The sequence below is a fragment of the Halopenitus persicus genome, from assembly GCF_900107205.1.
GTDB classification, from domain to species: Archaea; Halobacteriota; Halobacteria; order Halobacteriales; family Haloferacaceae; genus Halopenitus; species Halopenitus persicus.
Window position 1 is genome coordinate 337,373 of record NZ_FNPC01000003.1, and the last position, 93,654, is coordinate 431,026.

Annotated in this window: 83 protein-coding genes, 1 tRNA gene and 4 pseudogenes (1 of these 88 running past the window's edge); 35 read left to right on the forward strand and 53 right to left on the reverse strand. The window is 66.5% G+C overall.

From position 1 onward, the window contains the following. Both BLV25_RS06820 and BLV25_RS06825 read right to left on the reverse strand, forming a co-directional pair. Positions 1 to 998, reverse strand: the 5' portion of a protein-coding gene (locus tag BLV25_RS06820) for a phenylacetate--CoA ligase family protein (protein ID WP_092731675.1). The gene continues 358 nt to the left of window position 1, outside the view; 998 of the gene's 1,356 nt are visible here — the first part of the coding sequence; the start codon lies at positions 996 to 998; its stop codon lies off the left edge, out of view. 66 nt (positions 999 to 1,064) lie between these two features. Further along, positions 1,065 to 1,820 carry an enoyl-CoA hydratase/isomerase family protein gene (locus BLV25_RS06825; protein WP_092731677.1) on the reverse strand — a complete coding sequence of 252 codons (756 nt, stop codon included), beginning with the start codon at positions 1,818 to 1,820 and terminating at the stop codon, positions 1,065 to 1,067. Positions 1,821 to 1,959: 139 nt separating this feature from the next. On the opposite strand from BLV25_RS06825, the gene BLV25_RS06830 reads away from it, so the two are divergent. From BLV25_RS06830 to BLV25_RS06850, 5 genes are all read left to right on the forward strand, one after another. Further along, positions 1,960 to 3,204, forward strand: a complete 1,245-nt coding sequence (locus tag BLV25_RS06830) for a substrate-binding domain-containing protein (RefSeq protein WP_092731680.1) — start codon at positions 1,960 to 1,962, stop codon at positions 3,202 to 3,204. 11 nt (positions 3,205 to 3,215) lie between these two features. After that, complete coding sequence (locus BLV25_RS06835) at positions 3,216 to 5,171, forward strand: ABC transporter permease (protein WP_092731683.1); 1,956 nt, start codon at positions 3,216 to 3,218, stop codon at positions 5,169 to 5,171. After that, positions 5,161 to 5,934: an ABC transporter ATP-binding protein gene (locus BLV25_RS06840; RefSeq protein ID WP_092731686.1), complete on the forward strand. Its 774-nt coding sequence runs from the start codon at positions 5,161 to 5,163 to the stop codon at positions 5,932 to 5,934. The genes BLV25_RS06835 and BLV25_RS06840 overlap by 11 nt, the downstream gene beginning before the upstream one ends. A gap of 2 nt (positions 5,935 to 5,936) precedes the next feature. Continuing rightward, positions 5,937 to 6,668 carry an ABC transporter ATP-binding protein gene (locus BLV25_RS06845; protein WP_092731689.1) on the forward strand — a complete coding sequence of 244 codons (732 nt, stop codon included), beginning with the start codon at positions 5,937 to 5,939 and terminating at the stop codon, positions 6,666 to 6,668. Between the two features lie 350 nt (positions 6,669 to 7,018). Continuing rightward, entirely contained in the window at positions 7,019 to 7,876 is an 858-nt protein-coding gene (locus BLV25_RS06850; protein WP_021073937.1) for a phosphotransferase, read from the forward strand. A 92-nt stretch (positions 7,877 to 7,968) separates the two neighbouring features. Here BLV25_RS06850 and BLV25_RS06855 read toward each other — a convergent pair whose 3' ends face one another. Next, on the reverse strand, positions 7,969 to 10,341 hold the full coding sequence (locus BLV25_RS06855; RefSeq protein WP_256335667.1) for a helicase HerA domain-containing protein: 2,373 nt from the start codon (positions 10,339 to 10,341) through the stop codon (positions 7,969 to 7,971). Positions 10,342 to 10,444: 103 nt separating this feature from the next. Then, the gene (locus BLV25_RS06860; RefSeq protein ID WP_092731692.1) at positions 10,445 to 11,977 is read right to left on the reverse strand and encodes a DNA polymerase Y family protein; all 1,533 of its coding nucleotides are present in this window, start codon (positions 11,975 to 11,977) and stop codon (positions 10,445 to 10,447) included. A 774-nt stretch (positions 11,978 to 12,751) separates the two neighbouring features. On the opposite strand from BLV25_RS06860, the gene BLV25_RS06865 reads away from it, so the two are divergent. Both BLV25_RS06865 and BLV25_RS06870 read left to right on the forward strand, forming a co-directional pair. Then, positions 12,752 to 13,888 (forward strand): amidohydrolase family protein, encoded by a 1,137-nt coding sequence (locus BLV25_RS06865; protein WP_021073941.1) that lies wholly within the window; start codon positions 12,752 to 12,754, stop codon positions 13,886 to 13,888. After that, positions 13,888 to 14,400 (forward strand): Rieske (2Fe-2S) protein, encoded by a 513-nt coding sequence (locus BLV25_RS06870; RefSeq protein ID WP_021073942.1) that lies wholly within the window; start codon positions 13,888 to 13,890, stop codon positions 14,398 to 14,400. The genes BLV25_RS06865 and BLV25_RS06870 overlap by 1 nt, the downstream gene beginning before the upstream one ends. 596 nt (positions 14,401 to 14,996) lie before the next feature. Here BLV25_RS06870 and lrpA1 read toward each other — a convergent pair. The 3 genes from lrpA1 to BLV25_RS06885 all read right to left on the reverse strand — a co-directional run bounded on the left by lrpA1 (position 14,997) and on the right by BLV25_RS06885 (position 18,425). Next, on the reverse strand, positions 14,997 to 15,425 hold the full coding sequence (lrpA1, locus tag BLV25_RS06875; protein ID WP_021073943.1) for an HTH-type transcriptional regulator LrpA1: 429 nt from the start codon (positions 15,423 to 15,425) through the stop codon (positions 14,997 to 14,999). 166 nt (positions 15,426 to 15,591) lie between these two features. Continuing rightward, the gene (locus BLV25_RS06880; protein WP_092731695.1) at positions 15,592 to 16,530 is read right to left on the reverse strand and encodes a thiamine pyrophosphate-dependent enzyme; all 939 of its coding nucleotides are present in this window, start codon (positions 16,528 to 16,530) and stop codon (positions 15,592 to 15,594) included. 2 nt (positions 16,531 to 16,532) lie between these two features. After that, complete coding sequence (locus tag BLV25_RS06885) at positions 16,533 to 18,425, reverse strand: 2-oxoacid:acceptor oxidoreductase subunit alpha (protein ID WP_021073945.1); 1,893 nt, start codon at positions 18,423 to 18,425, stop codon at positions 16,533 to 16,535. Positions 18,426 to 18,696: 271 nt separating this feature from the next. Between BLV25_RS06885 and BLV25_RS06890 the strand changes: the two genes are divergently transcribed. After that, positions 18,697 to 18,981, forward strand: a complete 285-nt coding sequence (locus BLV25_RS06890; RefSeq protein WP_021073946.1) for a UPF0058 family protein — start codon at positions 18,697 to 18,699, stop codon at positions 18,979 to 18,981. A 127-nt stretch (positions 18,982 to 19,108) separates the two neighbouring features. Here the strand turns inward: BLV25_RS06890 and BLV25_RS06895 are convergent, their stop codons facing one another. Continuing rightward, complete coding sequence (locus BLV25_RS06895; protein ID WP_092731697.1) at positions 19,109 to 21,442, reverse strand: LUD domain-containing protein; 2,334 nt, start codon at positions 21,440 to 21,442, stop codon at positions 19,109 to 19,111. Next, entirely contained in the window at positions 21,439 to 21,936 is a 498-nt protein-coding gene (locus BLV25_RS06900; protein WP_092731700.1) for a LutC/YkgG family protein, read from the reverse strand. Before BLV25_RS06900 ends, BLV25_RS06895 begins: the two co-directional genes overlap by 4 nt. Before the next feature lie 156 nt (positions 21,937 to 22,092). Here BLV25_RS06900 and BLV25_RS06905 point away from each other — a divergent pair, with 156 nt between their 5' ends. Further along, entirely contained in the window at positions 22,093 to 25,281 is a 3,189-nt protein-coding gene (locus tag BLV25_RS06905; protein ID WP_092731703.1) for an FAD-binding and (Fe-S)-binding domain-containing protein, read from the forward strand. A 78-nt stretch (positions 25,282 to 25,359) separates the two neighbouring features. Here the strand turns inward: BLV25_RS06905 and BLV25_RS06910 are convergent, their stop codons facing one another. After that, positions 25,360 to 26,355: a DUF5787 family protein gene (locus tag BLV25_RS06910; RefSeq protein WP_092731706.1), complete on the reverse strand. Its 996-nt coding sequence runs from the start codon at positions 26,353 to 26,355 to the stop codon at positions 25,360 to 25,362. Between the two features lie 160 nt (positions 26,356 to 26,515). Between BLV25_RS06910 and BLV25_RS06915 the strand changes: the two genes are divergently transcribed. The 3 genes from BLV25_RS06915 (at position 26,516) to BLV25_RS06925 (ending at position 28,397) form a co-directional block, all read left to right on the forward strand. Then, positions 26,516 to 26,803 (forward strand): AbrB/MazE/SpoVT family DNA-binding domain-containing protein, encoded by a 288-nt coding sequence (locus BLV25_RS06915; RefSeq protein ID WP_021074073.1) that lies wholly within the window; start codon positions 26,516 to 26,518, stop codon positions 26,801 to 26,803. Further along, positions 26,800 to 27,279, forward strand: coding sequence for a type II toxin-antitoxin system VapC family toxin (locus tag BLV25_RS06920; protein WP_092731709.1), 480 nt, complete (start codon positions 26,800 to 26,802; stop codon positions 27,277 to 27,279). The genes BLV25_RS06915 and BLV25_RS06920 overlap by 4 nt, the downstream gene beginning before the upstream one ends. Before the next feature lie 191 nt (positions 27,280 to 27,470). Then, on the forward strand, positions 27,471 to 28,397 hold the full coding sequence (locus tag BLV25_RS06925) for a DNA adenine methylase (RefSeq protein ID WP_092731712.1): 927 nt from the start codon (positions 27,471 to 27,473) through the stop codon (positions 28,395 to 28,397). A gap of 25 nt (positions 28,398 to 28,422) precedes the next feature. Here the strand turns inward: BLV25_RS06925 and BLV25_RS06930 are convergent, their stop codons facing one another. After that, entirely contained in the window at positions 28,423 to 30,990 is a 2,568-nt protein-coding gene (locus BLV25_RS06930) for a sensor histidine kinase (RefSeq protein WP_176819445.1), read from the reverse strand. A 222-nt stretch (positions 30,991 to 31,212) separates the two neighbouring features. On the opposite strand from BLV25_RS06930, the gene BLV25_RS06935 reads away from it, so the two are divergent. Further along, complete coding sequence (locus tag BLV25_RS06935; protein WP_021074077.1) at positions 31,213 to 32,214, forward strand: DUF7544 domain-containing protein; 1,002 nt, start codon at positions 31,213 to 31,215, stop codon at positions 32,212 to 32,214. Between the two features lie 260 nt (positions 32,215 to 32,474). Continuing rightward, on the forward strand, positions 32,475 to 33,794 hold the full coding sequence (locus BLV25_RS06940; RefSeq protein WP_092731718.1) for a PQQ-dependent sugar dehydrogenase: 1,320 nt from the start codon (positions 32,475 to 32,477) through the stop codon (positions 33,792 to 33,794). A gap of 83 nt (positions 33,795 to 33,877) precedes the next feature. Here the strand turns inward: BLV25_RS06940 and BLV25_RS06945 are convergent, their stop codons facing one another. The 6 genes and pseudogenes from BLV25_RS06945 to BLV25_RS06970 all read right to left on the reverse strand — a co-directional run. After that, positions 33,878 to 34,480 carry an LURP-one-related/scramblase family protein gene (locus BLV25_RS06945; RefSeq protein WP_021074079.1) on the reverse strand — a complete coding sequence of 201 codons (603 nt, stop codon included), beginning with the start codon at positions 34,478 to 34,480 and terminating at the stop codon, positions 33,878 to 33,880. A gap of 265 nt (positions 34,481 to 34,745) precedes the next feature. Beyond that, positions 34,746 to 34,817: transfer RNA gene (locus tag BLV25_RS06950), tRNA-Gly, on the reverse strand. A gap of 34 nt (positions 34,818 to 34,851) precedes the next feature. After that, positions 34,852 to 35,655, reverse strand: a complete 804-nt coding sequence (locus BLV25_RS06955; protein ID WP_394327116.1) for a class I SAM-dependent methyltransferase — start codon at positions 35,653 to 35,655, stop codon at positions 34,852 to 34,854. 114 nt (positions 35,656 to 35,769) lie between these two features. Continuing rightward, the gene (locus BLV25_RS06960; protein WP_092731721.1) at positions 35,770 to 36,519 is read right to left on the reverse strand and encodes a hypothetical protein; all 750 of its coding nucleotides are present in this window, start codon (positions 36,517 to 36,519) and stop codon (positions 35,770 to 35,772) included. Positions 36,520 to 36,592: 73 nt separating this feature from the next. Continuing rightward, positions 36,593 to 38,002, reverse strand: a complete 1,410-nt coding sequence (arcD, locus tag BLV25_RS06965) for an arginine/ornithine antiporter ArcD (protein WP_092731724.1) — start codon at positions 38,000 to 38,002, stop codon at positions 36,593 to 36,595. A gap of 103 nt (positions 38,003 to 38,105) precedes the next feature. Further along, a pseudogene (locus BLV25_RS06970) lies at positions 38,106 to 38,396 on the reverse strand (DUF5779 family protein); the annotation flags it as partial. 305 nt (positions 38,397 to 38,701) lie between these two features. Between BLV25_RS06970 and BLV25_RS06975 the strand changes: the two are divergent. The 8 genes from BLV25_RS06975 to BLV25_RS07010 all read left to right on the forward strand — a co-directional run bounded on the left by BLV25_RS06975 (position 38,702) and on the right by BLV25_RS07010 (position 47,399). Then, positions 38,702 to 39,913, forward strand: coding sequence for a LeuA family protein (locus tag BLV25_RS06975; RefSeq protein WP_081758135.1), 1,212 nt, complete (start codon positions 38,702 to 38,704; stop codon positions 39,911 to 39,913). A gap of 96 nt (positions 39,914 to 40,009) precedes the next feature. Further along, on the forward strand, positions 40,010 to 40,177 hold the full coding sequence (locus tag BLV25_RS17310) for a hypothetical protein (protein ID WP_176819446.1): 168 nt from the start codon (positions 40,010 to 40,012) through the stop codon (positions 40,175 to 40,177). 211 nt (positions 40,178 to 40,388) lie between these two features. Then, positions 40,389 to 42,224, forward strand: coding sequence for a biosynthetic-type acetolactate synthase large subunit (gene ilvB, locus BLV25_RS06980; protein ID WP_039401623.1), 1,836 nt, complete (start codon positions 40,389 to 40,391; stop codon positions 42,222 to 42,224). An 86-nt stretch (positions 42,225 to 42,310) separates the two neighbouring features. Next, positions 42,311 to 42,976 (forward strand): acetolactate synthase small subunit, encoded by a 666-nt coding sequence (gene ilvN / locus BLV25_RS06985; protein ID WP_049817789.1) that lies wholly within the window; start codon positions 42,311 to 42,313, stop codon positions 42,974 to 42,976. A gap of 200 nt (positions 42,977 to 43,176) precedes the next feature. Then, complete coding sequence (gene ilvC, locus BLV25_RS06995; protein ID WP_092731730.1) at positions 43,177 to 44,229, forward strand: ketol-acid reductoisomerase; 1,053 nt, start codon at positions 43,177 to 43,179, stop codon at positions 44,227 to 44,229. A gap of 39 nt (positions 44,230 to 44,268) precedes the next feature. Next, complete coding sequence (gene leuC, locus BLV25_RS07000) at positions 44,269 to 45,690, forward strand: 3-isopropylmalate dehydratase large subunit (protein ID WP_092731733.1); 1,422 nt, start codon at positions 44,269 to 44,271, stop codon at positions 45,688 to 45,690. Continuing rightward, positions 45,687 to 46,388 (forward strand): 3-isopropylmalate dehydratase small subunit, encoded by a 702-nt coding sequence (gene leuD / locus BLV25_RS07005; protein WP_092731736.1) that lies wholly within the window; start codon positions 45,687 to 45,689, stop codon positions 46,386 to 46,388. Before leuC ends, leuD begins: the two co-directional genes overlap by 4 nt. Continuing rightward, positions 46,389 to 47,399 (forward strand): isocitrate/isopropylmalate dehydrogenase family protein, encoded by a 1,011-nt coding sequence (locus tag BLV25_RS07010; protein WP_092731739.1) that lies wholly within the window; start codon positions 46,389 to 46,391, stop codon positions 47,397 to 47,399. A gap of 131 nt (positions 47,400 to 47,530) precedes the next feature. Here BLV25_RS07010 and BLV25_RS07015 read toward each other — a convergent pair whose 3' ends face one another. From BLV25_RS07015 to BLV25_RS07070, 12 genes are all read right to left on the reverse strand, one after another. After that, on the reverse strand, positions 47,531 to 50,116 hold the full coding sequence (locus tag BLV25_RS07015; protein WP_092731741.1) for a DUF2309 domain-containing protein: 2,586 nt from the start codon (positions 50,114 to 50,116) through the stop codon (positions 47,531 to 47,533). After that, complete coding sequence (locus BLV25_RS07020) at positions 50,106 to 51,593, reverse strand: proton-conducting transporter transmembrane domain-containing protein (protein ID WP_092731744.1); 1,488 nt, start codon at positions 51,591 to 51,593, stop codon at positions 50,106 to 50,108. The genes BLV25_RS07015 and BLV25_RS07020 overlap by 11 nt, the downstream gene beginning before the upstream one ends. A 187-nt stretch (positions 51,594 to 51,780) precedes the next feature. Then, positions 51,781 to 52,266: an Lrp/AsnC family transcriptional regulator gene (locus tag BLV25_RS07025; protein ID WP_021074095.1), complete on the reverse strand. Its 486-nt coding sequence runs from the start codon at positions 52,264 to 52,266 to the stop codon at positions 51,781 to 51,783. A gap of 92 nt (positions 52,267 to 52,358) precedes the next feature. Continuing rightward, positions 52,359 to 53,561 (reverse strand): MFS transporter, encoded by a 1,203-nt coding sequence (locus BLV25_RS07030; RefSeq protein WP_092731747.1) that lies wholly within the window; start codon positions 53,559 to 53,561, stop codon positions 52,359 to 52,361. A gap of 161 nt (positions 53,562 to 53,722) precedes the next feature. Continuing rightward, positions 53,723 to 54,943, reverse strand: a complete 1,221-nt coding sequence (locus BLV25_RS07035; protein WP_092731750.1) for an ABC transporter substrate-binding protein — start codon at positions 54,941 to 54,943, stop codon at positions 53,723 to 53,725. 154 nt (positions 54,944 to 55,097) lie between these two features. Further along, entirely contained in the window at positions 55,098 to 56,078 is a 981-nt protein-coding gene (locus tag BLV25_RS07040; protein ID WP_092731753.1) for an ABC transporter ATP-binding protein, read from the reverse strand. Beyond that, on the reverse strand, positions 56,078 to 57,262 hold the full coding sequence (locus BLV25_RS07045; protein WP_092731756.1) for a FecCD family ABC transporter permease: 1,185 nt from the start codon (positions 57,260 to 57,262) through the stop codon (positions 56,078 to 56,080). The genes BLV25_RS07040 and BLV25_RS07045 overlap by 1 nt, the downstream gene beginning before the upstream one ends. A 316-nt stretch (positions 57,263 to 57,578) precedes the next feature. Beyond that, positions 57,579 to 58,715 carry a DUF2249 domain-containing protein gene (locus BLV25_RS07050; RefSeq protein WP_092731759.1) on the reverse strand — a complete coding sequence of 379 codons (1,137 nt, stop codon included), beginning with the start codon at positions 58,713 to 58,715 and terminating at the stop codon, positions 57,579 to 57,581. A gap of 177 nt (positions 58,716 to 58,892) precedes the next feature. Next, positions 58,893 to 59,147: a hypothetical protein gene (locus BLV25_RS07055; protein WP_092731762.1), complete on the reverse strand. Its 255-nt coding sequence runs from the start codon at positions 59,145 to 59,147 to the stop codon at positions 58,893 to 58,895. Positions 59,148 to 59,384: 237 nt separating this feature from the next. Then, the gene (locus BLV25_RS07060; protein ID WP_092731765.1) at positions 59,385 to 59,849 is read right to left on the reverse strand and encodes a metal-dependent transcriptional regulator; all 465 of its coding nucleotides are present in this window, start codon (positions 59,847 to 59,849) and stop codon (positions 59,385 to 59,387) included. A 202-nt stretch (positions 59,850 to 60,051) separates the two neighbouring features. Continuing rightward, a complete protein-coding gene (locus tag BLV25_RS07065; protein ID WP_021074103.1) occupies positions 60,052 to 61,125 on the reverse strand; it encodes a tyrosine-type recombinase/integrase in 1,074 nt (357 codons plus the stop codon). Beyond that, a complete protein-coding gene (locus BLV25_RS07070) occupies positions 61,118 to 61,522 on the reverse strand; it encodes a DUF5805 domain-containing protein (protein WP_092731768.1) in 405 nt (134 codons plus the stop codon). Before BLV25_RS07070 ends, BLV25_RS07065 begins: the two co-directional genes overlap by 8 nt. Before the next feature lie 292 nt (positions 61,523 to 61,814). On the opposite strand from BLV25_RS07070, the gene BLV25_RS17315 reads away from it, so the two are divergent. Further along, on the forward strand, positions 61,815 to 61,985 hold the full coding sequence (locus BLV25_RS17315; protein ID WP_176819447.1) for a hypothetical protein: 171 nt from the start codon (positions 61,815 to 61,817) through the stop codon (positions 61,983 to 61,985). Between the two features lie 383 nt (positions 61,986 to 62,368). Here the strand turns inward: BLV25_RS17315 and BLV25_RS18135 are convergent. The 3 genes and pseudogenes from BLV25_RS18135 to BLV25_RS07085 form a co-directional block, all read right to left on the reverse strand. Further along, positions 62,369 to 62,718, reverse strand: a pseudogene (locus tag BLV25_RS18135) (helix-turn-helix domain-containing protein); the annotation flags it as partial. Positions 62,719 to 62,749: 31 nt separating this feature from the next. After that, positions 62,750 to 63,745 carry a cytochrome d ubiquinol oxidase subunit II gene (locus BLV25_RS07080; RefSeq protein ID WP_021074107.1) on the reverse strand — a complete coding sequence of 332 codons (996 nt, stop codon included), beginning with the start codon at positions 63,743 to 63,745 and terminating at the stop codon, positions 62,750 to 62,752. Next, positions 63,738 to 65,186: a cytochrome ubiquinol oxidase subunit I gene (locus BLV25_RS07085; protein ID WP_092731771.1), complete on the reverse strand. Its 1,449-nt coding sequence runs from the start codon at positions 65,184 to 65,186 to the stop codon at positions 63,738 to 63,740. The genes BLV25_RS07080 and BLV25_RS07085 overlap by 8 nt, the downstream gene beginning before the upstream one ends. Positions 65,187 to 65,675: 489 nt before the next feature. On the opposite strand from BLV25_RS07085, the gene BLV25_RS16690 reads away from it, so the two are divergent. Then, positions 65,676 to 65,888, forward strand: a complete 213-nt coding sequence (locus BLV25_RS16690; protein ID WP_143114396.1) for an amidohydrolase family protein — start codon at positions 65,676 to 65,678, stop codon at positions 65,886 to 65,888. Positions 65,889 to 66,304: 416 nt separating this feature from the next. Here the strand turns inward: BLV25_RS16690 and BLV25_RS07090 are convergent, their stop codons facing one another. Beyond that, on the reverse strand, positions 66,305 to 67,762 hold the full coding sequence (locus BLV25_RS07090; protein ID WP_092731774.1) for an amidohydrolase family protein: 1,458 nt from the start codon (positions 67,760 to 67,762) through the stop codon (positions 66,305 to 66,307). 76 nt (positions 67,763 to 67,838) lie between these two features. After that, on the reverse strand, positions 67,839 to 68,798 hold the full coding sequence (locus BLV25_RS07095) for a quinone oxidoreductase family protein (RefSeq protein ID WP_021074111.1): 960 nt from the start codon (positions 68,796 to 68,798) through the stop codon (positions 67,839 to 67,841). Between the two features lie 278 nt (positions 68,799 to 69,076). Between BLV25_RS07095 and BLV25_RS07100 the strand changes: the two genes are divergently transcribed. Next, positions 69,077 to 69,751, forward strand: coding sequence for a helix-turn-helix domain-containing protein (locus BLV25_RS07100; RefSeq protein WP_021074113.1), 675 nt, complete (start codon positions 69,077 to 69,079; stop codon positions 69,749 to 69,751). Positions 69,752 to 69,861: 110 nt separating this feature from the next. Then, positions 69,862 to 71,241, forward strand: a complete 1,380-nt coding sequence (locus tag BLV25_RS07105) for a hypothetical protein (protein ID WP_021074114.1) — start codon at positions 69,862 to 69,864, stop codon at positions 71,239 to 71,241. A 68-nt stretch (positions 71,242 to 71,309) separates the two neighbouring features. Here the strand turns inward: BLV25_RS07105 and BLV25_RS07110 are convergent, their stop codons facing one another. Beyond that, positions 71,310 to 72,788 (reverse strand): PAS domain S-box protein, encoded by a 1,479-nt coding sequence (locus BLV25_RS07110; RefSeq protein WP_021074115.1) that lies wholly within the window; start codon positions 72,786 to 72,788, stop codon positions 71,310 to 71,312. Positions 72,789 to 72,911: 123 nt separating this feature from the next. Beyond that, on the reverse strand, positions 72,912 to 73,121 hold the full coding sequence (locus BLV25_RS07115) for a cold-shock protein (RefSeq protein WP_021074116.1): 210 nt from the start codon (positions 73,119 to 73,121) through the stop codon (positions 72,912 to 72,914). Between the two features lie 269 nt (positions 73,122 to 73,390). Here BLV25_RS07115 and BLV25_RS07120 point away from each other — a divergent pair, with 269 nt between their 5' ends. Both BLV25_RS07120 and BLV25_RS07125 read left to right on the forward strand, forming a co-directional pair. Then, positions 73,391 to 73,660: a DUF7571 family protein gene (locus BLV25_RS07120; RefSeq protein ID WP_021074117.1), complete on the forward strand. Its 270-nt coding sequence runs from the start codon at positions 73,391 to 73,393 to the stop codon at positions 73,658 to 73,660. 66 nt (positions 73,661 to 73,726) lie between these two features. Continuing rightward, positions 73,727 to 74,827 carry an NAD(P)/FAD-dependent oxidoreductase gene (locus BLV25_RS07125; protein ID WP_176819448.1) on the forward strand — a complete coding sequence of 367 codons (1,101 nt, stop codon included), beginning with the start codon at positions 73,727 to 73,729 and terminating at the stop codon, positions 74,825 to 74,827. Positions 74,828 to 74,832: 5 nt separating this feature from the next. On the opposite strand, the gene BLV25_RS07130 is transcribed toward BLV25_RS07125, so the two are convergent. The 7 genes from BLV25_RS07130 to hisC all read right to left on the reverse strand — a co-directional run bounded on the left by BLV25_RS07130 (position 74,833) and on the right by hisC (position 80,542). Further along, positions 74,833 to 76,107, reverse strand: coding sequence for a hypothetical protein (locus BLV25_RS07130; RefSeq protein WP_092731780.1), 1,275 nt, complete (start codon positions 76,105 to 76,107; stop codon positions 74,833 to 74,835). A gap of 139 nt (positions 76,108 to 76,246) precedes the next feature. Then, positions 76,247 to 77,398, reverse strand: a complete 1,152-nt coding sequence (trpB, locus tag BLV25_RS07135; protein WP_092731783.1) for a tryptophan synthase subunit beta — start codon at positions 77,396 to 77,398, stop codon at positions 76,247 to 76,249. Positions 77,399 to 77,498: 100 nt separating this feature from the next. Then, positions 77,499 to 77,714, reverse strand: a complete 216-nt coding sequence (locus BLV25_RS07140; protein ID WP_143114397.1) for a hypothetical protein — start codon at positions 77,712 to 77,714, stop codon at positions 77,499 to 77,501. A 152-nt stretch (positions 77,715 to 77,866) separates the two neighbouring features. Then, the gene (locus BLV25_RS07145) at positions 77,867 to 78,103 is read right to left on the reverse strand and encodes a hypothetical protein (RefSeq protein ID WP_021074122.1); all 237 of its coding nucleotides are present in this window, start codon (positions 78,101 to 78,103) and stop codon (positions 77,867 to 77,869) included. A gap of 73 nt (positions 78,104 to 78,176) precedes the next feature. Continuing rightward, positions 78,177 to 78,836, reverse strand: coding sequence for a CDP-alcohol phosphatidyltransferase family protein (locus BLV25_RS07150; RefSeq protein WP_092731791.1), 660 nt, complete (start codon positions 78,834 to 78,836; stop codon positions 78,177 to 78,179). Between the two features lie 93 nt (positions 78,837 to 78,929). After that, a complete protein-coding gene (locus BLV25_RS07155; protein ID WP_021074125.1) occupies positions 78,930 to 79,448 on the reverse strand; it encodes an adenylate kinase family protein in 519 nt (172 codons plus the stop codon). Further along, a complete protein-coding gene (gene hisC, locus BLV25_RS07160; RefSeq protein WP_092731794.1) occupies positions 79,448 to 80,542 on the reverse strand; it encodes a histidinol-phosphate transaminase in 1,095 nt (364 codons plus the stop codon). The genes BLV25_RS07155 and hisC overlap by 1 nt, the downstream gene beginning before the upstream one ends. Positions 80,543 to 80,744: 202 nt before the next feature. Between hisC and BLV25_RS07165 the strand changes: the two genes are divergently transcribed. Next, a complete protein-coding gene (locus BLV25_RS07165) occupies positions 80,745 to 81,464 on the forward strand; it encodes a metal-dependent hydrolase (RefSeq protein ID WP_021074127.1) in 720 nt (239 codons plus the stop codon). A gap of 116 nt (positions 81,465 to 81,580) precedes the next feature. Continuing rightward, positions 81,581 to 81,979 (forward strand): OsmC family protein, encoded by a 399-nt coding sequence (locus tag BLV25_RS07170; protein ID WP_021074128.1) that lies wholly within the window; start codon positions 81,581 to 81,583, stop codon positions 81,977 to 81,979. A gap of 76 nt (positions 81,980 to 82,055) precedes the next feature. Here the strand turns inward: BLV25_RS07170 and BLV25_RS07175 are convergent, their stop codons facing one another. Further along, positions 82,056 to 82,853, reverse strand: a complete 798-nt coding sequence (locus BLV25_RS07175; RefSeq protein WP_092731797.1) for an HAD-IIA family hydrolase — start codon at positions 82,851 to 82,853, stop codon at positions 82,056 to 82,058. A 163-nt stretch (positions 82,854 to 83,016) separates the two neighbouring features. Between BLV25_RS07175 and BLV25_RS07180 the strand changes: the two genes are divergently transcribed. Continuing rightward, positions 83,017 to 83,790, forward strand: a complete 774-nt coding sequence (locus BLV25_RS07180) for a GTP cyclohydrolase III (RefSeq protein WP_039401600.1) — start codon at positions 83,017 to 83,019, stop codon at positions 83,788 to 83,790. A 45-nt stretch (positions 83,791 to 83,835) separates the two neighbouring features. Here BLV25_RS07180 and BLV25_RS17320 read toward each other — a convergent pair whose 3' ends face one another. The 3 genes and pseudogenes from BLV25_RS17320 to BLV25_RS07190 all read right to left on the reverse strand — a co-directional run bounded on the left by BLV25_RS17320 (position 83,836) and on the right by BLV25_RS07190 (position 86,215). Next, positions 83,836 to 84,633 (reverse strand): sensor histidine kinase, encoded by a 798-nt coding sequence (locus BLV25_RS17320; RefSeq protein ID WP_143114398.1) that lies wholly within the window; start codon positions 84,631 to 84,633, stop codon positions 83,836 to 83,838. A 180-nt stretch (positions 84,634 to 84,813) separates the two neighbouring features. Next, positions 84,814 to 85,327 (reverse strand): annotated as a pseudogene (locus BLV25_RS17820) (MEDS domain-containing protein); the annotation flags it as partial. Between the two features lie 117 nt (positions 85,328 to 85,444). Beyond that, entirely contained in the window at positions 85,445 to 86,215 is a 771-nt protein-coding gene (locus BLV25_RS07190) for a creatininase family protein (protein WP_021074132.1), read from the reverse strand. A 128-nt stretch (positions 86,216 to 86,343) separates the two neighbouring features. Here BLV25_RS07190 and tenA point away from each other — a divergent pair, with 128 nt between their 5' ends. The 3 genes from tenA (at position 86,344) to BLV25_RS07205 (ending at position 89,246) form a co-directional block, all read left to right on the forward strand. Then, positions 86,344 to 87,009: a thiaminase II gene (gene tenA / locus BLV25_RS07195; RefSeq protein ID WP_021074133.1), complete on the forward strand. Its 666-nt coding sequence runs from the start codon at positions 86,344 to 86,346 to the stop codon at positions 87,007 to 87,009. A gap of 70 nt (positions 87,010 to 87,079) precedes the next feature. Next, positions 87,080 to 88,681 (forward strand): sodium:solute symporter family transporter, encoded by a 1,602-nt coding sequence (locus BLV25_RS07200; RefSeq protein ID WP_092731803.1) that lies wholly within the window; start codon positions 87,080 to 87,082, stop codon positions 88,679 to 88,681. 55 nt (positions 88,682 to 88,736) lie between these two features. Further along, on the forward strand, positions 88,737 to 89,246 hold the full coding sequence (locus BLV25_RS07205) for a hypothetical protein (protein ID WP_218128611.1): 510 nt from the start codon (positions 88,737 to 88,739) through the stop codon (positions 89,244 to 89,246). 53 nt (positions 89,247 to 89,299) lie between these two features. Here the strand turns inward: BLV25_RS07205 and BLV25_RS07210 are convergent, their stop codons facing one another. The 6 genes from BLV25_RS07210 to BLV25_RS07235 form a co-directional block, all read right to left on the reverse strand. Continuing rightward, on the reverse strand, positions 89,300 to 89,737 hold the full coding sequence (locus BLV25_RS07210) for a hypothetical protein (RefSeq protein ID WP_021074136.1): 438 nt from the start codon (positions 89,735 to 89,737) through the stop codon (positions 89,300 to 89,302). Between the two features lie 74 nt (positions 89,738 to 89,811). Beyond that, complete coding sequence (locus tag BLV25_RS07215) at positions 89,812 to 90,183, reverse strand: DUF3784 domain-containing protein (RefSeq protein WP_218128612.1); 372 nt, start codon at positions 90,181 to 90,183, stop codon at positions 89,812 to 89,814. A 24-nt stretch (positions 90,184 to 90,207) separates the two neighbouring features. Further along, complete coding sequence (locus BLV25_RS07220; protein ID WP_256335669.1) at positions 90,208 to 91,047, reverse strand: hypothetical protein; 840 nt, start codon at positions 91,045 to 91,047, stop codon at positions 90,208 to 90,210. A gap of 79 nt (positions 91,048 to 91,126) precedes the next feature. Further along, positions 91,127 to 91,579 (reverse strand): ArsR/SmtB family transcription factor, encoded by a 453-nt coding sequence (locus tag BLV25_RS07225; RefSeq protein ID WP_092731806.1) that lies wholly within the window; start codon positions 91,577 to 91,579, stop codon positions 91,127 to 91,129. 85 nt (positions 91,580 to 91,664) lie between these two features. Next, the gene (locus BLV25_RS07230) at positions 91,665 to 92,474 is read right to left on the reverse strand and encodes a DUF7847 domain-containing protein (protein WP_092731809.1); all 810 of its coding nucleotides are present in this window, start codon (positions 92,472 to 92,474) and stop codon (positions 91,665 to 91,667) included. 148 nt (positions 92,475 to 92,622) lie between these two features. Then, positions 92,623 to 93,336 carry a hypothetical protein gene (locus BLV25_RS07235; protein ID WP_092731812.1) on the reverse strand — a complete coding sequence of 238 codons (714 nt, stop codon included), beginning with the start codon at positions 93,334 to 93,336 and terminating at the stop codon, positions 92,623 to 92,625. A gap of 77 nt (positions 93,337 to 93,413) precedes the next feature. Here BLV25_RS07235 and BLV25_RS07240 point away from each other — a divergent pair. Beyond that, a pseudogene (locus tag BLV25_RS07240) lies at positions 93,414 to 93,654 on the forward strand (IS6 family transposase); the annotation flags it as partial.

Genomic DNA, 93,654 nt, shown 5'->3' on the forward strand with positions numbered 1-93,654 from the left:
CACGAACACTCGTTTGCGCCAGTGATTCGTGCGTAATCACCTGACCGGAAGCGTAACAGCGGCGTCGCCTCTCGGTTCAGTGGCGTGTAGACGAGCTCACCCTCCGCACCGGGTTCCATCTCGATGTGCTCCTCAGTCTCAGGATCGATGAGTTCCACATAGACGTATTCCTGACACACGAGATGCATTCCGTCCTCCTCCTCACACTCGCCGGACAAGGCTGCGGCGACGTCGCCGATCCCCATCACCTCTGCGGCGCGTTCGGCACCATATTCCTCGTGCAATTGCTGTCTGATCTCCGGATTCGCCATTCCGGGTTCCCCGCCCCCGATGAGTTTGTCCAGAGCCATCTCTTCGACCTCCTTCCCGACCGTTTCGGGAGCTCGATCGATGAGATACTGGTGGTAGGATGCAGTCCCGAATAACCCATCCGCGTCCAACTTTTCGGTCGTTTTCAGAATCCGTTCGGTGCTTCCGTCGCCGGCTGGAACGGCCGTTGCGCCGGTTCGTTCTATTCCTTGGATGTACGGAAGCCCTCCGGGAACCATCGTTCGACCGATCGCGTGGACGAATACATCGTCCGGTCTCACACCGGCTGCATAGACTGAGCGGGCACACATTTCGATCCACGCGTCAAGGTCGCTGTCAGTTAGTCCGAAAAAGGTCGGCTCGCCGGTTGTCCCGGATGAGGACATCACTCGATTGATCTCATCTCGATCGGCAGCTTGGTGAGCTCCGAGCGGCTGATCACGTGTCGACGTCGTCTGGTTTTCCCGTTCGTCGTCCTTAACGGTGAACGGGATCTGCCTGAAGTCTTCAACGGTCTCAATGGAATCGGGATCAATGCCCCATTCATTGAACCGTTCTTGATAGAAATCCGAGTTTTCAGCGAGGTAGTTCACCTGTTCGATCAGTAAATCCTCCTGTAGTTCCTGAACGTCACTCCACGGACGAGTCTCGATCTCAGAAAAAACGTTATCGTTGTATGGTGTTGACATTGCTCGCAGTGTATGCCGTGAACTGATTATACTTAAATATATCTATTGCTGTGACTCAGTCTGGTTTTAGAATTCCGGCTCTCGGTCTTCAAAGAACGCCTCCCGGCCTTCCTTGAAATCCTCGTCCGAAGCGAGACACCTCGCGAGTTCGAGGTCCCACTTCGCGGACGAGATCGGATCGGGATATGCTTCGTTCAATGATTTCGTAATTGCTGAGACTGCAGCCGGTGATTGGGATGCAACCGATTCCGCGAGTTTCATCGTTTCCGCGGAGAAATCCTCCTCGACTGATTCTACAATGAGGCCCCACTCTTCGGCTTCAGCCGCACTAAACGAGCGGCCTGTTAACAATAGTTCCCTCGCACGGGAGATCCCGACCGATTGGGCAAGGAAGCGAACCGCGCCGGCCGGTGGGATGATTCCGCGTGACGCCTCCGGTAGCGCGAAGGTCGTTCCCGCCGCAGCGATGCGGAGATCACAACCGAGCGCGATCTCCAGACCGCCACCGACCGCGATCTCTTCCATAGCTGCTATGTATGGCGTCCCGGATTGATGGATCTCGATGATGGCGTCGATGGACACGTTTACTGCTTGGATAAACGTTTCCGGGTCTTGGGAGAGATCACCGCCGGCACAATACATTCCGTCTGATCCTTTGATGATTGCCGCCCGATATCCTCCCGTTTCCACGTGCTCGACTGCCTCTGCAAAGTCTTTTGACGTTTCCAAATCGATCGCATTCACCTCGGATGAACTGTCCAGGGTTATCTGTGCGATCTCCCCGGACTCCTCAACAGTAACGGACCCGTTGGCACACTCCATACAGTGCGAGGTGATCTAGCATCATATAATTCTTGTCCTTAATATTAGAGCCTCCGGTCCACTTGAGACGGATGTCTGATACATAATATACCTATCAGTAAACTATTTATTGTAGTAGTTTAACCAGGATGCTAGACGTATGTCACACGATAAGAGTTACCCATCGGACCGAAGTAATCGACGAACGTTTTTGAAGACGCTCGGAGCTGGAGGAATCGCGCTTACTGCTGGGTTGGCAGGTTGTACTGGGGGTAGTGGGGAAGGAACTACGCTCCAATTCGGAATTATGAATCCGATGGAGGGACCATACTCCGGGCTCGGGTCGAATCAACGCGAAGGGTACGAGTTGGGTATCCAGAAAATCAACGAGAGCGACGAATTTGATTTCACCATCGATGCCACCTTCGAGAACACGAAATCGGAAGTCTCGACGGCTAGGCAAAAGGCACAAAAGCTCGTTCAGCAGGACGACAAGGATTACCTCTCCGGATGTGTCTCAAGCGCAGCGAGCTTAGCGATCAACTCCTTCGCGCAGGAACAGGAGATTCTCTGGGTTCCCGGTGGAGGGGCGATTCAGATCACCGGCAGCGGTTGTAACGAATGGAGTTTTCGAGCAGAAACCCACTCTGGTCAGATCGCACGGGCGTTCGGCCCCTGGATCCCGAAGAATATCGGCACCCAGGGCTGGATTCATTATGCGGACTACTCCTACGGTAAGGACATTAATACCTCGTTCACTGAGCAGATGCAAGCCTCCGACGCCAGTGTAAACATCGTGGGGCGGTCAACCTCGCAGCTCGGTGCGACGAACTTCTCGTCCTACATCAGCCAGATCGAAAATTCGGAAGCGGAGTTCGTCGTCCTTGGTCTCGCCGGAGGTGATCTGATCACCTTCGTCAAGCAAGCGGTCGATGCTGGTCTCAAGGAGACCGTGACGATCACCAGTCCGACGATGTGTATGCAGGCTATCCGGAATGCGCTCGGTGAGGCAGCGAACGGAACTTATGGCGGCGTCCGCTACGACCCAAAGATCGACACACCTGCCAACCAGGACTTCGTCGAGAGATACCAGGAGGAATACGACGGCAATCCCGATGCCTTCGCTCGTGCCGGATTCGACGCGATATGGATGACGGCACAGGGTATCCAGGAAGCTGACGATACAGGTCCAGCAACGGTTAAGGATTCGCTCCCCGGTCAAGAAGTATCCTCGGTGTTCGGTTCCAATACCTACCGCGAATGTAATAATCAAGCTACTAATCCCGTCTGGGTCGGGAGGAACGTACCAAGTGACCAGGGAGGATCGAGTAGCGTCGAACTTCTCTCTCAAAAGAGCGGACAGGAAGCAGTCGCACCGTGCAGTGAGGTCAATTGTAGCCTCTAATAACACAGAAAATGTCGCTTCTATTTGAGCAGTTATTGAATGGACTGACGATCGGGGTCGTCTACGTTCTCATAGCTGCCGGACTGTCGGTCATCTTCGGCGTAATGGACGTCATCAACTTCTCCCATGGTGAACTCTTCGCGCTGGGGGCATACTTCGCCATCTCGCTGGCAGCCCCGTTCGGCGGTCCGGGATTCTGGCTAGCACTCGTGGTTGCCCCGCTACTCGTCGGGATTATCGGAGCTGCCATCGAACGGTTCACTATTCGGCCCCTTTATGGACGGAATCCGCTCTATCAGATCCTCCTCACCTTCGGACTCGTCCTCGTCATTGCTGATATAATCGTGTTACTCTGGGGCCGTCAACAACAGCAGTTTTCGGGACCTCCATCATTGGCGGGCTCCATCCAAATATTCGGATTCAGTTATTCCCTTTATAACCTCTTCATCATCACTTTCGGCCTCGCACTTGCGGGGGCAATTTGGTACGGTCTGAATAACACGCGTGTTGGTTTGGTCATTCGAGCGGGAGCTCAGGACCGAGAGATGGTCCAAAACCTGGGGATCGAAATAGATCGGTACTATACGCTCGTTTTCGGTGTTGGTTCAGCGATCGCCGCGGCCGGTGGTGTCGTATTAGGAGGGTACCAATCCGTATCCCCCGCAATGGGCCACTCCGTTATTATTCCAGCCTTCGTGATCGTCGTTCTTGGAGGACTTGGTAGTTTCCGAGGCGCAGTTGCAGGTGGGCTGCTGGTTGGGGTTATTCAAACCCTCACGCGCTCATACGTTCCTCTATTGGAAGGATTGGTCGTTTTCTTGCTGATGATCGCTGTTCTCCTGGTCAAGCCCTCCGGTTTGTTTGGGGATCCAGAATGGCAAGAAGCCGGAGGGGAGCATACGACGTTATCCACCGGTAGCGGTGGTATCTTGTCGAAGTCACAACGACTGCGTGTCGGCGCCACCGTAGTCGGCGCATTGCTCGTGATTCCACTTGGAACGAACGTGTTGTACTCACCGTACATCGTTTCGATAACGAGTGATATCCTGATTTGGGCTCTGTTTGCTCTCAGTCTCGATTTGGTATTGGGGTACGCTGGCCTGGTTTCACTCGGGCATGCAATGTTCTATGGGCTCGGGGCATACACGACGATGCTTACGATGATACATCTCACGCCATCCGTGCTAGTCGCTCTTGTACTCGCGATCATCGTAGCCGCGATAATTGCTTGGGTCGTCGGTTACCTCTCGATTCGCGTGTCAGGAATTTACTTCGCGATGATCACGCTCGCGTTCGCCCAGGTGTTCTACAACTTAGTCTACAAGTTCGAGTGGACCGGCAGTAGCCAGGGGCTCTATGGAGCGACCCCGATGTATGGTATTGCGGGCATCGGCGTCGCGGTTGGAGATCTCTCACTGTCGGCGGGGCCGATCAGCATTAGCAGCGCGGAAGTGTTCTATTATCTTCTCGTCGTGATCGCAGTCTGCTCCTTCCTCCTCGTCCGTCGTATTATGGTAGCACCGTTCGGAAGCGTATTGAAATCCATTCGGGAAAGCCAGAAACGATCGCGGTTCGTCGGGTACAACGTTACTGCTCACAAACGCAATGCGTTCGTTCTTAGCGGAGGACTTGCTGGACTCGCTGGAGGACTATATGCGATCTCCAACGGCTTCGTCTCACCGGACGTCCTCCATTGGCTTCGATCAGGTGAACTCGTCGTGATGGCCGTTTTGGGCGGCATCGGCACGCTATATGGACCGATGCTTGGAGCTGGCGTATTCATCTTCTTTGAAGACCTGTTATCCACGTATATCGAGCAATGGCGGATGGTCCTTGGAACAATATTCATTCTATTTGTCATCTATATCCCTCGAGGGATAGTATCGATTGGCCCGTATCTGAGGGATAGAGGAATCATCGACATTACTGAGCAAAAATTCGAAAGGAGTGAGATCGATGACGACTGAAAGGGAGACAAACATAGCCCTCGAAACTCAAGGACTCACACGTCAGTTCGGCCAATTAGTCGCCGTTGATGAGGTTGATCTCACCGTTGAAAAGGACAGCTTCCACTGTATTATCGGACCGAACGGTGCAGGCAAGACGACGCTATTCAATCTGCTCTCGGGAGCACTCAGTCCGACAAGCGGATCGATCATTTTGAACGGACGAGATATAACCAATACGACCCCGGAACAGCGAGTCCATTACGGACTTGGCAGATCGTTCCAGATATCTGATGTATTCACAAATCTCACGGTTAAAGAGAACATTCGGCTAGGAATTCAATCACGACAGTATCGAGATCTCGGAGTCGTCGATAAACTGTTCAGTCCAACAGCTACGTTTGAAGACATAGAACGTCGGACCGCCGAAGTGCTCGAACAAACGGATCTAATGGAATACGCCGATACGGAAGCATCCGCCCTATCGTACGGAAATAAACGTCGACTGGAGATCAGCATCGTGCTCGCAACCGACCCGGAGGTCGTGCTCTTGGACGAACCAACAGCAGGGATGAGTAGAGAAAATACGATGGCGACGATCGAGATGCTACAAGGTATACTAGCCGATAAGACGCTTGTACTCGTTGAACACGACATCGACCTCGTTATGGAATTGGCCGATAGGATCACCGTCCTGCACAACGGGGCCACACTTGCCGTCGGAAGCCCCGACGAAATCGCCGATAGCGAGGAAGTGAATCGAGTGTATCTCGGGGAACCCTGACAATGGGATCAAGCAACTCCCATACCCACCTCCTGGAGTTGGATGACGTCCGCTCGGGATATGGCGAAACGGAGGTTCTGAACGGAATCTCTATGACGGTAGACGAGGGTGAAGTCGTTGCGCTCATTGGGCGAAATGGAGCCGGGAAAACGACCACCCTTCGTACAATTATGGGCCACTTAGTACCGACTACAGGTACTATCAATTATCGTGGTAGTGATATATCACAGAGGGACGTCGCCAAAACGGCACAGCAAGGAATCACCCTTGTCCCGGAGGATCGCCAGATATTCCCCGGTCTTTCGATCCGGGAGAACGCTAAGATCTCGGAAGTAGGAACAACACACAACGAAGGCTGGGACGTTGATGACGCCCTTTCGCTGTTTGCGAATTTGGAAGGGAAGGAGAACCGACCGGGAAGTGCATTGAGCGGTGGTGAGCAGCAAATGTTAGCGATCGCGAGAGCACTCGTCTCCGGTCCGGAATTATTGGTGTTGGACGAACCAACTGAGGGGTTAGCACCCAAGATCGTCGACGAGGTCGCTGGAATCATCGCCGATCTCAAATCACGGGGGCTGACGATCCTGCTCGTCGAACAGAACGTTGAAACTGCCATTGAGCTGGCGGATAGAGTGTACGTCCTTGATCGGGGTGAGATCGTGTTTGAAGGAACCACGGAGGAGTTCACCGCGGATGAGAACATCAAGGAGAGTTACTTAGGAATATCCGAGTAATACTGCAGAGAGATTTAAAAACCTCGAGGCTCGTTGGCCTTTTTTATCGATCAGCTGCGAACCGGCATTCTACGCCGTTATGCAGTACCGATGAATCATATCTGGAGTATTTATCAATTATACTAATGGTATTTTAAATTTATAATTGTGGTGTGTATTAACCTCAACCAGCATCATTCAGATAAAAGTCACCTCTTCACCACACCGTCCCACTCGACGTAGTCGGTACACTGCTGAGGTGAATGATTGTATGATGAGCGACTCGAATCACTTCCACTCATTCTTCAATCTGGCCCGGATAGTGGCTGAGAGGGCGTGCCGTTTATCCGCGTCCCCGCCGTGGGTCGCGTATGGAGTTGCAGCGACTCGTTCGGGGGCGGATCGGCTGGCCCGAGATCGAACGAGTCGCCGCTGAGCTCGCCGACCGATACGACCGCGAGACGGTGCACGTCCGCTTTCTCGACGCGGACAACTGGCTGTCGACCCCGATGGTGCTCGACGACGACCGCTTCGTGAAGGTGATCACGAGACAGAACACGCTGGTCCACGCCCTGTTCACGACCGGGCGCAACCTCGGGGCGTTCTCCTCGGGAACCGAGGGCTTCTTCGAGCGGTTCGAGACGCCCTACGAGATGGCTCGCCACGAGCTCGAGGCGACCCGGAGGCTCCGTGACCTCGGCGTCAACGCGCCCGAGCCGATCGAGGCGCTCGAGATCGACGGGCTCGGCGTGCTCGTCCTGGAGTACCTCCCGGAGTTCCGGTCGCTCGACGAGCTGGATACGGACCGCGAGCGCGAGCTCGCCCCCGCGCTCTTCGAGACGCTGCGGACGATCCACGACGCGGGGCTCGCCCACGGCGACCTCCGGGCCGAGAACGTGTTGATACTCGACGGCGAGATCTACGTCATCGACGCGACGAACGTCGCCGACGACGCCAGGGACGACGCCCGCGCGTACGACCTCGCGAGCGCGCTCGCCTCGCTGGAGCCGCTCATCGGTCCGCGGGAGACGATCGCGGCCGCGTTGACCGCTTACACCACTGCGGAGCTGCTCGACGCCCGCCGGTTCCTGGATTTCGTCGCGATGCGTCCGGATCACGACTTCGACGCGACCGGGCTCAAGGGAGAACTCGAGAAGCGCGCGACTCGGTCACGAAGGACCGGAAGCGGGGGATCCACCCCGCCCGATGAGGAACCGGCCGATGGGTGATCCGGAGTCGGGTGACGCCGGACTCGGTGCCTCGGCATCGTGGCGTCGGTCGTCGTCCGGGGAACTTCGACCCTCGAAACCGGAGGCGCCGACTACTCCTCCGGGTCCACGATCTCGGCGTCGTCCGCGGCCGGGTCGAAGTCATCGGACTCGTCCGCCGCGTCATCGCCCGCCGCGCCGTCGCCCTCGGACGGTTCGGCGTCGTCCGGGTCGGAGAGGACCTCGGCGTCCTCCTCGAGTCCCGCGCCGGCGGCCTCGCTCTCGTCGACGTCCGCGTCGCCGTCTGTAGTCGCGTGTGCGTCGACCGGCTCGTCCGCGCCGGCTGCCACCTCGGCGGTTTCGTCCGCGTCGCCGTTCGCTCCCGAATCGGCCGCGATCGACCTGGCGGTCTCGCTCAACCCCGGCGTGGCGATCGAGGTGGCGACCTCCTCGGAGTCCGGCTCGTCGGCATCCGGAGCGTCGACGGCGTTCGTCGTGGGCGATTCCGACTCGAGTTCCGCGTCGATCCGGGACGCCTCGATCCGGGACGCGGCGGCCGCGTCGGCCTCCTCCGGGACGGGGGTCGATATCGGGCCGTCCGTGGCCTCGGAACCGCGTTCTGCGGGCGGGACGAAGGCGTCCTCGACGGCGGCGACCATCCCGGCGACCGCGTCCTCCTCGAGGCGGTCGGCGTACGCCTCCCGGACGAGCCAGGGGATCCCGTACTCGTAGCGGCTGCCGTCCACGTGACGAACGAGTCCCGACCGGCGAAGGGGGCGATGCCGTGCGTAGGCGTGTTCGGTGTCCCCGTCGCCGCCGGCCGCGATGTGGGCGGTGACCGGGTCGCTCGTCCCTTCACGGCGGTAGTGACACAGCATCGCCGTCGAGATCTCCGACAGCGCGTCGACGCGGTCGCGGAGGTTCTCGACCACCGCCTCCCGTGTTCCCAGATCGATCGCCTCGTCGAACCGGAGCGCGCTCTCCGCGACGTCGGCGGCGGCGATCGGGTCGAGGTCGTCGATTCCGGGGACGTCGCCATCGGCGGCGTCGGCGGTGGCGTCGTCGAGCACGTCCGCGAGGTCGCCGTCGCCCGCCACCGCTTCCGGCTCCTCGATCCACTCGATCGAGTCGACGACGTCGTCGTCCGCCGTCGTCGCGGCCGCGGGCTCGGTCGCGGTGTTACCCGGGTCGTCATCGGCCTCCATCCCGTCTTCGCCGTCCACGTTCCGTCCGTCGCCTTCGCCGTCCACGTTCCGTCCGCCGTCTCCGCCGTCCCCGTCACTCCGTTCCTCGGCACCCGGCCGGCGCTCGTGATCCTCGAGGGTCGACTGGTCCTCGCGGTCGGCGTTCGCGTCCGTGGTTCCGCCGTTTTCGTCCGCGCCTCCGTCGGCAGCACGATCCCGGCCGGCCCCGCCCCGATATGAGGCCTCGGAGCGTCGAAGGAGCGCCTGCGAGAACCGGTCGGCCATCCGGGAGAGGTCCCGCGCCTCCTCGAGCTCCTGCTCGAGCTGGTTGATGCGCGCGCGCTTCTTCTCGAGCTCCTGTCTGAGGTCGGCCAGCTCGGACTCCCGCTGCGCCTGCTCGTCCGAGATGGTCTCGAGCTCCGAGACGAGGTCCCCGGAGACCGACTTCAGCTCCGGCCGCTCGAAGTCCTCGAGACCGGGGGTCGCGCCGGCGTCGAAGGTTTGCTTGCGGTGGAACTGGATGCGCCGGATCGACTCGTCCCAGTCGCTCATCAGGAACGCCTCGCCGTCGCCCATGTCCTCGATCGCGTCGGCGTACTCGGATCCGAGGATCCGGCTCACGACGTTGGTGTCGTTGTCCCAGGTGAGCCGGTGCCAGACGAGCCAGTCGCACTGGGTGATGAAGTCCTTCTTGACGTCCGCGGGACGCTGGCTGATGCCGACGATCCCCAGCCCGTGTTTGCGCCCGCGCTTGCCGACCTTGATCAGCATCTTGCCGGTCTCGTCCATCCCGCCGCCCTCGGGGATGTACTCGTGACACTCCTCGATCACCAGCAGGAAGGGCCGCTTGAGCTTCTTCTCCTTCGCGAAGAGGTGCTTGACGACGTTGAGGATGAGCTCGGAGGCGACCGACTCCTCGAGGTAGCCCGAGACGTCGAGGATGATCGGGACGTTCTGGTCGAGCGCGAGCGTGGCGATCTTCTCGGCGTGCTCCGGCGAGACGACGATGTCGCACTCGTCGTCGGCCCCGACGTGGAGGATCTCGTACTCCTCCTTGAGCCCGTAATACTCCCCGTCGCTGTCGACGATCAGCACGGGGTAGTTGTCCTCGAGCAGGTTCTCGATCAGCACCGAGGCGGTGTTCGACTTCCCGGACCCGCTTTTGCCCGTGATGAACGACCGCCCGGTCAGCACGTCGACCACGGGCAGCTCGACCGGATCGCCCGGCTCCGATTCCGCATCCCCCCCGACCCCGTCGCTCACGTCGGCGACGTGGATCGTCTCGGCGTTGTCCTCGCTCATTACCGTAACGACGCCCGCCGGTCCTCAAAGACCTTCGCCCGCGTCCGACGTCCGTCTGACACGATCCGTCGCCGGGTCGAGTCCGACGAACACGGACCCGTCGTCATTCGGCGTCGAACTCGCCGAGCGAGGCTTGTCCCTCGAGATCCCGTGGGGGGCCGACCTCGTTCCGCTCCTCTTTTCCCGCGGTCTCCTCGCCTCTCCCGGTCTCCTCTTTTCCCTCGGTCTCCTCGCCTCTTCCGGTCTCCTCGCCCCCGGAGTCGGTCGACGATCCGCGGTCGATCCAGTCGGTGATCGACTCGCCGTGAGGGCCGGCGGAGGCGTCGGCGACCGTGGCGTCGGCGCCGGCCGTTCCGGCACGCCGGCCCACGTTCGCCGATCGGTTCCTCGATCGCTCGTCGCCTTCGGACCCGCCATCGAACCCGGTCAGCGTCGACTGGTCGCTGTCGGCGAAATCGAGGTTGGAGACGCGGACGCCCAGCTTGCGGGCCCGGTCGTCGGCGAACTCCCCGAGGAGGTCCAGCGCCACGTCCTCGACCAGTTCCGGGTCGTCGACCGGGCCGGGAAGGCTCCGCGCGCGGGTGTTCACCTCATACGGCGGCGTGACCACCTTCACGCCGATGGTTCGATAGAGACACTCCCGCTCGCGGGCGCGGCGGGCGACGTCAGCCGCGAGCGCCGTCACGCGCTCGCGTTTCGTCGCCTCGTCGTCGGTCGGCGGGAGCGACGACTCCCGCGAGAGGCTCTTGGGGAGTCCGGTGGGCGTCACCTCGCGGTCGTCCTCCCCGCGGGCGCGGTCGTGGAGCTCGCGGCCGCGCTCGCCCAGCTCGGCCTCGAGATCGGCCGGGTCAGCATCGGCCAGGCCGCCCGCCGTTTCGATCCCCATCTCGGCCAGCGTTCGCGCCGTGACCGGCCCGACGCCGTGCACTGCCTCGGTCGGCAGCGGCGCGAGGAACGCCCGGACTCGGCCGGGCGGAACGACCACCAACCCCTGGGGCTTGTCGTGGTCGCTCGCGATCTTCGCGGCGGACATGTTGGGCGCGACGCCGACGCTGGCGGGCACGCCCGCCTCGCGCTCGATCCGGTCGCGGACGTATCTCGCGTAGCCCTCCGCGAGCGTCCGGCGTTCCGCCGGGCCGGCGGCTGCGCTGTCCGGGCTCCCGGTGGACTGGTCGGCCACGTCCCACGACGTCCGGTCCGTCACGTCCAGGTAGGCCTCGTCGATGCTCACCTCGCGGACGACGTCCGCGCAGTCGTGCAACACCGCCTTCACGTCCGCCGCGACCGACTTATAAAAGTCCAGGTCGACGGGGCGGTAGTGGGCGGTGTCCTCGGGATTCGGCGCGTCCGGGTCCGCGGCGTCGGCGTCGACGCGGCGCGGGAGGCGTTCGAGGGCCCGGGAGATGGGATCCGCGCTGTGCACCCCGAACTCGCGGGCCTCGTAGCTCGCGGTGGCGACCGCGCCGATCGTCTCGCCGGGCTCGTACCCCATTCCGACGACGACCGGTTCGCCGCGGAGGGCCGGGGCACGCAGGCGTTCACAGGACGCGTAAAAGCAGTCCATGTCGACGTGGAGGACCACCCGGTCGGCTCCCGTCATGGCGGGCTCGGTTCCCGGGAGCGTGTCCCCGTCCATCGACCGGCCGTTGGCGCGCGGGCGTCTTAAACGTCGGCCGGACGGAGGGCGGAAGTGAACGGCCTCGCCGCCAACGGGTGAGCGGACTGGTTCGGGATCCGGTTCGATACGAGCGCACGACTATAAATTGATATAAAAGAGACGGAAATAATATAGAAATAGGAATAAGTCCCGGACATATGAACTCCTGATTCGAGAATTCAGTTATATTGGGTCAAAATGCCGGTTTTGAGGGTTTCAGAAATCAGCCCGGTTTATAAATAAATTATTCAACATATATGATTAAGTATTTAAAATACTATTGATATAAATTCGTGGCGCCCGCGACGGAGATCGGCGCCGATCGATCTCACTATTAGAGAACGGAACTCACGATCCGTAAATTACAACCATATATGTGTCATTACGTCTCCGAAAACGGCCGTTGCTCCCCACACTCCGGCGAGCCATCGGCGGACTTCACGCCAGGAGAGCCGACACGGCCGATCGACGATCGCGTGTGATGCCCCCGTGTCGAACTACTTGTTCTCCATTAGATAACGACGGGTCGACGTACGGGGCCGAGCGAGACCCCGATCGGGACGACGGCGCACTCCGCTGGCGGCCGTTCGTCCTCGACCGTCGACCGCCATCGACCGCCGTCGACCAACATTGACCGACATCGACTGTCGACCGACCGACATCGACCGACATCGACCGACATCGACCGACATCGGAACGCGTGAGCGACGCTGGAACACAAATTTCATATATGATGATCGACGATGATGTCGTATGGCATCATCAGTCAAGCGACTGGACGCCGACGCGGAAGTCCCCGAGCAGGCGTTCGATGACCACATCATCGACATGGACTTCCACGTCAACCCGGTCGAGGACGAGCTGTTGGCCTACGTGGAGGACGACCGCGCCCTCGACAAGCTGACGACCGAGTTCGGCGCGACGCCGGTCGTCGGCAAGTGGGACGCCGCCTACGGCATCAAGGAGGGCCAGGAGGGGCTGTTCACCCAGGGGCGCGCGAAGTACGCCGCCGACGTCCGGGAGGCCTGCAAGAACATCGCGGTCGACGACCCGATCGTCAACCCGGGGATCAACAACCTCAACCTCCAGCACCATCCGGTGTTGAAGAACGCCGTCGCGCAGGCGGCCAACGACTACATGCTCGACAACTTCGTCGACGAGGGCATCTCCACGTCGATGATGGTCCCCAAGTGGGACCCCGAGTACGCCGTCGCGGAGATCGAGCGCGTCGCCGACGAGGACGGCATCGTCGCGGCCTACTCCTGGTTCGACCCGAAGGTTCCGTGGGGCAACGAGCAGTTCGATCCGGTCTTCGAGGCGCTGGTCGAACACGACCTGCCGCTGCTGTTGCACGGGTCGCTGGCCTACTGGCCCCAGCACTCCTACATCGGCGACGACATGTTGACCTGGACGGAGGTCCTCGGGTTCGACTGGCCGCTCCACACGATGGTCAACATCGTGAACATGATCATGCGGGGCGTCTTCGACAAGTATCCCGAGCTGGACGTCGTCTTCCAGGAGGGCGGCCACTGGTGGGTCCCGTTCCTCCGCTACCGGATGGACGAGTTCTACGAGATGCATCCCGACGACGTCAAGATCACGCCGCGGAAGATGGACTCCGGCGAGGAGTATCTCCAGCGCGCCCCCAGCGAGTACCTGCGTGACAACGTCTACGTCTGCACGCAGCCGTTCGCGCTCCCGCGGAACGCGGGCCACGCAAGCGACCTGCTGACGCTGTCGATGGCGGAGGACATGTTCATCTACTCCAGCGACTGGCCCCACCAGACGCTGGACCCGCCGACGTGGTTCTACACGTCGAACGCCTTCGACGACGATATCCGGGAGGCCGTGCTGCACGAAAACGCCGAGGAGATCCTGCGGGGGTACTGATGACGGCCGATTCACCGTCCGACGTCACGTGCGATCACGGTGGCTGCGGCGAGGCTGCAAGCGATATCAAGGCTGCAAGCGACGTCGAGGCCGAGACCGAAACAGCCGCCGACGGCGGGACCACCGTCACCGATCCCGACGACGAGGCGTTCGACCGCGAGGCGTTCACCAAGGTCGCGACCGTCGACGAGATCGCCGCCGGCGAGGGCGAGGGCTACACCGTGAAGGGCATCGAGATCGCGGTGTTCAACCTCGACGGCGAGTTCTACGCGATCAGCAACCGGTGTGCCCACCAGCGCGCGCCGCTGCACAAGGCCGGCGACCGGAAGATCAACGCCGAGGACACCTGGACCGAGAAGCGCGGCGGCGTCAACGTCGAGGACTGCACGGTCTCGTGTCCCTGGCACCTCTGGGAGTGGGACCTCGAGACCGGCGTCCACGAGGCCTCCGGCAAGCGCATCGGGACCTTCGACTGCGTCGTCGACGGCGAGGACGTCCTCGTCCGGATCTGAGAACGTCCCCGCCGCGTTCATTCATTGCGTTCATTCGCCGCGTTCATTCGTCGTGTTCATTCGCTGCGTTCATTCGTCGTGTTCATTCGCTGCGTTCATTCGTCGTGTTCATTCGCTGCGTTCATTCGTCGTGTTCATTCGCTGCGTTCATTCATTGCGTTCCGTTGCCGATTCGGTTCGGTCACGGCACGCTACCGGTCTCGTCGTCATTCCTCCTCGACTTTCGACCGCTCCCGGAGATCGTCCCGCCGTGCGGATCACGCGGAGTTCGGCCGCCGATCGCCGTCTCATACCGAAACGGTTGATTAAGGTATATATCTATGTAGTAGATAGTTCACGAACATAACTAACGGTTTGATGGACAGTGTCTGGATGATCGGCGGCGCGCATCGGTCCGGATCGTCCCGTTCCGATCCTGATCACCTGCTGCCAAACGCTTAGAACGCCATAAAAAGGTCATATAACGGGATATCGCGCGATCGATTACACCGTTCGGACGATCCATAAGCGTCGACCGTTCGACCGGCAGTCCGGAGACCTGTACGATTATTTATAAGTAAATATACCGAGTATATCCCGAATATATAAATAATTATTTACTTCAGTCGTTCCTGGAGGAACGAGGGGTGGGCCGCGGTGACGCCGTCGATCCCCAGCAGCTTCTCGGAGATGACGTCGCCGAGCTCGTCGCCGTCGCCGGCGCGAACCTCGGCCATCAACATGTGGTCGCCCGAGGAGGTGTACAGCGCCTCGACCTCGGGGAGGTCCTTGATCGCGCGTGTCGCCTCCACGTATCGGCCGCTGTCGACGTCCATCCCGACCAGCGCGATGGACTGGCCGGAGAGCTTCTTCGGGTCGACGTCGGCGGAGTAGCCGACGATGACGCCCTCCTCCTCCAGCTGCCGGATGTACTTGCGAACCGTCGGCTTCGAGACGTCCGCGCGGTCGGCGATCTCGGCGTAGGAGGCCTGCGCGTCCTCCTCCAACACGGAGAGGATGCGTTCCTCCGTCGACACGGTGCTCATACGCGTTTCTTTCGCGTCACGGGAAAAATACCTTGCGAACCGACAAAGAGTCTTTTCGCCCCCGGTGTGGATTCCGTCGTGGGCGGGCGTTCGGTCAGGCGTGGTCGAGCCTTCCGGATCGCGTCTCGAAACGCGACCGGCGGGGATCTGCTTTCGTGCCGTTCGACTACGCGTGCTTGTCGAGGAAGCGGTCGTAGGAACGCTCCCACTCGTAGTCGTCGTCCCAGTAGCGCTCCGCGAGCGGCTCCTCGGGCATCTCGCCGATCGCCTGCTTCTCCTGCTGGTAGGAGGGTCGCTCCTCGTCGACGTAGAAGCGGCCGGTGAGAACCTCGCCGTCGTAGAGCGCCTGCTCGGTCGTCCGCATCATCTCGGCGGCCTCGACGCGGTCGGTGACGTCGAACTCGTAGTCGTCGGACCCGTTGACGTCGATGTAGGGGACGTACTGGCGCGCGTCCTTGTTCCAGGTGGGACACTGGGTGAGGAAGTCGACGTGCGCGAAGCCGTCGTGCTCCATCGCCTCGACCAGGATGTCCTTGGCCTGGTTGGGGTTCACGGCGGCCGTCCGCGCCACGTAGGAGGCGCCCGCGTTGAGCGACAGCGAGAGCGGCTTTACCGGCTCCTTGGCGCTGCCGTGGGGCTGGGTCTTCGATTTGTGGCCCTTCGGACTCGTCGGGGAGGTCTGGCCCTTCGTGAGCCCGAAGATCTCGTTGTTGAACACGATGTAGGTCATGTCGTGGTTCTCACGGGCCGTGTGGGTGAAGTGGTTCCCGCCGATGCCGTAGCCGTCGCCGTCGCCGCCGGCCGCGATGACCTCGAGGCCGGGGTTGGCGAGCTTCGCCGCCCGCGCGACCGGCAGCGACCGGCCGTGGATGGTGTGGAACCCGTAGGAGTCGAGGTAGCTGTTCAGCTTGCCCGAACAGCCGATCCCGGTGCACAGCAGCGTCTCCTCCGGGGTGCGGCCGACCTCGGGCAGCGCCTGTTTGAGCGCCTTCAGGACGCCGAAGTCGCCACAGCCCGGACACCACGTCGGCTGGGGCTCGACGCCCGGCGTGTACTCGTCGCGGTCGATCTCCCGTTCCTCGCCGATGGCTGAGAATGCGCTCATGTCTAATCACCCGCCGCGGGTACGAAGGTGGTCGTGGAACTGTCCAGGCCGCTCCCCTCGACGACGATCGACTCGAACCCGTCGACGATCTCGGCGGGCTCGAAGGGGTTGCCGTTGTACTTCAACAGGCTCGAGAGCTTCTCGCCGTACCGGCCGAGGTTCTTCTGGACGAGCCCGCGGAACTGGCCGGAGGCGGTCATCTCGACGACGAGCACCGCGTCGACGCTCTCGATGAAGGCCTCGACCTCCGCGTTCGGGAACGGCAGCATGTCCGAGACGCCGAGCGCCTTCACGGAGTGGCCGTCCGCGTTCAGCACCTCGACCGCCTCGCGGACGGTCCCCTGCTGGCTGCCGAACGTGAGGATGCCGTACTCCGCCTCCTCGGGGCCCATATACGTCTGCGTTCCGGCGCCGTCGAGGCGCTCGCGGATCGCCGCGAGCTTCTCGAGCCGCCGGTCGATCTGCGCGGTCCGGTTGTCGGGGTCCTCGTTGATGTGGCCGCTCGGGCCGTGCTCGTTGCCGGTCGCGAGGTAGCGGCCGCCCTTCTGGCCGGGAACCGACCGCGGCGAGACGCCGTCGTCGGCCTCGTGCTGGAAGCGGTGGAACTTCCCGTCGGGCGTGTGCGGCTGCTCGGCCAGCTGGGCCTCCGAGAGCGTCTTTCCGAGGTCCGCGTTCGGCTCGCGGTCGAAGTGGCTCTTCGGAACGTTCAGCATCTCGCCGCCCAGCTTCTGGTCGTACAGCAGGATCGCCGGGATCTGGTACTCGTAGGCGATCTCGAAGGCGAGCCGGCTCTGCTCGTAGGCCTCCTCGATGGTTCCGGGCGCCAGCACGACGCGCTGGGAGTCGCCCTGTGAGGTGTAGAGGACGTGCTCGAGGTCGGACTGTTCGGGCTTCGTCGGCATCCCGGTCGAGGGACCGGCGCGCATCGCCTCCACGAGCACGACCGGCGTCTCGGTCATCTCCGCGAGCCCGAGCGGCTCGGACATCAGCGCGAAGCCGCCGCCGGAGGAGCCCGACATCGCCTTCACGCCGGCGTGGGAGGCCCCGACCGCCATCGCGGCCGCGGCGATCTCGTCCTCCACCTGCTCGGAGATCCCGCCCAGCTCGGGCAGGTTGTTCGTCATGATCGTGAACACCTCGGTCCACGGGGTCATCGGGTAGCCCGCGATGAACCGGCAGCCCTCGTCGATCGCGCCGTAGGAGATGGCGTCCGACCCCGACAGCAGCACCTGTTGTTCCTCGTGCTCGCCGGTCGGCACCGTGACGTCGTGGGCGTCCGCGTCGTACTCCTCGAGGACCGACTCGTAGGCGGTCTCGAGGATCTCCAGGTTCGGCTCGAGGATCTTCTCCGGCATCGCGTCGCTCATCAGGTCCTCGACGTGCCCGAGGTCCATCCCGATCAGCGCACACGTCGCGCCGACGCCGGCGGTGTTGCGCATCACCTCCCGTCCCTGCTCGCGGGCGAGCCCGCGGAGGTCGAGCGGGTAGACGTGCCAGTCGTTCGCCTCGACGCGCTCATCGAAGTCCGGAATGTCGCTCGGGTCGAGCAGCCCCTCGTCGTAGACGATGACGCCGCCCTCGCGGAGCTCGTCCAGGTTCTCCGAGAGCGGCTTGATCTCCTCGTTGCCGTAGACGGCCTCCTCCTGGGGGTTCCGGGCGAAGGAGTCGCCAAGCGCCAGCAGGAAGTTGTAGCCGTCGCCGCGGGAGGTCACCGGGTCCGCGGCCGCCCGGATCTCCGTGTACGTGTGACCGCCGCGGATCCGCGACGGATAATGCCGATGCGTGAACACGTGCAGCCCCGATCGCATCAGGGCCTTCGCGAAGTTCTGGCTCGTCGAGGCGATCCCGTCGCCGGATCCCCCGGAGATTCGCCAGATGAGTTCGTTGTCAGTCATAATTGGTCGAGCCCGCCGTGGGCACGTGTTCGAACCTTACGAGGGGCACCTATTATGGCTTGCTATGGATTCACAATGAACGATCCTTGCAGATCCTTAGTTTATAAGTAATATTGATTATATTCGGCGACGAACCCGGACTACCGCCCGTCGCGGATCCCTCCGATCGTCCCGCTGACGGGTCGCCGAGGCTCACACGCCGACCCTGGCCACAACGATGTGTCCTCAGATCGGCGACGGATTTACCCGTGTGGATCCCCTTTTAATGGGTATGCAAAAGAAGGAACTCATCCACCTCCACGACCTGCTCGGAACGGTCTCGACGGACCTCTACGAGGAGGGAACGCTGGCGACCGAGGACCTGTCGACGTATCGGGACCTCGACACCTCCCCGATGTCGATCCGCGGCTCGCGGGCCGACCACGAGGCGGCCGTCATCGAACTGGCCGACGCGCTGGCGGGCGCGATCGAGTCGGAGCGAGGCGAAGCGGAACACGGCGAGGAGCCGGCGTCGGAGGACGCCCGTGAGGATGCCGAGTCCACGATCGCTGCGTAGCGGTCGCCGAAATAGCTTATAAATCGTTCGCGTTCTTCGCCGCTTCACCGTCCGTCACGCTACCGGTCCGCAAGCCCGTTCCATCGAGATACAGCGAAAGTGCCTCGGGGCTTGTCCCCGAGGTACTTCACCGCCCGCGATCCCTGCGCTCCCGGCTCGCCGACTCCGGCGGCGCGATCAGCTCGACCGGATGTCGTGCAGGGCGGTCGAGCAGGGCGTCGAGCTGTTCGCCACAGGAGGTCCCCGAGGCGACCAGCGTCCGGTCGGTCCCGCCGAAGTCCTCGACGAGGGGCTCGCCGACGTCGATGCTCAGTTCGTAATACTCCGCCTTGTACCCGAACGAGCCGGCCATTCCGCAACACTCGGTGTCGGAGGTGCGGACGTCGTACCCGGCGCGCTCGAGCACCGCGAGCGTGTACTCCTCGAGATCGAGCGTGCGCGCCTGGCAGTGCGGATGGTACGCCAGCTCGCCGTTCCGCGTCGCGTCGTCACCGTGGGCCAGCGCGTCGATCGATGCCCCGTTCTCGAGCAGGCCGTAGACGTACTCGAGGACCTCGTAGCTCGTTCCGGCGAGCCGTTCGAAGGAGTCGGGTTCGAGGAACCGCTCGTACTCCGAGCGGATCATCGCGAGGTCGCTCGGCTCCACGACCACGACGTCGCGCCCGGCGTCGACGTGCTCCGCGAGGGCGGCGTACAGGTCGTGGGCGCGCTCCTCGGCGGTCGCGACCATCCCCTGTGAGAGCGGCGGCCGGCCGCTCGGCGGGAGGGACGGAACCCGCACGTGGACGCCGAGCGCCTCCAGCGTCCGGACCGCCGCCTTGCCGCGCTCGACGTCCACGTAGTTGGTGTAGGTGTCCGGGTAGACGATCGCGTCGCGGTCGGCCTCGGCGAGCGACACCCGGGAACCGCCGCGGCGGTCGAACCACTCCACGAGGCTCTCGCTCGCGAACTCGGGGAGGTCGCGCCGCCGGTCGATCCCGACGACGCGCTCGAGCGCGGCTCGAACCGGTCCGGCGTTCGAGAGCCGGTTGGCAAGCGGTGCGGTCCGGTGGCCCCACTTCGCGAGCGTGGCGAAGTCGCCAACGAACCGCCTGCCGAGGTCCAGCCCCGCCGGCTCCGCGTCCGGCGCCAGCCCGTCGGGCAGGAACGCGAAGTCGCTCCCCTCGGCCGCCCGACGGTTGATGCGGTCCCGAACGACCGTGTTGATCCACGGGATGTCGATCTTCACCGGGCAGGCGGGGACGCACCGGGAACAGCCGGTACAGAGGTCGTTGAACTCGGCCGCGACGTCGAGTCCTTCGATCCCGGCCTCCCAGCCGCCGGCGATCCCGCCGGTGTAGGTCTCGCCGCCGAAGACGTGTCCGCCGACGCTCCGGAAGTTGCCGCAGGAGTTGGCGCAGGCGCCACACCGGATGCAGTAGAGCGTCTCGCGGAGGTCCTCGTCCTCGCGCATCGCCAGCCGGCCGTTGTCGATCAGCACCAGATGGAACTCGCGGTCGGGGGACGCGGCCGTCCCGGAACCATCGATGTCCGAAAGGGGCTCGTCCGGAGCATCGAAGTCGGGCACGGGCGATTCGACCGGCGGGGTCAGAAGCGAGGTGTACGCCGTGAGGTCCTGGCCGGTGCCCGACCGCGAGAGCAGGTTCACGAACGGCTCGAGGTCCGCGACGGTCGGGACGATCTTCTCGACGCCGGAGACCGCGACGTGGGTGTCCGGGGTCGCCGCGACCTTCCGCGCGTTCCCCTCGTTGGTGACGAGGGCGATGGTGCCCGACTCGGCGACGACGAAGTTCGCGCCGGTCATTCCGACGTCCGCCTCGCGGATCCGCTCGCCGAGCCTTTCGCGGGCGAACGCCGTCAGCTCCGCGGCCGTCTCCGGCGGGTCCGCGAGATCGAACTCCTCGGCGAACAGCTCGACGATCTCCTCGCGACGCTTATGGATCGCCGGCCCGATGAGGTGGGAGGGCGACTCGTCGGCGAGCTGGATCACCCACTCGCCGAGGTCGGTCTCGACCGGCTCGACCCCGGCGGCCGCGAGCGCGTCGTTGACCTCGATCTCCTCGGTCGTCATCGACTTCGACTTGACGACGGTCTCGGCGTCGCCGACCGCCTCGACGATGTAGCGGTTGGCGTCGGCCGCGTCGTCGGCGACGTAGAGGTGGCCGCCGTTCGCCTCGACGCTCTCGCGGAGCCGTTCGACGAGCTCGGGGAGGTTCTCGATCGCGTCCTCCTTCGTCTCGCGGGCGCGCTCCCTGAGGGCCTCGTACTCGGGAAGGTCCTCGGTGGCGGCCTTGCGGCCCGCGTCGTGCTCGCGGGCGTTGCGGGCGATCGCGTCGCCCTCCTCGCGCATCACCTGCCGGATCCGTTCGGCCCGTTCGGAGCGCTCGGCGCCCTTGGAGCGCTTGGGGCGATCCGAACGGGAGGTTCCCGCGTTCCGCTCGGCATCGTCGGCCCGGCTCATTGCCCCGCCTCCACGAGGACCACGTGAACCTCGCTGGGACCGTGCGCGCCGACCACCAGGCTTCCCATATCGGCGGTCGCGCTCGGACCGGTCGCGATCACTCCGGACCCGCCCGCTCGGAGGTCGGGACCGAGGCGGTCGATCGCCGTCGCGACGTCCGGCACCAGGTCCGCGACGCGGAGGACGGCGACGTGCCGCCGCGGGTAGAGGCTCACGAGCTCGGTGCCGGCCCGGTCGCTCTCGAGATGGACGCTACCGGTCTCGGCGATCCCGAGGACCGCCGGCGTGACTCCGGTGTCGGCGGTCTCGAGATCGCCGTTGGTGGGTCGGTCGGTCACCGCCGGCGGGAGCGCGAGTCCGTCCGGAAGCGGCACCCCGATCGCCTCCCCCACGGTCGCGTCGTCGATGGCGTCCGCACACGACTCGGGGGTCGTCCGGGTGACCTCGACGTCGAGTTCGGACAGCGACTCGAGGAACGTCGTTTCGGTCGACATACGCCACCCTTGACGGGAGGTGTGTTAAATGGTCACGATCGGGATGGCACCGGGACGCCGTCGCCGTTTCGCCGCCTCGCGGCGGCGGTCGGCGGAAAGCGGCGAAACCGGCGCGAGTCAACTATCCTTTATACGCGGGGCGTCCCACCGGGAGGTATGAGCAAACGCGCGAGTGCGATCACACCGAATGACACGGATCCCCTCGTCGACGCGGACTTCGACTATCAGGGCGGGGACGTCGAGCGGCCGGAGCTTTTGGCGGCGCTCTCCGAGCGCGTCGACGGCGAGGTGCGCTTCGACACCTACACCCGCCAGCTGTACGCCACCGACGCGTCGGCCTACGAGGTCACCCCGATCGGCGTCGTCTTCCCGCGATCGACCGACGACGTCTCCCGCGTGGCCGCCCACTGTTTCGAGGAGGGCATCCCGGTGCTCCCCCGGGGCGGCGGCACCTCCCTGGCGGGGCAGACGGTCAACGAGGCGGTCGTGCTCGACTTCTCGCGGTTCATGGACGACGTCCACGAGATCGACCCGGACGCGCGGACCGCGACCGTCGACGCGGGCGCGTACGTCGGCGACCTCAACCGGGCGCTCGAGGACGACGGCCTGAAGTTCGCCCCCGACCCCGCCTGGCGCGACAAGTCGGCCGTCGGCGGCGCGATCGGCAACAACTCGACCGGGTCGCACTCGCTCGTCTACGGCAAGACCGACCACTACGTCGAGGAGCTCGAGGTGGTGCTGGCCGACGGCACCGTGACGACGTTCGGCGAGGTGGACGTCGAGACCCTCCGCGAGCGCGCCGCGGGAGTGGATCTGGAGGCCGAGCTCGACCTCGAGGCGGCGATCGAGGGCAAGCCCCCGGAAACGGCGACGGGGACGGTCGCCGGGGCGGCGGGAGCGGCCGATGAGCCCGCAGGAGCAGCCGACGGGGCCGAGCGCGACGACGTCGATCTCGAGGCCCGGATCGCCGCGGCGGTCGTCCGGATACTCGACTCGGAGGCCGACGCGATCGACGACCGGTATCCCGAGCTGAAGCGGAACGTCTCCGGCTACAACCTGGACCGCCTGCTCGCGGAGTATCGCGGCGAGTACGGCGAGGCTGGAACCGTCAACCTCGGGCGGCTGCTGGCGGGCAGCGAGGGAACGCTCGCGGTCGTGACGCGGGCCACCGTCTCCCTCGAGGAGAGCCCGGAGACGAAGGCGGTCGCGCTGTTGACCTACGGCGACCTGGTCGACGCGATGGAGGACGTCGACCCGATCCTCGCACACGATCCGGCCGCCGTCGAGGTGATGGACGACGTCTTCTTGGAGCTGGCCGGCGACACCGAGGAGTTCGGCGAGGTCGTCGGGATGTTGCCCGAGGGGACCAACGCCGCGCTGCTCGTGGAGTTCTACGCCGAGGACGACGACCAGGGCCGACGAAAGGTCGCCGACCTGATCGCCGACCGCGTTCCGGACGGCGACTCGGAGGCCGACCCGAGCGAGGGGGCGGCGTCAGTCACCGGGGCGACACGCCACGCGTTGACGGCGATGGAGGCCCACGACCGGGAGACGCGCGATCGGTTCTGGAAGATGCGCAAGGCCGGCCTGCCGATCCTGCTGGGTCGGACCTCCGACGCGAAGCACATCTCGTTCATCGAGGACTGCGCGATCCCGCCGGAGCACCTCCCCGAATACACCCGCGGGTTCCAGGAGATCCTCGAGGACCACGACACCTTCGCGGCCTTCTACGCCCACGCCGGGCCGGGCGTGCTCCACGTCCGCCCGCTCGTGAACACCAAGACCGTCGAGGGCATCGAGACGATGGAGTCGCTGGCCGACGACGTCTCGGACCTCGTCGTGAGCCTGGGCGGGTCCATCTCCGGCGAGCACGGCGACGGACGCGCCCGGACCCAGTGGAACCGCAAGCTGTACGGCGAGGACCTCTGGCGGTCGTTCCGCGAGCTGAAGACCGCCTTCGACCCGGACTGGCTGTTGAACCCCGGCCAGGTCTGCGGCGACGTCGACATGACCGAGCATCTCCGGTTCGACGCCGACTACGACTTCGAGGCCGGCTTCGACTCCGCCCTCGAGTGGACCAACGAGAACGGGATGCAGGGAATGGTCGAGCTCTGTCACGGCTGCGGCGGCTGTCGCGGCCCCCAGGAGACGACCGGCGGCGTGATGTGTCCGACCTATCGGGCGGCCGAGGAGGAGATCCAGGCGACCCGCGGCCGGGCGAACATGCTGCGGCAGGCGATGTCCGGCGACCTCCCCGATGACCCGACCGACGACGAGTTCGCGACCGAGGTTCTCGACCTGTGTATCGGCTGTAAGGGCTGCTCGAAGGACTGCCCGAGCGAGGTCGATATGGCCAAGCTGAAAGCCGAGGTGACCCACGCGCGCCATCAGGAGCACGGCTCGAGCCTTCGGGACCGACTGTTCGCGAGCATCGAGTCGCTCGCGCCGCTCGGGTCGACGCTCGCGCCGATCGCGAACGCGCTCCCGAAGCTACCGGGCGCCGGCTGGGCGATGGAGAAGACGGTGGGGATCGCCGCCGAGCGCGACCTCCCGCAGTTCCGGTCGGAGAGCCTGATCGACTGGTTCGAGGCCCGCGGCGGCGCCGCGGTTCCCCCCGAGGAGGCCGCCCACCGCGTCCTCCTGCTGCCCGACGTCTACACCACCTACATGCACCCCGCGGCCGGCAAGGCGGCGATCCGGGTGCTCGAGGCCGCCGACTGCCACGTCGCGATCCCGGACGTCGACGGGAGCGGGCGGCCGGCCTACTCGAAGGGATTCATCGACCGCGCGCGCGAGACCGCCCGCGGAACGGTCGCGGAGGTCGCCCCGAAAGTGGCCGAGGGCTGGCACGTCGTGAGCGTCGAGCCCTCCGACGCCGTGATGCTCCAGTCGGACTATCTCGACATCCTCGGCAGCGACGACGAGGACGTCGTCCGCGTCGCCGAGAACGCCTACGGCGTCTGCGAGTTCATCGACGCCCACCGGCTCGACGCGGACCTCGCGTTCGACGCGCCCGCCGAGTCGCTGGCGTATCACGGCCACTGTCACCAGAAATCGACGACGAAGGACCACCACGCCGTCGGCGTGCTCCGGCGGGCCGGCTACGCGGTCGACCCCCTCGATTCGACCTGCTGCGGGATGGCCGGCTCGTTCGGCTACGAGGCCGAGCACCTCTCGATGAGCGAGTCGATCGGCGCCATCCTGGCAGATCAGGTCGACGGCAGCAGCGGCGAGACCGTGGTCGCGCCCGGCGCCTCCTGTCGGTCGCAGCTCGACCACCTCGACGTCGAGACCGACGGCGAGCCGCCGCACCCGATCGAGAAGGTCGCCGCGGCGCTTGCGTAGGGCGACACGCGAGGGTGGCGTCGCCGCGTCGTCGATCGGGACCGTATTTATAAGGGAGGCGACTCCCGACGCCGAAGTTCACCGCCGAAGCGTCCGATACCGCGCCCGATCACGCCGGCGTTCGAGCAAACGCGTGATCCCCTTTCCGGGACCGCCCTCGATCGGCCACCCCCGTGTTCGCCAGGCGGGCGGCTCCGGCGACACGGAGGGACACGAGCTCGAACACTCGCGGGCGGTCGGACACCGACCCTTCGCGGCGCAGTGGGGAAGCATCGCCTCGCCCGTGTGGGCCAGGCGGAAGTGGCGACAGTCGGGTCGCATCGTGTCGTGGAACGAGCGCCAGCCCCTGCCGTAGACGCGCTCGGCCAGAACGAGCCGGCGGGTTTCGCGGTCCGGACCGGTCGCGGCGGCGGTCCGGAGATCGCTCGGGAGCCACGCGACCGTCCCCGACTCGGGGTCCACGCCCGTCTCGAAGTCGGTCAGGACGATGCCGGCCTCGATCGGGATCTCGCGTCTGAGGGCCGGTTCGAGCCGCGAGTCGGTCGCCTCGGTCGCGAGCCAGGTCTCGTCGAGGAGCCCGGCGTCGACGTCGTACTCGAGCTGGTCGGCAAGCGCCGCGGCGGCGCTCGCGTCGAGGTCCGGCTTGTTCTCGATCGCGACGATCCGGCGGACCCAGTCGGGATACGACCGCGTGCGTCGGATCTCGATCCGGCCGCCCGCGTCCGCGCTCGTACGCTCGTCGATCAGCCCGCGGTCGGCAGCCCGGTGGACCGCCTCGCGAACGTATCGCCAGGGATAGTCCGGTTCGGGAAGCGCGTCGCGGTACCACTCCCAGTCGGCCGGCGCTTCGCGGACGATCCCGAGCAGCTCGCGGTCGATCTCCCGATCGCCGAAGGCCCGGCGCCGGCGGAGGCCGTCGGGGTCCACCTCGACGACGACGGTGTCCCACCGGCGCCGACGTGTGCCCACCTGGCGGCCGACGATCGCGGGCGTCGGGTCGCCGTCGGGACGCCAGGCCAGCTCGGCCCACCGGCAGACGAGCAGCTCGTAGCCGAACTCGGCGTCTGGAACCACGCTTCGGCGTGGGGCGCGCTCGTACAAAACGGTACGGCCGTGGGGCAGTCTCCCGGACCGGTGTTCATCGTCAATAGCGAGGACGACGTGCTCTCGACCATTAGTAATGATATCTCCGTAATACATTTGAGGTATTACTCCGTAGTCGTGTGTGAGAACGATGCCACGCGTCACGACCAAGGGCCAAGTCACGATTCCGAAGGAGATCCGGGAGGCGCTCGGGATCGAACCCGGGGATGCGGTCGAATTCGAGCGGACCGAATCCGGCTACGAGCTGCGAAAGGAGGAACCCACGACGGCGGACGGTGACGATCCCTTCGAGAAATACCGCGGGAGCGCGGCCGTCGAGGAAACGATGCCCGAGCGAATGCGACGGCTCAGAGGCGAGTATCCACGTGACGTGGGGGAGGAGACGGAGGATGACGGCGATTCGGGGGCCGAGGCGTGACGACGGCGGTCGATACGAACGCGCTTCTCGCACTTCTATATGAAGATACGCACGCGGATGCGAGTGAAGCTGCCCTCCGGCGCGCCTATCAGCAGGGACGAGTCGTCACCACGCCGATCGTCTACGCCGAGCTCTCGGCGGACGGTCACTTCGACACGGCTGGCGAACGGGATTCGTTTCTGGAGGATCTCAGCATCCAGCTCGTTGAGCCGTCACGGACCGCTCTCTTCGAGGCCGGGGAGAGTTTCCGGCGATACACGGATCGACGGCCGGATACGCTTCAGTGTCCCTCCTGTGGGACGAAACAGGCGGTACGATGCGAAGCCTGTGATGGGGAGCTCTCTCATCGACGGCATATCGCGGCCGATTTCCTCATCGGCGGACACGCGACCGCCGACGCCGATGCACTCGTCAGTTTTGACGGTGGATTCTACAGGACGTACTTCCCATCGCTGTCCATCCGTCCAGATCTTTGAGACACGGTAGGGGACGGAGTAGGGGGAGCGACACGACTCGCCCCGTGGTGGCGTGACACGACTCGCCCCGTGGCGGCGTGACACGACTCGCCCCGTGGCGGCGTGACTCGGGTGATTCACCCAACGGCTCAAGCGCGGGGAGTCTCCTTGCTCTTTATAACCTTGGCACGAGGAGTACCGCGCGAACACGAATGGCGAAGCCCGTGTTGAAGTGGGCCGGCGGGAAACGGCAGCTCCTCGAGGCGATCTACCGACGGTTCCCGACCGACTACGACCGGTATCACGAGCCCTTCCTCGGCGGCGGCGCGGTCTTCTTCGACCTCGAGCCCGCGGACGCGACGATCAACGACACGAACCCGCGGCTCGTCAACTTCTACGAGCAGGTCCGGGACGCGCCGGCGGCGCTGATCGACCGCCTCGAGTCGTTCGACGACCCGGAGGCCGACCCCGACCCCGACCTGGCGTTCGCCGAGGAGACGCCGCGAGGGTCGACCGTCGACGCCTACTACTACCAGCAGCGCGCCCGGTTCAACAGGCGCCCCTATGGAGAGTCGTTCGACGAGCTCGAGGAGGCCGCGCTGTTGGCCTACCTCAACCGAACCTGCTACAACGGGCTCTACCGCGAGAACGCGGACGGCGGGTTCAACGTCCCCATCGGCCGGTACGCCGACCCCGACTGGGTGCAGGCCGACCGGATCCGCGAGGCCAGCCGCGTGCTACAGGGGGCGACGATCCACAACCGCGACTTCGAGTACGTCCGGGAGGCCGCGGCACCGGGCGATCTGGTCTACGTCGATCCGCCCTACGAGCCGATGAGCCCGACCGCGAACTTCACCGACTACAGCGCGGACGGGTTCGACCGCGAGGACCAGGAGCGGTTGATCGACCTCGTCACGGAGCTGGCCGACGCCGGGGTCTCGGTCGTCGTCTCCAACAGCGGCGTGACCGCCGACCGCTACCTCGAGGCGGGGCTCGACGTCGACCTCGAGGGCGCGACGCGGGCGATAAACAGCGACGCGAGCAACCGGGACGAGGTCGACGAGATCATCGCGACGACCGTGCCCGACGAGCGGCGGCGCGGTGCGACCCAGACCGGGCTGGGCGAGTTCTCGGAGTGACCGGAGCGACGGTCCCGTCGCCGCGTCACTCCTCGGACGTCGACTCACCGTCGCGAGCTGCCGGCCCGGACCCACCGTCGGCCGGCAGCTCCTCCCTCGGCGTTTCGACGTCGACCCCGGTGAACTCGAACCGCGCGCCGCCGGAGTCGGCGTCGACGACCCGGACGTTCCAGCCGTGTGCCGTCGCGATCTCCCGGACGATCGAGAGGCCGAATCCGGTTCCGTCGTCCGCCGTCGAATGCCCGGCTTCGAAGACGTGGTCACGTTCGGTTTCGGGGATCCCGGGGCCGTCGTCGGCGACGTAGAAGCCGTCGCCGTCCGGCAGCACTCCGACCGTGATGGTCACGTCCCGGCCGCCGTGTTCGACCGCGTTGCGAAAGAGGTTCTCCAGCAGCTGCGTGACCCGACTCCGGTCCGCACGGACGACCGCATCGGTCCGGACCGACAGGTCGGCGGCGGCCGTCTCGACGGTGGCCCAGCAGTCCCGACAGCAGTCGGCGAGCGCGACGGACTCGGTCCCGGTGATCGCCTCGCCCTGCCGCGCGAGCGTCAGGAGGTCCGTGATGAGCGCGTCCATCCGGTCGAGCGAGCGCTCGATCGCCGCCAGGTGGTTCCGCCGATCGTCGTCCTCCCGCCGATCGTCGCCCGTGTCGCCGTCCGCCTCGTCCGCGGTCGCGTCGGATTCGTCAGCCTCCATCGCGAGGTCGAGCCGGCCGATCGCGACGTTGAGGGGGTTCCGGAGGTCGTGGCTCACGATGCTCGCGAAGCGTTCGAGCCGCTCGTTGCGGTCGCGAAGCTCCGCGGTCGACCGACGGCGCTCCAGCTCGTAGCTCGTCCACTTCGTCAGCAGCCGCACCATCGACCGCTCGGTCTCCGAGAAGGGGCGGTCCCGCGCGTTCGTCGCGGCGAAACAGAGCGTCCCGTACAGCTCGCCGTCGACGATGACCTTCCCGCCGACGTACGACCCAAGGTCGAAGCGCTCGTAGGCCGGGTCCCCCTCCCACCCGGACGCGACCGCGTCGCGGATGGCGAGGAGGTCCGGCGTCTCGATCGTCTTCCGGCAGTACGCCTCCGAGAGCGGACACGACTCGCCCGGCTGCAGCTCCGGATGGGTCCCGTGAGCACGGACGACCGTCTGTCGCCGATCGTCGGGCGGGGGGCCCGCAACCACGTCATCGACGTCCACGGTTGCATCGTCGGCGGCCACGATCGTTTCGTCGGTCGTCGCGACCGGTCCGTCGGCGTCAGCCACCGTCTCGTCGGCCTCCGCAGCCGCGTCCGCGTCGCCCAGGGCCGAGGCGCTTTCGGCGGCGTCGATCCGCGTCAGGAATCCGTACGGAAGGTCGAGTTCCGCACAGCCGATCGCGAGCAGGCGGTCGATCTTCTCCTCGAAGCTGGAGTCGGGATCGGTGGTCACGTCGTAGAGGCCCTGCAGGAACTCCGAGAGCGTCTCCAGCTCCCGCTCGCGCCGCTTCCGGTCGGTGATGTCGGTGATCGCGCCCGGGAACCGCGTCGGGGTGCCGTCCGCGTCGCACTCGACGTGCCCGCGGGCCACGACCCACCGGATCTCGCCGTCGGCGTTCCGAACGCGGTACTCCGCCTCGAACGGGCCGCAGTCGTTCAGCGCCTCCTCGACCGCGTGCTCGAGGGCCGGCCGGTCGTTCTCGTGGACCGCCTCGAGGAACCGCTCGATCGGCACGCCCGCGGCGGCTGCCTCGGGATCGATCCCGAAGAGGTCAGCGAACGCCGCTCCAGCGACGATCTCGTTCGATTCGACGTCCCACTCCCAGGTTCCCACGGCGCCCGCCTCGATGGCGGCCTCCAACTGCGCCGTCGCCCGCCGGAGTTCCGTCTCGCGTTCGTGTTGGTCGGTGACGTCCTGGATGTAGCCGCGTATCGTGCCCTCGTCGTCGACGACCTCGCCGCGCGTTCTGACCCACCGGATCTCGCCGTCGGCGTCGATCAGACGGGCGCGGAGGTCGTAGCCGTCACCGGCCTCGAGCGCCGTCTCGACGGCCGACCGAACCGTCTCACGGTCCGCCGGGTGGAAGAACTCGATCGCCTCCTCGAGCGTCGGTTCGAAGTCGTCCTCGACGCCGTGGATCCGGCGCGTCCCCGCCGTCCAGACGACCGTTCCGTCGGCGCCGACCTCCCAGGCCCCGAGGTCGCCGAGGCGCTCGGCCTCGGTGAAGAAGTCACGGACCCGTTCGAGGGACTGCTCGCGCTCCTTTCGGTCGGTGACGTCGCGGGCGATCCCGACGGCTCGCCGCCGGCCGCTCTCCGGGTCCGGCTCGGCGTAGACGTCGCTCCCGATCCAGCGAACCTCCCCGTCGACGCGGATCCGGTACTCGATCGAGTCCTCGTCGATCTCCCCGGAGAGGATCCGCCGGACCGACCGCTCGAAGGCGTCGACGTCCGTCGGGTGGACGACGTGCTCCCGGAACGACTCCCAGGTCGGGATCGTCGCGTCGGCGACTCCGAAGAGGTGCTCGAGGTCGCCGACGTGGGTGACCGCGCCCGAGTCGGCGTCGATCTCGAAGAGCACCGAATCGGTCCGCTCCAATGCGAGCTCGAGTCGGTCGTCCGACGGCATCATAGATGGCCGGTCATACGGATCGTTTCGGCGGTAGTCCTAATAAGTATATGAGTGTTGATCACATCATCGGTGCGCGACTTCACGGTTCCTTTCCGATCGCCTCTCACGGTCCCGACCTGGCCGTCCCTCACGGTTCCTTTCCCACCGTTTCTCACGACCGCTTTCCGGCCCGGATCACGCTGCCGGAACGCCTAAGTCGATGTCACCGTACCGTCACGTATGGCCCTCCACGCCCTGCAGAACGTCGACGACGCCCTCGAGGCGACTCGATCGTTTCTGTTCCCCCCACGTCTCGGTCGCTGGCTGAAGCTCGCCCTCATCGCGTTCTTCGTCGGCGGCGGATCCGGACTCCCGACCGCACAGTTCAACGCCGGAAGCAGCATCCCCGGACCGTCGGATCCGCCGTCATCGGCGCCGCCCGGGGACCTCCCGACGTCGATCCCCGATGACGTGCTCCCGTTGCTCGTCGCTGGGGCCATCCTCGTGGTCCTGGTCTGGATCGTGCTCGGCGTCATCGGGGCGACGATGGAGTTCGTCCTGATCGAGTCGCTCCGGCAGCGACGCGTCGCGCTTCGGGAGTATATCGGCGACCGCTGGCGACAGGGACTCCGTCTGTTCGGGTTCCGGGTCCTGATCGGGCTTCCGATCGCGGCGCTGTTCATCGGCTGGGTCGGGCTGTTCATCGCCTCCCTGGCCGGCGTCATCGACCCGGTGATCGCCTTCCCGACGTTCCTGGTCGGACTGGCCGCTCTGATCCTCCTCGGGATCCTGTTCGCGATCGTTGACACGCTCACCACCGTCTTCGTCGTCCCGATCATGATCGCCGACGACGGCGGCGTGCTCGCCGCCTGGCGCCGGCTGTGGGCGTCGATCCGGGTCGCCTGGAAGCAGTACCTCGCGTACCTCCTGGTGGCCGGCCTCCTGGGGATCGCGGCCGGCCTGCTCGGCTCGATCGTCACCGGCGTGGTGGCGATCGGACTGCTCCTCCCGGTGGCCGTGCTCGCGGCGGTCGTCTACGCCACCGTCACGTTCGCCTCCACGATCGGCACGGTCATCCTGGCCCTCCTCGTCGTCGTGTTCCTCGCGGCGGTGTTCGTGGTCTGGCTGCTCGTGCAGGCCGCCGTCGTGACGTATCTCCGGTATTACGCGCTGTTGGTGCTCGGCGACGTCGAGCCGTCGCTGGACCTCATCCCCGACCAGCGCGCCGCGATCCGCACGTAGTCGGCTAGGGGCGGTCGTTCGGATCCCCTCGAGCGGATCGCCGCCCATCTCGCCCGAAACGACTGCGGGGACGACCGCCGAGTACTGTCCGGTGAACCGAAACCGGGTTCCCGGCCGAAGGACGTCTCCCGGAACGATCGTCACGTTCGCTGGCCCGAATCGGCATCGATCGGGCCGGCGGTGCGGTGCAGCGAATTCGCCGAATCCGAATCTTCCTCCACCCGGGGAGCTTTTTTGTAGCCGAGAGAGCATACTGACGTATGGATCGGCGGCGATTTCTCGCTGCGGTAACGGGCACGTTCGGCGGTCTCGCAGGGTGTACTGCCCCCTCGTCGAGGACGACCACGACCGCCGACCGGACGTCCACGGATACCGGAACGACGGCCGCACCCGCCCTCCCCTCGACCGTGGGGCTCGACACGGTTGCGAGCGGTTTGCGCGTGCCGCTGGATATGGCCATCGTCCCGAACGCCGCCCTCCAGTACGTTGCCGAGCAGCGCGGGCTGATCCGCGTTCTGGAAAACGGCGACCTTCGGTCCGAGCCGTTGCTGGACTTGCGCGAGACGGTCGTGACCGGCTACGAGATGGGCCTTCTCGGCATCGCACTCCACCCGGAGTTCGAGACCGATCGCCGGCTGTTCGTACGCTACTCGGCCCCGCCACGGGAGGGGACGCCGTCGGAATACAGCCACACCTTCGTCCTCGCCGAGGTCCGGGTTACGGAGGACGGGCGCGGCGTCCGACCCGGTTCCGAACGAACCGTCCTCACCATCCCCGAACCGCAAGCGAACCACAACGCTGGCTCCATCGTCTTCGGTCCGGACGGATACCTCTACGTCGGGGTCGGCGACGGTGGCGCAGGTGGGGACCGGGGACGCGGCCACGTCGCCGACTGGTACGACGCGGTTCCGGGCGGCAACGGTCAGGACGTGGCCGCCAATCTTCTCGGAAGCATTCTCCGGATCGACGTTGACGGCAGCCGAGGCGAGCAGGCCTACGCGATCCCGAACGATAACCCGTTGGTCGGGGAGCCGGGGCTTGACGAGCACTTCGCGTGGGGATTCCGGAACCCGTGGCGGCTCGCCGTCGACGGTGCTGACCTCTACGCGGGGGACGTAGGTCAGAGCCGGTTTGAGGAGATCGATCGGGTCCGGAAGGGCGGTAATTACGGGTGGAACGTGAGGGAGGGGACCCACTGCTACGAGGCGGACGGCTGTCCCGACGCCACGCCGCCGAGCGTCAGGGGTGGCGAACCGCTCCTGTCGCCGGTCGTCGAGTATCCCCACGAAGGGGGCGCCGTGAGCGGCGTCTCGGTCATCACGGGCAACGTCTACCGCGGCCAAGCGCTGCCCGGACTTCGTGGGCGGTTCGTGTTCGGCGACCTCCGCGCGACGGGGCGACTGTTCGTCGCAACGCCCCGAAGCGAGGGGTTGTGGCCGGTCCAGCCGCTTCCCGTCGCGGACGACGATGCCGGGAAGCTGAGCCGAATCTTCTCGTTCCAGCGTCACGGCGGCGAGATGTACGTCCTGGGCAGCGGTGACGGCGGCGGCGGCGTGCATCGCCTCCGGCCAGCCACCTAGCCTTTGCCCTCCGCTCCGTGCTTCAGGGCGGGGCGGATGTCAGTACCGTTCCTGTACCCGTGGGGCCCGCACGTATCGGGACGTCATTGGTTTTCGAGAGCATCGAGGATGCATGCGGCGGCGATCACCGCTTCTTTCGGGACGTTGCTGGCATCGTCGATGCTGACCGTGTACGTGTCCCGCAGCGAGAACTGTCCCTCGATGTCGCCGACATGGTTGCCATCGGCGTCGCGGATCTCGTACTTGTTCGGGGCGAGATTCGCGATGGAGACGAGGTGTCGAAGTGCGGAGAGGAGCTTGTTTTTCGACCGAATGGTCGCCAGCGGTTCCCCGGTCTCGGGGTCTCGAATCGTCCAGTTTTCAACGAACAGCGAGAACTCCTCGTCGAGGACGACGATCTCCTCACCGGTGCCCGCGTCCGTGATGGCGTAGTTACCCGCGACGTCCATGATGCCGCCGGCTTTCACGGTGAACGCATCCTCGTCGGTGCCGGTAACGAACGGGAACTCCTCCTTCATTTTGAACATTTTCTGCTTTCCACGCAGGACGACGTCGCCGGCACTGTCCCGGACGACGTACTTGTTCCGGATCGCGGATTGTTTGACCTCGTACCGATCGTCATCCAGATCGACCGTGGAAATGTCGTAGGAGGAGGTGGTCGAGTCGAACGCGGAGGGCTCGGACATAGGTGACTGTGCCCCACGTTCCAACAAAAACCTTCGGCTCAGGACGATTTCACTCACTTCGTTCGAGAACTGCGCCGGCCGGGAGTCCCGTGAGCGAAGCGAACGGGACGTCGACCGGCGTACGACTGACCGACGGGAAGGAGTGCGCCGGCCGGGATTTGAACCGAAGGAAGACGGTCCTGCTCGCTCGCTTCGCTCGCTGTGCGGGCTGCGACTTCCAGGATTCAAATCCCTCTCGGCGATTTCTCTCACTTCGTTCGAGAAATGCGCCGGCCGGGATTTGAACCCGGGTCGTTGGCTTGGAAGGCCAAAGTCATACCAGCTAGACCACCGGCGCTCGTCTAGGCGCAATCGCCGGTGGAATAAGGACCTTACTCTTTCGGGGCGTCCCCGTCCGACGGCCGCACCGTCACGTAACAGTTCCCGCTGGAGACCTCGAACGACTCGACCGAGAGGTCGCTCGCCGCGAGGTCGGCCCGGAAGCCGTCCGGCGTATAAATGTGGTAAAAGCGCGGCACCGTCTCGCCGCCGGGGAGCGTCCAGTCGACGGTCGTGTCGAACCCGATCGGGGTTCCGTCCGCGCCCGTGACGGCCCGGACGTCCGCGTCGGCGACCGGATCGACGTCGGCGAAGCGGTCGTGGGCCGTGCTCCAGGTGCTCACGAGCGCGATACCCTCGGGGGCGAGAACGCGCGCGAGCTCGTTCAGGCTCCGGACGCGCCGGCGGCGGGGTCGCAGGTGGTGGACCGTCGCCACGTAGACCCCGAGATCCGCGGCGTCGGTCGCGACCGGGAGCGTCGCGGCGTCGCCCTGCAGGAACGACGCGTCGACCCCGCGATCCGCGGCGCGCGTGCGAGCCTCGGCGAGCAGACCCCGGCTCGCGTCCACGCCGACGGCCGCGTCGGCGCGGTCGGCGAGGAGTTCGGTATGGCGACCGTTTCCACACCCCACGTCGATCGCCCGGACCGCGGTTCGGTTCGCGAGGAACGACTCGACCTCCGGCCAGGCGTACTCGCGCGTCTTCGAGAAGTGGGCCGCGATCCGGTCGTAGGTCGCGATCGGGTCGTGATCGCGGCCCACGGACGCCTCGGATCGATCGGACCCCTCGGTGGTCGTCTCCCCATCGGTCGTCTCACCACCGGTTGCCTCGTCGTCCGTCGGCCCGTCAGACATCATCTCGCCGTCCATCGCGATCACGTCCGAACCGATCGGTCATACCGACGCTCCGGTCGGTGATCCCAAATTCCCTCCGGAACGCGTGTGCGGCGTGCGGGCGGTCACCGCTTGCCGTCACGATCCGATGACGGCCCGCAGCGCGTTCAGGTACGCCGAGGGCGCACGCCGCCGTGCGCCGGCGAGCGCGTCCGCGAGCACGTCCGCGGCCCGCTCGTGCACGCCAGCGCCGTGCCCGACGAGGACTCGGTCCGGATCCAGTCCCGCGAGGGGTCGCCGCGGCGGGAACGGGCGCAACGCCGGATGAACGCCGAGGCGCTCGCCGTCGGCGAGGAAGAGGTCGTTCGTGCCGACCGCCTCGGGAACGATCAGGGTCGATCCGTCGAAGAGGGCGACCTCCTGCCAGGGCGGGAGCGAGGAGTCCCTCACGCGGATCGCCTCGAAGCCGGTGTCGGCCAGGCGGGACCCGAACCGCTCGACAGGCGCGTCGAGTTCGTCCTCGACGCCGGTCATCCACTCGGGGATCCAGACGGCGACGTCGTGGCGCGTCGCGACCGCGGCGGCGTCGCGTTTGTGCCGGTCGAGACAGCACGCCACGCCCGCGACCGTGCCGAGGTCCGCAAGGAGGGCATCCAGTCGATCCGCGCCGTCCTCGCCCGGCGGATCGACCGGATCGACTACCCAGACGTCCGGGCGGTCCTCGTTCCCGCCGTCTTCCATCTCGTTCGGAACCGTGACCGCGTGGCTCGCGCGTTGCATCGGCTCGTCCGGGTACGCGATCCACCCGAGCCCGTCGGCGAAGCGGTCGATCACGTGGAGCTCGTCGGTCCCGTCGGTCCCGTCGGAGCCGGACTCGGCGTCGCTCATTGGGCCCGCTACGGCTCCGAGGCGCTTAAAAGTCGGTTCGAGCGTCGCGTTCGAACGGAACCGAACCGCGCGGCTACTCCAGATACACGATCTGCCAGCCGGTGACGCCCATCACGATCAGGACGAGCGGCGAGAGGAAGCCGAAGAAGTAGAACGGGGCGTATTCCAGCGTGGAGACGCCGAGCGTGCCCGCCATAAACAGGCCGCCGCTGCTCCAGGGGATCAGCGCGCTCGTCGTGGTCCCCGATGCCTCGATCGCGCGCGAGAGGTTCGTCGTCTGCAGGCCCTGCTCGGCGTAGAGGTTCTCGAGGGTCATCCCGGGCACGACGATGCTCACGTACTGTTCGGCCGCCAACGCGTTCATCGAGATCGCCGAGAGGGCCGTGACGCCGGTCAGGCTCCCGACGCCGCGAACGAGCCGGCCCAAATGGTGCGCCAGGACCGCGAGGACGCCGGCCCGTTCGAGCATCCCGCCGAGCGAGAGCGCCGCGATCGCGATCGTGACGATCCAGGCGCCGCCGATCAGTCCGCCGCTCGCGAGGAGCTCGTTCACGAGCTCCATCCCCGTCTCGGGGGCCGTCCCGGACTGCGCGGTGGCCCACGCCGCCCCGAAGCCGATCCCCTGCACGGCCATCGCGGTGAACACGCCCGCGAACACGCCCGTCCCGAGGGTCGGCAGCGCGGGAATCCCGTAGATCGCGAGCCCGAAGGTGACGAGGAGGGGAAGGAACACGAGCGGGGAGACGACGTACGTGCCCTCGATCGCCGTCTGGATCTCGGCGATGCGGCCGGCGGGGATGTCGCCGGACGCGCGCAGCCCCAGCGCGACGTACAGCAGGAACGACAGGCCGAACGCGGCGAGCGTGCCGGCCCGCATCGCGTTGATGTGGTCGTAGAGATCCGTGTTGGTGACGGCGGCGGCGAGGTTCGTCGTGTCCGACAGCGGCGACTGCTTGTCGCCGGTGTAGGCCCCCGTGAGGATCGCGCCCGCGGTCATCGGTGCGGGGATGCCGAGCCCGGACCCGATCCCGATGAGCGCGACGCCGAGCGTGCCGGCGGTCGTCCACGAGGAGCCGACGGCGAAGGAGACGACCGCGGCGAGGGCGGCCGAGACCGGGAGGAAGATCGTCGGCGTGAACAGGTCCAGTCCGTAGTACATCAGGCTCGGGATCGTCCCGGCCTGGATCCAGGAGGCGATGAGCGCGTAGACGGTGAACATGATGAGGATCACCTTCATCCCCATCAGCAGGCTGCTCGAGACGCCCTCGTACAGGTCGGCCCACGACAGCCCGAGGTGGTAGCGGGCGAACAGGCCGGTGAAGGCGATCCCCCAGAACAGCGGGAACTGCGGGTCGAGTTCGAACGCGACGATGCCGACGCTGAGAAAGAGGATCATCCCGGCGATCGGGACCAGCGCCGCCGCGAGCGACGGACGCTCGTCCGGGGCGAGATCCTCGTAGAGGCGGGGCTCGAAGTCTACCATCGGTTCACGTCGTCGTCAGCGCGCTCCGGTACAACTACCTTTTCAGTCGCGCCCGGTTCGCGAGGGAGTCACATCCGCGATGTTCGGTCGGTCGACCGCGCTACTCGTTCAGGCGGTCGGAATCGATCGCGACGTCGGGCGGGGTCACGACGAGGAAGCCGCGGAAGTGCATCAGCTCCCCGCCCATATCCCGGATCTCGCGGGCGAAGCCGGCTGCGAGCTCGTTCAGATCGCCCTCGATCGACAGCACCAGCGTGTTGCCGTATTCGACGTGGCGAACCCACTCGTCGGGGTCCGTGGAGCCGTCGAGCACCCCGAGGACCACGTCGCCGCGCGCGTCGATCTCCTCGAGCTGGTCCTCCGCGTGCCTGAGGTCGAGATCCCAATCGCTCATACTCGGAGGTCCACGCGTGACTTAAAAAGGATTCCCCCATCGCGGCGGCCGGCGCGGGGCGTGCGCTCGTTCCGGGCGAACGTGTTCGTCGAACGATCACCTAATATTTAAATATCGTTCCGTATCAGCGATCTTCTACGCGGATCACGAGCCGGAGACGAACGTTATTCGAGCCATCTGTGCTCAGTCGGTCGATTTCTCGAAACCCGACGTGTTCCCGTGTGGTGGTCGTCCGACGGGATTCGCCGCCGTCGCGAAAACCTTTAATAGGGTGACGGCCTCAAGTCGAAACGCGATGACACAACATACGGAGGCTTCGTCGGACACCCCGGCGGATCGAGTTCTTCCAGGGCACGATAGCTTCTAACATCGACATCGGTCCTGTCCGAATTTTCGATACGACGTTACGAGACGGCGAACAGTCACCACGCACGTCCTTCAGTTACGACGAGAAACGACGCATAGCGTCCACGCTGGACGCGATGGGAACCCACGTCATCGAGGCGGGATTCCCGGTCAACTCCGAGGCGGAGTTCGAGGCCGTCAGCGACATCGCGGCCGCGACCGACGCCACGGTCTGCGGGCTGGCCCGCGTCGTCGACAAGGACGTGGAGGCAGCGATCGACTCGGGCGCGGAGATGGTTCACGTCTTCGTCTCCACAAGCGACGTCCAGCTCGAGGATTCGATGCACGCGACCCGCGAGGACGCGGTCGAGCGCGCCGTCGACAGCGTTCGTCGCGTGAAGGAGGCGGGCGTGGAGTGCATGTTCTCGCCGATGGACGCCACGCGGACCGATCCCGAGTTCCTGATGGAGATCGTCGAGGCGGTCTCGGCGGCCGACGTCGACTGGATCAACATCCCGGACACCTGCGGGGTCGGCACGCCGACCGCGTTCGGGAAGACGGTCGAGGCGGTCGTCGAGGCCACCGACGCGCGCGTCGACGTCCACACCCACGACGACTTCGGGCTGGCGACGGCCAACGCGCTGGCCGGCTTCGAGAACGGCGCCCACCAGGCGCAGGTCTCGGTCAACGGCATCGGTGAGCGCGCCGGCAACGCCGCCTACGAGGAGGTCGTGATGGCCGCCGAGTCGGTCTACGGCGTCGACACCGGGATCGACACGACGAAGATCATCGACCTCTCCCGGATCGTCGAGGACGCCTCGGACATCCCGGTCCCGGCGAACAAACCCGTGGTCGGACGGAACGCGTTCTCCCACGAGTCCGGAATCCACGCGGCCGGCGTGATGGAGAACGCCGACACCTTCGAACCCGGCGTGATGACCCCGGAGATGGTCGGAGCCGAACGCGAGTTCGTGCTCGGGAAGCACACCGGAACCCACGCGGTGCGGAAACACCTGACCGAGGCCGGCTTCGCCCCGACGGACGCGGAGGTCCGCGCGGTCACGAAGCGGGTCAAAAAGCAGGGCGCGAACAAGCGGCGCGTCACGGCCGGCGACGTCGAGCGGTTCGCGGAGGAGGAAGGGATCGAACGGCGCGAGGAGGTCACGGTCTGATGGCCCCCGCCGTGTCGGCGTTCGCCCGCGAGCGACAGCCTCGCTCGAACCGCCATCGAGACAGATTTATGGTGGTTCGGCGACATCGCTCAGGTGATGCGCCGACACGGCACCCGGTCACCGCGGCGTCGCGACGCGGCTATGCTCGCGAGCCGCCGGCACGGGGCGCGCGCGGCCGCGGCCGCACCGACCGCGGCCGCGACTGCGACCGCGACGACGACCGGGACTGCGACGATCGGCGTCACGACGATCGTAGGGGCATAAGCCCCGCATATCCCTCCCTTCTCCCGACCCGACGCACCGTTTCACCGACCGACGACGCCGCGTCGTCGATCGATCCCGACCACGACGCACACCAGTCCGCACGATACGACCAATGACTACCCGAGACGAACCGACCGACCACGACGAGACGGCCGACGCAACCGGATCGGCCGATGACGAGGAATCGACGCGCACAGCACCGACGGACGCGATGACGGAAACCGCCACTGGCGCGGACGCCACGACCGACGACGGCGCCGCGGAGGCTCCCGCGACCGACGGCGGCACCGCCGCCGCCGAAACCGACGCGGGGGCCGAGGAGGCGACGGAAGCGGCCGGCACGCGAACGCCGACGACCGGCGCCGAGTCGGTCATCGCCGCCCTCGAGGCGGCCGGCGCCGAGACGGCATTCGGCGTCCAGGGCGGGGCGATCATGCCCGTCTACGACGCGCTATACGCCTCCTCGGTCCATCACGTGACGATGGCCCACGAGCAGGGCGCCGCCCACGCCGCCGACGCCTACGGCGTCGTCTCCGGCGAGACCGGCGTCTGTCTGGCCACGTCCGGGCCGGGCGCGACGAACCTGGTCACCGGGATCGCCGACGCCTCGATGGACTCGGACGCGCTGCTGGCGCTGACCGGCCAGGTCCCCACGGAGCTCGTCGGCAACGACGCGTTCCAGGAGACCGACACCATCGGCGTCACGGCGCCGATCACGAAACACAACTACTTCGCGAGCGGGACCGACACGGTCGGCGACACCGTCGGCGAGGCGTTCGCCTACGCCGAGACCGGCCGGCCGGGGCCGACGCTCGTCGACCTGCCGAAGGACGTCACCCTCGGCGAGACCGACCAAACCCCGAAGCCGCCGGAGCCGCCGGCCGGGGCCGAGGTCGACCCCGAAGCGGAGCCGGACGCGGTCGAGCGCGCCGCACGCGTGATCGAGGAGTCCGAACGACCGCTGTGTCTGTTCGGCGGCGGCGTCATCAAGAGCGGCGCGAGCGACCAGGCCCGCCGGTTCGCCCGCGACCACGGCATCCCCGTGACGACCACGATGCCCGGGATCGGGTCGTTCCCCGAGGACGACCCGCTCGCGCTGTCGTGGGCGGGGATGCACGGCACCGGCTATGCGAACATGGCGATCACCCACACCGACTGCCTGATCGCGGTCGGGACGCGCTTCGACGACCGGCTGACCGGCGGGATCGAGACGTTCGCGCCGGAGGCCGAGGTCATCCACATCGACATCGACCCGGCCGAGATCTCGAAGAACGTCCACGCCGACCACCCGCTGATCGGCGACGCGGGGACGGTCCTCGAGCAGCTGCTCGCAGCGGTCGACGACGGCCCCGACGCCGAGGCGTGGCGCGAGCAGTGTGCCGACTGGAAGGAGGAGTACCCGATGACCTACGCGATGCCCGAGGACGAGCCGCTCAAGCCGCAGTTCGTCGTCGAGGCGTTCGACGAGGCGACCGGCGACGACGCGATCGTCACCACCGGCGTCGGACAACACCAGATGTGGGCCGCCCAGTTCTGGACGTACACGGAGCCCCGAACCTGGGTCTCCTCACACGGACTGGGGACGATGGGCTACGGCGTTCCCGCGGCGGTCGGCGCGCGACTGGCGGCCGACAACGCCGGCGAGACGGACCGGGACGTGGTCTGTTTCGACGGCGACGGCTCCTTTTTGATGACGATCCAGGAGCTGTCGGTCGCGGTGCGTGAGGACCTGGACATCACGTTCGCGGTCCTCAACAACGAGTACATCGGGATGGTCCGCCAGTGGCAGGACGCCTTCTTCGAGGGCCGGCACATGGCCTCGGAGTACGAGTGGATGCCCGAGTTCGACAAGCTCGCCGAGGCGTTCGGCGCGAAGGGCTGGGCCGTCTCCGAGTACGACGCCGTCGCCGACACGATCGAGGCGGCGCTCGCCTACGACGGCCCGTCGGTGATCGACTTCCGCATCGACCCCGCCGAGAACGTCTACCCGATGGTGCCCAGCGGCGGCGCGAACGGGAAGTTCGCCCTCTCGGAGGAGCAGCTATGAGCGGCGCCGACGACCCCACCCCGAACAAGCCGGATCCCGGATCGACCCACCGGGACACCCGCGGGAAGAACGCGGACCGGTCCGGAATGCCCGGCCCGGCCCCGGAGGACCGCCCCCATCCGGAGGGGCGACGCAACAGCCAGGGGATCCGCATCGACCCCGCGGTCGAGGCGGAACACCAGCCGCGGCGGGCGACGATCTCCGCGCTCGTCGAGGACGAGCCCGGCGTGCTCTCTCGCGTCTCCGGGCTCGTCTCGCGGCGGCAGTTCAACATCGAGAGCCTGACCGTCGGCCCGACCACGGTCGAGGGCCACTCCCGGATCACGATGGTGGTGGAGGAGTCCGACCCCGGCATCGACCAGATCGAGAAACAGCTGGCGAAGCTCAAACCCGTCATCTCCGTGGGCGAGCTCCACGACGACGCGGTCTCGGCCGAGCTCGTCCTGTTGAAGGTCCGGGGCGACGAGCCGGACAAGGTCCACGCGATCACGGAGATGTACGACGGGCAGACGCTCGACGCCGGGCCGCGGACGATCACGGTCCAGCTGACGGGCGACGAGCGGAAGATCGACGACGCGATCGACGCCTTCGAGCAGTTCGGCATCATCGAGATCGCCCGGACGGGCCAGACCGCCCTCTCGCGGGGCGACACGCAGACGGTGCCGGGAGAGGAGCCCGGTACCTCCGGCGAACCGACCAGCCACGCCACGGGATCCGGCGAAACGACGCAACAGCCCTATCGTGATCCGTAACGATACGGAGCGTCTCGACGGGGATCGGGCGGCGAACGAACCGACGGGGATCGGGCGACGAACGAACCGACGACGATCGTCTCGACGGCGATCGGAAGCGATGCCGATCGGTGACGATGACGGTCGATGACGACGGCGATCCGTGACGATACCGATCCGTAACGATAACGACCCACGACGACAACCATTCACATCACACAATGACGAACGACACACCATTCGACTCGAACGTATACTACGAGGACGACGCCGACGCGAGCCACATCCTCGACAAGACCGTCGCCGTGCTCGGCTACGGCTCCCAGGGCCACGCACACGCGCAGAACCTCGCCGAGAGCGGGGTCGACGTGGTCGTCGGCCTGCGTGAGGACTCCTCCTCCCGGTCCGCCGCCGAGGCGGACGGGCTCGAGGTCGAGACGCCGGCGGACGCGGTCGCGCAGGCGGACGTCGTCTCCGTGCTGGTTCCCGACACGGTCCAGCCCGACGTCTACGAGAACGCGATCGAGCCCAACCTCGACCCCGGCGACACGCTCCAGTTCGCCCACGGGTTCAACATCCACTACAACCAGATCCGCCCGCCCGAGGACGTCGACGTGACGATGGTCGCGCCGAAATCCCCGGGACACCTGGTCCGCCGGAACTACGAGAACGACGAGGGAACGCCCGGCCTGCTGGCGGTCTATCAGGACACGACGGGAACCGCCACCGACGAGGCGCTCGCGTACGCGGCCGCGATCGGCTGTGCGCGCGCCGGCGTCGTCGAGACGACGTTCCGCGAGGAGACCGAGACCGACCTCTTCGGCGAGCAGGCGGTCCTCTGTGGCGGCGTCACCTCGCTGGTGAAACAGGCCTACGAGACGCTCGTGGAGGCGGGTTACTCCCCGGAGATGGCCTACTTCGAGTGTCTCAACGAGCTGAAGCTCATCGTCGACCTGATGTACGAGGGCGGGCTCGGCGAGATGTGGGACTCCGTCTCCGACACCGCCGAGTACGGCGGACTCACCCAGGGCGACGTCGTCGTCGACGAGCACGCCCGCGAGAACATGGAGCAGGTCCTCGAGCAGGTTCAAGACGGGACCTTCGCCCGCGAGTGGATCGCGGAGAACCAGGCCGGCCGGCCGTCCTATACCCAGCTGCGCGAGGCCGAGCGCACCCACGAGATCGAGCAGGTCGGCGAGGAGCTGCGCGCGCTGTTCGCGTGGGCGGACGAGGAGACCGCGGAGGAGACGGAGGCAGTGACCACTGATGCCTGACCGGACGACCGACCGCCGACGCACGGAGGTGACCGCCGTATGAGCGAGGGCACGCTCTACGACAAGGTGTGGGACCGCCACAAGGTCACGGAGCTGCCGACCGGACAGGACCAGCTGTTCGTCGGCCTCCACCTCATCCACGAGGTGACGAGCCCGCAGGCGTTCGGTATGCTGCAGGAACGCGACCAGGAGGTCGCCTTCCCCGAGCGCACGCACGCGACGGTCGACCACATCGTCCCCACCGGCGACCGCGACCGTCCCTTCGCCGACGACGCGGCGGAGACCATGATGGCGGAGCTCGAGGAGAACGTTCGGGACGCGGGCATCGACTTCTCGGATCCCGACTCGGGGAACCAGGGGATCGTCCACGTCATCGGCCCCGAGCAGGGGCTCACCCAGCCCGGGATGACGATCGTCTGCGGCGACTCCCACACCTCGACGCACGGCGCGTTCGGCGCGCTGGCGTTCGGGATCGGGACCTCCCAGATCCGGGACGTCCTCGCGACCGGCTGCGTCGCGATGGAGAAACAGCAAGTCCGGAAGATCGAGGTCACCGGCGAGCTCGGCGATCACGTCACCGCCAAGGACGTCATCCTGACCATCATCCGCAAGCTCGGCACCGACGGCGGCGTCGGCTACGTCTACGAGTACGCCGGCGAGGCCATCGAGGACCTCGGGATGGAGGGCCGGATGTCGATCTGCAACATGTCGATCGAGGGCGGCGCGCGCGCCGGCTACGTCAACCCGGACGAGACCACCTACGAGTGGCTGCGCGAGACGGACGCCTTCGCGGACGATCCCGAGCGGTTCGCGGAGCTCAAGACCTACTGGGAGTCGATCGCCAGCGACGACGACGCCGAGTACGACGACGTCGTCACGATCGACGGCTCCGAGATCGAACCCACCGTCACGTGGGGAACGACTCCGGGACAGGGCGTCGGCGTCACCGAGCCGATCCCGGCCCCGGAGGACCTGCCGGCGGACAAGCAGGACACCGCCCGACGCGCCCAGGAACACATGGGCGTCGAGCCGGGCGAGACGATGGAGGGCTACGGGATCGACGTCGCCTTCCTCGGCTCGTGTACGAACGCCCGCCTGAAGGACCTGCGGGAGGCGGCCGCGTTCGTCGCGGGCCGCGAGGTCGACGAGGACGTCCGCGCGATGGTCGTTCCCGGCAGCCAGCGCGTCCAGCGGGCCGCCGAGGCCGAGGGCCTCGACGAGGTCTTCACCGAGGCCGGCTTCGAGTGGCGCGAGCCGGGCTGTTCGATGTGTCTCGGGATGAACGACGACCAGCTGCAGGGCGACGAGGCCAGCGCCTCCTCCTCGAACAGAAACTTCGTCGGCCGGCAGGGGTCGAAGGACGGCCGGACGGTCCTGATGAGCCCGACGATGGTCGCGGCGGCGGCGGTGACCGGTGAGGTCACCGACGTCCGCGAGATGGAGGAGGTGGTGTCGGTATGAGCGACGCCGACGGCGAGATCGACCACGAGAGCTTCGCCGACGGCGAGGCGCCCGCCGAGAAGGTGACCGAGGTGTCCGGGACCGGCATTCCGGTCCGGGGCAACGACGTCGACACCGACCAGATCATCCCGGCGCGGTTCATGAAGGTCGTCACCTTCGACGGGTTGGGCCAGTTCGCCTTCTTCGACCAGCGGTTCGACGACGAGGACAACGAGAAGGACCACCCCTTCAACGAACAGCGGTATCAGGGCGCGAACGTGCTGGTCGTCAACGCCAACTTCGGCTGCGGCTCCTCGCGCGAGCACGCCCCGCAGGCGCTGATGCGCTGGGGGATCGACGCGATCGTCGGCGAGTCGTTCGCGGAGATCTTCGCGGGCAACTGCCTCGCGCTCGGCATCCCGACGGTCACCGCCGACCGGGAGTCGATCGAGGCGCTTCAGGACTACGTGGAGGCGAATCCCGACGCGGAGCTCCACGTCGACGTCGAGGACGAACGCGTCGCGTACGACGACGAGACGATCGACGCGACCGTCAACGACGCCCAGCGGAAGGCGCTCGTCGAGGGCGTCTGGGACACGACGGCGCTGATGGGCGCGAACGCGAACGCGGTCCGCGAGACCGCGCGGTCGCTGCCGTACGTACCCGAGGAAGATATTCCCGCGACCGACGGGGGCCGCGACGTCGCGGGGGACGACTGAATGAGCGAGGAGATCGCCGTCATCGAGGGCGACGGGATCGGGCAGGAGGTGATCCCCGCGGCCGTCGAGGTGCTCGACGCGATCGCCGAGACCGACGCGTCGGTCGGCCCCTTCGAGTACGTCGCGGCCGACGCCGGCGACGCCGTCGCGGCGGAGACCGGCGAGGCGCTCCCCGACGAGACCTACGAGCTGGCCGCGAACGCGGACGCGACGCTGTTCGGCGCGGCCGGCGAGACCGCGGCGGACGTCATCCTCCCGCTCCGGGAGGCCGTCGGGTCGTTCGTGAACGTGCGCCCGGCGCGCGCGTACCCCGGCGTGGACGCCGTGCGGCCGGAGACCGACGTGGTCTTCCTCCGCGAGAACACCGAGGGCGTCTACGCGGGCCACGAGGACCGGCTCTCGGATGACCTCTCGACGCTCACCCGCGTGGTGACGAGCACGGGCTCGCGGCGGCTGGCCGAGTACGCCTGCGAGTTCGTCGCCGACGGCCGCGGCCCGGACCACCGCGACGGGTTCACCGTCGCGCACAAGGCCAACGTGATGCGCGAGACCGACGGCCGCTTCCGCGAGGAGGTCCTCGCGGTCGCGGACGAGCACGGGATCGAGGCCGACGAGGAGCTGATGGACGCGTTCGCGACCAAGCTCCCGCTCGATCCGAGCCAGTACGGGGTCGTCGTCTGTCCGAACCTGGCCGGCGACGTGCTCTCCGACCTGGCCGCCGGACTGGTCGGCGGCCTCGGCCTCCTCCCCTCGGCGAACGTCGGGGCCGACAACGGCCTGTTCGAGCCGGTCCACGGCAGCGCGCCCGACATCGCCGGCGAGGGGGTCGCGAACCCGACGGCCGCGATCCTCTCGGCCGCGATGCTGCTCGAACACCTCGGCTACGCCGAGGCCGCGGACCGGGTCCGCGACAGCGTCGAGTCCGTCCTCGCGGACGGTCCCCGGACGGGCGATCTCGGCGGGTCGGCCACCACTGCCGAGATGACCGACGCGATCGTCGACGGCCTGTAGTACGGCCGGCATCCCGACGTTCTCACGGTTCGAGCCCCACTGCGGAAGAGTCACCAGCGTGCCGGAAGCCCGATCGGCGACGTTCCGATCCGTGCGATCCGGTTCGTGGTCCCGGTCGGACTCCCGCTCGGTCAGTCGTCCGCGACGGCGGGGGCGACCGGTTTCTCCCGGGACGCGTCGGACTCCAGGGACGCGTCGGACTCCCCGGACTCTGCGGATCCCACGGACTCCGTGGTTCCCGCGGATTCTATGGACCGCGGCATCCACTCCAAGTCCTCATCGTAGCGGAATGCACGGTGGTTCCGCGTCGGGTCGACGACCGTCAGCGAGAGCCAGTCGTTGTCCAGCAGCTCGGCCAGATCCTCGTTCGCGGCCAGGGCGTCGGTGACGCGGTCGACCGGCGCGTGGACGACCGTCGAGAGGCGGAGCGGCTGGTGGTGCGGTTCGTCGTCGGCAGCCAGCAACGACTGCAGCGGGAGCCCGGTCATCAGGTCGCCCCCGTTGCCCTGGTGGACGCCGACGTTTCCGACCGGGTTCTGGGTTATCTTCGACCCGCTTCCGTAGACGGCGTTGTCGACCGTCGAAAAGTAGTACTGGGCGTTGATCCACTGGGTGACGACCAGCGGTCCGGTGAGGATCGCCTCGAGCGCGTCGCCGTCGGGATCGGTCGACCAGTCGTACGAGTGGAGGAACGCGCGCCCGTCGAGGTCGACGTCGCTCGTCAGCTCGCGGGGACCGATGACGAAGCCGGCGTTGCCGGCTAATCCCCATTCCGGACGCGTCTCGGCCCAGTCGGCGGCGCGGCGTTCCGTCTCGTCAACGGCCGCGGCGTCGGCGGCGGCTTCGGTCCCCATCTTCCCGACCCGCTCGGCGGCCGCGCGCTCGCGTGCGACCGCGAGGTCCGCACGCAGCTCCTCGAGATCGGCGGCGTGGCTTTCGGGGACGTCGCCGTCGTACAGCTCGATCTCGTCGGTCGTCGTGTTGTGTTCTCCGGCGAGGAAGACGGCGTCGTCCGGAATGTCGAAGCCGCGGTCGCGGAGCTCGGCCCGGACGGCATCGTCGTTACAGATCGTCGCGAGGACGCGGGCGTTCGGGCCGCCGGGGTTGCCGGCGCAGGCACCGCAGTCCAGGCTCGCGTCGTAGGGGTTGTTGGCCGTCTCGCTGGCGTGGCCCGTGAAGACGACGAGGCGCCCGAACTGGTCCCAACCCATCAGATCGAAGGCGGTGGCGGCGTATTCGACCTGCTCCTCGGCGGTCAGCCCCACCGGCAGATCGCTGGCGGCGTCGGCGGCGTCGGCGTCCCGGTTGTGAACCAGCGGCTCACAGAACTCGTGGTCGTCGGGCACCGCCCCGTCGGCCGCGTCGAACAGGTCGCGGACGCGCCCCGGAACGAGCGTCCGGGCCGCGAGCGAGAGGCCGTAGCCGCTCCCGGCGGTCTCGACGTAGCCGTATGCGGTGGCCGCGTTGGCCTCCAGGATCTCGATGACCTCGTCGGCGGCTTCGCGGATTCCCGCCCAGCGGTCGTGCCGTGCTCGCGTCTCGTCGTCGGTCGGCAGGTCGGCGACGTGGTGTTGCGGATCCACGATCGGCGGACAGGCGTCGACCGACACCTCGGCGTCGTAGCCACGGTATTCCATCGGGATGCCGAAGAAGCCGGCGTAGCCGTGGGTTTCGTAGTTACCCGTTGCCTCGATGTGGCGACGGATGACCTCCGAACGGGTGTCGATGCAGAAGACGAGCTGAGCGTCCGGGCGGTCCGCCGTCTCGGCATCGGTATCGGTACCGGTACTCGACCCGTCATCGGCCATCAACTCGCTATCGGCCAGCGACTCGCCATCGGCCAGCGACCGGCTCTCCGCGGTGACGGTCTCGACGAGGCCGTCACGGTAGGTCGCTTCCCACGCCCGGAGGAACGCCCGCGCGAGTTCGTCGGTCGGGTTCGCATCGGTGACGGCGCTCGAGGGCTCGACGTCCGCGTCGACGGCGTCAAGCAGCGCCAGACGCGCCGCGAGGTATCCCTCCAGCGTGATCGGATACGTCGACTGCCAGGCGTCATCGTCCGCAGCGCGCTGCTTGATGAATCCGGTCCAGCCCGGGAGCGCGGCCAGCTGTTCCTCGAGGATGGGCACCCACTGGCGCTTGGGATACGACTGCAGGACCGTCTCGATGGCGTCGATGGGTTCCTCTGGCAGGTCCGCGACGACCCCCTCCTCGGGGATTTCGCCGTCGTGTTCGACCACGCCACGGAAGGCCGCGTAGAACCCCGCCTCGCGGTTCGGCATCGACCAGTGGGCGATCCCCTCATCGAGGAAGGCCGACAGCCACTTCGTCAGCACCCGGTCGACGCGGTCCGCGGCGTCGTCCGCATCGCTCGCGGTGGCGTCCGCGTCGCTCCGCTTGGCATCGGCCGCATCGGCCGCGTCGGCCATCCTGTCGAGCAGCGTCTCGGGGTCGTCCTCGTAGCCCGTCTCGGCGAGTTCCGCTTCGAGTCGCTCCCGGTCGATCTGGCCGCGTTCCAGCGCGGTTCGGAACGTCTCGGCGCTGGGGTAGCCACGGCCCCCCAACAGGGCGGCTGCCCGCTCGACGGCCTCGCCGAACGGCCGGTCCTCGAACCCGGAGAGGGGGTTGGCCGTCACGAACGAGTGGATGGGCCAGAGGGAGCCGACGGTCGTCGCTGCCTCGTCGATGCGGTTGCGGATGGCTGATTCAGTATTCATTGTACTCCTCCGTTGACGTCACGAGGGTCTCCGCTGCCGGTCGGGATGCGTTCAACAGCGCCACGTAGAGACGCCGGCTGTGTTCGTGGACGCCGCTCTCGATGGCGACGTAGATGCCGACGAAGCTGACGGCGATGATCCCGTGGAGCAGGGTCAGTTCGGTCGTTGCCGTGCCGACCGTCAGGAGCCCCGAGACGCCGTTGTAAACCACGGCATAGATGACGATGGCTGGGAGGAAGACCGCCGGGACCGCCCCGTAGCGGGCCGTCGTCGAAAGCGAGGTGTGCTGGATCGCGCTCCGCGCCGCGTGGAGGGTGGTGAAGACCACGAAGACGGTCAACAGGAGGCCGCTGTCGACGGTCGTTCCCTTCCCCGTCAGCACCGCGAACACCGCCCCGCCGGCGAGGCCGGTCAGCAGCGCCACGACGACGCCGACCGCGCTCGTCGTTCGTCCCACCGTGTGCTCGGTGGTCCGGCTCGGACCGGCGTGTTCGATCCGTTCGCCCGAGCTGAGGAACTGGTAGGCCTTGTAGAAGCCGTGCAGGATGAGGTGGGTGATGGCGGCCCCGAAGAAGCCGAGGCCGGCCTGCATGATCATGAAGCCCATCTGCCCGACCGTCGAACAGCCGAGCCTGCCCTTGACGGTCGTCTGGACCGACTTCAGAAGCTTCCCGCCGATGGCGCTGGCCCCGCCGACGGCGACCACCGCGAGCAGCAGCGTGGAGTCGACCGTGATGACCGGGGCGAAGCGGGTCAGCAGAATGCCGCCCGCGTTGACGAACCCGGCGTGCATCAGCGCCGACGCCGGGGTGGGTGCGGTCATCGAGGAGAGCAGCCAGGTGTGAAACGGGATCAGGGCGGACTGGATCATCGCCGCGAGGACGAGCGCGCCGGCGGCGACGAGCCACGCCGGCCCGCCGAGCGCGTCGGCGGCCGCGCGGATTCCGGAAACGGTCGTCGCGCCGGTCGCCCACCACAGCGTCGTCAGCGCGACGCCGAGGATCGCGCTGCTGGCGAGGAAGTACGTGCGGGCGATCGCCGCGGCCGCCCGTGCCTGCTCCCAGCCGCTGACGGTTCCGATGAGGGCCGCCATCAGCAACCCCATCGCCAGCCACAGGATCCCGAACAGGGCGATGTGGTCGGCCGCGACCAGTCCCATTACGACCAGGGTGAACCCGGACGTCGTGAGAAAGAACTTCGTTTTGTGGATGCTCCCGGCCAGATATCGGCGCGAGTAGCTGTGGACGATGCCGCTGAAGAAGGTGACGACCACCCACATCAGCGCGGTCAGCCCGTCGATGGCGATCAGGCCGGGGATCTCCCACCCGCCGCCGCTCCGGACTCGAGCGACGAGAACGGCGACGCTCGCCGCGAACAGCGTCCACACGAGCCACGTTAATACGACGGGTACGGTCGGCGATTCCGCCGCCGTATCCGGGAGCGCTCCGATCGTCGGCTTCGAACTGTTTCCTGGCATCGTTCAGCCCACCGCACGACCCATCCTCGCGACCGGATCGAGACCGGGGTCCGCTTCTGGTCGTCCTTATCCACTAGTGAGAACAGAACGGCCATTAAATCTATCTATATTCACAGATAGTTCGTAATTAAATCATTATAGAACATTATGATTATGGCGGGGCGACAGCGACGCGGGGCGGTCCACGTTAGGCGTCGTCCGCCGTCCGACCCTCGGGATCGAACTCCCCGAAGGGCGTCGTCTCGTGGGTTCGCACGAGCACCTCGTCGGCAACGGTGAGTCCCATGTCCAGCAGCTCCTGTGCGACGGGCGTGATGTCGTCGTCCGACTCGCCGACGGCGGTGACGAGGAGGTTCTGTTCGCCGGTGACCAGCTCCTGGACCGAGATGACGCCGTCGATCTCCAGCACGTCGGGAATGAGGTCGCCACGCTCGGATATCGAGGCGGTGCAGTAGAGCAGCATTCGGAGCGGATAGCCCGATTTCTGATAGTCGACGCTCGCGCTGTACCCCTTGATCACGCCGTCGGATTCGAGCCGCTGGATGCGCTTGCGGACGGTGCTATCGGAGGTACCGGTCCGTTCCGCGATGTCCCCGGACGACGTGTTTCGGGCGTCTTCCTGTAATGCATACAGGATCGCCCTGTCCACGTCGTCGATTCTCTCGTCGGCCATACCAGCGTGTGCGCAACACAGCCACTTTACCTTTGTACGTTGTTCGGGCGCTCCCACAACCGGCGCGGCCGTCGGCGGGCCAACCGGCGGCGCTATTCGGCGGGGAGCCGGCGCGTCAACAGCACGACGAGCGCCATGATCGCCGCCAACAGCAGGTAACCCTCATCGAAGTAGCCGCGGTCGGCGATCGACCCGAAGAGGACGGGTCCGAGGGCCCCGAACGTCGCCGCGGCGGTCCGGACGACCCCGAGGCCGGTGCCGCGGATGTCGGCCGGGATGGCGTCCGAGAGGAACGACTGGGTGATCGCGCCGGATCCCAGCATCGTGCTCACGAGCGCGGTGACCCCGGCCAGCGGCCAGAACCCCTCGACGACGGGGAGCAGCCCGAGCCCCGCGATCGGGCCGACGAGGACGACGATCAGCGACAGCCGCACGCCGATCCGGTCGTAGGCGGCGCCGGCGACCGGCTTCACCACCACGCCGACCGCGAAGAACCCGCTGAAGAGGATCCCCGCCTGCGTCGAGGTGAGCCCCTTCTCGTCGACGAGATAGGTCGGGTACAGCCCGGTGAACGACTGCCAGATCATGATGTACAGAAAGAGGATGAACGCGATGAACGCCATGTTCGACCGCCGCAATTCGCCGAGCACGTACCGGGCGCTGTCGACCGAGAGGTCGTCGACGGCGCTGTCGGTCGACGGCCGGGCGGGAAGCGTCACCCACAGGACGACGGCCACGACCGCAAGCACCGGGACGAGGAAGCCGAGACCGGCCCGCCAGGCGATCGCGGCGGCGAGCGCCCCGGCAACCGGCGGCAGCACCGTCTGCCCGAGGTCGCCGGTGGCCATCGTGACCCCGAGCGCGCTGCCGATGCGGTCCGGATAGATGTCCGAGAGGATGGTGATCCGCGCGATCGGATACATCGACTGTCCGAGCCCGACCAGCCCCGTGGCGAGGAAGAGCACGATCGCGGTCCGCGCGGCGATGACCACGAGCAGCGCGAGGGCGACGACGGCCGCACCGGCGGTCATCACGAGGCGCTCGCTATACCGATCGGCGAGGATCCCGCCGGGGAGTTGGCCGACCGCCGACCCGAGCCAGAGCACCGTCACCAGAAAGCCCGCCACCGTGAGGCTCAACCCGAACTCAGCCCGAAGGTACGGCAGCAGAACGGGATAGATCATACGCGCGCCCAGCAGCGTTCCCCAGCCGCCGGCGACCGCGAGAAGGACCGGTCCGCGGCCGTTCGACCGGAGACTTGCGACTTCCCGCCGGACCGAGCTGAGCGGACCCATTGCCGATACGGCCGGTACCGGCGGCATCCACTAACTGGTTCCGGTCGGCCGTTTCCCGTCGGTCGGACCCGACGGAACCGCCGTCGTGCCGCGTCGATCCGTCCGGTAAGCCGTCAGTGAGGCTGGCCCGAGAAACGGGGAGACGGGTTGCGGCGAGCCGGTCACTCGACGTCGCCGTTGACGATGTCCGCGACGCGTTGCCGGTCGAACAGCTCCGCGTCGACCCCGTAGGCCTGGCTGGCTGCCCGTTCGGTCACCACGAGGTTCGTTATCGGACCCTGATAGAGCGGTCCGCCGCGATGGACCGCCCCGTTCTCGACGGCGGTGAGGCTGCTCGCGACGGGGTGGTCCTCCATAAAGGAGACCACCGTGTCCCGAAACTCCGCGGCCGTTTTGTCCTCGTTGCCCCGAAGCAGCAGCATATCGGGGTCGATCTCGAGCAGCGTCTCGTAGTCGATCCGGCTCCGGTCGCTGTGGAAGTCCCGGACGTCCGTGTTCGCGAACGCGTCCTTGACGCCGAGGTCGCGCCACTGTTTGAAGCTCGTGCCCTCGTCGATGAGATACGGCGAGAACGCGGTGGGCTCGTCGATCGGCTGGGGCCACATGATGGCGACGGAGGGCCGGTCGTCCGCCGGTGGGACGATCTCCGCCACGCGTTCCTGAAACTCCCGGTGAAGCGTCTCGAACGCCTCGTATCGCTCCCGACGCTGGAACACCGCGGCGAGCTTCTCGAACGCCTCGTACAGCGAGAGATACTCGTAGTCGTGCCATCCGTACCCCCGGGAGAAGATGCTGTTGCCGAAGAACGGCGTCCCGGTGGACGCGATCCGGTCGACGTCCTCCCGGTCCCAGTTCTTCGCCCGTCCGATCAGGAAGTTCGGATCCATCACGAACACGTCGACGTCCTCGCTCAGCGCGAGGAACTCCTCGACGGACAGCTCGCCCCCCCACAACGACGTGATGTCTCCGGCGTCGACGCTCACGCCCGGAACGTCGTCGTAGTAGTGCGTGTGGTATCGCGACGCGAGGTAGACCGCTTCCGGCGGCGCCTGTCCGAGCGCGATCCCCATATCCGCCCAGCTGCCGTTGTTGGCGGCCCACGTCTCGGGAACGTCCCCGAACTCCACCTCGCCGACGGGCGGCATCGACACGGTGTACGCTTCCCCCGCCGGCGTGTCGGTCCGTGAGTTCGTCTCGGTAGGGGAGGCGGTGTCGGTCGCCGTCGCATCCGGCGTGCCGTCGCCGGTTTCGGATCCCACTGGTCCCGACTCGGCATCGCCCAGACAGCCGGCAAGCAGCCCGCTCCCGGCGATCGCTCCGCCGTACTTCAGGACGTCCCTGCGTGTCGAGCCCGTATCGTTCGTGTCGGCATCTCGCTCCATATTTTTAGGCTAGCCTAAAAACTTATAACCATTACTGTTCGCGCGTCCGTTGGCGATCGATCCCACGATCGCCGGTCCTCACCCTAACCGGCGGTCGTCGCCATAACCGTCGACCCTCACCCTAACCGACGGTCGTCGCCATAATCGCCGGCCGTCACGACGGATCGTCGTGGAGCGGCCCCTCCATCGTCACGGTCGGTCCGTTCGTCCCCGCTTCGACCGTCGCTTCGATCCGAAACACGTTCGCGAGCAGGTCCTCCGTCACGACCTCCGCGGGTGGTCCACGCGCCCGTACCTCCCCGTCACGGAGCGCGATCACGTGGTCGGCGTATCTGGCGGCCTGTTCGATGTCGTGTAACACGAGCACGACGGTGACGTCGCTCTCGTCGTGGAGCGTCTCCACGATCTCCATCACCTCCAGCTGGTGGTGCGGGTCCAGAAACGTCGTCGGCTCGTCGAGCAGGAGGATGTCCGTCTCCTGTGCAAGAACCATCGCGATCCACGCCAGTTGCCGTTGCCCGCCGCTCAAGCTCCCGAGCTCTCGCGTTCGCAGGTGGGTGACGCCCGCCAGCTCCATCGCGCGGTTCACGGCCGCCTGGTCCGCGGTCGTGACCGTCTCGAAGAACCCGCGGTGCGGATACCGGCCGTGATAGACGAGATCCTCGACGGTCAGGCCGTTCGGCGACGTGCTCTCCTGGGAGAGCAGCCCCAGCTTCCTGGCCAACTCCTTGGGGTCGAGCGAGTGGACGTCGCGTCCGTCGACGAGGACGGACCCGGCCTCCGCGTCGAGCTGGTTCGCGAGCGTCTTCAGGAGCGTACTCTTGCCCGAGCCGTTGGGCCCGATGAGCGCCGTCACCGATCCCGGCTCGATCTCGACCGTTTCGCCCGCGATGACGGGCGTCTCCGCGCCGGGATAGCCGACGACGAGTTCCGTTCCGGCGAGCTCGCCGGCACCATCACCTCCCGTCCGGCGGTCGGCCCGTGCGTGTCCATCACGGTTGCGGTCGTCGTGTCCGTGGTCGGCGGTCGCCGACCGACTCGTTCGCAACGATTCCGGAACGACGGCTCGCAGTGCCTCCGAAATCGAAGCGGGCAGCGCTTCCGAAACCAACGCGCGTTGCGTGTTACCGTCCATCAGATCTCACCAAGGTCCCGTTTCTTTCGCATCAGGTACAGGAAGTACGGCCCGCCCACGAGACCGGTCACGATGCCGACCGGCATCTGTCCGCCGTTCGATCCCGTGATCGCCAGCAGGCCGAGGCGTGCACCGACGTCCGCGCCGACCATCAGGGCCGGTCCGGCGAACAGACAGCCGACGACGAGCTTCCGGTAGTTGCTGCCGACGACGGTCCGCACCAGATGCGGGACGATGAGCCCGACGAAGCTGACGATGCCCGCCACCGCGATGCTCGCGGCGGCCGCGAGCACGGCGACCCCGGAGAGCCCGAACCGGACCCGCTCGACGGAGACGCCGAGCGATTTCGCGGTTCGCTCGCCCAGCAACAGGACGTTCATCTGGCGTGCGCCGAGCACCGCAAGCAGCATCGACAGGACCGTCCACGGGAGCACCATCCGGACCTGCGTCCAGCCGACGCCGGTGAGCGACCCTGTCGTCCACTGGATCGCGGTCTGGACGACGCCGAGGTCGTCGGCGAAGAAGAACAGCGCCGTCTGCAGGGACTGGAACACCGTCGAGACGATGACGCCCGCGAGCACGAGCCGAACCGGGCTCGTGCCGTTCTGCCAGGCGATGGCGTACACGATCAGAAACGCCACGGCACCGCCGAGAGCCGCAACGAGCGGCAGGAACGCGGACAGGCCGCTGAACACGACCAACGAGAGCAGGATCAACAGCCCGGCGCCGGAGGAGACGCCGAGGATGTACGGACTCGCCAGCTCGTTGCGGGTGACCGCCTGGAATATCGCGCCGGAGACCGCGAGGTTCATCCCGACGAACGCGGCGACGAGAACCCGGGGGAGCCGGATGTTCCAGACGATGAGCGTCTCCGTGGTCAGCTCGGGCAGCTCCGCCCCCTGAAATCCGGTGATCGTCCGCATCAGCTCCTCCTCAAGGAGAAACTGGAGCGTCCACCGGGCGTCCAACAGCACGTCGGTATCGGTGACCGACTGCCAGGCTTGCGTGATCGACATCGGATAGGACCCGAAGCTGACCTGAACGAGGCCGGCGAGGACGACGACGCCGACGCTGGCGAGACACAGCGAGAGCAACGACGGGTCGCGAAGCCACGCCAGCCGGCCCTCCTCGGCGCGCCGCGACCCGTACTCGGCGTGCGACGGCGTCGGATCGTTCCCGCTCATGGTCTCACCGTGACGGCCTCGCTACGGTCAAGGGAGAGACGGAAGTCGTCCGTTCCGTCCCGAGATCCACCGGGCCACGATGCGCCACGCCGTGGCGGTGATTCGACCGACGGGTCCGTCTTCATACGGATTAGGTCCGCCTAAATACACATAGTCATTTCGAATCGGGAAGCACGAAAACTCACCGAGGCCGTCCCGGCGGTCGGCACCGAACCGCACGGGCATCGGACCTCGAAGGCGTGGTCCCGGAACGGCGGCCGTCGCCGTACCCGACGATCGTTTTGCCGATCGGGAGCGGCGGTGGAGTCGGAGACGGTCAGAACGGCGCTTCGGAGCCGCCGTTCGTGGGGCTCCGGTCCGTGGCGCCGTCACCGTTCGTCACGTCCGCCGTATCCGTCGGACGCGCCGCGCTCGTCGTCTCGGCATCCGCCGCGTCCGACTTGCCGATCAGCACCCTGAACTCGCCCGGATCCGTCAGTCGGTAGTCCCATCGGAACTCGGGTCCGGCTTCGGCGGTGAACTGATGGTACAGCGGTTTGGGGTCGTGGTCGTTGACGAGAACGAACCCCGTTCCGACCTCCAGGCCGGCGTACGTCTCGAAGATCCGCTCGTGGCGTTGGGCCGGCGGAAGGTCCCGGACGTCAAGCTCCTCGATCACCTCGATCCCGTCGTCCTCGTCGGAACCGTCATTCTCGTTGGAACCGTCAGCCTCGTCGGAACCGTCAGCCTCGTCGGAACCGTCGCCCTTCGTGATACGGACGCGACAGCGACCCGGTTCGTCCTCGACGACCTCCCAGGCGAACGCGTCGCCGTATCGCTGGCGGAACTCGCCGCGGAGCGGCTGCGGTTCGTGCGGCGCGATCAGCTCCATCGTCCCGCCCTCGGGGATCATCCCGTACCGATGGTGGATCGTCGGGTGTCGCTCCGCTTCGGGGATCTCGCGGACGTCGTATCGCGTGACGACGTCGTCGTCGGCGGCGTCCGACTCGCCGGTTTTGACGATCTCGATGCGCCAGCCGTCGGATCCGCGGCTTCGGTACTCCCAGTCGACCACGTCGCCGTGCATCGAGGTCAGCTCGTGATACAGGGGTTTGGGGTCGTGGTCGTTGACGAGAACGAACCCCTCGTCGCTCCCGAGTTCGTCGAAGGCGGCGAGGAGGACCTGGTGTCGCCGTTGGGGCTTCAGATCGCGGACGTCGACCGTTCCGAGTTCCCCGTCGTCAAGTGGGTCCTCTTTGGTCACCGTGAGCCTCCGCGGTTCCGCGTCTGGATCCGCGTACGTCCACGCCAGGTTCCGATCGCGTTCGATCTGGTATCGAACGAGGTGGACGTCGACGTCATCACCGGCGACGACGTCGACCGTCTCCCCGGCGTCCGCCTCGGTCACCGCGTCGACGAGCGCACGTCGACGTTCCTCCTCCGGCCGGGTCCGCAGATCGAGTTCCGTTCCCATCTTACCCGCTCGTTTTCGAACCGGACGTATGTCCCTGTCGGCGAATCGATTCGGCAGGGGATCGGCGGTGCCTGTTCGGTCCGGCATCGGGTCGCGGGCGTGGCTTTCGCGGCGGCCTCCGTGGGCCGCCGTCCGTCCGGGCACCGGTGACGGGCACGCGAATTCCCCCGTTCGACATCACGCGGATTCCCCCGTTCGACAGACGTCACAGCCGATCGACCAAACAGCGATGAGCGCGATCACGGCCGGGACGTGCGCCAGCACCAGCAGCGGGAGGACGAGTTGACCGAGCTCCAACGCGCTCCCGAGCGCACGCACGCCGGTCCCGAACAGGGGAAGCGACAGCAACGCCGCGCCCGTTATCGCGCCCCGAATCGGGAGGGATTGGTCGTCGATCACGTGATGGAGATGGCGGACGTGCTCGCGTATCATCGTCCGCTCACCTCCCGGATCGAACCGATCCGTGTCGTCGTTGACCCGTTTCCGATCAATGGTTTAGGCTCACCTAAATCCATACACGAGCGACTGTCGTGAGAACGCAGGTAAACCTTCGGGCGAATATGTTTCCTCGCGGCGTGATGGTCGGACGATATCGGCCGTCATCGAAACCCGGAGACGCGAATTCCCGGAGACGCGCATCCCCGGAGACGCGCATCCTCGGCGGGAACCTCACGCCACACACCGCTCACCGTCGTTCGATCCGGGGCACCGACCGAGACAAGCCGGGCCGACGAGGTCATCGAGCCGGAACACGCCGTCCGCCGGCAGCGTGAACCCGATGTCGAACGCCGTCTCGTCGTCGATCGTCGCCTCCAACACCGACTCGAAGAAGGTCGATACGACGCAGAGACGCCACCCCGCCTCCCTGGCCAGGGCTTTCCCCTCGTCCGTGAGCCTCACTCCCCGGTACTTCTCGTGGTCGAGCAGTCCGCGATCGTCGAGCTTCGACACCATTTCCGTGACGCTGGCGGGGGACACGCTCAGCTGCTCCTGCAGCTCGCCGGTCGTGGCCCGATCCGACTCGGCCCCCGAGAGGACGAGCACGGCGTGAAGATATCGTGCCGCGCTTCGATCGACGTCCGAAAGCGAGTGCGGAAGCGACGATGTGGTCGCCGTTCGTGGTTCCGAGGACATACTCGCTGGTTCACCACGTCACCCCAAGAGCATCCCCCCGAATCCCTTCGCACCGACCGCGACTGGACCGACGTTTGAAGACGTGGATCCGCCGAGAATTGATATAGCGATATATAATTTATTAGTTCGGATAAAACCGGCCGCGCGCGAAATCCGACCGATCTGTGGCGACTGAATTCGGGCACCGATCCGACGGCGCCGCTCACAGGAGCCGATAGATGTGCGCCTCGTAGGTCGCTCGGACCTGGTCGCCCCAGTTGTGGGTGTAGGTGTCGATGATGTCCTCGGCGACGTCCCCGCGGAGGTACTTCACGACGCCCCGGTCGCCGGTCCGGTCCCGGAGGTGCGTGGTGAAGAAGTGCCGGAAGTAGTGGGGCGTCACGTTCTCGCTCGCGCCGCCCCCCGTCCGGTACCAGCCGTGATCCCGGGCGTACTCCTCGACGATATGCCGGACGGTCTGGGGATCCAGGCGTTCCCCCCACGACCCCGAGGTGCCCACGAACAGGGGCTCGGCCGGGGAGACGGCGTCCGGGCGGACCGCGAGCCACGCCGTGAGCACGCGTTCGAGCTCGTCGTCGATCGGGATCACCGTCTCCCGCTTGCGCTTGTTGGCGGCCGACCTGATCTCGCCGTTGAGTTCCTCGCCGACGCGCGCGTCCCCGGTCACGTACAGCGAATCCGGCCGCGACTCGAGCGTCGGCCGTCTGCCGAGCTCGTAGGCCGACGCGGCCGGCGAGTCGGGCATCGAGACGTCGCGGAGGTCGAGGTTACAGAGCTCGCCGACCCGCATTCCGGTCTTGAGCAGCGTCACGATCACCGCGCGGTGGAGCGGATGACGGACCCGGTCGAGAAACGCCCGCATCGCCGGGACGTCGATCTCCCGGCGGGCGGGGTCCTTGTCGACCGACTCGTCCATCTCCTCCATCACGAGGGTCATCGGGTTCGACTCGAAGGCGCCGACCTGCGTCATATACGTGTAATACCGGTGGAGATACGCCGCGTACGTCGCCACCGTGCTCTCGGCGAGATCCCCGCGGAGGGAGTGGACGAAGGCCATACAGTCCCTGTGGGTCGCCTGCGCGGTCGCGTTCGCCTTCCCGTCGCCTCCTCCGGCGCCGCCGTTCGTTCCCCGACGGTCGGCCACGAACGCCTCGAAGCGCCGCAGCACGCGCTCGTAGGAGCGTTTCGTGCGGTCCGTCTTCCCGTGGTAGGTGAGGTCCTCGAGGAAGTAGCCGACGGGATCCGCCGGATCGAGGGATTCGGTCCCGCTACTCATCGACCAACACGTACCCCCCGTCCCGGCCACGGTAGCGGACCCGCCCGCGTCCCTGCAGGTCCTCGAGGACCGCGTCCAATCGCTCCTCGAGGTTCTCGGTTACGGCCTCCCGCAGCTCCTCCCAGGAGTGAACGACCGATTCGTCGAGAACCTCGAGGATGCGGTCTTCGAGGTCCTCACCCCCAGGGTGAGAGCCCTGATCAGCCGTCTCCTCCTCGTCCCCCGGATCGCTCCCGGGATCGACGGCGAAACCCCGCCGTCCGGCCTGCACCATCGTCCGAACGAACTCGCTGCGCGACATCCCGAGTTCCTCCGCATGTTCCGACCACTCCTCCTTCTGATAGGTCGGGACGTACGTCTTGACCGACGTGCGATCGGTGTCGTGTTCGGTGCTCATCGATATGGAAGCCATCACGGGGCGATACCTTCAATGTATCCCCTGATGTGCGGATAAGGACTCTTATCCGGACGAGTATACCCTAAACTCCCACCCAATATATAATAGATCCGCATATTTAGGGCTCCAAAATGAGGATGATGATTATATAAATACGGATTAATTCAGTTGATTCGATTCGGTCGATATCTGCGACGGTCGGCCGAGTCACGGATCGGAACGGTGTGTCGTTTCGGTTCCATATTTATAATGTGATACGTCTCCACTCCGATACTCTCGTCGCGTCGCGCTCGTGCGTTCGAACAGCCGGCGTCGGTCGAGCCGGATCGGGTTCCGGACGACTCGGGTTCCGGACGACTCGGGTTCCGGACGCCTCGGGTCTCGGTCGAACGAGGGCCGGATGCAGCGTCGGGAGGCGACGCTCCGCGAGTTCGTGGCGTTCGTCGAACTCGTCGACCGGTGACGACGGCTTCGTCGGTTTCAGCCGTGAGCGGCCGAGCAGCGGGACGGCGAGACGTCGAGATCGACGACGCGCTCTCCGCGTCGGTTCGGAACGGCCTCGATCGACCGAGACGGGCATTCGAAAGCCCGCGGTCCGTGAGTTGCCCCCGTCGGGTCCTCGTGGCTGTCCACGCGCGATCGCGCCGTCGCGTCTTCGGCGTCGGGGGCGGCACCGGTCCGGGCTGAGCGCGTTGATGCGGTTGATCCGTTGACCGTGTTGGGACACGGCGGTCCCGTGGATCGTCGTCGATCGTCGCGTGACGACGATCGGTGATCGATACGGCCCTTATAAATCATATAGTGCTATATCTAAAACGAGGGCGACGGTAGTTGAGACTGGCCGTCTCAATGCATATGGATACCTTCCTGTGGCTCCGGATGGAGTGTTTGTTCGACAAACTGCGACACAATGCGGTCCTCGACAGTCCGAAGCCGATACTGACCCGTGGAACGTGGTTCGTCGAGTATTGACGCCAGATCGGAGATGGAGACTTCCTGGAACCGCTCGTAGTAACGTGATTGACTGCCGCTTTCAGCACCTGCTAGTGTTCCGATGAGAAATCCGTGGCGATCCGCTCGGTCGCGTTCCAGTTGCCGGTACTGGTGATGTGTGACACCGAGAGCGATACCCCATCGCGAAGATGCGAATCCATCATATCGTCCACATCCCCGATCGGAGAGTCACCAGTACTGAGCGCAGAATGGAACGACGAGAGGTTGGTGGGGTTACCCTCCGTAGCCCTCATCCTCGATTGGGCCGCTAAATACCCCGTAGAGGAACTTGAAGTACCACAGCACCAGCAGCAGCACCGGGAACCCGAGGACAGTCACGAGGTTCAGCGCTAACGGTGACACGACCGCTTCTCTGACCAGCAGCTCTGTCGGCGGATAGATCGTCGGGTACAGCGGAATTGCGACCAGGATCGTCAACAGTGTGGGGAGCGCCAGCGCGCTCGCCAGCCAGGCCTGGTACTGGCCGCGTCTGGCCAGCACGCTCCCGCTCAGCCCCACGGCGACCGAGAGGGCGACGACTGCAGCTACGGGAAGCGAGAGTACCGTGTCGGCAGCGTCACCCGCGTCGGTTAGGACAACAGTTCCCAGCAGTACGACAACCCCACCGAGGTATGCCAGTGTAGCGCCGATGCCGTACGTACGCAGTTCCGACGCTAGGCCGGGATCGGTTTTGGCCGCGAGGAACGCCGCACCCGTGACGACCGAAACGGAGACCAGGCCGAAACCAGTCAGCACAACTGGTAGCGTCGCCCCGCCGAACAGCCAGCGGCCGGCGAGCATTCCGAACAGCAGCGGCGCAAACACGCTGCCCCCGACGAAGGCGTAGTCGGCGTAGCGCTTCCACTGCTCATCGTCGCGCTGCTCGCGAAGTTCCGGGCCGAGTCCACGGAACACCAACGCGAGGACGAACCCGATTGCGAGCAGATAGTTGTCCGCGAGGAGGCGGGAGTACACCCGCGGGAACGCCGCCAGCAGCATCGTCCCGAAGGCGACGAGCCACACCTCGTTGGCATCCCAGACCGGGCCGAACGCCGACAGGAACGTCTCCCGCTCGTGTTCGTCCGTCCGGGTCACGTACAGCATTCCGATGCCGAAGTCGAACCCGTCGAGGACGACGTACATTCCCAGTGCGAACAGCACGGCGCCGAACCAGATCTCGGGCAGTGACTCGACGAGGTAGGCGTCGACGGGCAACAACGGGTCAGTCATTGTCGCTCACTCCCGGGATCGGTCCGTGCCAGCCCCCCTCGCTGGACTCCCGGACGCCGAGCGCCTGGAGTTCCTCCCTGACGAGCCACTTCAGGACGTACAGGGCCGTCAGCAACAACCCGACGTAGACGACGACGAATCCGACTAGGGTCAGTGTCGCCTCCGTCCCGGTTAGTGTTGAGGAGACTGCCTCGCTGGTCCTGAGTTCGTCTTGGATGACCCACGGCTGGCGGCCAATCTCGGTGACATACCATCCGGTGAGCAACGCCGCATAGCCTAGTGGCGATGCAGCGATCATTGCCTTTAGGTAGCGTGTGCTGTCAGACAACCGCCCCCGATACGTAAGGTAGCCGCCCCACAGCGCCAGCCCGATAAACAGGAACCCGAGCCCGACCATAAAGCGGAACGGCCAGAATACGAGTGCTACAGGGGGGTTCTCCTCGTACTCGTTCAGCCCGATGACCTCGGCGTCGAAGTCCCCGCCACTGGCGAGAAACGATCCGACTGCGGGGAGGCTCACGGTGACGAGGTTCTCGGCTCGCGGATCGGTGAGTGCTTCAGGTGACTTCGGAAACGCGAGCAGGTGTAGATCGGCCTGCCCCGTCTCGTAGTGCGCCTCCATCGCAGCAAACTTCTGTGGCTGGGTGTCCTCGACGTGGCGGCCGTAGGCGTCGCCGTGGACCGCCTGGAACGGTGCGGAGACGATCAGGAGTACGACAGCCAGCTTGAGTGCGGTGTTCCAGGCTTCAGTATCGGGCTTTTTCCAGACGATGTACGCCGAGACGCCCGCGACCAGTAGTGCGACCGAGATCACCGACGCGTTCATCATATGGACGTACATCCAGGGCATTCGCGGGGTGAAGAACGCGGCGAACGGGTCGGTTAGTTTGGCGATTTCCATCCCGTTGCGGGTGACCATCTCGTAGCCCCGTGGGGTCTGCATCCAGGCGTTGACGATCAAGATCCAGAACCCCGACAGCCAGGCACCGAAGCCGACGAGTACTGACGAGATGACGTATGTCCGGTCCTTGACGCGGTCGCGACCGTACAGCAACACGCCGAGGAAGACGGCCTCTAAAAAGAACGCCATCTTCGCTTCGAAGGCCAGCGGGCCGCCGATCAGTTCACCGGCCACCTCGGCGAACTGTGGGAAGTTTGTGCCGAACTGGAAGCTCATCGGAATCCCGGTGACTGTACCCATCACGAAGCCGGCGGCGAAAACCTTCACCCAGAACGAGCGCAATCGCGCATACCGTAGCTCGTTCGTCCGTACGTCTTTCCAAGTAAAGTAGATAATAAACGGTGCGAGCCCGATCGAAAGGGACGCGAAGATGATGTGAACGGAGATCGTCCATCCGAACTGCATACGGCTCGCGAGTTCCGGAGAGAGGAATGCCGCCCATACCGGATCGATGGCACTCGATAGTGTGATCGGACCCATTCACCTTACGCTACGGAACAATAGCTTATGAGTAGCCCCGCGGTTCCCACTTTGGAGCATTCACCACAACAGTATTTTATTATTAGAACCGTATTGCTTGCACATCTCAATCGCCGTATCAGTATACGATAACTGATAGATAGAGTTGACTGATCCCAGCGGTGATCATCACAACGGTGGCGAGCCGCTTGAGCCAATCAGCATAACCATTACGTGATTTGCGTTACTGATGATACTGACTCCGGTTGCGACCGTTGTTGCAGTCATTCGTACAGCAACAAAACCCTAATACGAGCATCGCTTCAGCCGGGTCGATCCCGACGTTGATTCCCAGCGGGGCGGCGAACCGCACGCTCCCCGTCGCCAAACTCTTTCACCGCCAACTTAAATCGATGGACCATCCTCGACAAAAACGTCTCAGTTCTCCCTCCTGTTGTATGAGATATGCCATCGCCCCATCCCGATTCAGTCATTCACGGTGCACTTGTGATGACTGTTAACGCCGACCGGAACTTGTACGAGCACGGAACTGTCCTCGTCAACGACGGTGAGATCATAGACGTGCGTCCGTCGAAGCCTGAAGACGGGGAGTTGGATGCCGAGACAGTTATCGACGGATCGGGAAAGCTGGTTCTGCCAGACCTCGTCAATCCCCACACACGTCGAACTGTCCCCGACGATGGCAGGTGTCAGCGAACTTGACGACGTCGAACCCGTCGTTGTCGACGGTGAGATACTTGTTCATGACGGGGAGGTTCGGTCGATGGATGTGTCAAGCGTCGTCACAACTGCTCGCCGGGAGTTCGATCGCTTTCTCCAAGCGACAGGATGGGACGCGACTCTTGGCTCGTGTCGGCCACCGGAATCGAGTCTCTGGCGGCGAGTATCACCAGCCGTCATTGCACGCTACGTACGGCAGGCACTCCGTGGGATCGGTCCGACCCTGCGCGCGAACTGTGATCAGGTTGCAGTTATCTCGTTCACGTCGGCTGGCAGGTATCGTTTGATCCGTTTTACTGTTCGAAGGGGAAGCCTGGGACCCAGGAGAGTTGAGATGGGTGTCTCAATACAGATGCGGTCACAGGGCGGGACATTTTCCAAGGGAGACACGCCCGTCCTTACGGCAGGTGTTCGGACAGAAATCCCTGCCCGTACTGTTTGAGCACGCGCAGGGTCGGACGAGCGGCGATCCGGCGAGCGATTGATGTCTCCGGCGGTGAACTTCCAGCGAGCGAGGTGGCCCACCCGGTCGTGTCCTGCAATCGATCACGGGCGTCTTCGGCAGCCGTGATGACTGACTCCGGATCCATGGAGTCGACAGTCCCCTCGTACATCAATACCTCGCCGTCGACGATCACTGTCGCAACGTCTCCGCCGGTCAGCGTGTTCATCACCACGGATGGGAGGTTGCTGAACGGCAGATGCCGTGCAGGCTTCGGATCGAGAACGACGAGATCAGCGCGCTTACCGACTTCGAGGCTTCCGACCTCATCGGCCAGTCCGAGCGCGCGTGCCCCGTTGATCGTCACCGTCTTGAGCAGCTCGTAGGAGGTCCACTGCTGGGCACCGTACTCGTAGTTCGCCAGCAATCGGGCGTGTTTTGCCTCCTGTAGGAGGTCCCAGGAGTCGAACCAGAACGGATCGTCCAGACCGATGGCGACGTTCACGCCGTGTTCCTGTAACGCCGGGAGCGGGAACCACGCCTGCTCGCCGGCTCGGAAATAGCTGTAGATCGTTGGACAGTGGAGGACGTGTGCGCCCGATTCAGCGATCCGTCGAGCCTCCTCACGTCCTGCGTGCAGCACGTGTGTGAGCAGCGTCCGGTCGTTCAACAGCCCGTGGGCCTCCAGAAGCGCAAGTGTGTCGTCAGCGCCGCTTCCGGCGGCCATCGTGTCGGCCTCCGGTGAATCGTATATGTGCGTATGGAGCTGAAGGTCCGGATACTCTGTCCGGAGTTCAGCGATGCCCTCCCAGAGATCCCTTGAACAGCCGGCCTCACCGCCGGGGGCGATGCTCGCCGCAATCCGTCCATCGTAGGTTCCGTGGTACTTCTCGATGAATTCTCGTGCCTCCGCAAGCTGTGTCTCTGGACCGGCTGGTTTGATGAGGTCGGCCAACTCGGGGCCGATGACCCCTCGGAGACCGGCCTCGCCTAACGTCTCGGCTCCGAGCTCGGGAGTGAAGTCCATCGCGTTGACCGTGGTCACGCCGTGTGAGAGTTGCCGGAGCGACGCGAGTCGCCAGGCGGCTTCGAAAAACGCGTCATCGAGGTCGGCCTCTGCACGATGATACAGGGCGATCGCCTCTTTCAGGAGCTCACCGCCCTGTAGTTCGCTGAACAGACCCTGAACGAGGGTGAAATCAGTATGGCGATGGGCATCGATCAAGCCCGGGATCACGATCTGTCCGTCGACATCGATCACCCGATCTGCGTCTGCCGGTGTTGTGTCAGCGGACGACGGTTCGACGGCGGTAATCTGACCGTCGCTGCCGACTCGAACGGTCCCGTTTTTGATGATACGGCTGTCTCCATCGACGGTAACGATCGTTCCGTTGTGAAGCACGAGGGAATCCATGGGTTGATCGATCCTGTGATCTACTGAGTGGCGGAGCTCCAACTAATCATAGGCCAGCGGTATTATCATTCGATGGTCACGGGGTTACGACGAGTTTCCCCACGTACCCGCCGGCAAGCATCTCTTGGTGGGCCCGAGCGGTGTCCTCGAACGCGTACGTGTCGGCGACGACAGGCGTCAAGACGTCCCGTCTCATCAACCGGGCGAGTCGTTCCAGCACCGGCTGTCGAGTCGGATGGTTATCCATCTTGAGCGGCTGGATGGTCACTTCTTTGTTGTAGAGGGGCCGACCGTTCGTCTCAGGGATGTGACCCATCGTGCTGATGATTGTCCCGCCCTCGGTGACGACCGACAAATCGAGGTCGAGATACTCCTCGAGCCGATGGTCGAGGACTGTTTCGACCCCAGCACCGTCGGTCGCGGCGAGAATGTCCTCGGCGAGTGAGTCGCTCTCGTAGTCCAACGCGACAGACGCCCCGAGATCAGTGAGCCGGGCCCGAGCATCCTCCGACCCAGCCGTCGTGATGACCTCCGCCCCGCTGTGTGCAGCAATCTGGACTGCGGCGTGGCCAACACCGCCGGAACCGCCGTGGATGAGGACCCGGTCACCGGCCTGTATGCCGGCGAGTCCCTCCAGTGCCGTTCGGGCAGTGGCACCGACGTTGCCGATGGCACCCCCGGCGGTCCAGGACACGTTTTCCGGCAGACGCGCCAGTTTCTCCGCCGGGATTGCGGCGTACTCGGCGAAGGTGCCGCCCTCGGCACGATCCATGCCGGATGCGAAGACTCGATCACCTGGATCGAACGCCTCGACGTCCTCGCCGACCGCCGCAACGACTCCTGCACCGTCACCGCCAGGAATCGACGGGAGCGGGAGGTTGCCGTACTGACCGGAACGGAACATCACGTCGACACGATTGACGCTGGCAGCCCGCATTTCGACCAGGACTTCGTCGCGGTCGGGCGTCGGCCGGTCAACCTCGTCGACTTGGAGTACGTCTGCACTGCCATAGTCGTGGTAGCGAACGGCTCTCATGACTCGGTCACCTCAAACTGATAGTTGCCGGAATGGTACTCGCCAGAGCGGTGCGCCATCGTATGTCGTTCGTAGTTGGGTTCGTCGCCATCACATCTAACACATACGGGGCATCCCGAGTAGCGGTTATGTGGATGATACTCTACGGGTTTATGTTGGAGATGTACAGCAACAGATAGCTCCGGGGGGTGAACAGGGGGCCATATTTACAGAAACGCTCGGTAGATGGGTTGCATTTTAGCCGTGACGGAGCGTCATACAGAACATCGTCAGTAGCTATGAAACACATCCGGATCACAGTCAGTCCAGATATCGACCGCGCACCCCCGTTCCTGCGGTACTTGCTGGATCCAGAGGCTCACGACGAAGCTCGGGCCATCGACTGGAACCGCGGCGATTCGGAGCTGTCGACCCATATCTACGCAATCGCCGGCGATGGAGGCCGGTTCGCTGACTTAGCACGGGAGACGACTGGTGTCGAATCGGTCGAACTCTCGGCCGCTGACGCTCGGGTCTCGTACGCACTCATCGAACTACGTGACGCGGAGCTACCAATATTCGGAGGGTCCGCAACCGCGATCGACCGCACCGGACTGGTGGTTCGGCGACCACTCGTCTACCGTGATGGCCGTATCCACGGCCACATCGTCGGGGGCCCGGCGACACTGCAGTCGACGATTGATGACCTCCCAGAGAGTGTTTCCGTCCAGATTGACGCAATTCAGCAGTTCCCAAGTGCCGACGTGAACCCGGCAACAACGCTGAGCGGCCGACAACGGGAGGCGCTCCGAGTAGCCGTCGACTTGGGATACTACGATACGCCGCGCGAAGCCACCCACGCCGACATCGCCGAAGAGTTAGGCTGTGCGCCAAACACGGCGAGCAACCATCTTCAGAAAGGCGAGGCAAAACTCGTCAAGGCCGGACTCAAGGCGTTTACGTCGTCGTTTTGACGGACTGTACGCCTCTCGAACAGCGCAATCCGTCCCGGTCGTCCTCGGCCGCCACGGCGCGCCGGGAACGGAGACAGCTATTTACCAGGGGCGAGGGATCTGCAACGACGATGCGCCCTCCACACGCGGTCCTCGTCGGAAGTGCGGTGTTGCTACTGCTCGTCGGTCTCGTCCCGGCAGGTTCGGCGGCGCCGCCGCCGGAAGGCGTCTGCGGGATCTGCGGGGCGGAGTTCGAGCGCGCCGCCGCGGCCGACGGCGTGAACGCCACCGTCGGGGGGAGCAGTCTCACCGTCCGGGTCGCAGCCGACGGAACGAGCCGCTGGCGGGCCACCGCCACCCTGAACCGGGCCGCCGCGAACCGGTTCGCCGAAAATCGCACGCTGTTGCGTCGCGTCGTCGACCGGAGCTACGCCTCGTCCCGGACCGTCGTGGACGAGCCGGAGAACCGCTCGGTGGCGCTCGCGGACCGCACCGTCACGGTCACGTTCGCCGTCTCCGACGCCGCCGAACGGTACCCGGGCGACGTCCTGCTGTTCACGGAGTTCACGCGCCAGCCCCCACACGGCGCGGCCTACGTCAACGCCGACAGGCTCACGGTCGCGGGGCCGGCAAACACGACGGTCACGCACGCGCCGCCCGGCAGCACGATCGACGGAAATCGAGTCGTCCGGACCGTCGATGGCGACCGAGGCTCCGACGGCCCCCGGCTGGGTCGCGAGGCGACCGTCGCGTTCGCTCCCGCGGATGGCCCCCTCGCGCAGGCAGCCACCGCGGCTGCGGTCCGGCTGAACGCGTTCGGAATGATCGAGTCCGAGCTCCGCCAGTATGCGTTGGGTCCGGCCGTCCTCCTCGGACTCGTCGCGACCGGGCTGCTGCTCGGACGCGGTCGGCTTCCGCCGGCGCTCGCTCGGGGACGAACGGTCACGCGATGGCTCGCCGCGGGTGTCGGCCTGTACGCCGCACTCGTCGCGATCGCCGCTCTCGTCGCCGGCGACGATCTCTGGCTCGTCCTGGGACTCGTCGGCGTCGGGCTCGCGCCGCAGACGTTCGTGACGGCCACCGCGGCCATTCTTCTGGCGCCCGTCCCCGTTGACGTCGATCCGGACGGAAACGTCACGGGGCTGGCTGCGGTCTCGGTCCTTGCGTGGACGCTCGTGCTCGTCCTCGGGGCGCCGGCGAGCGCCCTTCTCGTGCTCGGGGTCGGTCCGCTGGTCTTCCTCCCGTTCGGCGTGCTCGCCGGTGCGGGACGCCGCAGCCGCGTCCTTTTCCCGGCCGTCGCCGCGCTCGGGCCGATCGTGGCCGCGCTCCCGTTCGTTCCGCAGGTCGGGGTCGTGTTCGTCTCCCCGACGATGCTGGCGCTGCTGTCGGGCGGGACGGCGCTGCTCGGCGTTCCCCTGTTCGCCATCGGGCACCGTCTCGGGAATGCGATCGGGGGCGGTGGGGCGACGTCGGAACGGTCGTCGCGATCGGACGGATCCGCGTCGGGATGACTCCTCACGCGTTCGAATCCACGCCGGAATGAGCCCTCACGCGTTCGAATCCACGCCGGAATGAGCCCTCACGCGTCCGGGTTCACGTCGGTGATCTCGAAGCGAGCGCCGCCGTCGGTTCCCTCGGTCACCGCGATGGTCCAGCCGTGCGCCTCGACGATCTCCTGGACGATCGAGAGGCCCAGTCCCGTGCCGTCATCGGCGGTCGTGTGGCCCGCCTGGAAGACGTCGCCGCGTTCCTCCTCGGGGATGCCGGGACCGTCGTCCTCCACGTAGAAGCCGTCGTCGGTGGCGCCGACCGTGATCGTGACGTCCGCATCGCCGTGTTCGACGTCCGTTCCGCTCGGACGCTCGCGGGAAGTCGTCGCTCCGTGTTCGACCGCGTTTCGGAACAGGTTCCCGAACAGCTGGCGCAGACGGTTGCGGTCGGCCTGGACCGTTCGCGAGCCCTCGATCCGGAGTCTCGCGTTCGTCGTCTCGACCGTGTCCCAGCTCTCGCGCGCGCAGTCGGCCACCGGGACGGGCCTCACCTCGTCGACGCGTCGTCCCTGCTTCGCCAGCATAAGGACGTTCTCGATCAACTCCTGCATCCGCGCGTGGGCCCGTCGGATCGGCTCGACATCGAGGTCATCGTGCTCGGCCGCAAGGATGTCGAGATGGCCCATCGCCACGTTCAGCGGGTTGCGAAGGTCGTGGCTCACGACGCTCGCGAACTCCTCGAGCGTCTCGGTCTTTCGCTCGAGCTCCTGCGTCTTCCGCTCGAGCTTCTCCGTCGCTCGCTTCCGGTCGGTGACGTCGATGTAGGTCGCCAAGACCTCGTCGGTCGCCTCGCCGAGCGGCGATCCGGTGAACAGGAAGGTGCGCCGGTCGCCGTCGGCGGTGGTTCGCGTGACCTCCCGTCGAACCCGGTCGCCCCGCTGCAGTCGGTCGTTGATCTCGCGGACGCGGTCGGCGTCCGCCGCGTCGGCGATGAACGCGTCGAGCGAGGACCCGCCCAGCTCCGTGCCGGCGTACCCGAACGTCTCCGTGAACCGGCGGTTCACCTGCTTGACGACCGGGTCGCCGTTCTCGAGGTCCACGAGGACCAGCGGCACGGGAACGGCGTCGAACAGGTCGGCGAGACGGTCGCGTTGCCGTTTGAGCTGTTCCTGCGACTCCCGAAGGTCGGTGACGTCCTCGTTGATGGCGACGAAGCGGACGATCTCGCCCGTTTCGTCGGTGACCGGGGAGATCGTCTGTTTGACCGCGTACCGCTCGCCGTCCTTTCGCTGGTTGATTATCTCACCCTCCCAGGTCTCCCCGGCGAGGATCGTGTCCCAGAGCCGCTCGTAGAACCGGTCGTCGTGGACGCCGGACTGGAGGATGTTCGCGTTGTTGCCGACCGCCTCCGCGGCGGTGTACCCCGTTTGCTCCTCGAACGCCGGGTTGACGTACTCGATCGTTCCGGTCGTGTCCGTCCAGTAGATCGAGTGGCCGGCGCTCTCGACCGCCTCCCGGAACGATCGTACCGTCCGCGGGGACTCTCGCTCCTCACCCGTCGCGTCCATTACGAGTGACACTATTCGGGGAGGGTGTTAAGCGAACCGACTGAAACGCCGGCGATCGTCGCGACTCGCCGGGGTGAATAGTGTGAAGAAACGCAGTAAAGCCGCTGACGCGGCTGCGCGGAGTTACTCGTTCCGGACGAGGTTGGTCGCGCGGGGTCCCTTGGGGGATGATTCGATGTCGAACTCGACTTCCTGACCCTCCTCGAGGTCCGGACCGCCGACGTCCTCCATGTGGAAGAAGACGTCCTCGTCGTCGTCCACGTCGTCCGCGTCAGTCGAAATGAAACCGTAGCCGCCAGTGTCGTTGAAGAAGTCAACCTTACCGTTTGCCATTGCAATCATACGTACCCCCCGCCGAGGGATAACCCTTCCGAGGGTCGCGGTACCACGACCCGCCGGCGGGGATTCGTCGGTTTGCGTCGGCGATTTCCGTCGCCGTCGGTCGGTTCGCGACGGTCAACGGCGCCCGAGCTATGGTGACCGTTCACGAACCGGACGAGGGCTGCCCGGCGCCGGGACGAGTGTGGGGTCGCGACGAAGACGGTGCGAGATTCGAGGCCGGGTTATATACCGCGGGGTCCCCTCGGTGACCGTGCACCGTTATGCAACCGTGCCAAAGCTGTCAGGCGGTCATCGACGAGTACATCCTGGACAAACGACTCGAACCCCTGCGCGATCTCACGGTCGACGACTTCAACGTCTGCGCGGACTGTGCGACCATCGTCGCGAACGCGTGCGTGGAGTGTCACGGTGCGGTATACGTTCCCCGGAGCCGGTCGACGGTCCCCGACTACTGTCCCGCGTGTCGGGCCGATCGCATCGATCGCACCGGTCAGGACCCCGGTTGGAACCGCGGCCCCCAGTCGTCCTGATCGGCGTCCCGCCGTTCCGGACGTCGCGCCCGGGTTTTATGTCGGTCCTCGATGAGTATCATGGTAATGTCAGTCGTGGTGATCGGTGGCGGGATCGTCGGCGTGCGGCTGGCCCGGGCGCTTCGTGACCATCCGGCCGACGTCCACCTCCTCGAGAAGGACGCGCTGGGCGCCGGGACGACGGCGAAGTCGATCGCCGTCTTCTCGTGGCTGGAGTCGGACCCCTCGCCGTTCGCGCAGTCGCTTCGCGAGCGCGCCTGGCGGACGTACGCCGACCGCATCGCCGAGGACGCGATCTCCTTCGAGCGGATCGGCGCGCTGTTGGTGGCACGCACGGAGTCCTATCGCTCGCAGCTCGAGCACGCCGCCGAGACGTACGCCGAGCACGGGCCGGACGTCGAGCTGCTCGACCCGGCCGACCTCGAGGCGTTCGGGATCGCCCCCGAGGAGACGGCCGGCGCGCTGTACACGCCCGAGGAGGGGTACCTCGATCCGGGCGAGCTCGTCTCGCAGTGGGCCGCCGAGGCGCGCGAGGGCGGCGCCGATATCCGGACCGGCGTCGAGGCGACCGGGATCCGGACCCGGAACGGGGCGGTGACCGCCGTCGAGACGACCGACGGCGAGATCGCCGCGGACGTGGTGATCAACGCGGCCGGGCCGTGGGCGCCCCGACTTAACCGGATGGTCGGCGTCTCGGCGCCGCTCCGGCACACGAAGGGGCGCATCCTGGTCCTCGAGACCGACGGCGATCGCACCCTCCCGTACACGCAGTTCGAGAGCGGCCAGTACGTTCGCGGCGAGGGCCGGTCCCAGGTCTTCGCCGGCCGTCTCGAGCGCGAGTACGCGGACGCGAGCGAGCTGGACCCCGACGAGCCGCGGTCGGTCGGCGGCGAGTTCTACGCCGACGTCGCCGACACCACCGCGCGGCTCGTGCCGGCCGTCGCCGATGCGGACGTCGCCGCCGAGTGGGTCGGGCTGCGGACCGTCACCCCGGACGGACTGCCGATCGTCGGTCCCACCGCGGTCGACGGCTATCACCTCGCGTGCGGACTGAGCGGGCTGGGGATCACCTACGCGCCGGTCGTGGGGGACCTGTTGGCCGAGTACGTCGCGACCGGCGACCGCCCGCCGGCGCTCGATCGGCTCGCGCCGGACCGGTTCGCGTGACCCAACTACCCCAGGAAGTCGAACGTGACGGCGATCGCTCCTCCCGGAACGCCCCAGTAGGCGAACCGATACCGTCCGGGCTGGAGGTCGGGACAGACCGTGAGCCGGTCCGCGAGCGGGTGTCCCTCCACGACCCCGTCCTCGGTCAGCTCGAGCGCCCACTCGAACCCCTCGCCGGGCGGGTGGCCGACCCCCTCGTCGGTGTACTCGAACCGGGCCGGGTCCCCGCGCGCGCCGCGGACGTCGGTCCACCCCTCGCTCGTCCGGACCTGGAGGGCGTACTTGTGTCGATTGCCGGTCGTCAGGGTTCGCCCGGCGACGTTCACCAGATCGATGGAGACGGTCTCGCCCCGTTCGAACCGAAGCGAGTCGTCCGAGCCTTCGGGACCGCGTGCGCGAAGCGCGAAGGCCGGATCCGGCGGTGCGGCGTCATCGTCGTGGGTCTCGCTCCCATCGCCGGCACCGTCGGCCCCGATCGACCCGTACGCGACGTCGGCCTCGTCGAACCAGGCGGGATGTCGCTCGAAGTCGTCGGCCGAACAGCGCAGCGCGTCCGGCTCCGCGGGCGGGTCGGTCGGCGGGCGAATCCGGCCCGGAAGCGTCGCGGGATCGATGAGCGGGTCGGTCCCGTCGAGTGTGGCGGCGTCGCCCCAGCCGTTCGTCACGGTGAAGGCGGTGCCGGCCGGGAGGTCGTCCCCCGACACCCGGACGAGCGCGGCGGGGTAGGTGATGGCCTCCCCGCAGCCGACGTCGCCCCGACTCGTGTCCACAGCCGTCGCAGTTCCGGTGATCGCGTCCGACTCGACCCGGACGTCCCGGACCTCGAGCCTGGCATAACAGGTGTTGGGTCCCACGCTGCCGACGTACAGCAGCGTCGCGTCCCCGAAGTCCGTCTCGTCGACGAACTCCCGGATCGCGGCGCTCCGTTCGGGGCCCTCCCGGAGGTCCTCGAGCACCCACTGCACCCCCGCGGGCGAGTCGAACCGGGTCACGTACCCGACCAGTTGGTCCGTCCCCGAGGCGGCGTCCCTGGCCCAGCGCGGGGCGGCGCTTTCGGCGGGCAACCCGATCGCGACCGCGCGGTCGCCGACGCGCTCGACCGGCCCGTCGCTCGGCGGGTCCGGCTGATCCGTGGGGGTTTCCTCGCCGGGGTCGGTCCCGGGTGGCTCGTCCGTCCCGTTTCCGCCCCCGTCGGTCGGCGCGTCGAGGCAGCCGGCGACGCCGAGGCCGGCTGCCGTTCCGATCCCGAGGAGGACTTCGCGTCGCGTCGGAGTCGTCATCGAGCGACGGTTCGTCCCTCGCCGATAAGTACCTTCCAGAGGCACAAACGGCCGCTTGAGTCACGGTTCCGCCGGCGGCTCCGTCCGCAGCTCGCAGCCTGTAGCCCCTCGCAGCCCGTAGTCCGTAGCCCGCAGCTCGCTACAGATCGAACCGTTCGGCCGCGGTCTCCATGTCCTTGTCCCCGCGCCCGGAGAGGTTCACGAGGATCGTCTCGTGTTCGCCCGCCTCGGCGAGCTCGATCGCGCGGGCGATCGCGTGGCTCGACTCCAGCGCCGGAATGATCCCCTCCGTCTCGCTCAGCTCGCGGAAGGCGGCCAGCGCGGCGTCGTCGTCGACCCCGACGTACTCGGCCCGGCCCAGCTCCCGGAACATCGCGTGCTCGGGGCCGACGCCGGGGTAATCGAGCCCGGCGGAGACCGAGTGGACCTCGACGTCCTCGTCGATCACGCGCGTCCTCATCCCGTGGATGACCCCGTCCTCGCCGCGTGCCAGCGGCGCGGCGTGACGGCTCGAGTCGGTTCCCTCGCCGCCGCCCTCGGCCCCGTACAGGGCGACGTCGTCGTCGCGGAACGCGTGGAACAGGCCGATCGCGTTCGAGCCGCCGCCGACGCAGGCGACCGCGGCGTCCGGCAGCTCGCCGGTGCGGTCGAGGAACTGCTCGCGGGCCTCCCGGCCGATGACCGACTGGAAGTCGCGGACCATCCGCGGGAACGGGTCGGGACCGACGATGCTGCCGACGAGGTAGTGGGTGTCCGCGACGTTCCCGGCGAAGTCCTCGAGGGCGGCGTCCACGGCGTCGGCCAGTCCGGCCCCGCCGCGTGTCACCTCGTTCACCTCGGCGCCCATCAGGCGCATCCGGAAGACGTTCATCCGCTGGCGCTCGACGTCCTTTTCGCCCATATAGATCTCCGTGTCGAGGTCCAATAGCGCGCCGACCATCGCGGTCGCGGTGCCGTGTTGGCCCGCGCCCGTCTCGGCGATCAGCCGGTCCTTGCCCGCCTGCTTGGCGAGCAGGGCCTGCCCGAGCGCGTTGTTGATCTTGTGGGCGCCGCCGTGAAGCAGGTCCTCCCGCTTGAGGTAGACGTCCGCGCCGTAGCGCTCGCTCAGCCGTTCGGCGTGGTGGAGGGGCGTCGCTCGGCCCGCGTACTCCTCGAGCAGGCGACGCAGCTCCGCCTGGAACGATTCCGTGTCAGCGATCTCGTCGTAGGTGTTCGCGAGCCGGTCGAGCGGTTCCTCGAGCGGGTCGGGGACGTGACGGCCGCCGTAACCCTCGAAGTCTCCCTGTGGCATCGTCCCCCCGTTCGTGAGGGGTGCTTAAAAAGGTCGACGCTCGACCGGCCGTCCCTCCGGGAACGCCGTCGGATCAGGACGATCCGGCGGCAAGCCCCGACTATCGTTTCTTTCGCCGCCGCTTGGTTACCGTTCGCAGCGCCTCGACGGGTCGGTCCGCCGCGAGCAGCCGCCGGAGCTCGGCGCCCGTTTCTCCGTCGATGAGGTCCCGATCGAGGAACTCCTCGACGAGCGCCTCGGCCTCAGCCTCGTGTTCGGTCTCGGTGCCGGCGTCTCGGAACCCCCCGGATCCGTGCATCGTGGTACCCTCTACCACGACCTAGTGGAACGATGACTTATATATCTATGGTAGTCAGTAACGTTCGATCCGAACGAAATCCGGTCGGTCGGGCCGAACCGCTCTCCGCTCGGTCGCTTGCACGTCACCGTGGTCGGGAGCGACCTCGTCGACGTCGTCGACGACGTGCCTTATAAACGGTCGTCCTCGATGCTGCCCGGATCCTGGGCGGTGTCGAACATGTTGTTCTCGGCGCTTTCCATCATCTCGTCCCGGGGCTCCTCGTCGACGATCGTGACGTTGTACGCCTCGATCCCGGAGGCGATGAGCTCCTCGGCCGCCTGCTCCTCGCTGACGAACTCCTGTTCGGCCAGCTGCTGGAACTCGGAGTACACGTCGTCGGACAGCGACAGTTCGAAGGTCGGCATATCGCCCCGTATTCCGTCGAGACTTTTAAGTAACGGGGTTGGGGGAGCGCCGGGAGCCGTGAGCTATGCGACGCTACAGGTCCGCCCAGGCGCCCCGGAACCGCTGGAGCGCGGTGAGGTGTCCCACGACGGCGAACAGCGCGAGGAGGATCGCCACGAGGCCGATCCCGGCCGGACCGATCGCGGACCCCACGACGGCGGCGATCGGCTCCGGAAGGGCGTCAGCCGAGATGACCGGGCCGGGAACGACCGCCGCGAGGACGCCCGTCACGCCGACGAGCGCGAGCCGGTCGGCGCGCCCGAGCAGGCCGCCGTACTCCCGGCCGAGCCCGACCGCCTGGATCTGCGTGCCGAGATAGGAGGTCATCAGCACGCCCGTGACCGCCGCGAGGCCGAGCCCGTACCGGCCGATCCCGGCCGCGAGCCCGGCGAGGATCGCGATGTCGGCGTACCGGTCGAGGACGTGGTCGAGGAGGTCCCCGCCCGAGGACTCCACGCCCTGCTCGCGGGCCAGGGCGCCGTCGACCAGGTCGAGCCAGCCGTTGACGTACACGAGGACCGCGCCGGCCAGGTAGCCGGCCGGCGTCGCGAGCGCGAAGGCCAGCCCCGCCGCGACCGCGGCCAGGAACGCCAGGACGCTCACCCCGTCGGGAGTCAGCCCGAGCCGGTCGGCCGCCGAAACCCACGGGCCGAGCAGCCGGTTCGCGAGCGGTCGCAGGCCGTCGAGCGTCATCGGCTTCCCTCCCGGGTCATCGGCTCCCACCGTCTCCGTTCGAGTTCCGTCGGCGTCCGCATCGATCCGGGTCCCGTCGGCGTTCGCATCGGTTTATAAATACCCCGTGAAGTCGACCGTTCCGGCGCTCGGCTCGCGGTCGCCGTCGATGACCGCCTCGATCTCCGCGGCCACCGCCGCCGGCTCCGCGTCGGTCGTGTCGATCTCGTGGACGTGCTCGCGCCCGAAGCGCTCGACCGCCTCGGAGAGGATCACGTCGAGCGCCTCGCTCTCGGCGTTCTCCCGCGCCTTCGCCGGCGGTTCGCCCCGTTCGGTCAGCCGCTCCTCGAGGGTCTCGGGGGCACACCGGAGCACGACGACCCGGTCGGCGTCGAAGTAGTGTGCGAGATGCGACTCGAGGATCCCGTCCCAGTCGCCGAGCCGGTCGGCGATCGCCTCGAGGTCCGCCACCAGCGAGCCGCGGTCGTCGTCGCGCTCGGTCCAGAGGTCCTCGTCCGACTCGATCAGCTCGTTGAGGTGGATGACCGTGTGGTCGCCTCCCTCCTCGGACTCGAGCAGCCGCGTCGCGGACGTCTTCCCGGTTCCCGGGGTGCCGGTGACGGCGACGCGCATCAGGCCGAGACACCCGGTTCGAGCCGCGCGAGCACGTCGTTGATCGCCTCGACGGCCGCCCGCGTCTCCTCGCGCGTGCCGGTCGTCACGCGGACGTGCTCGGGCAGGCCGAAGGAGGTGCAGTCCCGGACGATGATCCCCTCGCGTTGGAGCGCCTCGGTCACCGCCTCGGCGTCTCCCACCTCGATCAGCACGAAGTTGCCGGCCGACTCGACCGTCGGCGCGTCGACGTGCTCGCGGACGTACTCGCGGCCCCACCGCGCCGACTCGATCGAGCGGTCGACGTGCTCGTCGTCGGCCAGGGCGGCCAGCGCCGCCCGGCAGGCCAGCTCGCTCGCGGCGAAGGGCGTGTTCACGCGGGCGTAGGCGTCCGCCCACGCCTCGGGGACGAGCGCGTAGCCGACGCGCAGGCCCGCGAGCCCGTAGGCCTTCGAGAACGTCCGGAGGACGGCGACGTCCGCCCGCTCCTCGAAGAGCTCGACCGCGGAGGGCGTCTCCGCGAACTCGCCGTAGGCCTCGTCGACCACCACGAGCGTCTCCTCGGCGGTCGCGTCCGCGAGCAGCCGGACCTCGGCGAGATCCATCACGGAGCCGGAGGGGTTGTGCGGCGAGGTGACGTAGATCATTCGCTCGCCGGCGTAGGCGTCGAGGACGGTCTCGGCCGTCTGCTCGAAATCGTCCGCGGGGTCGAGCTCGTAGGTCGCGACCTCGCCGTGGTGGTACCGCGCGGACATCCCGTAGTAGGCGAAGCCGGGATCGGGAGCCAGGATCCGGTCGTCCGGCTCGAGCATCGCGCGGGAGAGATAGTCGATCGAGCCGTCGGCGCCGGCCGAGAGCCACACTTGCTCGTCGTCGAGGGTCCACTCGGCGGCCAGCTCGGCGATGAGGTCGGCGTGTGAGGACTTCGGATAGACGCTGATCGACTCGGCGTGCTCCCGGATCGCGGCGACCGCGTCCGGGCTCGCGCCGTGGGGGTTCTCGTTCGAGGAGAGGGTGACGAGCTCCGCCGGGTCGATCCCGAGCTCGCGGGCGACCTCCTCGTCGCCGCGTCCGGGAACGTACGGGGAGTGCTCGGAGAGGTCCCGTGTGTGCATACCTTCCCGTCCGGGAGCGGCGGCCTTAAGAGTGCAGCATCCGGTGTCGTCGCGGTCGGACGTCGAGTACGTTCGGCCTCCGTCCCCAGTACGTTCGGCCCCCGTCCGAGATCCAAGCCTACGGGAGCGTCCCGTTTTTCGGTTACGCTCCCGGAGCGGGCGGCGACCTTTATTAGTCATCCGACCGATGACACGAACGCATATGGAACTCACCTGGCACGGCCACTCCACGTGGCACGTTTCGGTCGGCGGGACGGACCTGCTCATCGACCCGTTCTTCGACAACCCGAAAACGGACGTCTCGCCGGAGGAACTGGACCCGGACTATCTGCTCTTGACCCACGGTCACGCCGACCACATCGGCGACGTCGACCGCTACGAGGACGCCACCCTCGTGGCCACGCCCGAGCTGGTCGGCTACGTCCAGGACACCTTCGGCCACGACAGCGCGGTCGGCGGAATGGGAATGAACCTCGGCGGCACCGTCGAGTGCGGCGACGCCTTCGTGACGATGGTCCGGGCGGACCACTCGAACGGGATCGACACGGGCTACGGAACCTCCGCCGGGATGCCGGCCGGATTCGTGGTCTCCGACTCGAAGCCGACCCAGGAGTCCGACGCCGAGGCGTCGACGTTCTACCACGCCGGCGACACGAGTCTGATGGTCGAGATGCGCGAGGTCATCGGTCCGTTCCTCGAGCCGGACGTCGCCGCGCTGCCCGCCGGCGACCACTTCACGATGGGGCCCGCGCAGGCCGCGATCGCCGCCGACTGGCTCGGCGCGGACGTCGCCATCCCGATGCATTACGACAGCTTCCCGCCGATCGAGATCGACACCGACGACTTCGTCCGCGAGGTCGAGGCGACCGCCGGCCCGAGCGAGCCGGTCGTCCTCGCGGGCGACGAGAGCTACGAGCTGTAGCGAGCGCTCCGAACCGTCGCGGGAGCTCCGAACCGTAACGAGCGCCACGAATCGTCGCACGTCCGCCGCCCGAGGCCGATACCCTTTAGGTCGTCTCGTGAGGAGGTCCGCACGGTATGTCCGACATCGAAACCACGACGGTCAGCGACGAGGGATACGCGTGCACGAGTCAGGTCGGCGACTTCGACCTCCAGATCGACGCCACCGGCGAGACCGGTCCCGACCCGAACACGGCGCTGGTCGCGACGTACGCCTCCTGTTACATCCCGGCGTTCCGCGTGGGCGCCCAGCAGCGCGGGATCGAGGACCTCGGCACGGTCCAGATCGACGCCTCCGCCGAGCTCGACGATGACGACGACCTGGCGTCGATCGCCTTCGACCTCCACGTCGAGGCCGACGTCGACGACGACGATCTCGACGAGATCGTCGCGCGCGGCGAGGACATCTGTCACGTCCACTCCGCGCTCCGCGAGGAGCTGCAGGCCGACATCGCGGCGTACGCCGACGCGTTCTGACGACGACGCGATTCGCCGTCCGACGACGACGCGGCCCGACGCCCGACGACGGCACCGCGATTCGCCGCGCCGCTTCCTACCGCTTTTTCGGTCCGTCCTCGAGCACCCGGTCGATCTCCGCCAGCGAATCGAGGACGTAATCCGGTTCGTGGGTGCTCGCGGCCAGCCGCGCGTCGTCGGTGACGCCGGTCCGGACGAGAACGGTGGTCATCCCGGCGCGATCGCCGAATGCGATGTCGGTGTCGAGCCGGTCGCCCACGACGAGACAGCGCTCCGGATCGCGGCCCAGCCGCTCCCGGACGAGTTCGACCGCCGGCTGCGAGGGCTTCCCGAGCGTGATGTCCGGGTCCCGCTCGGCGACGCCCGCGATCGCGTTGATCACGGCGCCGGACCCGGGGACGTTCCGCTCGGCCGCCGGGATGACGACGTCCGGGTCGGTCCCGATGAACGGGATGTCGCGCTCGAGCGCCCAGAGCGCGTCGCGGAGGTCGCCGTAGTCGAACTCGCGGTCGATGGACGCGACGAGCGCGTCGGCCGCGTCGGCGTCGTCGATCGTCGAGAGGTCGGCCCCGTCGAGCTGGGTGTACAGGCCGGACTCGCCGATCACGAAGAGGTCGTCGTCGGGATGCCGCTCCCGGAGGTACGCGACCGTGACGGTGCCCGCGGTGACGATCCGATCCGGCGCGACCGCGAAGCCGGCCGCCGCGAGCCGGTCGGCGTACGCCGGCGGGGCCTTCGTCGGGTTGTTCGAGACGAACAGCGGATCGATCCCGGCCTCCCGGATCCGGCGGTACCCCTCGGCGGCGCCGGGCACCGGCTCGTCCCCGCGGACGACCGTGCCGTCGACGTCGAGGACCGCTCCCTCGTAGTCCATATCGGTGCCAGGGGCCCCGGCGTAGTAGGGGTTTTGTCGCGGCCGGGAGAGGCAACGATCGCCGTCGGGCAGTGACGGGTCGTCTCCGTCACGAATCCGTGATGTGGCCCATTCTGTGGATAACGGAACCCTCAAACGACCCCGGAACGCATACACGGACATCGTGACGACCACCCAGGTAACGCTCGTTCAGATCGACAACTACGGTCCGTGGACGGTCACCCCCGAGCCGCGGCGCGAGATGGACCTCCAGACGATGCAGTCGCGACTGTTCGCCGACGTCGCGCAGTTCGTGGGGTCGCGGGACGGCTACGCCTTCTTCACCCGGTTCGACAACATGGTCGCGGTGACGAACGGCCTCGACGACCGCGACCACGAACGGCTCCAGGCGACGATCCGGAACCGCTACCCGGTCACCATCAGCCTCGGCGTCTCGGTCGCCGAGCGCCCGATCGACGCGCTCGAGGACGCGACCGGGCGGATCCAGGCGGCCGGCAGCGCGCAGGACCACAGCCGGACCGAGGTGCTCGCCGGCGAGTACGTCGACGTGCCCGGCGACGACGACCTGTCGATCGCCCACTTCGACGTGAACGACGCGACCGGCAAGTACACCGACCAGCTCAACGAGTTCGACTCGTTCATCCGGATCGAGCAGGGGTACGCGGCCCTGATGAAACACCTCCGGGAGGAACACGGGGCGCTCTCCTTCTTCGTCGGCGGCGACAACATCATCTCGGTCTGCCCGGATATGGCCGAGGCCGATTACCGAGCGGCGATCGACCACGTCGGCGAGGCGGCCGGCGTCGACTTCAAGGTCGGCGTCGGTCGCGGCCGGTCGGCCCACGAGGCGGGGTTCGCCGCCAAACACGCCCTCGAGGACTGCCGGTACGAGGGAACGACGGTCGAGTTCGCCTCGCCGCCCGCCATCACGGAGTGACGCGCTGCGCCGCAACCGTCTCGCCGGTCTCGCAGGGTGACCGACTCACCGGTCGACGCGCGGCAGCCTGATCGCGACCGTCGACTCGCCAGTCCCGTGGTCGGGGAACGACATCTCGCCATAGGAGCCGTCGACGACCCACTTGACGAGCCAGAGGCCGATCCCGCCGCCGTGTTCAAGCGGCGTCTCCGTTCCCTCCGACAGCGCGCGCCGGTCGTCCTCCGGGATCGGCGGTCCGGGGTTCGAGACCGACAGCTCGAGGAACCCGCCGTCCGTCGCCGAGACGGCGATCGACACTTCCGGCGGTCCGTCGGAGCCGTCCTGGTGGGTCACGGCGTTGACGAGCAGCTCGACGATCGCGATGTCGATCCGCTCGTGCGCGATGACCCGGTCGAGGGCGGGGTCGACATCAGTCGCGTCGGCGTCGGTGCCGGAGTCGTCGCCCGAATCGATCGCCACGGGGTCCCCCGCGATCTCCAGGGAGAACTCCGCGTCGGGATACCGGTCGCGGACGCGCTCGACCGCGACCCAGATCTCGGCCAGCGGGTCGACGGACTCGATCGTCTCGTCCGTGAGCGTGCCCTGGATGTGGCGGGCCTTCTCGGACCGATCGACGACCCGCTCGGCGTACTCGATGCAGGTGTCGACGTGCTCCCGGGTCGTCGAGCCCGGAGCGGCCTCCTCGCGCAACAGCTCGAGGTAGCCGAGGACGACGTTCAGTTCGTTGCGGATGTTGTGCCGGAGCGCCCGGTCGACGACGGACAGGCGCTGTTCGCGCCGCGAGACCTGCCGGCGGGCCCGGGCGAGCTCGTGGGTCTGTTCGAGCATCAACCGCACGTCCATTCGGGACTCGTCCCGGGTCCCGTCCGCCGTTTCGGACGACCGACTCGACCGGCTGCACCGCTCCGAGGGCGGAACGTAAAAGGGGTTCTCACAGAGCGTATCCGCGTAGACGATCCGCTCGTGGGTCCAGACGGCCGCCGCGATCGACCGGTTCGTGAACCGCCCGAGGTCGTACTGACATAGGGCGGTCACCGGGAGGTCCGGACAGCACTCGTCGAAGCCGACCTCGAACTCGAGGACGTCCTCGAAGTCCGACCCCGTCCGGAAGCTCCAGGTCGCCGGCGACGCAGAGCCCCTCGTGACGCTCGCTCGCGTCCGCCTCGCGGGCCCGGTCCGCGAGGAGCTCGACGGTTCGGTCCGGATCGAAGGTTCCGGGCGAGTAGACGTCGCTCGCCTCCGCGATCTCGAGGTCCCCCGCGTCGATCCGCCGGTCGACGTCGATCCCGGCCGCCTCGAGGGCCGACTCGATCGTCGCCGTCTCGTTGGCGTCGGCGAGGTAGAGACACCGCCGGTCGTTCGTGAGCGCGGCCTCGAGGAAGGCAGCGGCCGCCCGGAGCTGCTCCGCCGTCGTGTCGTAAAACAGCGCGAGATGCCGCCCCAGCTCCTCGCGGTCGAAGGCGGCCCGCAGCGATTCGTACCGGAGCGCGTCCGTCCCGGTCGGGGACGAGCGATCCTCCGACTCCGGCGTGGACATACACGGGGTTCGACGATCCAGGCAGTTAGCCCTTCGGGTGCGAGCGTGACGGTTCGGCTCGCGTGGCTGTCCGTGTCGCGTGCTGTATGGATCCGCCTGGCTGAACGCGTCACGCGGCTACGCGTGCTCTTTCGGCAGCAGATCCTCGAACGGCTGGTCGTCGAGCCACTCGCAGAGCTGGACGAGCTGGTCGGTGGCCGCCTCGAACAACTGCTCGCCCTTCTCGGCGGTCGCGTCCGTCTGGTCGCCGAGGACGCCGTTGTCCGTGTTGTCGATGGCGTCGTAGAACGTTCGCGCGCCGTGTCGGTTCATCTCGCTCGCCTCGAACTCCGGGAAGCCGCCGTCCCGCGCGTCGGCGAGACGGTCGTCGTGGACGAGCTCCGGGCGCAGATGCTGGATCAGCGCCGTTTCCTTGGGCCCCCCGTGGGGACCGTTCCGCTCGAAGAGGTCGTCGACGAGCTCCGGGATCGAGTCGTTCCACATCCACTCGACCGCGTACAGGACCTCCTCGTCCCGGAGCCGGCGACCGACCTCCCGGAGGTGCTCGACGTTTCCGCCGTGGGCGTTCACGTAGATCACGCGGTCGATCCCGTGGTACGCCAGGTTCCGGGTGAACGACTCGACGTAGTCCCGAAAGACGGGCGCGTCGACCCACATCGTGCCGTTGAACTGCCGGTGGTGCGGGCTCACCCCGACGTTGATCGTCGGCGTTCGGAGGAAGCCGGTCCGGTCGGCGGCCGCCCGCGCGAACCCCTCCGCGATCAGGTGGTCGGTCGCCAGCGGGAGGTGGGGACCGTGCTGTTCCGTCGACCCGAGCGGCACGAGCGCGAGGGATTCGTTCTCGAAGTACGCGTCGAGGTCCGGCCAGGATTCCGCCGCGAGATACATACCGTTCGATAGCGGACGGCACACGCTTGAATCTGTGCAAAGGGGCCGATCAGCCGGCGTCACCGGACGGTGTTATTACTTAGTAATATTAGTTAGTTATATCACGCTCGATGCCGTCACCTTCGGACATGAGTTTCACGACCGATCTCGAGTCGGTGGCGGAACCGATCTGGGACGACATCCTGTCGCACCCGATGGTCGAGGCGCTCGGGGACGGAACGCTCGATGAGGAGCCGTTCCGATACTGGGTCAGACAGGATTACGTCTATCTGGTCGAGTACGCGCGGGTGTTCGCCACCGGGGCCGCGAGGGCGCCGGATCTCGATCGGATGGCGACCTTCGCCGAGCTCCTCGAGTCGACGATCGCCGACGAGATGGACCTCCACCGCGCGTACGCCGCCGAGTTCGGCATCTCCGAATCGGCGCTTGCGGCGACCGAGCCCTCGCCGACCACCCGAGGCTACACCGACTTCCTCGTCCGAGTCGCGTCGACGGGCAGTTTCGGCGACCTGGTCGCCGCGCTGTTGCCCTGTATGTGGGGCTTCAACGAGACCGGAACCCGTCTCGCTCGGCGGGGAGTGCCCGACGACGACCGATACGCGGACTGGATCGAGACGTACGCCGGCGCGGAGTTCACCGAGCTGACCGAGTGGTGCAAGACCCTGCTGGACGACGTGGCCGCCGACGCGAGCGAGCGGGAGCGCGAACGGTACCGCGACCGCTTCGAGACGTCGGCGCGCTACGAGTACCGGTTCTGGGACGCCGCCTGGCGCCAGGAGGAGTGGTCGGCGTGAAAGCAGCTTCCGGATCGCGAGGGCTGGCTGCCTCGGTGGCGCCGCCGGCGGCTTCGGGGGGCGAGACGCGATGGTGACCGCCGTAACGGCGCTCGGCCTCGCGGTCGTCACGCTGGTCGTCTTCACCGTCGTCGGGATCCGGCTCTCCCGGGGGCGGGTTCGCTCCGTGGAGGACCTCATCGCCGCCCGCGACTCCGCCGGCAGCGGTCGAACGGCCGCGACGCTCGTCGCCTCGGTGATGGGCGTGTGGATCCTCCTTTCGGCCCCCGAAGCCGGCGCGCTCTTCGGGATCGCCGCGGTCGCGGGCTACGCGGTCGGCGAGTCGCTCCCGATGCTCGTCTACTCGCGGATCGGCCCCCGGATCCGCGAGGTGATCCCCGAGGGACACGCGCTCACCGAGTACGTCCTCGTCCGCTACGGCCGCGGGATGTACGCGCTGGTGCTCGCCGTCAGCGTCCTCTACATGTTCGTCTTCCTGGCCGCCGAGCTGACGGGGATCGCGCAGGCGTTCCACCACGTCGCGGCGGTCCCGCGGTGGCAGACGGCGACCCTCGTCGGCGGATTCGTCCTCCTGTACACGGGCTACGGCGGCCTGCGGGCGAGCATCGCCACCGACACGATCCAGACGCTGATCGTCCTTCCGCTGCTCGCCGCGGCGGCGCTTGCGGTCGTTCTCGCGAGCGGCGGGACGGCCGCCGTCCACCGTGGGGTCGTGGCCGCGAATCCGACGCTCCTCGATCCCACGTACGTGCCCGGCATCAGGTTCGGGATCGCGCTCGTCTTCGCCGTCCTCGGCGCGGAGCTCGTCAACCAGACCTGGTGGCAGCGCATCTACGCCGCCGACGGGTCCCGAACGGTGGAGCGTGGCTTCCGAGCCGCAACCGTCGTCAACGGGCTGGTGATGGTCGTGGCGACGCTGCTCGGCGTCGTCGCCGTTGGCGCTGCCGCCGTCGAGACGAGCGGCTCGGGATACAACGCCGGTATCGCCTTCTTCGTCCTGCTCGAAGGCGCCGCCGGCGAGGCGGTCGTCCTCGGGGTGCTCCTGTTGGCGCTCGCCCTCGTAATGAGCACGGCCGACAGCCTGTTCTCGGGGCTGGCGAGCCTCGTGACGGCGGATCTCCCGCGACTGCTCGCGGACCCCGACGACCGGACCCTGCGGCTGGGCGCACGGGCGCTCACGGCCGTCGTCGCGATCGCGGCGATCCTGGTGAGCCTCCGGGCACGCAGCGTGCTCCGGCTGTTCTTCCTCGCCGACCTGCTCGGCGCCGCGGTCGCCGCCCCGATCGTGTACGGCCTCTTCTCCCGCCGACTCTCGGGGGGCGGCGCGCTCGCGAGCGCCCTCGGCGGCCTCCTGGTCGGCGCGGCGACCTTCCCGTTCCCCTTCGGCCTCCACCGGACGCTCGATGCGGCCCTGGGCGGCGCGCTGCCGGCGCCCGACGCGACCTATCTGCTCCCGTTCGCCGGCGCGTTCCTCGTTTCGTCCGGTCTGACGCTGCTTTTCGCCCGGCTGGGCGACGACGAGTTCGACTTCGACCGGCTCTCACGCGAGATCCGACGCCTCGACGACCCTGCCCGCCCCGACGACCCGACGCCCGCCGCGGACGGCGGGCTCCCGAGCCCGGATCGCGAGGACGGCGGCGGCGAGCCCGACGGCGGTACCGATCGCGAGTGAGGACCTTCCCGTGAACAGCCGAAAGTTGTTTGTTACCAAATCACATAGATCTTATATGGGTACAGTCACCGTCTCACGAACGGAATCGCTCCGGTATACGTGGGGAGCGGGAATCGCGGGAGGGTTCGTCGGTGGCGTCGGGATGGGGTTGATCCTGCACCTGGGAGCGAACATGATGCCGCTCATCGGGGCGCTCTACGGACGACCGACGGTGGTGGGCGGATGGGTCGGCCATCTGGTGAACAGCGTCCTGATCGGCCTCCTGTTCACCCTGCTCGTTTCACGCCCCGTCGTTCGTCGGCAGCTGACGACCACGTTCGGCTGTCTCGTCTCCGGCGTCGTCTACGCCGCGGCCGTCGGGCTCGCCACGACCGGGATCATGTTGCCGATCTCGATGAACGTGCTCGGGAGACGAACGATTCCGGAACCCATCCTTCCGCTGCCGGGGATGGTCGGCGGCATGCTCGTCGTCCTCTCCGTGGGCGTCGCCCACCTCGTGTACGGGTTGTTGCTGGGCGCCACCTACGGCGTCATCCATACCCGACCCGACCCCGGCGACGGATGAGGGGTGGGCACGTCCCTCCCCGCTCCGCCGTCGGTCGACGGCCGCCGGTCCCGCTACCGGCGAGCGACGCCGACGTATGCGAGGCCGATGCTTCCGAGAAGGATCAGGACGCGATGGACGACGTCCGGAAGCGGGAGGATCCGGTCACCTGCGATGCCGACGATCGCGAGAAGCGTCGCGATCGCCGTCGAGAACGGACGGGATGTGAGTCGATGCGTGAAGACTCGAAGCGACCAGTATCCAGTCTCCGCCGTCGACGCGAGGCCGGCGCCGAGCGGCCGATTCCCGTCGGGATTCTCGGCCGGAGCGAAGTCGGGGTACTCCGCGAGCGGAACGGTCACGATCTCGCCGGTGTGGAGGCGCCGTTCCCCGGCGTCCGCAACGCGGAGCAGCGTCACCGTGCCCTCGCCGCGTCCGACGACGCGATAGATACCGTCCGGGACGTCGGCGTCGACCGGCTTGACGTGGTCGTATGGTTCCGGAGGGATCATCCGTGGGTCGGCACGGCGTCCGTTGCGGGAACGGTCCCCATCGCTCGTCGTCGGCCCCGGACACGAGACATCCGTTAGGTCGCGTTTGATGGCGTGTACGTTCGAAGGCGGTAGATCAGTCGCGCGACGGCGAGGAGGATGATCACGCCGAAGACGGCGGGGAGGTACGACGGCACGTCGGTGATGGCCATGAGGACGCCGAGCGCGATCGCGGCCACGCCGATCCGAAGGACGGCGTTTCCGACGACGTCAGCGACCACCTCCTCGGGAACCGATGACGTCTCGTCGTATCCAGCTATGAGGAACGTCCAGCCCCGGAACCTGATCAGCGCTCCCGCGATCAGGAGCACCGATCCGACGCCGAGCCACTGCAGGGCCGTGGAGGGCACGCCGAGCATAGTCGTCCCGTTGGTCCCGCTCCAAGTTGAATCATCCTGATCGTTCACTGCCGTACCACGCGATCGCCTGCATCACGAGACGATCGCCTGGACGTAGACGTGTGCGTACGCGCTTGCCCACACGATGGAGAGCAACTCGGAGACGCTCGCCGCGATCACGTCCACCGCCGGCGCCACCCACGCCAGTCTCGCCCCCGTCTCGGGGAGGGACGCCGGCAGCTGGAGTCCGAGCACGCTCCCGAGGACGAGCACGACGATGAGCACGAACTTCCCGCGGTAGTTCGTCGTGACGTGCCAGCTCACCCGAAGCGACTCGACGGGACCGTACCGACCGATGACGCAGGCCTCGGGCGCGAACCAGAACGTGAACAGCAGGAGCAGCATCGGCACGAGAAAGACGGCCCCGCCGACCGCCGCGGCGACGGGAAAGCCGACGAGTGCCACCGGATCGCCGGGGAGAACGCCGACCAGAACGAGGAGGGGAAGGCCCACGAGGGACGGGATCGTCAGCACGAATCCGACGATGAGCAGGATCACGCCGACCAACGCCGGCGTCCGCGCGAGGCTTCGCTGGATCCCCTCGCGTATCGTGACCGGGTCACCGGTCAGCTCCCCGGCGACGATCGTGCCCACGTAGGCGCGGATCAGAAAGAGGAACGCGAACGCCGCCGCGGCCTCGAACAGGTCAACCACGGGCAGCGGGAGCACGGTGATGACGTCCGTCTCGAGCAACCGGTTGGCGAGGACGATCACGCCCGCGAAGGCGACGATCGAGGGACGGGAGCGAAACAGACCGACCGACCAGACCAACGCATCGAGGACGGTGCGCTCCGTGGCGGCCGTCTGAACGTTCCGGCAATCGAGGCAGCCACAGCCGTCGACGTCCGTCCGTTCCTTGATCGTCGGTGTCACGTCACATTCGATCGTTTCCCGACCGATAGAAGTCCTTCGGTTCGGTGAGTCGGCGTGGTCGGTCATCCGGCGTGGTCGGTCATTCGGCAGTGACGAGCTGTGAGACCGCTTCGCCGGCTGCAAGCAGGATCGACGGCGGGCCGAGCAGCGACGCGACGGACCTGAACGCGCGTTTGAGGCCCGGCCGATCGTCCTCGGTGCCGAGAAACAGCAGCGTCGGATCCTTCGAAACGACGTACACGCTCATCTCACGGCCCTTCTCCGAGTAGCAGGTGTCCGTGACCTCGATCACGCCGGCGGATTCGAGGTTCTCCAGGTGATAGTGGACGTTCTGTACGCTCTGGTCGAGTTGGTCGGCGATCCGCGACGGCGTCGCCGGCGTCTCGTTGAGCAGCCGGAAGATCTCGTAGGCCGTCTCGGAGGACAGCGCCTCGATCACGTCCCGCGTCGCGTCGTCGTCGAGACTCAACACGGCCGGGGTGTCGCTTCGTTCGACGGTGGTGTCGGTTTGCGTGGGGAGGAGTCGTGCCATGGTTACTGGTCGGTCCGCGGATGCAGGTCGCGGGGATCCGCTCGCGGAGCGTTCGAGGCCGGAGTACGTAGTTGTTGGTGGTATTTCATATTTCCTCCGCGGTGGCGGGAGCGGCAGCGATCAGTCGCAGGTAGTAGGCCGTGTACACCGTGTAGAAGTACGCGAAGCCGACCGCGGAAAGGGCGATCCCGATCGGGAGCAGGACTGCCATCGGAATCCCGAGGTCAACTGGGAACACCTCAGCCGGTCCAGCTTCCGTCATCGTCAACCGGAGCAGGTACTCGGGAAGCAGGAAGGCGTTCAGCAGGACGAGCCAGACCAGCGAAAACCCGGCGACGTTTTGAAGGTTCGAGCTGACGAGTCCGATACTTCTCCGGAACGCGCCGGTAACGCTCTCGTGTTCGATGACGATCGCGGTATCGTAAAACTGGACGAACAGAATGACGGCGAGGACGGACGCCAGCCAGATGAGCATCGAAACGACGCCCGCGACGAACGCAGCCATCTCGTTCACTGCGGCGAGCGCCATCGCTCCGATACCGAGGACGAACCCGATGAGGCTGAGTCCGATGGCAGCGCCGAACACGAGCAGCACGAACAATATGGTTGCGAGGAGCAGTGACGGGTAATGCGTCCGCGCTGCCGTGATAAAGCCGGAGAGCGACGCGTCCGTTCCGTCGATCGCGGCCTGAGCGGTGTCGATGAAGCCACCGAGAACGAACGGGAACACGACCAGCCACGCGAGCGAGGCGCCCGCTGAAAGCACCGGTGAGTCGATCAGGTGGTCCACGTATTGCAGTTGGCTGCCGCCGCCGATGAGGAGGCCGGGGGCGAGCAGGATCGGATTCGATCGGAGGGCGGTGAATCCGTCCGTGAATGCGGAGACGATGACCATCGTGTCTCCGGGTTACCGTCGTCGCATATTATGTCGACCGTAGCATCAAAACCGAATTTAACCGTTTGGGATGGCCGTCGACGACGGTTTGCGTGGAGCGCACGGAACGATGTCGGTTCGAGTGACCGGAGGACGACGAGACGCCGAACTAGCTTCGATCCCCGAGTGCTGCCGTCAGCGCCCGGAGCTGTCCCCACCCGTTGGATCGGAGTGCCGCAGGCAAGCGGCGGCGCGCTCCATCGAGTGCCGTCCGGAGGGCAGTCGAGGCGTCCTCGAAGATTCCCGTCCCGTGGCCGACGAGAACTCGTTGTGGAGATAGCCCCTCGAACACGGCTCGCGGTGGTGCGAACCGGCAGAGGAGGTACATCCCGAGCCGCTCCTCCGCCACCGTGTACAGTGGCGCCGTCCCGAGTATATCGGGGATGTAGAGCGTGTGATCGGCCGTACGGTAGGCGATCGCTTCGGACCACCCCGGAAACGGGCGGCAGCGACGCAACGCGAATCCGGAACTCCCGATCGTATCCGTCCCCGGTTCGACCGGACTATCGAGCGTGGATGCTGCGCGGGAAAGCCATGAGGGACAATACACCGGAACCTGGTGACGCGCGGCGAAACCGTTCGCATCACGGACGTGGTAGTTCGAACAGACGATAACGCCGCAGACGTCGCCGAGCGTCGCGAGTTCCTGGTCGATCCCCGGCGCGTCGATCGGATCGATGAGCCACACGCCGCCATCGTTCCCGACCACGGCGTGACTCGTCCGGCGACCAGTTTCGTTCGGATGTGCGAACCAGCCGACCCCGTCGTCCCGTCGATCGACGACCTCGTACTCCGAGGAGGGACGCCGATCGTAGATCGGCATCGTCAACTTTCGGGAAAGAGAGCGGGCGGTGTTTAGTTAAGCGTGAAAAGCGAGGCGGGTGAATTTCTTGCTGGTCTATGGCAGAAATTGCCCGCCTCACCGGTCATAGAGAGTGGATTGATTTGGATTTTGTGGAGCGAGAGCGGACACCCGAGTCCGCGATGGCGTTGGGTATTCAATCGCACGTTGCGGGACTCTCGCTGTCGAATACCGTCGATTTACTCGATTCACTGGGTGTCCAACGCAGTCGAAAAGCCGTCCACGATTGGGTTCAAAAAGCCGATCTACAGCCAGAATCCGGTAAATCACCGAATCAGA

Excerpts from the sequence above, each read along its gene's own strand:
- BLV25_RS06825 (WP_092731677.1), bottom strand. The coding sequence starts at position 1,820 with ATGGAGTGTGCCAACGGGTCCGTTACTGTTGAGGAGTCCGGGGAGATC.
- BLV25_RS06830 (WP_092731680.1), top strand. The coding sequence starts at position 1,960 with ATGTCACACGATAAGAGTTACCCATCGGACCGAAGTAATCGACGAACG.
- BLV25_RS06835 (WP_092731683.1), top strand. The coding sequence starts at position 3,216 with ATGTCGCTTCTATTTGAGCAGTTATTGAATGGACTGACGATCGGGGTC.
- BLV25_RS06840 (WP_092731686.1), top strand. The coding sequence starts at position 5,161 with ATGACGACTGAAAGGGAGACAAACATAGCCCTCGAAACTCAAGGACTC.
- BLV25_RS06845 (WP_092731689.1), top strand. The coding sequence starts at position 5,937 with ATGGGATCAAGCAACTCCCATACCCACCTCCTGGAGTTGGATGACGTC.
- BLV25_RS06850 (WP_021073937.1), top strand. The coding sequence starts at position 7,019 with ATGGAGTTGCAGCGACTCGTTCGGGGGCGGATCGGCTGGCCCGAGATC.
- BLV25_RS06855 (WP_256335667.1), bottom strand. The coding sequence starts at position 10,341 with ATGAGCGAGGACAACGCCGAGACGATCCACGTCGCCGACGTGAGCGAC.
- BLV25_RS06860 (WP_092731692.1), bottom strand. The coding sequence starts at position 11,977 with ATGGACGGGGACACGCTCCCGGGAACCGAGCCCGCCATGACGGGAGCC.
- BLV25_RS06865 (WP_021073941.1), top strand. The coding sequence starts at position 12,752 with ATGGCATCATCAGTCAAGCGACTGGACGCCGACGCGGAAGTCCCCGAG.
- BLV25_RS06870 (WP_021073942.1), top strand. The coding sequence starts at position 13,888 with ATGACGGCCGATTCACCGTCCGACGTCACGTGCGATCACGGTGGCTGC.
- lrpA1 (WP_021073943.1), bottom strand. The coding sequence starts at position 15,425 with ATGAGCACCGTGTCGACGGAGGAACGCATCCTCTCCGTGTTGGAGGAG.
- BLV25_RS06880 (WP_092731695.1), bottom strand. The coding sequence starts at position 16,530 with ATGAGCGCATTCTCAGCCATCGGCGAGGAACGGGAGATCGACCGCGAC.
- BLV25_RS06885 (WP_021073945.1), bottom strand. The coding sequence starts at position 18,425 with ATGACTGACAACGAACTCATCTGGCGAATCTCCGGGGGATCCGGCGAC.
- BLV25_RS06890 (WP_021073946.1), top strand. The coding sequence starts at position 18,697 with ATGCAAAAGAAGGAACTCATCCACCTCCACGACCTGCTCGGAACGGTC.
- BLV25_RS06895 (WP_092731697.1), bottom strand. The coding sequence starts at position 21,442 with ATGAGCCGGGCCGACGATGCCGAGCGGAACGCGGGAACCTCCCGTTCG.
- BLV25_RS06900 (WP_092731700.1), bottom strand. The coding sequence starts at position 21,936 with ATGTCGACCGAAACGACGTTCCTCGAGTCGCTGTCCGAACTCGACGTC.
- BLV25_RS06905 (WP_092731703.1), top strand. The coding sequence starts at position 22,093 with ATGAGCAAACGCGCGAGTGCGATCACACCGAATGACACGGATCCCCTC.
- BLV25_RS06915 (WP_021074073.1), top strand. The coding sequence starts at position 26,516 with ATGCCACGCGTCACGACCAAGGGCCAAGTCACGATTCCGAAGGAGATC.
- BLV25_RS06925 (WP_092731712.1), top strand. The coding sequence starts at position 27,471 with ATGGCGAAGCCCGTGTTGAAGTGGGCCGGCGGGAAACGGCAGCTCCTC.
- BLV25_RS06930 (WP_176819445.1), bottom strand. The coding sequence starts at position 30,990 with ATGCCGTCGGACGACCGACTCGAGCTCGCATTGGAGCGGACCGATTCG.
- BLV25_RS06935 (WP_021074077.1), top strand. The coding sequence starts at position 31,213 with ATGGCCCTCCACGCCCTGCAGAACGTCGACGACGCCCTCGAGGCGACT.
- BLV25_RS06940 (WP_092731718.1), top strand. The coding sequence starts at position 32,475 with ATGGATCGGCGGCGATTTCTCGCTGCGGTAACGGGCACGTTCGGCGGT.
- BLV25_RS06945 (WP_021074079.1), bottom strand. The coding sequence starts at position 34,480 with ATGTCCGAGCCCTCCGCGTTCGACTCGACCACCTCCTCCTACGACATT.
- BLV25_RS06955 (WP_394327116.1), bottom strand. The coding sequence starts at position 35,655 with ATGATGTCTGACGGGCCGACGGACGACGAGGCAACCGGTGGTGAGACG.
- BLV25_RS06960 (WP_092731721.1), bottom strand. The coding sequence starts at position 36,519 with ATGAGCGACGCCGAGTCCGGCTCCGACGGGACCGACGGGACCGACGAG.
- arcD (WP_092731724.1), bottom strand. The coding sequence starts at position 38,002 with ATGGTAGACTTCGAGCCCCGCCTCTACGAGGATCTCGCCCCGGACGAG.
- BLV25_RS17310 (WP_176819446.1), top strand. The coding sequence starts at position 40,010 with ATGCGCCGACACGGCACCCGGTCACCGCGGCGTCGCGACGCGGCTATG.
- ilvB (WP_039401623.1), top strand. The coding sequence starts at position 40,389 with ATGACGGAAACCGCCACTGGCGCGGACGCCACGACCGACGACGGCGCC.
- ilvN (WP_049817789.1), top strand. The coding sequence starts at position 42,311 with ATGCCCGGCCCGGCCCCGGAGGACCGCCCCCATCCGGAGGGGCGACGC.
- ilvC (WP_092731730.1), top strand. The coding sequence starts at position 43,177 with ATGACGAACGACACACCATTCGACTCGAACGTATACTACGAGGACGAC.
- leuC (WP_092731733.1), top strand. The coding sequence starts at position 44,269 with ATGAGCGAGGGCACGCTCTACGACAAGGTGTGGGACCGCCACAAGGTC.
- leuD (WP_092731736.1), top strand. The coding sequence starts at position 45,687 with ATGAGCGACGCCGACGGCGAGATCGACCACGAGAGCTTCGCCGACGGC.
- BLV25_RS07010 (WP_092731739.1), top strand. The coding sequence starts at position 46,389 with ATGAGCGAGGAGATCGCCGTCATCGAGGGCGACGGGATCGGGCAGGAG.
- BLV25_RS07015 (WP_092731741.1), bottom strand. The coding sequence starts at position 50,116 with ATGAATACTGAATCAGCCATCCGCAACCGCATCGACGAGGCAGCGACG.
- BLV25_RS07020 (WP_092731744.1), bottom strand. The coding sequence starts at position 51,593 with ATGCCAGGAAACAGTTCGAAGCCGACGATCGGAGCGCTCCCGGATACG.
- BLV25_RS07025 (WP_021074095.1), bottom strand. The coding sequence starts at position 52,266 with ATGGCCGACGAGAGAATCGACGACGTGGACAGGGCGATCCTGTATGCA.
- BLV25_RS07030 (WP_092731747.1), bottom strand. The coding sequence starts at position 53,561 with ATGGGTCCGCTCAGCTCGGTCCGGCGGGAAGTCGCAAGTCTCCGGTCG.
- BLV25_RS07035 (WP_092731750.1), bottom strand. The coding sequence starts at position 54,943 with ATGGAGCGAGATGCCGACACGAACGATACGGGCTCGACACGCAGGGAC.
- BLV25_RS07040 (WP_092731753.1), bottom strand. The coding sequence starts at position 56,078 with ATGGACGGTAACACGCAACGCGCGTTGGTTTCGGAAGCGCTGCCCGCT.
- BLV25_RS07045 (WP_092731756.1), bottom strand. The coding sequence starts at position 57,262 with ATGAGCGGGAACGATCCGACGCCGTCGCACGCCGAGTACGGGTCGCGG.
- BLV25_RS07050 (WP_092731759.1), bottom strand. The coding sequence starts at position 58,715 with ATGGGAACGGAACTCGATCTGCGGACCCGGCCGGAGGAGGAACGTCGA.
- BLV25_RS07055 (WP_092731762.1), bottom strand. The coding sequence starts at position 59,147 with ATGATACGCGAGCACGTCCGCCATCTCCATCACGTGATCGACGACCAA.
- BLV25_RS07060 (WP_092731765.1), bottom strand. The coding sequence starts at position 59,849 with ATGTCCTCGGAACCACGAACGGCGACCACATCGTCGCTTCCGCACTCG.
- BLV25_RS07065 (WP_021074103.1), bottom strand. The coding sequence starts at position 61,125 with ATGAGTAGCGGGACCGAATCCCTCGATCCGGCGGATCCCGTCGGCTAC.
- BLV25_RS07070 (WP_092731768.1), bottom strand. The coding sequence starts at position 61,522 with ATGAGCACCGAACACGACACCGATCGCACGTCGGTCAAGACGTACGTC.
- BLV25_RS07080 (WP_021074107.1), bottom strand. The coding sequence starts at position 63,745 with ATGACTGACCCGTTGTTGCCCGTCGACGCCTACCTCGTCGAGTCACTG.
- BLV25_RS07085 (WP_092731771.1), bottom strand. The coding sequence starts at position 65,186 with ATGGGTCCGATCACACTATCGAGTGCCATCGATCCGGTATGGGCGGCA.
- BLV25_RS16690 (WP_143114396.1), top strand. The coding sequence starts at position 65,676 with ATGACTGTTAACGCCGACCGGAACTTGTACGAGCACGGAACTGTCCTC.
- BLV25_RS07090 (WP_092731774.1), bottom strand. The coding sequence starts at position 67,762 with ATGGATTCCCTCGTGCTTCACAACGGAACGATCGTTACCGTCGATGGA.
- BLV25_RS07095 (WP_021074111.1), bottom strand. The coding sequence starts at position 68,798 with ATGAGAGCCGTTCGCTACCACGACTATGGCAGTGCAGACGTACTCCAA.
- BLV25_RS07100 (WP_021074113.1), top strand. The coding sequence starts at position 69,077 with ATGAAACACATCCGGATCACAGTCAGTCCAGATATCGACCGCGCACCC.
- BLV25_RS07105 (WP_021074114.1), top strand. The coding sequence starts at position 69,862 with ATGCGCCCTCCACACGCGGTCCTCGTCGGAAGTGCGGTGTTGCTACTG.
- BLV25_RS07110 (WP_021074115.1), bottom strand. The coding sequence starts at position 72,788 with ATGGACGCGACGGGTGAGGAGCGAGAGTCCCCGCGGACGGTACGATCG.
- BLV25_RS07115 (WP_021074116.1), bottom strand. The coding sequence starts at position 73,121 with ATGGCAAACGGTAAGGTTGACTTCTTCAACGACACTGGCGGCTACGGT.
- BLV25_RS07120 (WP_021074117.1), top strand. The coding sequence starts at position 73,391 with ATGCAACCGTGCCAAAGCTGTCAGGCGGTCATCGACGAGTACATCCTG.
- BLV25_RS07125 (WP_176819448.1), top strand. The coding sequence starts at position 73,727 with ATGTCAGTCGTGGTGATCGGTGGCGGGATCGTCGGCGTGCGGCTGGCC.
- BLV25_RS07130 (WP_092731780.1), bottom strand. The coding sequence starts at position 76,107 with ATGACGACTCCGACGCGACGCGAAGTCCTCCTCGGGATCGGAACGGCA.
- trpB (WP_092731783.1), bottom strand. The coding sequence starts at position 77,398 with ATGCCACAGGGAGACTTCGAGGGTTACGGCGGCCGTCACGTCCCCGAC.
- BLV25_RS07145 (WP_021074122.1), bottom strand. The coding sequence starts at position 78,103 with ATGCCGACCTTCGAACTGTCGCTGTCCGACGACGTGTACTCCGAGTTC.
- BLV25_RS07150 (WP_092731791.1), bottom strand. The coding sequence starts at position 78,836 with ATGACGCTCGACGGCCTGCGACCGCTCGCGAACCGGCTGCTCGGCCCG.
- BLV25_RS07155 (WP_021074125.1), bottom strand. The coding sequence starts at position 79,448 with ATGCGCGTCGCCGTCACCGGCACCCCGGGAACCGGGAAGACGTCCGCG.
- hisC (WP_092731794.1), bottom strand. The coding sequence starts at position 80,542 with ATGCACACACGGGACCTCTCCGAGCACTCCCCGTACGTTCCCGGACGC.
- BLV25_RS07165 (WP_021074127.1), top strand. The coding sequence starts at position 80,745 with ATGGAACTCACCTGGCACGGCCACTCCACGTGGCACGTTTCGGTCGGC.
- BLV25_RS07170 (WP_021074128.1), top strand. The coding sequence starts at position 81,581 with ATGTCCGACATCGAAACCACGACGGTCAGCGACGAGGGATACGCGTGC.
- BLV25_RS07175 (WP_092731797.1), bottom strand. The coding sequence starts at position 82,853 with ATGGACTACGAGGGAGCGGTCCTCGACGTCGACGGCACGGTCGTCCGC.
- BLV25_RS17320 (WP_143114398.1), bottom strand. The coding sequence starts at position 84,633 with ATGGACGTGCGGTTGATGCTCGAACAGACCCACGAGCTCGCCCGGGCC.
- BLV25_RS07190 (WP_021074132.1), bottom strand. The coding sequence starts at position 86,215 with ATGTATCTCGCGGCGGAATCCTGGCCGGACCTCGACGCGTACTTCGAG.
- tenA (WP_021074133.1), top strand. The coding sequence starts at position 86,344 with ATGAGTTTCACGACCGATCTCGAGTCGGTGGCGGAACCGATCTGGGAC.
- BLV25_RS07200 (WP_092731803.1), top strand. The coding sequence starts at position 87,080 with ATGGTGACCGCCGTAACGGCGCTCGGCCTCGCGGTCGTCACGCTGGTC.
- BLV25_RS07205 (WP_218128611.1), top strand. The coding sequence starts at position 88,737 with ATGGGTACAGTCACCGTCTCACGAACGGAATCGCTCCGGTATACGTGG.
- BLV25_RS07210 (WP_021074136.1), bottom strand. The coding sequence starts at position 89,737 with ATGATCCCTCCGGAACCATACGACCACGTCAAGCCGGTCGACGCCGAC.
- BLV25_RS07225 (WP_092731806.1), bottom strand. The coding sequence starts at position 91,579 with ATGGCACGACTCCTCCCCACGCAAACCGACACCACCGTCGAACGAAGC.
- BLV25_RS07230 (WP_092731809.1), bottom strand. The coding sequence starts at position 92,474 with ATGGTCATCGTCTCCGCATTCACGGACGGATTCACCGCCCTCCGATCG.
- BLV25_RS07235 (WP_092731812.1), bottom strand. The coding sequence starts at position 93,336 with ATGCCGATCTACGATCGGCGTCCCTCCTCGGAGTACGAGGTCGTCGAT.